At 41.2% G+C, this 115,343-nt stretch carries 89 protein-coding genes and 3 tRNA genes (2 of these 92 running past the window's edge); 39 read left to right on the top strand and 53 right to left on the bottom strand.

All coding sequences use genetic code 11. The features are described 5' to 3' along the window. A protein-coding gene (locus M2408_RS17820; RefSeq protein ID WP_259184113.1) for a type I polyketide synthase crosses the window boundary here: on the bottom strand, positions 1–918 show its 5' end (the start). Its footprint begins 6,069 nt before the window's first position; 918 of the gene's 6,987 nt are visible here — the first part of the coding sequence; the start codon lies at positions 916–918; its stop codon lies off the left edge, out of view. Between the two features lie 584 nt (positions 919–1,502). On the opposite strand from M2408_RS17820, the gene M2408_RS17815 reads away from it, so the two are divergent. Together M2408_RS17815 and M2408_RS17810 are read left to right on the top strand one after the other, a co-directional pair. Then, a tRNA-Pro gene (locus tag M2408_RS17815) sits at positions 1,503–1,576 on the top strand. Between the two features lie 525 nt (positions 1,577–2,101). After that, on the top strand, positions 2,102–2,689 hold the full coding sequence (locus tag M2408_RS17810; protein WP_259184096.1) for a hypothetical protein: 588 nt from the start codon (positions 2,102–2,104) through the stop codon (positions 2,687–2,689). Positions 2,690–2,784: 95 nt separating this feature from the next. On the opposite strand, the gene M2408_RS17805 is transcribed toward M2408_RS17810, so the two are convergent. From M2408_RS17805 to M2408_RS17785, 5 genes are all read right to left on the bottom strand, one after another. Beyond that, positions 2,785–3,204, bottom strand: coding sequence for a hypothetical protein (locus tag M2408_RS17805; RefSeq protein ID WP_259184093.1), 420 nt, complete (start codon positions 3,202–3,204; stop codon positions 2,785–2,787). Positions 3,205–3,211: 7 nt separating this feature from the next. Beyond that, the gene (locus M2408_RS17800; protein WP_259184090.1) at positions 3,212–4,306 is read right to left on the bottom strand and encodes an efflux RND transporter periplasmic adaptor subunit; all 1,095 of its coding nucleotides are present in this window, start codon (positions 4,304–4,306) and stop codon (positions 3,212–3,214) included. A gap of 6 nt (positions 4,307–4,312) precedes the next feature. Next, on the bottom strand, positions 4,313–7,471 hold the full coding sequence (locus M2408_RS17795) for an efflux RND transporter permease subunit (RefSeq protein ID WP_259184089.1): 3,159 nt from the start codon (positions 7,469–7,471) through the stop codon (positions 4,313–4,315). Positions 7,472–7,482: 11 nt separating this feature from the next. Beyond that, positions 7,483–8,871 (bottom strand): TolC family protein, encoded by a 1,389-nt coding sequence (locus tag M2408_RS17790; RefSeq protein ID WP_259184087.1) that lies wholly within the window; start codon positions 8,869–8,871, stop codon positions 7,483–7,485. An 82-nt stretch (positions 8,872–8,953) separates the two neighbouring features. After that, positions 8,954–9,382 (bottom strand): HYC_CC_PP family protein, encoded by a 429-nt coding sequence (locus tag M2408_RS17785; RefSeq protein ID WP_259184081.1) that lies wholly within the window; start codon positions 9,380–9,382, stop codon positions 8,954–8,956. A gap of 260 nt (positions 9,383–9,642) precedes the next feature. Between M2408_RS17785 and M2408_RS17780 the strand changes: the two genes are divergently transcribed. Both M2408_RS17780 and M2408_RS17775 read left to right on the top strand, forming a co-directional pair. Further along, complete coding sequence (locus M2408_RS17780) at positions 9,643–10,062, top strand: hypothetical protein (protein WP_259184061.1); 420 nt, start codon at positions 9,643–9,645, stop codon at positions 10,060–10,062. Positions 10,063–10,271: 209 nt separating this feature from the next. After that, positions 10,272–10,345: transfer RNA gene (locus M2408_RS17775), tRNA-Pro, on the top strand. Positions 10,346–10,561: 216 nt separating this feature from the next. On the opposite strand, the gene M2408_RS17770 is transcribed toward M2408_RS17775, so the two are convergent. Further along, the gene (locus tag M2408_RS17770; protein ID WP_259184048.1) at positions 10,562–11,572 is read right to left on the bottom strand and encodes a GntR family transcriptional regulator; all 1,011 of its coding nucleotides are present in this window, start codon (positions 11,570–11,572) and stop codon (positions 10,562–10,564) included. A 248-nt stretch (positions 11,573–11,820) separates the two neighbouring features. On the opposite strand from M2408_RS17770, the gene M2408_RS17765 reads away from it, so the two are divergent. The 10 genes from M2408_RS17765 to M2408_RS17720 all read left to right on the top strand — a co-directional run bounded on the left by M2408_RS17765 (position 11,821) and on the right by M2408_RS17720 (position 29,141). Then, positions 11,821–14,958 (top strand): TonB-dependent receptor, encoded by a 3,138-nt coding sequence (locus M2408_RS17765; RefSeq protein WP_259184038.1) that lies wholly within the window; start codon positions 11,821–11,823, stop codon positions 14,956–14,958. Positions 14,959–14,975: 17 nt separating this feature from the next. Next, a complete protein-coding gene (locus tag M2408_RS17760) occupies positions 14,976–16,541 on the top strand; it encodes a RagB/SusD family nutrient uptake outer membrane protein (RefSeq protein ID WP_259184035.1) in 1,566 nt (521 codons plus the stop codon). A gap of 31 nt (positions 16,542–16,572) precedes the next feature. Continuing rightward, positions 16,573–17,457, top strand: a complete 885-nt coding sequence (locus tag M2408_RS17755; protein WP_259184021.1) for a DUF5017 domain-containing protein — start codon at positions 16,573–16,575, stop codon at positions 17,455–17,457. Further along, entirely contained in the window at positions 17,454–20,105 is a 2,652-nt protein-coding gene (locus M2408_RS17750) for a glycerophosphoryl diester phosphodiesterase (protein WP_259184019.1), read from the top strand. Before M2408_RS17755 ends, M2408_RS17750 begins: the two co-directional genes overlap by 4 nt. 22 nt (positions 20,106–20,127) lie before the next feature. Further along, the gene (locus tag M2408_RS17745) at positions 20,128–21,573 is read left to right on the top strand and encodes a hypothetical protein (RefSeq protein WP_259184016.1); all 1,446 of its coding nucleotides are present in this window, start codon (positions 20,128–20,130) and stop codon (positions 21,571–21,573) included. An 86-nt stretch (positions 21,574–21,659) separates the two neighbouring features. Next, positions 21,660–23,147, top strand: a complete 1,488-nt coding sequence (locus tag M2408_RS17740; protein ID WP_259184013.1) for an SGNH/GDSL hydrolase family protein — start codon at positions 21,660–21,662, stop codon at positions 23,145–23,147. A gap of 86 nt (positions 23,148–23,233) precedes the next feature. Next, positions 23,234–23,911 (top strand): GDSL-type esterase/lipase family protein, encoded by a 678-nt coding sequence (locus tag M2408_RS17735; RefSeq protein WP_259184012.1) that lies wholly within the window; start codon positions 23,234–23,236, stop codon positions 23,909–23,911. A gap of 65 nt (positions 23,912–23,976) precedes the next feature. Then, positions 23,977–26,259 (top strand): FAD-dependent oxidoreductase, encoded by a 2,283-nt coding sequence (locus M2408_RS17730; protein ID WP_259184003.1) that lies wholly within the window; start codon positions 23,977–23,979, stop codon positions 26,257–26,259. A 43-nt stretch (positions 26,260–26,302) separates the two neighbouring features. Then, the gene (locus M2408_RS17725; RefSeq protein ID WP_259184002.1) at positions 26,303–27,997 is read left to right on the top strand and encodes a sodium:solute symporter family protein; all 1,695 of its coding nucleotides are present in this window, start codon (positions 26,303–26,305) and stop codon (positions 27,995–27,997) included. A 163-nt stretch (positions 27,998–28,160) separates the two neighbouring features. Next, complete coding sequence (locus M2408_RS17720) at positions 28,161–29,141, top strand: DUF1080 domain-containing protein (RefSeq protein ID WP_259183994.1); 981 nt, start codon at positions 28,161–28,163, stop codon at positions 29,139–29,141. Between the two features lie 44 nt (positions 29,142–29,185). Here the strand turns inward: M2408_RS17720 and M2408_RS17715 are convergent, their stop codons facing one another. Together M2408_RS17715 and M2408_RS17710 are read right to left on the bottom strand one after the other, a co-directional pair. Beyond that, entirely contained in the window at positions 29,186–29,479 is a 294-nt protein-coding gene (locus M2408_RS17715; RefSeq protein ID WP_259183980.1) for a hypothetical protein, read from the bottom strand. 45 nt (positions 29,480–29,524) lie between these two features. Then, positions 29,525–29,944 (bottom strand): hypothetical protein, encoded by a 420-nt coding sequence (locus tag M2408_RS17710; protein ID WP_259183978.1) that lies wholly within the window; start codon positions 29,942–29,944, stop codon positions 29,525–29,527. Between the two features lie 295 nt (positions 29,945–30,239). Between M2408_RS17710 and M2408_RS17705 the strand changes: the two genes are divergently transcribed. Then, positions 30,240–30,986, top strand: coding sequence for a copper homeostasis protein CutC (locus tag M2408_RS17705; protein WP_259183976.1), 747 nt, complete (start codon positions 30,240–30,242; stop codon positions 30,984–30,986). Between the two features lie 34 nt (positions 30,987–31,020). Here M2408_RS17705 and M2408_RS17700 read toward each other — a convergent pair whose 3' ends face one another. After that, positions 31,021–31,191, bottom strand: a complete 171-nt coding sequence (locus M2408_RS17700) for a spore protein (protein ID WP_259183974.1) — start codon at positions 31,189–31,191, stop codon at positions 31,021–31,023. A gap of 32 nt (positions 31,192–31,223) precedes the next feature. Continuing rightward, positions 31,224–31,294: transfer RNA gene (locus tag M2408_RS17695), tRNA-Cys, on the bottom strand. 381 nt (positions 31,295–31,675) lie between these two features. On the opposite strand from M2408_RS17695, the gene M2408_RS17690 reads away from it, so the two are divergent. The 4 genes from M2408_RS17690 to M2408_RS17675 all read left to right on the top strand — a co-directional run bounded on the left by M2408_RS17690 (position 31,676) and on the right by M2408_RS17675 (position 35,640). Further along, positions 31,676–32,293, top strand: coding sequence for a porin family protein (locus M2408_RS17690; RefSeq protein WP_259183971.1), 618 nt, complete (start codon positions 31,676–31,678; stop codon positions 32,291–32,293). A 116-nt stretch (positions 32,294–32,409) separates the two neighbouring features. Then, positions 32,410–33,543 carry an AI-2E family transporter gene (locus M2408_RS17685; protein WP_120262147.1) on the top strand — a complete coding sequence of 378 codons (1,134 nt, stop codon included), beginning with the start codon at positions 32,410–32,412 and terminating at the stop codon, positions 33,541–33,543. Positions 33,544–33,801: 258 nt separating this feature from the next. Next, complete coding sequence (locus tag M2408_RS17680) at positions 33,802–34,749, top strand: hypothetical protein (protein WP_259183966.1); 948 nt, start codon at positions 33,802–33,804, stop codon at positions 34,747–34,749. A gap of 276 nt (positions 34,750–35,025) precedes the next feature. After that, positions 35,026–35,640, top strand: a complete 615-nt coding sequence (locus tag M2408_RS17675; RefSeq protein WP_259183958.1) for a porin family protein — start codon at positions 35,026–35,028, stop codon at positions 35,638–35,640. Between the two features lie 70 nt (positions 35,641–35,710). Here the strand turns inward: M2408_RS17675 and rpsJ are convergent, their stop codons facing one another. The 4 genes from rpsJ to rpsL all read right to left on the bottom strand — a co-directional run bounded on the left by rpsJ (position 35,711) and on the right by rpsL (position 39,302). After that, on the bottom strand, positions 35,711–36,016 hold the full coding sequence (gene rpsJ / locus M2408_RS17670) for a 30S ribosomal protein S10 (RefSeq protein WP_028070501.1): 306 nt from the start codon (positions 36,014–36,016) through the stop codon (positions 35,711–35,713). A 128-nt stretch (positions 36,017–36,144) separates the two neighbouring features. Beyond that, on the bottom strand, positions 36,145–38,268 hold the full coding sequence (gene fusA / locus M2408_RS17665; RefSeq protein ID WP_259183939.1) for an elongation factor G: 2,124 nt from the start codon (positions 38,266–38,268) through the stop codon (positions 36,145–36,147). Between the two features lie 133 nt (positions 38,269–38,401). Then, complete coding sequence (gene rpsG / locus M2408_RS17660; RefSeq protein WP_046671863.1) at positions 38,402–38,869, bottom strand: 30S ribosomal protein S7; 468 nt, start codon at positions 38,867–38,869, stop codon at positions 38,402–38,404. Positions 38,870–38,888: 19 nt separating this feature from the next. Next, positions 38,889–39,302 carry a 30S ribosomal protein S12 gene (gene rpsL / locus M2408_RS17655; protein ID WP_073405808.1) on the bottom strand — a complete coding sequence of 138 codons (414 nt, stop codon included), beginning with the start codon at positions 39,300–39,302 and terminating at the stop codon, positions 38,889–38,891. 870 nt (positions 39,303–40,172) lie between these two features. Here rpsL and M2408_RS17650 point away from each other — a divergent pair. Further along, positions 40,173–40,586, top strand: a complete 414-nt coding sequence (locus M2408_RS17650; protein ID WP_259183911.1) for a hypothetical protein — start codon at positions 40,173–40,175, stop codon at positions 40,584–40,586. A gap of 69 nt (positions 40,587–40,655) precedes the next feature. Here the strand turns inward: M2408_RS17650 and rnr are convergent, their stop codons facing one another. Further along, a complete protein-coding gene (rnr, locus tag M2408_RS17645; RefSeq protein WP_259183904.1) occupies positions 40,656–42,788 on the bottom strand; it encodes a ribonuclease R in 2,133 nt (710 codons plus the stop codon). Between the two features lie 45 nt (positions 42,789–42,833). Here rnr and M2408_RS17640 point away from each other — a divergent pair, with 45 nt between their 5' ends. After that, positions 42,834–43,004, top strand: coding sequence for a hypothetical protein (locus M2408_RS17640; protein ID WP_259183895.1), 171 nt, complete (start codon positions 42,834–42,836; stop codon positions 43,002–43,004). A 41-nt stretch (positions 43,005–43,045) separates the two neighbouring features. Here M2408_RS17640 and M2408_RS17635 read toward each other — a convergent pair whose 3' ends face one another. Continuing rightward, complete coding sequence (locus tag M2408_RS17635) at positions 43,046–43,474, bottom strand: Fur family transcriptional regulator (RefSeq protein WP_259183878.1); 429 nt, start codon at positions 43,472–43,474, stop codon at positions 43,046–43,048. A gap of 131 nt (positions 43,475–43,605) precedes the next feature. Continuing rightward, positions 43,606–44,265 carry a fructose-6-phosphate aldolase gene (gene fsa, locus M2408_RS17630; protein WP_120262140.1) on the bottom strand — a complete coding sequence of 220 codons (660 nt, stop codon included), beginning with the start codon at positions 44,263–44,265 and terminating at the stop codon, positions 43,606–43,608. Between the two features lie 178 nt (positions 44,266–44,443). Between fsa and M2408_RS17625 the strand changes: the two genes are divergently transcribed. Then, a complete protein-coding gene (locus tag M2408_RS17625; protein ID WP_259183873.1) occupies positions 44,444–45,664 on the top strand; it encodes an MFS transporter in 1,221 nt (406 codons plus the stop codon). A 69-nt stretch (positions 45,665–45,733) separates the two neighbouring features. On the opposite strand, the gene M2408_RS17620 is transcribed toward M2408_RS17625, so the two are convergent. From M2408_RS17620 to M2408_RS17590, 7 genes are all read right to left on the bottom strand, one after another. After that, positions 45,734–46,189, bottom strand: coding sequence for an aspartyl protease family protein (locus M2408_RS17620; protein ID WP_259183872.1), 456 nt, complete (start codon positions 46,187–46,189; stop codon positions 45,734–45,736). 129 nt (positions 46,190–46,318) lie between these two features. After that, positions 46,319–47,257 carry a malate dehydrogenase gene (locus M2408_RS17615; protein WP_120262138.1) on the bottom strand — a complete coding sequence of 313 codons (939 nt, stop codon included), beginning with the start codon at positions 47,255–47,257 and terminating at the stop codon, positions 46,319–46,321. 370 nt (positions 47,258–47,627) lie between these two features. After that, a complete protein-coding gene (locus M2408_RS17610; RefSeq protein ID WP_259183871.1) occupies positions 47,628–49,958 on the bottom strand; it encodes a BamA/TamA family outer membrane protein in 2,331 nt (776 codons plus the stop codon). Continuing rightward, positions 49,924–55,209: a translocation/assembly module TamB domain-containing protein gene (locus M2408_RS17605; protein ID WP_259183869.1), complete on the bottom strand. Its 5,286-nt coding sequence runs from the start codon at positions 55,207–55,209 to the stop codon at positions 49,924–49,926. Before M2408_RS17605 ends, M2408_RS17610 begins: the two co-directional genes overlap by 35 nt. Positions 55,210–55,526: 317 nt before the next feature. After that, the gene (locus M2408_RS17600) at positions 55,527–55,901 is read right to left on the bottom strand and encodes a DoxX family membrane protein (protein WP_120262135.1); all 375 of its coding nucleotides are present in this window, start codon (positions 55,899–55,901) and stop codon (positions 55,527–55,529) included. A gap of 22 nt (positions 55,902–55,923) precedes the next feature. Beyond that, entirely contained in the window at positions 55,924–56,265 is a 342-nt protein-coding gene (locus tag M2408_RS17595) for a DUF4342 domain-containing protein (RefSeq protein WP_259183865.1), read from the bottom strand. Between the two features lie 184 nt (positions 56,266–56,449). Beyond that, positions 56,450–59,086 carry a valine--tRNA ligase gene (locus tag M2408_RS17590; protein ID WP_259183863.1) on the bottom strand — a complete coding sequence of 879 codons (2,637 nt, stop codon included), beginning with the start codon at positions 59,084–59,086 and terminating at the stop codon, positions 56,450–56,452. A gap of 638 nt (positions 59,087–59,724) precedes the next feature. Between M2408_RS17590 and M2408_RS17585 the strand changes: the two genes are divergently transcribed. Further along, positions 59,725–61,326: an LTA synthase family protein gene (locus M2408_RS17585; protein WP_259183861.1), complete on the top strand. Its 1,602-nt coding sequence runs from the start codon at positions 59,725–59,727 to the stop codon at positions 61,324–61,326. A gap of 4 nt (positions 61,327–61,330) precedes the next feature. Further along, a complete protein-coding gene (locus M2408_RS17580) occupies positions 61,331–63,256 on the top strand; it encodes an LTA synthase family protein (protein WP_259183859.1) in 1,926 nt (641 codons plus the stop codon). Positions 63,257–63,262: 6 nt separating this feature from the next. Here M2408_RS17580 and M2408_RS17575 read toward each other — a convergent pair whose 3' ends face one another. The 4 genes from M2408_RS17575 to M2408_RS17560 form a co-directional block, all read right to left on the bottom strand. Next, entirely contained in the window at positions 63,263–64,339 is a 1,077-nt protein-coding gene (locus tag M2408_RS17575; protein WP_259183857.1) for a hypothetical protein, read from the bottom strand. A gap of 330 nt (positions 64,340–64,669) precedes the next feature. Beyond that, entirely contained in the window at positions 64,670–65,899 is a 1,230-nt protein-coding gene (odhB, locus tag M2408_RS17570) for a 2-oxoglutarate dehydrogenase complex dihydrolipoyllysine-residue succinyltransferase (protein ID WP_259183855.1), read from the bottom strand. A 63-nt stretch (positions 65,900–65,962) separates the two neighbouring features. After that, the gene (locus tag M2408_RS17565; protein ID WP_259183854.1) at positions 65,963–68,704 is read right to left on the bottom strand and encodes a 2-oxoglutarate dehydrogenase E1 component; all 2,742 of its coding nucleotides are present in this window, start codon (positions 68,702–68,704) and stop codon (positions 65,963–65,965) included. Positions 68,705–68,885: 181 nt separating this feature from the next. Further along, complete coding sequence (locus M2408_RS17560) at positions 68,886–70,142, bottom strand: deoxyribodipyrimidine photo-lyase (protein WP_259183851.1); 1,257 nt, start codon at positions 70,140–70,142, stop codon at positions 68,886–68,888. Between the two features lie 534 nt (positions 70,143–70,676). Here M2408_RS17560 and M2408_RS17555 point away from each other — a divergent pair. The 3 genes from M2408_RS17555 (at position 70,677) to M2408_RS17545 (ending at position 74,024) form a co-directional block, all read left to right on the top strand. Next, the gene (locus M2408_RS17555; RefSeq protein WP_259183850.1) at positions 70,677–71,546 is read left to right on the top strand and encodes a hypothetical protein; all 870 of its coding nucleotides are present in this window, start codon (positions 70,677–70,679) and stop codon (positions 71,544–71,546) included. A gap of 230 nt (positions 71,547–71,776) precedes the next feature. Further along, the gene (locus tag M2408_RS17550; protein ID WP_259183848.1) at positions 71,777–73,615 is read left to right on the top strand and encodes a UbiD family decarboxylase; all 1,839 of its coding nucleotides are present in this window, start codon (positions 71,777–71,779) and stop codon (positions 73,613–73,615) included. Between the two features lie 73 nt (positions 73,616–73,688). Further along, positions 73,689–74,024 (top strand): HopJ type III effector protein, encoded by a 336-nt coding sequence (locus M2408_RS17545; protein ID WP_259183844.1) that lies wholly within the window; start codon positions 73,689–73,691, stop codon positions 74,022–74,024. 142 nt (positions 74,025–74,166) lie between these two features. On the opposite strand, the gene M2408_RS17540 is transcribed toward M2408_RS17545, so the two are convergent. After that, a complete protein-coding gene (locus M2408_RS17540) occupies positions 74,167–74,628 on the bottom strand; it encodes a VOC family protein (protein WP_259183842.1) in 462 nt (153 codons plus the stop codon). Positions 74,629–74,853: 225 nt separating this feature from the next. Then, positions 74,854–75,429 (bottom strand): Crp/Fnr family transcriptional regulator, encoded by a 576-nt coding sequence (locus M2408_RS17535; protein WP_120262120.1) that lies wholly within the window; start codon positions 75,427–75,429, stop codon positions 74,854–74,856. 237 nt (positions 75,430–75,666) lie between these two features. Between M2408_RS17535 and asnB the strand changes: the two genes are divergently transcribed. Then, the gene (gene asnB / locus M2408_RS17530) at positions 75,667–77,355 is read left to right on the top strand and encodes an asparagine synthase B (protein ID WP_259183840.1); all 1,689 of its coding nucleotides are present in this window, start codon (positions 75,667–75,669) and stop codon (positions 77,353–77,355) included. Between the two features lie 166 nt (positions 77,356–77,521). Then, on the top strand, positions 77,522–79,087 hold the full coding sequence (locus tag M2408_RS17525; protein WP_259183838.1) for a M20/M25/M40 family metallo-hydrolase: 1,566 nt from the start codon (positions 77,522–77,524) through the stop codon (positions 79,085–79,087). A gap of 128 nt (positions 79,088–79,215) precedes the next feature. On the opposite strand, the gene M2408_RS17520 is transcribed toward M2408_RS17525, so the two are convergent. Together M2408_RS17520 and M2408_RS17515 are read right to left on the bottom strand one after the other, a co-directional pair. Then, entirely contained in the window at positions 79,216–81,393 is a 2,178-nt protein-coding gene (locus M2408_RS17520) for a S9 family peptidase (protein WP_259183836.1), read from the bottom strand. Positions 81,394–81,551: 158 nt separating this feature from the next. After that, positions 81,552–82,280 (bottom strand): DUF1080 domain-containing protein, encoded by a 729-nt coding sequence (locus M2408_RS17515; protein WP_259183834.1) that lies wholly within the window; start codon positions 82,278–82,280, stop codon positions 81,552–81,554. Between the two features lie 183 nt (positions 82,281–82,463). Here M2408_RS17515 and M2408_RS17510 point away from each other — a divergent pair, with 183 nt between their 5' ends. The 3 genes from M2408_RS17510 (at position 82,464) to M2408_RS17500 (ending at position 84,364) form a co-directional block, all read left to right on the top strand. After that, on the top strand, positions 82,464–82,832 hold the full coding sequence (locus M2408_RS17510) for a dihydroneopterin aldolase (protein ID WP_120262114.1): 369 nt from the start codon (positions 82,464–82,466) through the stop codon (positions 82,830–82,832). An 80-nt stretch (positions 82,833–82,912) separates the two neighbouring features. Beyond that, positions 82,913–83,638, top strand: a complete 726-nt coding sequence (locus M2408_RS17505) for an AAA family ATPase (RefSeq protein WP_259183830.1) — start codon at positions 82,913–82,915, stop codon at positions 83,636–83,638. Positions 83,639–83,920: 282 nt separating this feature from the next. Beyond that, complete coding sequence (locus tag M2408_RS17500) at positions 83,921–84,364, top strand: Hsp20/alpha crystallin family protein (protein ID WP_120262112.1); 444 nt, start codon at positions 83,921–83,923, stop codon at positions 84,362–84,364. Positions 84,365–84,501: 137 nt separating this feature from the next. Here the strand turns inward: M2408_RS17500 and M2408_RS17495 are convergent, their stop codons facing one another. Continuing rightward, entirely contained in the window at positions 84,502–84,939 is a 438-nt protein-coding gene (locus M2408_RS17495; RefSeq protein ID WP_259183826.1) for a thioesterase family protein, read from the bottom strand. Between the two features lie 121 nt (positions 84,940–85,060). Here M2408_RS17495 and M2408_RS17490 point away from each other — a divergent pair, with 121 nt between their 5' ends. The 4 genes from M2408_RS17490 (at position 85,061) to M2408_RS17475 (ending at position 88,802) form a co-directional block, all read left to right on the top strand. Then, a complete protein-coding gene (locus tag M2408_RS17490; RefSeq protein ID WP_120262110.1) occupies positions 85,061–85,564 on the top strand; it encodes an RNA polymerase sigma factor in 504 nt (167 codons plus the stop codon). Continuing rightward, complete coding sequence (locus tag M2408_RS17485; protein ID WP_259183825.1) at positions 85,554–86,195, top strand: hypothetical protein; 642 nt, start codon at positions 85,554–85,556, stop codon at positions 86,193–86,195. Before M2408_RS17490 ends, M2408_RS17485 begins: the two co-directional genes overlap by 11 nt. Before the next feature lie 81 nt (positions 86,196–86,276). Next, a complete protein-coding gene (locus M2408_RS17480) occupies positions 86,277–87,932 on the top strand; it encodes an AarF/ABC1/UbiB kinase family protein (protein ID WP_259183824.1) in 1,656 nt (551 codons plus the stop codon). Positions 87,933–88,016: 84 nt separating this feature from the next. Next, a complete protein-coding gene (locus M2408_RS17475; protein WP_120262107.1) occupies positions 88,017–88,802 on the top strand; it encodes an SDR family oxidoreductase in 786 nt (261 codons plus the stop codon). 131 nt (positions 88,803–88,933) lie between these two features. Here M2408_RS17475 and M2408_RS17470 read toward each other — a convergent pair whose 3' ends face one another. Then, positions 88,934–89,527 carry a YceI family protein gene (locus M2408_RS17470; RefSeq protein ID WP_120262106.1) on the bottom strand — a complete coding sequence of 198 codons (594 nt, stop codon included), beginning with the start codon at positions 89,525–89,527 and terminating at the stop codon, positions 88,934–88,936. A gap of 107 nt (positions 89,528–89,634) precedes the next feature. Next, positions 89,635–90,222, bottom strand: coding sequence for a Crp/Fnr family transcriptional regulator (locus M2408_RS17465; protein WP_120262105.1), 588 nt, complete (start codon positions 90,220–90,222; stop codon positions 89,635–89,637). A gap of 357 nt (positions 90,223–90,579) precedes the next feature. Here M2408_RS17465 and M2408_RS17460 point away from each other — a divergent pair, with 357 nt between their 5' ends. Beyond that, the gene (locus M2408_RS17460; RefSeq protein WP_259183820.1) at positions 90,580–91,119 is read left to right on the top strand and encodes a GNAT family N-acetyltransferase; all 540 of its coding nucleotides are present in this window, start codon (positions 90,580–90,582) and stop codon (positions 91,117–91,119) included. 21 nt (positions 91,120–91,140) lie between these two features. Here M2408_RS17460 and M2408_RS17455 read toward each other — a convergent pair whose 3' ends face one another. From M2408_RS17455 to M2408_RS17425, 7 genes are all read right to left on the bottom strand, one after another. Next, complete coding sequence (locus M2408_RS17455; RefSeq protein WP_120262103.1) at positions 91,141–91,542, bottom strand: DUF1634 domain-containing protein; 402 nt, start codon at positions 91,540–91,542, stop codon at positions 91,141–91,143. 144 nt (positions 91,543–91,686) lie between these two features. Beyond that, a complete protein-coding gene (locus M2408_RS17450; RefSeq protein ID WP_120262102.1) occupies positions 91,687–92,520 on the bottom strand; it encodes a sulfite exporter TauE/SafE family protein in 834 nt (277 codons plus the stop codon). A 219-nt stretch (positions 92,521–92,739) separates the two neighbouring features. Further along, positions 92,740–95,847, bottom strand: coding sequence for an efflux RND transporter permease subunit (locus M2408_RS17445; protein WP_259183816.1), 3,108 nt, complete (start codon positions 95,845–95,847; stop codon positions 92,740–92,742). 22 nt (positions 95,848–95,869) lie between these two features. After that, positions 95,870–96,961 carry an efflux RND transporter periplasmic adaptor subunit gene (locus M2408_RS17440; RefSeq protein WP_259183815.1) on the bottom strand — a complete coding sequence of 364 codons (1,092 nt, stop codon included), beginning with the start codon at positions 96,959–96,961 and terminating at the stop codon, positions 95,870–95,872. Continuing rightward, positions 96,951–98,309: a TolC family protein gene (locus M2408_RS17435; protein ID WP_259183812.1), complete on the bottom strand. Its 1,359-nt coding sequence runs from the start codon at positions 98,307–98,309 to the stop codon at positions 96,951–96,953. The genes M2408_RS17440 and M2408_RS17435 overlap by 11 nt, the downstream gene beginning before the upstream one ends. A 100-nt stretch (positions 98,310–98,409) precedes the next feature. Then, positions 98,410–99,807 carry a HAMP domain-containing sensor histidine kinase gene (locus tag M2408_RS17430; RefSeq protein WP_259183811.1) on the bottom strand — a complete coding sequence of 466 codons (1,398 nt, stop codon included), beginning with the start codon at positions 99,805–99,807 and terminating at the stop codon, positions 98,410–98,412. Beyond that, positions 99,804–100,502, bottom strand: coding sequence for a response regulator transcription factor (locus M2408_RS17425; RefSeq protein WP_259183808.1), 699 nt, complete (start codon positions 100,500–100,502; stop codon positions 99,804–99,806). Before M2408_RS17425 ends, M2408_RS17430 begins: the two co-directional genes overlap by 4 nt. A gap of 197 nt (positions 100,503–100,699) precedes the next feature. On the opposite strand from M2408_RS17425, the gene M2408_RS17420 reads away from it, so the two are divergent. After that, positions 100,700–103,213: a phosphocholine-specific phospholipase C gene (locus M2408_RS17420; RefSeq protein ID WP_259183805.1), complete on the top strand. Its 2,514-nt coding sequence runs from the start codon at positions 100,700–100,702 to the stop codon at positions 103,211–103,213. A gap of 6 nt (positions 103,214–103,219) precedes the next feature. On the opposite strand, the gene bioD is transcribed toward M2408_RS17420, so the two are convergent. The 6 genes from bioD to bioB all read right to left on the bottom strand — a co-directional run bounded on the left by bioD (position 103,220) and on the right by bioB (position 109,133). Further along, a complete protein-coding gene (gene bioD / locus M2408_RS17415) occupies positions 103,220–103,852 on the bottom strand; it encodes a dethiobiotin synthase (protein ID WP_259183802.1) in 633 nt (210 codons plus the stop codon). Between the two features lie 148 nt (positions 103,853–104,000). Beyond that, entirely contained in the window at positions 104,001–104,765 is a 765-nt protein-coding gene (bioC, locus tag M2408_RS17410; protein WP_259183799.1) for a malonyl-ACP O-methyltransferase BioC, read from the bottom strand. A 13-nt stretch (positions 104,766–104,778) separates the two neighbouring features. After that, positions 104,779–105,486, bottom strand: a complete 708-nt coding sequence (locus tag M2408_RS17405) for a pimeloyl-ACP methyl esterase BioG family protein (RefSeq protein WP_259183798.1) — start codon at positions 105,484–105,486, stop codon at positions 104,779–104,781. Then, positions 105,483–106,640, bottom strand: coding sequence for an 8-amino-7-oxononanoate synthase (locus M2408_RS17400; RefSeq protein WP_259183797.1), 1,158 nt, complete (start codon positions 106,638–106,640; stop codon positions 105,483–105,485). Before M2408_RS17400 ends, M2408_RS17405 begins: the two co-directional genes overlap by 4 nt. Before the next feature lie 84 nt (positions 106,641–106,724). Next, a complete protein-coding gene (gene bioA, locus M2408_RS17395; RefSeq protein WP_259183795.1) occupies positions 106,725–108,011 on the bottom strand; it encodes an adenosylmethionine--8-amino-7-oxononanoate transaminase in 1,287 nt (428 codons plus the stop codon). Between the two features lie 39 nt (positions 108,012–108,050). Then, on the bottom strand, positions 108,051–109,133 hold the full coding sequence (gene bioB / locus M2408_RS17390; protein WP_259183793.1) for a biotin synthase BioB: 1,083 nt from the start codon (positions 109,131–109,133) through the stop codon (positions 108,051–108,053). A gap of 144 nt (positions 109,134–109,277) precedes the next feature. Between bioB and M2408_RS17385 the strand changes: the two genes are divergently transcribed. Then, positions 109,278–110,759, top strand: a complete 1,482-nt coding sequence (locus M2408_RS17385) for a PLP-dependent aminotransferase family protein (RefSeq protein WP_259183791.1) — start codon at positions 109,278–109,280, stop codon at positions 110,757–110,759. Between the two features lie 104 nt (positions 110,760–110,863). On the opposite strand, the gene M2408_RS17380 is transcribed toward M2408_RS17385, so the two are convergent. From M2408_RS17380 to M2408_RS17365, 4 genes are all read right to left on the bottom strand, one after another. After that, positions 110,864–111,352: a MepB family protein gene (locus M2408_RS17380; RefSeq protein WP_259183789.1), complete on the bottom strand. Its 489-nt coding sequence runs from the start codon at positions 111,350–111,352 to the stop codon at positions 110,864–110,866. A 103-nt stretch (positions 111,353–111,455) separates the two neighbouring features. Continuing rightward, positions 111,456–112,004: a dihydrofolate reductase family protein gene (locus tag M2408_RS17375; protein ID WP_259183787.1), complete on the bottom strand. Its 549-nt coding sequence runs from the start codon at positions 112,002–112,004 to the stop codon at positions 111,456–111,458. A gap of 408 nt (positions 112,005–112,412) precedes the next feature. Then, positions 112,413–114,383 carry a DUF3857 domain-containing protein gene (locus tag M2408_RS17370; protein WP_259183785.1) on the bottom strand — a complete coding sequence of 657 codons (1,971 nt, stop codon included), beginning with the start codon at positions 114,381–114,383 and terminating at the stop codon, positions 112,413–112,415. Between the two features lie 250 nt (positions 114,384–114,633). After that, a protein-coding gene (locus tag M2408_RS17365; protein ID WP_259183783.1) for an energy transducer TonB crosses the window boundary here: on the bottom strand, positions 114,634–115,343 show its 3' portion. 559 nt of this gene lie beyond the right edge of the window; 710 of the gene's 1,269 nt are visible here — the last part of the coding sequence; its start codon lies off the right edge, out of view — the gene reads right to left on this strand; it ends in the stop codon at positions 114,634–114,636.

Below are 115,343 nucleotides of genomic sequence, written 5' to 3'. Positions count from 1 at the left end.
ACTGACACGGGTCATGGGACCCTGTGCTATTGGGTAACGTAGGCCTAGTTGTTTCGCTAATACATTGTCCCTGTCAATCGGCTGTAATGCTTTTGCCTGTTTTAAATGGCCGTACATGGCTTCCTTAAATCCGAAAATAAGCTTTTTCAGTGTTCTGAAATCTTCATAAAGATCGATGGCCAAGGAAATGTCTTGCCCCATCGGGATATAACTCGTAGCAGGATTCAGGTCGGTAAAATACGTTCTGAGTTCAGCTGTGTCAACCTGATCCGATAATGTCGGTGAATTTGGCCGCACGAGCACACGATGATTGGCAATGATCTTGGTTTCCGTCCCGTTTAATTTTCCACAGAGCGTTTTGAAGTCCTGGGTAATGGAACATTCCGGAAACAGTGCAAGTTGGCTGTCCAACACAATTCCAGTGGCACCGAGGGATTTTGCGGCAGCAGCGGTATGCAGACCTATGCCGCCCTGTACCCAAATAGGTATGGACTGGATTTCTTTGATAATCCGTTGGAAGAGTACAAACGTGGATTCATATCCAACAAGACCTCCAGCTTCATTTCCTTTTATGATAATTCCTTTTGCGTTAAGCTGTTCCGCTTGTTTGGCTTCTTGCAGACTGCTGACCTGATACACTATAGACAGGTGCGGAGCCGTAGGAGCTAGGGTACCAAAAGGAAGAATGACGACACTTACTTTCTCCGGAATTTCAAGGGATAGAAGTTTATCATTTGGAAAATAAATTCCATAAGTAAATATAGCAGTCTGATCAAGTTGATTCAGTGCTTCCTGAGCGCTGGCTAAGTCGTGTCCCAAACTTAATACGGGAAATGCACCCGCGTGATGGAGTTTGGGCATGAGATTGACGTCAGGCTTTTCAAAAGGCGTTAATCCAATAATGGTTAAATTTTTCATGCATTGATGATCTTGAAAATATAATAGCAGGAGATCCCATAACAAACATCAAAATCGTAGTGGTTTTGATAGGAGGGTTGTTATGGTGGAATAAAAGTAGTTAATTTCTATTATATTTTTAATAATTAAGGTAATTTGATAATGATTTTTTAACAAAAAAGTAGTAAACACCTGAGTATTATTAACCAAGAGGCTACAAATTTATTGAAATTCAGTTGTTGATCGTTTTTTAGGTCTGTGTTTCGAAAAAAATAAATATTTTCTTTATGTTGTAATAACTAAAGGGATAATTTTATCTCATAAAGCTTTTTGAGTTGTGTTTTATAATAATAGGTTGTCGTTTTTGATTTTTACATTATGTTATGCACGATCCTTTTTGGACCTCGCGTAAAGCGAATAAAGCTTTTTGGAATGGGAATATCCTGCTTCACATACCGGTTTTATATTTAACTTTTAAGTTAAATATAAATATTCGTTAATATCTTTCATTAGATCAGCTGATTAGTTTTATTTTTACATTTATGCTTGCAAGGAATGCCTAATAAGCGTATATTTGTGCACACAAAACAAAGGTGATACCTTTTCGGGGTGTAGCGTAGCCCGGTATCGCGCCACATTTGGGATGTGGAGGTCGTAGGTTCGAATCCTGCCACCCCGACTAAAAAGCTCTAACGAAAGTTAGGGCTTTTTTTGTTTCTAGGCAGGACGAGAGCCTACGACATCTTAAGGAGCTGCGAGGTTCGATCCGGAGGAGGCTCAGGGTCGTGCTTGGGCATTGTGTGGCTGAGCCGATACTTCCTCCCGACTGAAAAAGTGTGATGTACATAGCTTTTTTTTTATAGTCAACAATCAATATAATTTTCCACCTTGTTGATCAATCCATTTGCTAAAATCATAAACTAACAGCTCCTTTGATTACAAAGATATTTTGGCATCTATTCCAGGTGCTCTTGAAGATTGTTTAATTTGTCAGTATTTCAGTCTAAACGAACTTTTGGTGATACTCAATCCAATAACTCTGAACCGGTAAATTCCCAACTTGGCAAACTCCGGGATAGCTAAACTCTTGTTTTAATAGTTTGGGTTCTTCATGTGTTGACTCGTAAATGAATGCACGATTTTTGCTTTTAATTTCATTCGGTTTCGGATCGGAAATTAAATATGGATATAAAGAATTCATGCGATGCTGTTTAAAGAGATTCATCTGGCGGGAATAAAATCGGGAAAAATTACCTTGGCTTTTCGTCAATGGAAACAGGCTGCTGTCAAAAGCGGGACGCTGTTAAAGACTTCGGTTGGTTTGGTTGAAATCGGTGCGATTGAAACGGTCGACGAGTCCGCAATAACGGATCAAGAGGCTGTGAGTGCTGGTTTTAAAGATAAAACTCAACTCTTAAAATCTTTCAGACAGTATCATTTGGCAACGATTTTCAGGATACCTGTCCGTTATCACTCCGAAGACCCGCGGATTAAGTTACGGGAGAGGACTGAACTCTCCGAGGAGCAGTTCGTGCAGTTGAAAATAAAAATAGCCCGCTTGGATACTTTTAGTAAACAGGGACCATGGACCAGGTTAATCTTATCTACCATAAAAGAAAATCCCAATCTACATGCGATCGGTATTGCGAGGTTACTGGGTTTTGAAAAGGAATGGCTGAAACTAAATATTCGCAAGCTGAAAAACCTGGGTTTAACAATAAGCCACACCGTAGGTTACGAGATTTCACCTTTGGGTGAGCAGTTTATTCAACTGTTAGAAGCCGAGGAATAGCGATTAAAGCTGACATAAAATAGACCGTTGCGCGATCTTTAATAATGAGGCTGCCCAGACGCAGCCCCATCGTTTTGATCTTCTTTACTGTATGGCTATAATACCTTATTCTGCTTCAGAAACAACTTATAGTTGTCCTGATGTTCGAAATAGGCAACCTGACCTTCATTTCCAATAAGGACAATGTATGCCTTTGCTTTATCTACTTTTGACCCGGTATGTGGATCTATGGCATAGCGTACGTTCGCATCTTTTGGGATTCTCTCTTTGCAATTCTCGCAACAGCCGTAATAGATCTTCCCATCCAAAGGCACTGCCAATTGCTTTTTGCCCATAAATTCGTCATTGACCATACAGACCATATCCTGTGGCACCTGTTGGCCTTTTTTATAACCAAATTGCTTTTGCGTTAAAGCTGGTTCAGCTGCATTGTTGTTTGTGTTTTCAGGACTACCACAGCTTATTGCAAGCGTAATTAATAAAGCTGAGAATAGCATTGATCTTATAATTTTCATATATTTTCTATTTAATAGGTGTTCCTTCTGTGATTTCTTCGTTGGCCATTTTTATCAGCTGGTCGCCCTCCATGAGTTCGCCGAAAACTTCAATTTTATCATTGAGTATTCTTCCCTTTTTTACAGGAATAAACTTTGCGCTACCAGCGGCATTTTTGATGACATAGATTCCCATGTTGCCTTCGACCAATGCCGAACGTGGTATAAAGAAAGTTGCTTTGCTGTTTTTAAGCTGAACTTTTGCTTCGGCGACCATAAAAGGCTTAAGATCCGGATCGTTATTGACAAAGTCCGCTTCAAACTTTTCGGATCGTAACTTCAGATCCAGCGTACCACTTTTTCGGGTTATTGTTGCTTGGAAGTTCTTTTCAGGAAGTGCCCTTACCGTGAAGTTGACTGTGTCACCTATGGCTACATAGGGAACATGTGCTTCCGGAACCGATAGATTTAAACGGAGCTTAGATGAATTTTGGATGACAAGCAGAGGTGTTCCACCCATGGGACCTACATAGGCGCCGATATCTGTATTTCGGGATGTAATGATGCCACTGAAGGGTGCCCGAATAATTAAATACTGATTGATATCCTGTATTTCTGTATAGGCGGCTCGAGCTGCTTTTACACTGGCTTCGTCCGAAAGTTTTTGCGCGGTAATTTGATCCAGGGCATCGCGGGCAATAGCGCCCTTAGTCTGGTTTGCCCGAAACATACGATCGTAATTGGCTTTTGTTGCGGTGTAAATCGCCTCTTGCGAAAGTATTTTGGCCTTTGCATTGGCTATTTGAGCCTGCAATTCGGGTGCTTCCAGTACCATAAGTATCTGCCCTTTGCTGACCTGCGAACCAATATCTACATGGATCGTCTTGACATAACTCTGCACCTTTGCAAACAATGCTGTCTCCTGATCAGGTTTTAGTTCGCCCGCCAGTTGTAACGGAACAGTAGGATTCATTTTGGCAATCGGGATGGTCATTAAAGGCATGGATCCCATTTTCGCGGCTTTTGGGGTTTCCTTTGTGGCGCCGTTGTTCTCTTTTGTATCAGGGTCGCATGCGCTAAATAATAGTGCAATTGCTGGTAATATGATTGACTTAAATTTCATAAAGAATTAGATTTTTGTTTTAACAAAATGAATGCTTTCCTCATCTTCAGGATCCAAAGAAGGTGAGGTCGTTGTTGCTTTGTGCTGTATCCATACAAATACCAGCGGGAGGACGATCAGTACGGAGAAGGTTGAAAAAAGAAGACCTCCGATAACAGCGCGGCCCAATGGTGAGACCTGGTCTCCACCTTCACCAAAACCGATAGCCATTGGTAACATCCCTGCAACCATAGCAATAGTTGTCATGATAATGGGACGGATCCGAAGCTTGGCTGCCTCAATGGCGGAGGTTAATGCATTCTGGTTTTTCAGTCGTAGCGATTCTGCATTATTGATTAATAAAACTGCATTGGCAATCGAAACACCGACAGACATAATGAGTCCCATATAAGACTGTAAGTTGAGTGTCGAACCGGTTAATTTTAATAGTACCAAAGCCCCTAAGATCACAAAAGGAACCGTAGAGAGAATAACGAGTGATATCCGAAAGGACTGAAAAGTTGCTGTAAGCATCAAAAAGATAACCACAACGGCAATCAATAGACCTGTAGCGAGATTACTCATCGTCTCATTCAATACAGGTGCCATCCCCGCGACTTCAATATTGATACCTTTTGGTAGCTCGCCCAAAGATGCAATAGCTGCTTGAATGTCCTGCGAAGCCTGTCCCAGATCTTTTTTATGCAGATTTGCGGCAACCGTGGTGTAACCCATTGTCCCCAAATTATAGCTTTCACCAAGTTCTTTGGTTGCTGTGATTGTTGCGACATCGCCCAGAACAGGACGGTCTGCATTCTTAGAAAGCGTTAAATTCTCCAGTTCTTCTTTACTGTTTAATATATTTTGTGGCGTTTGAACCTGCACATCGTAGGCAATTCCCATCATTCCACCAACCCAAAAATTCTTATTGGTATAGCGTGTGGATGCGGTAGCGGTGATCAGTGACTTTGCGATATCCTGTGCATCGAGTCCCAGTTGTGCCGCTCTTGTCCGGTCGATATTAATCTGTAGGGCCGGATAATCCATGGACTGGGGGATCTGTTGGTCGCGCAGGTAGTCGATCTCCTTTAACTTTCCGAGAAGTTTCTGCGCATACATGCGATTCATCTTTTTCATCATCCCTGAGATCCGGATCTCGATAGGCGTATTGGTGCCCTGACTTAGTATTTTCTCGGTAAGTTCAATGGGTTCGAAAGAGAGCTGTATCTCCGGCATCTTTTCATGAAAGTACTTTCTGAGTTCATCCTTTAGTTCATCCGAATTACCTTTGAGTTTCTTCAATGCCACCTGCATCAGGGCCTCGTGGGGCCCGGCATTGTATAAATAAATTGGGCTAACGGCGAAAGTGGAGGGGTGCTGACCGATAAAAACCGATGATATGGCGATATTATCAGGGCCGACTTTATCTTTTAAAAGGGTTAGAAACTGTTTTACTTTCCCTTCGGTTACTTCGATACGCGTACCTTCAGGGGCTTTTATCCGTACCTGAAACTGACGGGAATTGACCGCAGGCAATACATCTTTACCAATTCCTTGATATAAGAAAAAGCATGCTACCAATGCAAAAATCAGACTTAAGCTTACGATTATCTTGTGTCGGGCGACCAAATTTGACAATAGATGCAGGAAGCGCTCGCGAAAACGATCAAACCAGTTTTTCTTATGTGCAGGATTATGGCATGTTTCGGGATCATGTTTCATCATCCAATTGGCCATCACGGGTACAAAAGTCTGCGACAATAAAAACGAAACAATCATTGAAAACCCGATCGCGAGAGCAAGAGGCATAAACAATGCACCGGGAATACCGGTCATCATAAAGGCAGGAGCAAATACGGCCAGGATGCAGAGCATGATCAAAAGTTTCGGAAAAGCGATTTCCTTACAGGCATCCCAGATCGCTTGGGCACGCGTTTTTCCCAGGGCAAAATGCTGATGGATATTCTCAATGGTCACCGTACTTTCATCGACCAATATTCCGATGGCCAATGCCAGTCCCGATAAGGACATGATATTGAGGGTCTGTCCAAATAGCTTCAAAAATAAAACACCAGAAATAATCGAAATGGGAATGGTCATAATTACAATCAGTGCTGCCCTACGGTCGTTCAGAAATAGAAGCACCATCAGGCCGGTCAGGACAGCGCCCAGAATTCCTTCGATGACCAAGCTTTTCAGGGCATTGCTGATATAGACCGACTGGTCAAATTCGTACGAAATGCTGACATCGTCAGGCATATTTCGCTGGATTTCGGGCAAGCGTTCTTTAAGTTTATTGACAACATCCAAGGTCGAAGCATTTCCTGCTTTAGCGATATTAATATAAACCGATCTTTTTCCATCAATCAGTGCATAGCCCGTGGCGATATCAGCACCATCTTTTATGGTTGCCACATCACGGATGTATACATTGTCTACTGTGTTTTTAAAGATTGGAATTTCCCCCAGTTCTTCTATTTTCTTTACCGTATTGTTTGTCGGTGTCAGATAGTTTTTGTCACCGATATAGACATTTCCGGAAGGAGAGGTGATGTTATTTCTACTGATGGCTTCAACAACCTGTTCCGGAGACAGGTTGTGCGCCCGCAGCTTGTAAGGATCGATGTTTACCTCTATTGTCCGAGGGCTTCCACCAAAAGGTGGAGCTGTTGTCAGTCCCGGTATCTTTATTAAGAATGGTCGCGCACTGAAGTTCGCGATATCCTGTAGTTGATTGTTGGTTTTCATATTGCTACGAAAGACCAGCTGACCGACAGGCTGGGAGGAAGCGTCAAAACGGATGATGAACGGTGGTGGCGCGCCCGGAGGTAAAAATACCTGGGAACGATTGGATAATGCATTGATGGTTGCGATTGCTTCTCCCATATCAATACCCTCATAGAAAACAATTTTCATGAGTGTCAATCCCTGGGTATTCTTTGATTCTATACTCTTAATACCATTGGTAAACAGGAGCATGTTGACGTACATTTTGGTGAAATAACCTTCCATCTGCTGTGGGGTATAGCCGTTAAAAGAGTGGGCAACATACACGACAGGCAGGTTCATTTCGGGTAAGATATCTACTTTGACATCTTTGGTTGCTTTGATACCAAAGAATAATAGGCCAATGACAATAACCATAATGGAAATTGGTTTTTGCAGGGCAAATTTGATGATATTCATAAAGGATAGATTTAAGAATGATGAAGGAAAATATTGAAATCACCCTGCGCAGCGGCCAGCAATAGTAAGGCCTGCCAAACATTATTCTGTGCAATTTCATAGTCGATCTCAGCTCTATTTAAACTATACAATGCCTGGGTATAATCAACCAGGGTTGTCAGACCATTTTCATACAATGCATTATGCTGTTTGTAAGCAAGACTAGCAGCAGACAATTGAATCTCGGTCTCCTTGAAATTGTCAATGGCATTTTTAAGCTGAGAATCGGCGAGGAGAGACTGCGCCATAAAATCTTTTTTATGCTTTTCATGTTCTCTTTGGATTGCCTGGGTATACAATTTTTGCTCCCTGTTCCTGGTATCAAAACGGAAGATATTAGTCAGGTTCCAGCTTAATGAAACGCCAAGCAAATAGTTTACTCGGTTTATACCCACTCCTTTAAAATAATTTGAAGAGTATGCCGAGTTATCCTGCATATAGTTCCAATCGAAACCGGTGCCGCGTCCTTGTAGTACGCCAAAAGCGGAAACAGAGGGCATGCGATTAGATTTTAGGATCTCCTCGGTTTGTATGCTCTCATTGATTTTGCTGTTTTGGAATAGCAGGAATGGATGTTTTTCTACGGAACTTGCAAGTGGCGCTACCGTGCTGTTCGGGATGCTGGTATTATAAGTCGTATCCAGTTGATATGTTTTAAAATCATCATTTAACAAGATGGCGAGTTGTTTTGAGTACTCCAGTTCCTTGTCATACGATTTGATCTGTAGGGATTTTGCATTGGAAACTTCCGCTTTGGCCAATTGGGCATCCACTTCGGCGATTAAGCCACTTTCCGCCCTAGCGGCAGTCATTTCATAAAATACCTGCGCGCGATCCAGATTTTTTTCCAGGACATATTTTATCCGTTGGCTCGCCAATAGATTCAGATAGGCAGCACTTGTTTTTATTTTGTGCTGAAAGATTTCCTGTACAAGATCGGCCTCGGTTGTCTGTTCCTTTATTGAGCCGAGGAACACCTGATTTTTGATCCTTCCAAAGGTGTATACATTCCAGTTGATATTGGCAAAATAGAGCGATCCAAATGCGGCATTCCAATTTTGCTCCGCTAGGGGCATGGATGTTGAGCCCGATGCAAGACCGCCATAGGCATACATAGGGCCATGTTGAGCATTTATTGTTCCAAAGCTCTGCTGTGCTGCTAAGGTGAGATCCGGAAGATATTGTTGTTTTTGAAAGACAGTATGCTGTTTTGCTGCCGATGCAACAAATTGCTTTGATTTTATCTGGTCGTATTGTTCAACGGCACGTGTGAGGGCATCTTCGAGTTTTAAGGTCTGTGAAAAGCCATGTAGGTTCATTCCACAGATTACACCCAATGACGCAATGAGTTTTAATTTCATCGAAAATAAAATTTGTTAGTAGACATCAAGAATTAAGGTGGTACCTGTTTAGGCACCACAAGCTTTTACAAGATGTATGCTATCAAATTCGATAAGTACAATGAAGGATATAGAGCGGATTGCTCCAGATGGGGCTTTTTAAGGATAGATAAGTGAGGTGTTTGTCGTTATTGCTATTGACAAAGGATATATCAAATAGGGCACCCAGCAGTTGGTTGGGTATCGCCGAACCCCAAAATTTTACCGAAAAGTCAAAGTGAGATTGCTTTTTTATACTGTCGTTGAGTTTGACCAGTTTGGACTGATGTTTACAGCAGTCTTTCTTTTTTTTGTTTAATTTCTTGTCCTTTGAAGAGCAGATCGGGCAAGGTTTATTGTTGTCAGGGTTTTCAGTATTCGTCCAGCTGTACAGTTTTACAGCTGTTCCTTTGCAAATATGCTGGTACTGTGTAAGGCCTAAGGCCAATACCGAATATATTATGGAAAGAAAGATGACGACTAATTTTTTCACCTGTTTTAATTTATCTATTGAATTGCCTGCAAATTCGTCTGCGTCATAGGTTGCTTGACAAATCGCAATGGCTTCATGTATCAGTGATGCAAATATATTTTTTCTTTTAAAGGCTTATTTGTACAATTTCATCAAAGTTTTATAACATTTCTCCAAGACTAATGCGAGGTGATTTATCGGAGGTAACTATGGGGGGTGTTAGAGTTTGGTATAATACTTGTAAATGTACCCCCAAAAAATAAATTATTAGCACATTAAAAATGACTTTTAAAAATTGGATGCTGCTATTGCTTGGAGTAATTGCGGTGGGAATGACGTCTTGCAGTAAGGAAACCGTTGATAATATTGGAAGGGATGCTGCACTGAATATAATCCGTACCGGAAATTGGGAACGCTGGACTAAAACTGTTGCAGGAAATAGTGTTGGTGAGTTAAATGTGACCCGTGAAATGATGGAGCAGGGCGAGACACTTAATTTTGATAAAGATGGTGCCTGGCATAAGAAAAAAGATAAATCTGCGGTAGCTTATGACTACAGTATGCCTGATTCAAAAACAATGATTTTTGATGGTGTTGAATATAAAATTCAGGAAAATATTGTCTCTACAGTATCGAAGCTCACACTGGTTAATCAGCAGGGGGCGATTAAAACCACTATGGTAATCAAAAGAAATTGGTAATCTAGACGAGATCAGATGGTCAGTAGCTAAATCTAAAATCTGCTGACCATTTATTTAAGGACTTTTCTTTTATAAATATGTTGTTTATTGGTGTTTTTGAAATTATTTGTCAATATATCAGTTGGTTAAGCGTGTCGTTGAAAATAATTTTGAAAACAAAATATTTTTAGTGTACTTTTGTGCCACACAAAACAAAGGTGATACCTTTTCGGGGTGTAGCGTAGCCCGGTATCGCGCCACATTTGGGATGTGGAGGTCGTAGGTTCGAATCCTGCCACCCCGACTGAAAAGCTCTAACGAAAGTTAGGGCTTTTTCTGTTTCTAAGCCGGACGAGAACCTACGACCTCTTAGGGACTATAAGGTTCGATCCGAAGGAGGCTCAGGGTCGTGTTTGGGCATTGTGTGGCTGAGCCAATCCTGCCACCCCGACTGAAAAGCTCTAACGAAAGTTAGGGCTTTTTCTGTTTCTAAGCCGGACGAACTTGTGACCTCACAATGTTAAAGAGATTTCCGAATGATAACTTGAGTAGGATTGCGTTCGTTTAAAGTTTTCTTTTGAAGTATAGCCTTAGCTGCCGCTTTTCCCATTGCCCGGAAATCAGTAGATATTACCGTAATTCCCCCCTCAAGGATCTCTTTGACGTCAGTATCATTATAGGAAATAAGGCCTATATCCTCGCCCAATGTAAATCCATGTTTCTTTGCCAATTTAATTAAGGATACATCATCCGAATCGTAACGACTAAAGGTGATAAAGGCTGTATGCTTCTTAAACTTTGTCTCATCTACGTCTGGAATAATGTCATAATTAATGCTTGACTCTTCGCAGTATCGGACGAAACCATTGATGACATGTTCGGCATGTAAAGCTTCCGGATGTGCGATCAATATAATTCTTTGGTACTTTTGAATATTATTCTGCAATAAGGAAAGGCTATTGTAAATATCGTATTCATAATCCTGATAGATAGCCGTATAATTTCCGGAGAGTCCCAATTGATTGTAGTCGATAATAATCCGTTTGTTCGGAGGGATGAGATTGATGATCGGAGATGGGTCATCTTTCAGGAATGTAACAATAACAAAATGCGTATAGTTGTTGATGTTTTCGGTGATAATATTGCGAAAGACATTAAAGTTGTGATGATGAAAATAGACGTCGATCGCTGCGGTCCCTTTGGTCTCAACTAACAAAGATTGATAAATCTGTTCACGCATGGTATTCATTTTATCCAGAAGTAACAGGATGCGATAAGAATGCTCCACCTGTTTTTTCTTTACATAATATCCTTTGCGATAGACAGACTCAATTATTCCTTTTTCGAGTAGATAATTAAGACCTTTCAAGACCGTCTCTTTGCTCATGCCGAGTTGATCCTGCAATTGATTTAAAGAGGGAATACGGTCTCCAATATGTAGGTCGTTCTTTTCGATCAATGCATGAATGTGATCTACTAGTTGAAGATACTTCATGCGAGACCCCTTGCCTGTTTCGTTTGTAGTGGACATGTGATGAATAGTCATTTACGATAATAGAGTCAAACTTAGATAAACTTGTTTTTATATGCAAGTCTCGATATTATTCAGATAACGGAATATGTTTGATGATTTTCTCCCCCCTTGAAGATATTCTCAAGAAGAAACTACATCTTTTTTTAATTTTTTTTTGCAGGGGCAAATATAATTTATACTTTTATAAAAGCAAACCAGTCTAGACCAGACTAGATTGCAACGAATAACTAATTATAAATACTATTATGACTCTATTTCATCTAAAGGCGGCTCTGCTTTTATTGGGGATTTTTTTTCTAACGTTGTCCTCCTTTGGACAACAGCCCACTTCTGTCAAAGGAAGAGTGATGGATGTCGAAGGGCTTCCTTTGGTCGGAGTTACAGTATCTAATCAGTATAAAACTGTAACAACTTCTACAGACTCATTGGGTAATTTTTCTATATCGCCCATCTCTCAAGGTGAATTATTACTTTTTTCAATGGTTGGCTATGTTACTGTAAAACATGCGGCCAGATTGGATCGTTCCCAGAATATCCAGCTTTCACGAAGCGAACAGATACTCGATGATGTTGTTGTCATCGGCTATGGGACAACAACCAAGCGCGATCTGACGGGAGCTGTAGGTCAAGCTAATTTGACAGATATGCGTAAAGCCCCTGTTGCCAATTTCGAGGAAGCCTTAGCCGGTCGGGTGGCTGGTGTTAAGGTAAGTTCAAATGATGGACAGCCGGGAGCGGAACTCAGTATCGTTATTCGGGGTAATAACTCGGTCACACAAGATAACTCTCCACTCTATGTCGTTGATGGATTTCCGGTTGAAACATCTGTTGGGAATACCATTAATCCCGAAGAGATTGAATCCTTGGAGGTGTTGAAGGATGCTTCTGCGACAGCGATTTACGGCGCTAGAGGAGCCAACGGGGTGATTCTTATTACAACCAAAAAAGGTAAAGTTGGAACCCCGGTCATTAACTACAACGGTTGGGTAGGACTCAATCAGATTCTAAAAACGCAAGAACTGCTAAATCCATACGAATTTGTGAAATATCAATTGGAACAGAATCCCACCCTGTATACAAATATATACCTAAAGGATGGTAAAACCCTTGAAGATTATCGCAATATGGAGGGAATCAATTGGCAGGACAAAGTTTTTAGAAAAGCTGTTACCCACAATCATTCTATAGCGATACGTGGGGGGACTGATCGTACACGATATGCGATCTCTGGATCATTATTGGATCAGGATGGGATAATCCTAAACAGTGGATTTAATAAATATCAAGGAAGAGTAGTGTTGGATCAGACTATAAATAACAAATTGAAAATAGGCTTGAATCTAAACTATACGGCCTTTAAACGATATGGTACCGTGGTGTCAGAATCTCAACCTAGCCCGACTGCGAGCCTGATGTATGGGCTCTGGGGGTTTCGGCCGATCACTGGAAATGCGCTGACGGATGCTTCTTTGATAGACGATCTGTTTGATCCGGATATGGACCCAAGCTTAGGTACCGATTTACGGATCAATCCTTATCTAGCTGTGCAGAATGAGTATAATCCCCTGTTCAGTACAAATCTTGTTGCTAATGGTTATCTGGAATATAAATTGGGATCGGAGTTGACGTTTAGGGCTACTGGTGGCTATACGCGTATAAACCAACGACGGGAAGTATTCTTTAACTCAAAATCCAGAGCAGGACATCCCTTTTCAAACAATAAAGTAAATGGTTCTATTTGGAATAACGAAGTCACTAATCTATTAAATGAGAATACCCTGTCTTATGACAAGAAATTTAATGGGGGGCATCGGCTAAAGGCGGTCGTCGGGTTCACTGTGCAAGATGTCCGAAATTATACCAACGGATTTACGTCCATTTTGGTACCCAATGAATCATTAGGTATTAAAGGCCTGGACGAAGGACAGATTACGATGGCGCCAGTGACTGACGCATCCAATGGGCTGATATCTTATTTGGGGCGGGTTGATTATAATTATCGATCAAAGTATTTGCTGACACTGTCTTTCAGAAGTGACGGCTCCTCTAAATTTCCGAAATCCAACAGATGGGCTTATTTCCCTTCGGGATCTTTTGCGTGGCGATTGAAAGAGGAAAACTTTTTGAAACCGATCAAGATTATCAGTGATGCAAAATTGCGCGTAGGAATAGGTTCTACCGGAAATAATCGTGTATCAGAGTATGCATCACTAACAGCCTTACAGATGAATCCCGCTTCAGGCTACAGTGTAGGTAACAGTGCCGGTCAGGGAATGGTGCCGACGAATCTTGGAAATCCAAACTTAAAATGGGAGACCACCGTTCAAACCAATGTTGGTCTCGACCTCTCCATACTCAAGAATAGAGTGTCCCTTACAACAGATTATTATCACAAGGAGACACGTGACCTATTATTGAATGCAACGTTGGCTCCCAGTATGGGATTCCTGACAGGCTTCAAAAATATTGGACGGGTATCTAACAGCGGTATCGAATTTACATTGGAGACCAAAAACATACAGACTCCAAATTTCTCATGGAGTTCAAGTTTTAATATTGCATTTAATAAAAACAAAGTTCTTGAACTCAATGAAGGAGAGCCGAGTTTGGCAACGCGTGTCACTTGGGGAAATTTCAATAATGCATATCCTTATATCGCAATACCAGGACAGCCAATAGCCTTGTTTTATGGGTATCTTTTTGATGGTGTCTATCAATACGCAGATTTTGACCTCGTCAACGGGAACTATCTGCTGAAGGCGGGGCAACCCAATAATGGAGTCCCCAGAGCAAACATTAAACCAGGTGATATTCGCTTTAAGGATATCAATGGCGATGGACAGGTTGACAATTATGATCTGACAATAATAGGCAATCCAAATCCAAAACATATCGGCGGATTTAACAATAACTTCAATTATAAAAACTTCGATCTGAATATTTTTTTACAATGGAGCTATGGTGGGGATATCTTAAATGCCAATCGCATTGAGTTTGAAGGCGGAGATCCTGTCGCTCGCGGTTTTCTGAATATGTTTGCTTCTTTTGCTGATCGTTGGACACCGGAAAACCAGACCAACGCGTTATATCGTGTCGGCGGTCAGGGGCCAGCAGTGTATTCTTCCAGAACGATTGAGGATGGATCCTATTTACGACTTAAGACCCTGTCTTTAGGATATACTTTCAATGCTGATCAGCTCCGAAGATTACGAATGAAATCCATTCGACTTTATGTCGCTGCACAAAATCTAGTTACATGGACAAAATATTCAGGGCTCGATCCCGAAGTGAGCACCCGTCCTGGAGCATTGACACCTTCGTTTGATTGGTCCGCTTATCCGCGCCCTCGTACGATGACAGTCGGAATTGACCTTAATTTTTAAACTAACCTTTGATCAAGATGAAACGCATTTTTATTTTTTCTATATGTATTGCTTGTCTAACCAGTTCATGCTCCAAATTGCTGGATAAAGAACCTGACTTTGTGACCACTGAAAAATATTTTCGAAATGAAAGCGAATTGATGAATAGTCTCAATGGAGTCTATAACAGGCTGATCGACACCTATGGGCGGATGTATAGCCGTGGGCTTTTTAGCTATCTTGTCGTTAGTGATGAGGCCTATTTCAAGAATATATCAATCAACAATATTCGAGTGATGGTCATGGACGCTGCTGATTTGGACATTACTAGATTATGGGAAACCTTATACGAAGGGATAAATAGAGCAAATCTATTATTGGAAAATGTTGATCGTGTAGAGATGGATATCACCAAAAGAAACGCCATCAAGGGCGAAGCACTCTTTATGCGCGGATATTACTATTATATCCTAACCGATTTCTTTGGAAAAGTTCCTTTAAAACTATCCTCTACACGGTCTCCCAACGACCCTTACCCAGCTCAGGCTACCCTGGCGGCTTTATATACGCAAATTGTGAAAGATATGCAGGAAGCGGAAAACCTGGTTTACGAAAATGGAGTAGTGGCTAATGAAAGAGTGTGCAAAACGGCTGTTCAGGCCGTACTGGCCCGTGTGTTTCTAAAAATGGCGGGACAGCCCCTCAATGATCACGCTCGCTATCAAAATGTTATCGAATATACGGATAAAGTGATTGCTTCAGGAAAGCATCAGCTCAATCCCAATTATAAGCAAATATTTATCAACCATTCACAAGATATCAATGAGTCGAAAGAATGCCTTTGGGAAGTTGGCATGTTTGGAAATAAGATCGGCAACATCGATCAGGCTGGCATGGTAGGTATTGAGAACGGTATAGAATGTCCCGATGAACGTATTGGATATTCAGGCGGAGCAATGCGGATTACAGCCAAATTATACGGTTTGTTTGGTCAGAAAGATACGATGCGGCGCGATTGGAGTATCAGTCCTTACCGATTTGTGACTACGGCGGGAGTTACGCAAAAACAATATTATAGTGCAGCTCAACTTTATGATCGAAACCCTGGAAAATGGAGACGGGAGTATGAGACCGGTACCAAAGTAAGAAGTGCCAATTCAACCAATTTTCCAATTATAAGGTATAGCGATGTATTACTGATGAAAGCTGAGGCAGAAAATGAGGTCAACGAATCCCCAACTACAGCCGCCTATGAAGCAATCAATCAAGTACGTAGGAGAGCTTTTGGTAAGGCGTTAAATGAGGTTAATGGAGATAGTGATGCGCCTAGCGGAATGGATAAAATAGCTTTTCTAGACTATATAAAAGACGAGCGCCTGCGTGAATTTTGTTTCGAGGGTATCCGGAGACATGATCTAATTCGTTGGGGAATTTATATGCCCACTATGAATGCCTTGGGACGCGATATTTCAGTCAATGCACCTGCGGCACATCGATATGGTGGTAATGCTGGCCTGAACACGACGGAGAGAAATGTGCTGTTTCCCATACCAAATACAGAGATAACCATTAATAAACAGATTGTCCAAAATCCAGGTTGGTAAATCTGGTGGATCACAAAATAAATAGACACAGATGAAAATATCGATGATGTATCTCATGCTGGCCGTATTGTGTGCCAGTTGTATGAAAGAGGATATCGCCAGTGCCGATATGGAGGTCAGGACGAATGCCTCAAGTTACAAGGTAGGTGATACCGTTGTATTCCGATTTGAGGGAACCCCTGACAATATTGTATTCTATTCTGGAGAGAACGGACACAACTATGACTTGAAAGATCGCCTTTATGCAGATAACGATTTACAGGTAGATTTCAAAACACTCGTACAATGGGGTGTTATCTATGACAATCTAAAATTATTGGTTTCCAATAATTTCAGCGGAATATACACTAAAGAAGAGGTTGATAAAGCGGCCTGGACAGATATTTCAGACAAAGCCGTTTTCTCCACGGGGCAAGATAATACGCCCTCCGGAACTGTAAGTTTAAAATCGTATCTCAGTCCAGTTGATACAGGATCAATATATCTGGCGTTCCGATATACCGACTTTCAAAAGCCGCAACAGAACAGATGGGTCATTCGCAGTTTTAATGCAGTAAAAGTATCGCCAGAAGGCGTGCAGACGAATGTTGCTACGATATCCAATGCAGGCTGGAATGCTGTAAGTTTTCTAAATGACAGTAAGGGATGGACAATTTCGACAACACAGCTATTGATGTATGGCGGTGTTGCATCCGATACCGATAATGATGATTGGGTGATTAGCAAAGGTTTTAAAGTAAAGGAATCCATCGCGGACAAAGGAATAGCACTTAAAAATATTAGTTCAAATCTGCGGGAATACAGCTATGTGTACAAGACCCCAGGTGTCTATAAAGCTGTGTTTGAAACCTCCTCCGACTGGTACAGTGGTCGCAAAGCTGGGTACGCCGAAGTGACAATAACCATTACACCATGATCGATATGCAACGGTTAAATAGAGGATACAGTCATTGCGCAGGGGTATGGAAGACGATGATGATACTGCCATTTTTATGCTTCGCAAATGTTTTCGCACAAAGCGGGGCTGATGTCCACCTAGAAAATAGTGTGCTCCAACTGATCTGGCGTGAGGGTAAAAATGGCTATCAGCTTCAATCCCTCGCCTTGAAAGATGGAGCGGGAGGAAAAAAACAGCTAACGATGGCGACACAGCAGCGAACGATCCTTTATGCTAAAAATAAACCACTAGATAAATCTACGACTGTTTATGATCATAATGGGAAGCTCATTCATTTTCCAGACTCTCAATATCGTTATGTAATTCCAATCTGGTCGCAAAGTTTATCACCTGTAAGCCTAAATACAGCTGGTGAAGTATTACACTATCAGCCGACTATAGTGGCTTCAGATTCACCCTCGGGGTTGAGATTTCAATACGAAAATGAAAAAATTGCCCTGTCAGAAGAATGGAACCTTGATCCAGATCATACGCATGATATCCGTGTACAGATGACTTTAAAAGCGAAACAAAGCGGTTATTATTCCCTGTCGTCGCCATCACTGGCGATTGGTGATCGCAAGCAGTTTCAGTGGGCGGTGATTCCGGGATTATTCCAAGGAGCAGCGCTCAATCCTGACTTTGTGGATGCCTACGCTTATGGACATGGCATCCCTGATCGTCCGGTCATTGTCCGTGAACGTACAGCCTCTACATTAGCGGCGCTGTTAACGACACAATCTGGAGTGACCTTAGCGACCGTAGCTGAACCCGGAACTGCAAGGGATCCCTGGTTGAAAGACACAAAGACTCATGCGGACTGGAAACTTGGATTGTCATTGATGAATCGAAATAACGAACTTACACCGACACTCTATCATCCAGTACTGGGGGAGGCTGGGTCTTACTTGAACGAAGGACAAGAGATCACATTTTCATTTCGATATACAATTCAGCAAACTTCGTGGTACAATGTTCTAGGGCATGTGATAAAAGATGTTTATAAGTTTAGTAATTTTTTAAAATTGAAAGAGACAAATCGTTCCTTAACGGATCGCCTTTACGCGATGTATGATTATGTCTTAGCAGATAGCACTTCCAAGTGGCGGACCGTAAATGATAAGAATACGGTGATTGGTGCTCAGGATTATCTGGGTGGCGTGTATGGATCTGCAAAAGATGCCATGAAAAACTCTGATTATGGTGCGATGTGGATGCTGGCTAGACTGACTGGAGATACCACACTCAAACAGCAACGACTCCCTGCAGCCTTAAACTTCAAGTTGCAGCAACAACAACAGAAACCTGGGGTCTTTTATGGATCAGCTGCCGGGCAGTATTACCTATATCGCAGTCAGCAGTTTACCGAAGAATGGGGTCCGTATAGCGAGCCCATTGGCACCAGCTATTACATGTTGATGGATATCGGCAATATATTACTTTTTGAACCAGATCGATCTGATCTTAAACAAGCCTTGCGTAAAGCCGCAGATTGGCTGTTGTCAACAATGAATCCCGATGGACACTGGGAGGTTGCATATGATAATAAGTCAGGTCGTCCCATGTTTGAGGACCTATCCGATCTCCGACCAACATTTTATGGACTCTTGGTTGCGCATCAGTTGCTAAAGGACGAAAAATATCGAGCTGGAGCAATTAAGGCCGCAAACTGGTTTGTCGAACATGCCGCAAAAAAAGGATGGTTCCTCGGTGTCTGTGGTGATACGCGATTTGCACCTGATTTTGCAACAGCACAGTCTATACAGGCCCTCCTCGATATGTATACATTGACCAAGGATCCACGCTATCAAGCGGCAGCTTATCAGGTCACCAGATACTATACAACATCGATCTATACGCATCCGATCCCCTCTCGCGAGATCAAACGTGTGAATGGGACCGCTCGTCAAGATTGGGAAATCAGTCAAGCGGGGCTAGGATTTGAACATGGAGGTATTATGGGCTCTGCAAATCATCATGGCCCTATTCTGTTATCGAGCCATGCAGGGCTGTTTGTAAGACTGTATGCACAGACGAAAGACAGTCTATTGCTGGATATGGCAAGAGCTGCAGCTTGGGGACGGGATGCTTTTGTGGATGCCAATACCGGAGTCGCTTCCTATTACTGGGATGCGATGAATAAAGGGGCTGGGCCATTTCCACATCATGCCTGGTGGCAATTGGGATGGATTACCGATTATCTGCTCTCCGAAGCAGCAGTTCGTTCCAATGGTAAAATCTCCTTTCCGAGTGGATTTATAACACCTAAAGTTGGGCCACACCGCAGTTATGGCTTTGATAAAGGGAGAATATTTGGCAGGTCTGTCGATTTGAAAATGAAAAAGGGACTTATCAGCCTCGATAATGCACAGATAGATTATATCCTGGCAACGAACAGTGATACTAAGGAGCTCTATATTGTTTTGTTGAACAATAGTGTGGATCAGCAGGATATTCAGCTCAGGGTGGATAAAGGCCAATCCCAGCGTCTATTCGGATCAGAGCAGCGGGAGGCTTTTCTTCTCAATGCCAATGGGGAGAATGAAATCGGAATGTCAGCATCTCCAGGGTGGAAAATCACCCTGCCAGCAACGGGACTAAAAGTAATAAAAATCAACTATCAATAACCATTTAAAATCAACTAATAGTATGAATAGCAACATTAAACATTTAAAAAACTGTTGGATTTTACCAGGATTCTTTGGACTAATGTTTACGGTTTTAAGTTGTACAGGGATCGAAAAGAGCTTACAGCAAAATGAACAGCAGAATCAACAACAAGTAGAACATAAACTTGCACGAATGGCGTCTGCTGCCGGGCAATTGGATTCACCGATGGTGAAAAGTCTGGCTTATCAGGTTATCGTCAACAATGATACCTTGGACGTATGGCAAGAAACCTGTTATGATCTGGCCCAAAATGGCGGACAAACGGATTTACATACCGCATTGTTTAATTATGTGCCCGGTACTCAGGTCAAGATTATTTGTAGCAGTGCATTCTCAAATTTTACGCTTTCACCTAAAAGATTGAATATACCGGTTGTGAAGAATGGAAATGAATTGTCCTTTACCCTCCCGGAATATTACAATTATGCGTTAGCTATCCCTGGTCGAGCACCCTTACTATTATTTGGATCTCCCGATTACAGTGCGTATAAACCTGGGGCCGTTGTTTTTGCCAAGGGGATACATCATGGCGTAAACGGAGTTTTTAAACTTGAGTCCAATAAAACCTATTATTTAGAAGAGGGCGCGATTTTAAGAGGAAAGGTATTGATAGAAAACGTGTCTAATGTCAAATTGATCGGTCGAGGTTATATTGATGATCGTACCGCTCCTGTCGCTGGAAACTTTGTCAAAGTCTACCGTAGTCAAAATGTGGAACTTAGGGGATTTGGTGTCCGGCATGCCGCTTTAGGTTGGCAAGTGGATATGGTCAATTCGTCGAATGTCGACGTATCCCATCTTAATCTATTGAGCTTTGGGCAGAACAATGATGGTTTGGATTTAGGTTCAGGATGTCAAGATGTGCATTTCTCACACTGTTTTATTGGATCGGGGGATGATGGTTTTGGTTGGCACGCAACAAATGCCGCTGCAGATGGTGAAACACCACTTTTAAATTGTAGCGCCCACGACTGTATGATCTGGAAAAACCAGGTGGGCGTAGGTATTCGTATAGGTTCTTCATTGGAAACCAGTAGTGTCGAACAACTCACATTCAAAGATATTGATATAGCCAAAATGACTTGGGGAGGTCATTCTGTGGCGATACCACATTCGGATTGGGCCGATGTGAGGAATATCACCTTCGAAGGGATCCGTGATGAGACCATTGGAAATACACGATTCGTGTTGATGTATATTAAGCAGAACTCGAATTCAAATCCAGTCTATAGACCCGGAACCATTTCTAATATTCGATTTATTGATTGTGTCAGCAGTGCCACAGCGGCTACTTTCGAGGGCTATGATGCGGAGCATATGATTAAAGACGTGACCTTCAAAAATGTAAAAGTGGGGGGCAGGAATATGTTGCAATCAGATATCGTTGCGAATTCCTTTACTTCGAATATCACGGTTGTAGATTGATGTTAAAAATATTTTACGAGGACTTGTATTCAAATGGTATGCGTAGCTATCAATTAATCATAACGATCCTATTGCTTTTTTTTACAATGACTGATTTGAGTGCGCAGAATACCCGGGAGCTCGATAAGATTGCCGCTTCACAAGGTACTGCCTCGCAGCTATTATTTTCTGTGGATCTCCATAAAGAGGAACTTATTCATCCAAGCGATTTTGAGCGAGATGACGAGTGTATAGTGCGCGGTGGTATTCCTAATTTTCTTGCTAAAATTACTGATGGTCAAGATGTGACCGTCGCATTTATTGGTGGAAGTCTGACACAGGCAAATTATTGTTACAGAATGCAGATTTCCACCTATTTGCAGGCACGTTATCCATCTACCAGGTTTATGTGGGTCAATGCCGGCGTATCTGGTACAGGTACAGATCTGGGAGCCTTTAGAATTCAGGAGCAGGTATTGACACAGCATCCCGATCTGGTTATCATAGACTTTGCAGTCAATGGCGCCTATGCCGCGGGCATGGAGGGAATGATCAGACAGATTATCCAGCATGACAATCATACCGATATCTGTTTAATTTATGCCATTTTGGGAGGGCAAACCAAGCTATATCGCAATGGAAAAATACCGTTACATATTAAAGCCCTGGAAGCATTAGCCGATCATTACCGTATTCCTACAGTACATTTGGGAATGGAGATTGCTCACCTGGAATTTCAGGATAAGCTGTTATGGAAGGGAGATGTGCAAGCTGCAGGAGAACGCATTTTATTTTCAACCGATGGTATCCATCCACTTAAAGCCGGTGGAAATCTATATGCAGCGGCCATTGCCCGTGGAATTGACAAAATGAAAAGATTGTCAAGGACGGAGTCTCATCCATTGCCCAAACCGCTAGTTTCTTCCGAATGGGATGTCGCGGGGATGTACATACCCGATGATATTGCTGATTTTGATATAAAATGGGGGGCGATTTCAACAAAAGAATCCAAGTTAAAGGCGTTCAATGGATGGTTTGACACGGTGATGGTAGCTGGGGAAGAGGGAGCGCAGTGTTCATTCGCTTTTGAAGGCGATATATTTGGCCTATTTGATATCGGTGGACCCGAGGTGGGACAGCTTGAAGTCTGGGTAGATGGCCATCGAATAAATCTACAGAAATTACAGTCAGATAGTTTTCAGCCCTATGAAATAACAACAGGGGATAACGGTAATACCCTGTTGAATCGTTTTAATGCCTACTGTTATAATCGATATAGAGGTCAATATGATTTGATCAGATTGCCACAAGGGAAGCATGAAATCAGTTTTCGTATATCATCATTGAAAGCAGATAAGCGGCTGATTTTGGGGCCATCTCAACAAGAGGATATTGTTCAACATCCTACAAAATATGACTCCTCTGCAATTTATTTAGGACGGATACTCTTACGTGGGAAACCAATTTTAAAGACGGCTAGAAAACAAGAAATAAGAGAGATGAGACCAGATACTTATACCGCCAAGGGTAGCATGAACCGAGTGAACCAAACGATTGAGCTCACGAATACCTTAGAATACCAATTTAATGAGTAAACGAGCTCATGAATACCATTGAAAATAAATACTGATGAATAATGTCTTAAAGAGGGAAATCGATTAATGAATAAAAAAATAATTAGATGAAAGCAACTCAATTAATAAAGCTATTTAGCTGTCTGTTCCTCTGCTTGGGCATATCGTTTACCTATGCCCAAACTGTATTGACACAGCAGCAGAAATGGGAGGAGAAGATACAGCGCTATGAACGTCTGGATAAGCAAAATCCACCACCCGACAATGTAATCTTATTTGTAGGTAGTTCGACCATTGAAAATTGGAAAACACTAAAGGACGATTTCGTCGGTAGGGCTGTGCTGAATAGAGGGGTCTCTGGAACCAAGACAATCGATCTGTATACCTATAGAGACCGATTGATTACACCATACAATGCAAAGCAAATTTTTATTTATGAAGGCGACAACGACATTGGGCTGCATTGGTCTACAGATCGTATTGTAGCGCAGTTTGCTGCCTTGTTTAGTGAAATACGAAAAACCAAACCGCATGCTGAAATAATTTATATCTCCATCAAACCTTCACCGCGCCGATTGAAAGATAAAATACAGATCGAAGAGGTTAATGCACGCATTAAACAGTTTTTAGAACAACAGTCTGGAACGGCCTACGCAGATGTATATTCCAAAATGCTGGATGTCAATGGTGATTTAGTAACGGCATACTATCGGGAGGATGGTCTGCATCTGACCGCTGAAGGATACACTATCTGGAAAGATGTGATTTCCAAATTTATAAAATAGACGAATTTGCCCCAGTATAAGGGGTGTTGAATAAGGTGATAAACTAGATAAAAAAGAAAGTATATATGATTTATAGCAAGGGGGGAACCTCCAGAACATTAAAGAAGGAAGTTGTTACCGCTGATTTAACGGTTGTGGGTGGTGGTATGTCTGGCGTGTGCGCTGCGATTACAGCAGCTAGGCAAGGTTTGCGTGTCGTGTTGGTACAGGATCGGTCTGTACTTGGAGGGAATGCCTCCAGTGAGGTTAGATTGTGGATACTGGGTGCCACTTCCCATATGGGTAACAACAATCGTTGGAGTCGAGAAGGTGGAGTTATTGACGAAATATTGGTTGAAAATGTGTATCGTAATCCGGAGGGTAATGCCGTGATATTGGATATGATTTTACTTGACAAGGTAAAACAAGAACCCAACATCCGATTGTTGCTTAATACCAGTGTCTATGAAGTCCACAAAGAAGCTGGTGAACGGATCAAATCATTAAATGCTTTTTGCAGCCAGAACTCCACACAATATACCCTTGAATCATCTTTATTTTGCGACGCTTCTGGAGATGGTATAATCGGTTTTCTCTCCGGAGCTGCTTTTCGCATGGGGGCTGAAACACGAGAAGAATTTGATGAGGCTATGGCACCAGATACTTCCTATGGTGAGCTTTTGGGCCATACCCTTTATTTCTATACCAAAGATGTCGGAAAATCTGTGTCTTATACTGCCCCAGCTTTTGCCATGGATGTTACCAAAGAAATACCACGGTTCAAAAATTTCAATGCCAAAGAACATGGCTGCAAGTTGTGGTGGGTGGAATATGGGGGGCGTCTAGATACTGTACATGATACTGAAGAGATCAAATGGGAACTTTGGAAAATCATCTATGGTGTGTGGGATTATATCAAAAATTCAGGACAATTTCCTGAAGCTGATACCCTCACATTGGAATGGGTTGGAATGGTTCCCGGAAAGCGAGAAAGCCGTCGGTTTGAAGGTGATTATATCCTGACACAAAAGGATGTGGTCGAGCAGCGTCAACATCCAGATGCCGTAGCCTATGGAGGCTGGTCCATCGATCTGCATCCTGCGGATGGTGTCTTTAGCGACCGTCAGCCCTGCAACCAATGGCATAGTAAAGGTATTTTCCATATCCCTTATCGTTGTTTATATAGTCGTAATATTCAAAACCTCTTTTTGGCGGGGCGTCTGATCAGTGTATCCCATGTCGCATTTGGTGCGACTCGGGTAATGGCGACATGTGCTTATGTTGCGCAGGCTGTGGCGGTAGCGGCAAAACTATGTGTTCAGCACCAACTTGCACCACGAGAAGTTGGACAATCCTATTATATGACGGAATTGCAAAAAGAGCTGCAACGAGTCGGTCAGTATATCCCTGGTTTTCATTTGTCCGATAACAGCGATCTTGTACAGCAGGCAGAACTCACTTCTTCGAGCAATTTGGACTTTAAAGGATTCTTCAAAGAAAATATTTTGTGGAAAAATCTAGACATTTCCGCAGCACAACTTCTTCCTGTAGTTGCAGGCGCCTTGCCTATCTTTCTTTTGGAGATAGAAGCGATGCAGCCAACAATATTGGAAGTCGAGTTGAGAAGCAGTGAAAGGAAAGGTGGTTTTACGCCAGATCAGGAGCTAGGGAAAATAAAAATTAGTGTAAAACCTGGTGTTCAGACAGTAACATTGGATTTTGGATTGAAGATACATGAGGATCAATATGTTTTCCTTACGTTTCTCCAAAACGAACATGTGCGATTGGCCTATACCCCGCGGCGAATATCTGGATTGCTTTCTGTTTTTAATGGAGTGAATAAAGCCGTTTCAAATAATGGTAAACAAGTAGCCTTGTCGGGATCTGGAGTGGATTCATTTGAATTTTGGACGCCACAACGTCGGCCCGAAGGACATAATCTCGCCATTCAACTATCATCGGGACCGTCCATCTTTGGGATCGAAAATGTGCGTAATGGTATTGATCGGCCGACAATCCGTCCGAATGCCTGGGTCGCTGCAACGGACGATCAGCAGCCAATAATTTCGATTAAATGGAAGCAGAAGCAGTGCATAAGAAGGATTGAAATTAATTTTGATACCGATTGGGATCACGCGATGGAGTCGGTATTAATGACCCATCCTGAGACCGTGATGCCATTTTGTGTTCGGAATTATAGCATTGAAGATGGAAACGGAAAGATTATTTATACACAGCGGGCAAATTTTCAGACTAGAAATGTGATAGAACTTCCTGAACCTTGTGTTACGGACGAGCTGGTGATATCTCTCGAACACCCTTCTGCAGATGTGCCGGCAGCCGTTTTCGCTATCAGGTGTTATGCATAGTTTATAAAATGATAATATTCAGTAATTTAATGTTTGATATAAGATGATAGATACAGTAGTCATAATCGTTTTTTCAGTATTCATCATGCTGGTTGGGATAAGCTTTTCACGAACCGGAAGAAATTTGAAGTCCTTTTTTGCTGGAGGTGAATCTGTGCCCTGGTTTATAGGAGGAATGTCCCTATTTATGAGTTTTTTTTCAGCAGGTACCTTTGTCGCTTGGGGTTCAATAGCCTATAGTCATGGCTGGGTAGCGATTACCATTCAGTGGACCATGTGTATAGGTGGGCTAATTACAGGTCTTTATCTGGCTCCCAAATGGAAGGCTACAGGAAATCTTACTGCGGCCGAGTTTATTAAGGAACGCCTAGGAAGCGCTGTACAGAAGTGTTACATCTATGTCTTCATGATCGTTTCGGTATTTCTCAAGGGCTCCGTGTTGTATTCTGTGGCCAAACTTGTTTCCGAATCGTTGGACTACCCCCTGATCCCAGTTACCATTGTGCTGGGCATCCTAATGATTGCCTATACTGCCATCGGCGGTTTGTGGGCCGTAATGGTGACAGATATTCTACAGTTTGTCGTCCTGACAGCAGCGATCGTGATTGTCATCCCATTGGTTTTTCAGGAAGTGGGCGGTGTACAGTCCTTCTTGGACAAAGTGCCAGATGATTTCTTCAATGTTGTAAATGGTGAATATACCTGGGGTTTTATTTTAGCTTTTGCGTTGTATCATATTTTTTATATTGGGGGCAACTGGACATTTGTACAGCGGTATACCAGTGTTGATACGCCACGATCAGCATCCAAGGTCGCTTATTTATTTGCTGCATTGTATATTGCTAGCCCGATTTTGTGGATGATTCCGCCAATGGTTTACAAAGCGATCAATCCGGACTTGACAGGCTTGGCGACAGAAACGGCTTACATCATGGTGTGTAAGCAGGTACTCCCAGCAGGATTACTTGGATTGATGCTCACAGGAATGTACTTCTCCACTTCGGCATCCGCAAATACGGCCTTAAATGTTGTATCAGCTGTTTTTACAAACGATATCTATAAGGGAACTTTAAATCCACAAGCGTCAGAAAAAAAACTGATGTTTATCGCTCGCGCATCATCTTGGTTTTTTGGGTTTTTTATGATTATTGTTGCACTGATCGTGCCATTGATTGGTGGGATAGTCGAGTTCACCCTAAGTATAGGCGCCATTACCGGTGGACCATTATTGGCACCACCAATATGGGCGTTGTTTTCAAAGCGATTGACAGGAAAGGCTACTGTGTATATAACTGCTGTCAGCTTAAGCGTCAATCTGCTGTTTAAGATTATTTTTCCTTTGTTGATAAACTATAAACTTAGCCGGGCCAACGAGATGCTGCTTGGAGTTGTACTGCCCTTTGTGTTGTTGATCTGTGTTGAACTATATGCGAAATCACGCGGGAAGATAAGTGCAGAATACCTTGCACTCAAACAAACTAGAGCCGCACGTAAGGAAGCTGTACAGCAGATTGATATAGAAGAAGAGATGGCACTGAAAAATCAGAATAAATTTGGATTGAAGATGATTGCATTTTCACTTACCTTTATTGCGCTGTTGCTTTATGTACTGTGCTTTTTCTTTGCCGACCGTTCTCCATTAGTTGGTGGAATTGCCACGGTAATACTTATCAGTTCATTGATTCCATGGCGAGCAGCCCATCGTGTTTTTTATGAATCGGATTTAAAATCAGATTAATACAAGGCATTTTTTTATATGATCAATACTGGGAAATCAGTTCATACTACTTGCAAGGCATCGTATTCTTAGCATTTTTTAACACGATACTCCTTGGATACCAGAGTCGAAACAGTTAAATTGCTGGAAATTTATTGTCAATTAGAATATAAACATAAACAATATGAAAAGAAAAGCGGCATTTCTTTTAGGGCTTTTGGCTTCTGCTGCGCTACCGCAAGCAACTTTCGCTAAAGATTCTATAAAGGAGTCAATTGTTCAAAACCAAGAAATTGAAGGAAAAGAGCTAATCGGGCGATGGGATATCGAGGTAGACGTCAATGGTACCCCTGCACCTTCCTGGCTTGAAGTGAAATTGTCAGGTTATAAAACTTTAGTAGGCCACTATGTGAGTACTTCGGGGAGCGCGAGACCCGTTTCACAAGTTTTTTATGAAAACGGAAAATTTAAATTTGCGATACCACCACAATGGGAAGGCGGAAAGATGAACTTAAGTGTGGAAGGGGAGATCCAAAATGGAATATTACAGGGAACGATAACAGAACCTGATGGGAAAACACATCGCTTTAAAGGTGTACGCGCGCCAGAATTAAAAAGAACAACTGCCGTTAAATGGGGGAAACCGATCCAGCTTTTTAATGGAAAAGATCTTTCGGGTTGGAAAGCTACAGGTAAAACAAATCAATGGGTTGTGAAAAATGGGATCTTGACCAGTCCACAGTCGGGTTCTAATCTTGTTTCGGAACAAAAATTTGAAGATTTTAAGTTACATGTTGAATTTAAAATTCCTGCGGGAAGTAATAGTGGGGTCTATCTAAGAGCGCGCTATGAGGTGCAGATTGAGGATAGCCCGAAAGATGCACATCCGAATGCCGTACTTTTTGCAGGAGTCTATGGGTTCCTGGCAGCAAATGAAATGGTGAATAAAGGAGCTGGAGAATGGCAGACATTTGATATCACGCTGGTCGGACGACTGGTGACGGTTGTAGCGAATGGCAAAACAGTGATCAGCAATCAGGAGATTCCGGGAATTACTGGTGGTGCGTTGGATAGTAAGGAGGCCGAACCGGGACCATTGTATTTCCAAGGAGATCACGGGCCGGTAGAATTTCGTAAGGTCGTCGTTACCCCAGCAATCAAATAATAACAAGATTTATTGAAGAGACTACCGCATGAGGTGGTCTCTTTTTAAACTCCAATGACGACAACTACAATGTCTTCATTCTGGTAAGAAGTATAATATCGGTCAATTGAACCACTCTCTTTATAGTCCTGTAATTCCTTAAATATCATTTTTTTTAAAGTGCCTTTTCCCTTTCCATGAATAAACTTGATTTCGTTCATTTCCCAATAAATGGCTGCATCTAAGTTGGATCTTAAAAAATCAATGGATTCTAATATCAGTTCGTCAGCTGAGTAGTCTTCCCAGTCTTCAAGGAAAGCATCGGCATGTAGATCAACTATAGCGGGTGGTTTGCGCATGATTCAATATTTTACAGTGCCGCAAATGTAAAACAAAACAATGACTTAATAGCTGAGGTCCGCGAGGAAATAAACCGCATCGGCAAATTTTTCATGCCATTTTTTTATAATGGCTGCCATTTCATATTCTTCCTCTTCTGCATGAGTGAGCATCAATAATTCGATCGCATCCAGTAATTGTTTGTGGTCCAGAAAGAAGCCATCATAGTCGCGGTAGGCTGAGACCGTTTCCTGAATAAGTTGTAGGCTGTCGTGTCGAATCAGAATCATTGCATGACGGGAGGAAATACGGTCCAATAACCATTCCTTTTTAAAATCAGATGCAATATGCCTATTACATGCTTGGTTAAACAATAGTTCGAATTCAACAATCTGACTTTTTAGACCATGTATAGTGGACTGGAGTTCCTCAAAAGTACTGATGATCCGTTCCTGTGTCTCCATATTTCTTGATATAATAGCCATGATATTTTACTTAAAGTTTATATGGTACTGGTTCTTAATGTTTTAAATAAAAGCATGTAAGGTATATACAAATAGTTTGGAGAAATGTTTTCCCAATTATGAATAATAATAGACTGGTGATCTGTCGAATACTGCACAACAAGAGTTAGAAGCCGACTGCTTTTGTGAAAATTTGATTCCATTTAAAGCTTGTTCAAGAAAGAATAGCTTTACTTTCTCAATAGTGGAAAATAGGTAATTTGCGTTTTTTTTGCGTTATTCGCATAGGATAAAAACAGGTTAAAAATTGAATTGAATGAAGGAGAAAGCAATCGGAAATTATCAATTAGAAATATGTTCCAATTCAGTCGCTTCGGCGATCGAAGCTGAAAAAGGAGGAGCAACACGTATTGAATTTTGTCAAAACTTGGAGAATGGAGGAACTACACCTTCTTTTGGTCAATTGAAGTTGGTACGTGAGCTTGTGCATATCGGTATACACGTACTGATTCGGCCACGTGGGGGAGACTTTCTATATACAGAGGAAGAAGTATTGGAAATGATCGCCGATATCGAGCTGTGTAAGGAAATGGGTATGGATGGCGTTGTCATAGGTGTATTGAATGCAGATGGTACTGTTGATAAGATCAATACGATGCGTTTGGTTGATGCTGCGCGTCCGATGCATGTGACATTTCATCGTGCCTTTGATCGTGTGGAGGATCCTTTTGCTGCATTGGAAGATGTTATTGCTTTGGGGATCGATCGTATACTGACTTCGGGTTTGAGAAATTCAGCTTTATCGGGGGCACCTTTACTGCAACAATTGATCGAGCAGGCTAATGGGCGTATTGTAATTATGCCGGGCGCTGGGGTGGATGCTTCCAATATCCGGACGATATTAGCTGAAACCGGGGCTATTGCTATACATAGTTCGGCGAAGGAAAGCCAGCCTTCAAAGATGCAATTTGCACAGGATCAGGTCAAGGGAATGGATGAGGCACAGTGGATGAGCTCAAAAGAAAAAGTCCACCAAATGGTAGACTTATTAAAAAGCCTTTAAAGTATAACTTTAAAGGCTGCTAATTTCTTTTTGCTTACTTAGCTAATTGATTTAAGATAGCATCGTTTTTAACGATTTGGTTGTCAGCTTTCATTTTTGATCTAGTACCTAACTCAACGTTAGTTCCTAATTTCAAGAACTGAACTTCAACACGTGAAACAGTTTTATTTCTTCTATCTTTTCTTTTTAAACGTGTAACTCCCATTTTGATAATATTTTTATTGTTTAAATAAAACGAGGTCGGAAGCGGATTCGAACCGCTGTAGGAGGTTTTGCAGACCTCAGCCTAGCCACTCGGCCATCCGACCCTATTTTTTTTTCCTTTGAAGGTCTGCAAAAATAAAACTTATAATTGGAATTAGGAAATCTTTGTGATAAAACTTTTGTGTTTTTGGACATTATTCTGAAAACCAAGCTGGTAGTTTTTAATACAGGTGTCACTTTAGATTTATGATCACCTTGTCGATTGTAGGTGGAGATGTTGAAAAAGTTGAGGTTTATTCAACCTACTGTATCTTTTAGAGGACATTCAAAAAAAATCTGGTATGAGTTTTTTCTTTTGTTTTGAATTGGATATGAATAGTTTATGGATTTTGGAATAGATATTGCAAATGAGACTGTCAGAAATCTCATACAAGAAATATATGAGAGGAAATGATAAAAGAACAAAGTAAATTAAATTAGGAAACATGAAAAAACTATTATTATCTGCGGCAATTTTATTTGGTTCATTGGGAGCTTTTGCACAAGGTGGATTGGGATACGGCCTACGTGCGGGTGTAAATATTCCTAAATATTCAATTGAAAATGGAAGTTCAGAGTCTAACACAGGCTTTTTTGTAACAGGTTATTTGGACGCGCCTGTATCTCCATATTTCTCTATTCAGCCAGGATTGTCCTTACAAAATAAAGGAGCAAAATGGTCGATTGGTGATGGCAATAACTCTGCAGAGGTAAAACAAAGTGTTATGTCTTTGGATATCCCAGTCAATTTAGTTGCTAAACTCCCTACTGGTGGGTCAGGTAATTTCTTTATTGGTGCTGGTCCCTATGTAGGTTTTGGTTTAAGTGGTAAAAATAAGGCGAGCGGAAATGGTGGAAAAGTTGAAACTGATGTAAAATTCGGAAGCGGAGATGGTGATGAATTAAAACGCACCGATTTTGGTGTAAACTTCCTAGCTGGTTATCAATTGACTAATGGTTTTCAGATTAATGCTGGTTATGGCTTGGGTTTAACAAACTTGGCGCCTAATAGTGGTTCAATCAAAAACCGTGTTTGGTCTGTGGGTATCGGTTTTGGACTATAAGAAATATAAGTATTTAAGCTTATTATGAGGAAGAAGTCCCTGCATTTGTAGGGACTTTTTTATTGGGTTAAAATTATGTGCACCAAATTTGTTATTTTTATTCAAAAGTATACTGCATGAAAAGATTTCTCTCTTTACCATTCTATGTTAAATTAGCCTGCGTATTAATTAGTATCCTTCTTTTAGGCTATTTGGCGAAGATCGGTGACACGATACTTATCCCTATGATCTTAGGGCTCCTATTTGCTTTGCTGTTGATTCCGTTGAGTAATTTTATGGAGAAGAAGTTGCGTTTTCCCCGAACATTGGCCGGAATACTGAGCGTGATTCTGTTTTTTGGTGTTCTGGGTTATGGCCTCTTTTTGCTGGCCTCACAGCTGACGCTGCTCAAAGAGGACTTTCCTGCTTTTAAACATCAGATTATGGATGGCGTGGATAAACTGCAGACTTGGGTTAGCCAGCAGTTTGGTATACAGCACAAAGATCAGATCGACTTTATCAATAAAACAGCTTCAAAATCTGTTGATTCAGGAACACTGTTTCTCGGTACATTTATCATGTCCTTGTCTTCTATTTTTATTCTGTTTGTCTTCACATTCCTGTATACATTCTTTTTGCTGATCTACAGAGGGCATATTGTTAAATTCCTGCTGTTTGCTAATCGTGTCGACGATCGTCCGATTGTGTTGGATGTGGTTAATCAGATTCAATATGTAGTCAAAAAATACTTAATTGGCCTGTTAATTCAGATGAGTTTGGTTTCTCTTCTGGTCTTTGTTACATTATCACTGATCGGTGTAAAGTATAGCCTCTTGCTGGCTTTAATTACGGGGGTGTTCAACGTATTACCTTATGTGGGTATTTTCTCGTCAATGCTTATTATTGCTATTCTTACCTTCGCTACATCATCATTTACACATGTTGTACTGGTGATCTTAGCTTTGATTATTGTACATATGATTGATAGCAACTTTATCGTCCCCAAAATTGTGGGATCAAAGGTCAAGGTCAATTCGCTATTTGCGATGTTATCCATTATTATCGGTGAGATGGTGTGGGGTATTTCGGGAATGTTTTTAGCTATTCCTATTTTGGCAATTGTTAAGATCGTCATGGATCGTATCAAAGAACTTAAACCTTGGGGATTTTTATTAGGGGAGGAGAACAGTAAAGATGAGGTCTACAAAGATCTATTCGATTCTTTAAATCCTATCGAGAAGAAGTTTATTGAAAATGAGGCGAAGGAATGATCTTCCAAGATGGTATTTCTATTTGGAAGAGAGCGCTATGATTATGTTCAGGTGTGAGGTGTTTTGTATTTAAGTTTCCCCTTAAATTTTTGCCAAAGGGATCATATGCGAGTCCCATCGTGATGATGAATTCATTAAAGGCCCATTATCTATTCGGATGTTAAATTTTTGTTTATAATGAATTGATTTTTTGTTATTTTACAATAATTAATGTATTTTGCGTGAATAATTAATTCTTTTTATGAAAATTATGATAATATGATGAATAGATCTCTACTTGTATTTTCTGTTTTTTTCTTGTTTCTTGTAGCTGGTTGTGAAAAGTCGGAAGAAAGTGGTGCTGATTCCAAAGCGAGTATTTTGTTTTCGGACAACAATCATGCTGTTAGAGGAAAAGTGACTTACGATTACAATTTGGATAATTGTGGACAGATTAATCTAATTACCGCAGTAAAGGAAGACAACGGTGATTACGCTGAGTTGAAGTTGACTTTACTTCAGAATGGTGCACTGGCCAAGGTGCAGTATTTGAAACAAAACTCGCCGGATGATAGTAATTATTTTGCGCCGCATCTCCAAACGGAGAAATCTTTTAAGATCACAGATTTTAAATATGATAAAAAGGGAGGCCGTTTGTCCTTTTCCTTTGATGGGAAAGTTTTCAAAAATAATAAACCCGAAGGTGAACGTATATTGGCTGGTAAAGTAGAACTTAACTCAATTCAATATGCTCCATGTAAGATATTTATATTTGATGTGATGACGGTTAATCCCGCTTTTAACTTTTTCGCTATTCCCGGATCGTCCAATAGCTCAGCGAATGGTAGTGGAGGACCTGATAAATATAAAGAATTTGCATATAATATTTATTCCAACGCTGGCCAGTTCCTGAGTTTGAGGCTGGGTCGTGACATATCGAAATTGGTTGGTCAAGAGATAGCATTTGATGAAGAAAATAAAATGTTTAGTGTACAGTATTGGGAATATATTGGACCTTATATGCTCTCAGAATCCTATGGGCCGATTGACAGAAATTGGAAGCGTTTTCAGACAAGAGGAAAGTTAGTTAATATCCAAAAAATGTCTGATAATCGGTATGGTAAGCCTTATTATAGTGGGTTGATCATCATGGATATATTCGATGAGGACCGGATGATAAAACAGGCTGTTGAATTGCCTTTCCATTTATCATCTTGGCTTGATTAATAATAAGGAAGGTAATGTAAGGATAACGGATTTTATTGACGATTTATTGCAAGTAGATCCATATCAAAAAATATTAGTTATAAAAGCCACGAGATAAGATGTGGCTTTTACTGTTTTAGTGATCAGTTATACGAATTGGACAACTTCCTTATGTTGAATTATAGATACATCAATTTTTGTAATTCTAAAAAAAAGTTATAGAAATATAAAGAGCTTTTTTAGTTGTATTTCAGTGAATTATATGCTATTTTCGGTCTATATTTAATTTGTTTTTTAATGAAAAGAAAATTACTATCAATCGCTGCGGCATTATGTTTTATTGCCGGAGCCAAAGCGCAGACATCGTATGGTTTCAAGGCAGGTGTTACTTTTCCTAAAGTGACCGCTTCTTCCGAGAACATATCTGTTTCCACAAAAACATCTACATCATTTTATTTGACAGGTTATTTAGATGCACCTTTAGCACAAAACCTTTCCATTCAGCCAGGCTTATCCCTTCAAGGAAAAGGAGGTAAGGGAGTATCAGTGAATGGCTTTGAAGAATTGGGCAATGATGGAAAATTAGATCTGATGTATCTGGAGATACCTGTAAACTTTGTATACAGTATCCCTACCGGAAATTCTGGGAATTTTTTCTTGGGAGCGGGACCATATGCAGGATTGGGCTTATCTGCTAAGGCTAAAACAGGAAACGTTAAAGTGGATATTGGATTTGGAGACGATGGTTTAAAACGATTTGATGCGGGACTTAACTTTTTAGCGGGCTATCGTCTATCAAACGGTTTTTTGATTAATGGTGGTTATGGTTTAGGATTAGTTGATATGGTTGGAGCAGATGGAGGTTCCTTAAAGAATCGCGTATTTTCGATTGGAGTAGGTTATCAATTATAATTTAAATCGAGGTATTAAAAAAGGGCTTTTCTTACGAAAGGCCCTTTTTGTTTTCAGTGACTGAAATCTATCACACTTTGATTTCTACTTCAACACCTGAAGGTAATTCAAGTTTCATCAATGCGTCAACAGTTTTAGCGTTTGATGAATAGATATCCAACAATCTTTTGTAAGCACACAATTGGAATTGCTCACGTGCTTTTTTGTTAACGTGTGGTGAACGTAATACCGTGTAGATTTTTTTCTCAGTAGGCAATGGAATAGGACCACTAACAACTGCACCTGTAGGTTTTACTGTTTTTACGATTTTTTCAGCTGACTTGTCAACCAAATTGTAATCGTAAGATTTCAATTTAATTCTGATTCTTTGGCTCATTTTTATTTATTTAAAATGATTGCTAATTAGAGCTATTCACAACTAGCAATCGGTGTGTATTTTTTGATTAAAGAACAAAGATAAACGATTATAGTCCTTCATCTTTGTTCCTTTATTTTTGAGTTCTATTATTCTACAGAACCTTTGATTTTACCTTTTGATTTTGCAATCACGTCATCAGCAACGTTACGAGGAGCTTCAGCAAAGTGATCAAATTCCATTGTAGATGTTGCACGACCTGAAGTGATTGTACGTAATTGAGTTACGTAACCGAACATTTCAGAAAGTGGAACCAATGCTTTGATAACCTGTGCACCGTTACGTGAATCCAAACCTTGCATTTGACCACGACGACGGTTTAAGTCACCCATTACATCACCCATGTTTTCTTCTGGTGTTAAAACCTCTATTTTCATAATTGGTTCCATTAACACTGGAGAACATTTAGGCAATCCTTCACGGTATGCTTGACGAGCAGCTAATTCGAAAGACAATGAATCTGAATCGACAGCGTGGAATGAACCATCAATCAAACGAACTTTCATTCCTGATAATGGGAATCCTGCTAATACACCATTTTTCATTGAAGTTTCAAATCCTTTTTGAACAGAAGGGATAAATTCTTTAGGGATTTTACCACCAACGATTTCATTAACGAATTGAAGAGGTGATTTAGTTAAATCGAAATCTTCGTCCGCTGGAGAGATAACAACTTTGATATCCGCGAATTTACCACGACCACCTGATTGTTTTTTGAATACCTCACGGTGCTCAGTTGTACCGTTGATAGACTCTTTGTATGATACTTGAGGAGCACCTTGGTTAACCTCAACTTTGAATTCACGTTTCAAACGGTCGATCAAGATCTCTAAGTGAAGCTCACCCATACCAGAGATAACTGTTTGACCAGTTTCTTCGTCAGTTTTAACAACGAATGTAGGATCTTCTTCAGCTAATTTACCAAGACCAATACCTAATCTATCTACGTCAGCTTGAGTTTTAGGCTCAATCGCTAAACCAATTACTGGCTCAGGGAAAGTCATAGACTCTAATATGATAGGCGCTTTTTCGTCACAAAGTGTATCACCAGTTTTGATGTCTTTGAAACCTACAACCGCACCGATATCACCAGCCTCAATAAAAGGAATAGGGTTTTGTTTGTTCGCGTGCATTTGGAAGATACGAGAGATACGCTCTTTGTTACCTGAACGAGTGTTCAATACATAAGAACCAGCATCTAACTTACCTGAGTAAGCACGGATAAAACATAAACGACCTACGAATGGGTCAGTCGCAATTTTGAAACCTAAAGCTGCGAAAGGTTCGTTAACATCTGGTTTACGTAAGATCTCTTCACCTGTGTCAGGGTTAGTACCTTTTACAGCGTCGATATCAAGAGGTGAAGGCAACAATTCCATTACTAGATCCAACATGGTTTGAACACCTTTGTTTTTGAAAGATGAACCACAAACCATAGGAACGATAGCATTATCTAATACTGCTTTACGTAAAGCATCTAAGATTTCGCGCTCAGTTAATGAATTTGGATCTTCGAAGAATTTCTCCATCAAAGTCTCATCATAACCAGCTACTGCTTCTAATAATTTCTCACGGTATTCAGCAACTTCATCCAACATATCCTCAGGAATAGGAACTTCTGTAAACGTCATACCTTTATCATGCTCATTCCATACGATACCACGGTTGTTAATTAAATCAACAACACCAGTGAACGTATCTTCAGCACCGATAGGTAATTGTAAAGCGACAGCATCAGAACCTAACATTGATTTTACTTGACCAACAACTTTCAAGAAGTCAGCTCCTGAACGGTCCATTTTATTAACGAAACCGATACGTGGAACAGCATAGTTATCTGCCAATCTCCAGTTAGTCTCTGATTGAGGCTCAACACCATCAACCGCAGAGAATAAGAATACTAATCCGTCTAATACACGTAATGAACGGTTTACCTCAACCGTGAAATCCACGTGTCCAGGAGTATCGATTACGTTTACTTGGTATTTATTACCACGGTATTGCCAGAAAACTGTAGTAGCAGCAGAAGTGATTGTAATCCCGCGCTCAGCCTCTTGCTCCATCCAGTCCATTGTTGAAGCACCTTCGTGAACTTCACCAATTTTATGGTTTACACCTGAGTAGTAAAGGATACGCTCAGTTGTTGTAGTTTTACCAGCATCGATGTGAGCAGCGATACCGATATTTCTAGTGAATTTTAAATCTCTTGCCATAATATTTTTAAGCAGCTGGCCTTATGGGCCTTATGTGTTTAAATGTAATGTTAAATAAGTACACCGACCTTGATAAAAGATTGTTCGTTTATCGGAGGTCGGTGTAATCATATTTTTTTGAATGTCTTCAAAATTAGAATCTGAAGTGTGAGAACGCTTTGTTAGCTTCCGCCATTTTGTGCGTATCTTCTTTCTTCTTAACAGCAGCACCTTCACCTTTAGAAGCTGAAATGATTTCTCCTGCTAATTTTTCAAACATTGTTTTTTCACCACGTTTGCGAGCGTATGAAATTAACCATTTCATACCCAAAGCGATTTTACGGTCTGGACGAACTTCCATAGGAACTTGGAAGTTAGCACCACCTACACGACGTGATTTAACTTCAACAGCAGGCATAACGTTGTTCAAAGCTTTTTTCCAAGCTTCTAAACCGCTTTCTTGTGTTTTTTGTTCTACTAATTCTACTGCATCGTAAAAAATAGAATAAGCGATAGATTTTTTACCATCTACCATCATATTGTTTACGAAACGTGTTACCTGAACGTCGTTAAACTTTGGATCAGGTAAAATGATTCTCTTTTTCGGTTTTGATTTTCTCATTTTTCTTTCCTCCGTTTAATTATTTCTTTTTACCTTTTGTTGGAGCTGCAGCTACTTGTCCTGGTTTAGGACGCTTAGTTCCGTATTTAGAACGACGTTGGTTACGACCTGCTACACCTGAAGTATCTAATGCACCACGGATGATGTGGTAACGCACACCTGGTAAATCCTTAACACGACCACCACGGATCAATACGATCGAGTGCTCTTGTAAGTTGTGACCTTCTCCAGGGATGTAAGCGTTGACCTCTTTACCGTTTGTTAAACGTACACGAGCTACTTTACGCATTGCTGAGTTTGGTTTTTTAGGGGTAGTAGTATATACACGTGTACATACACCTCTTCGCTGTGGACATGAGTCCAACGCTGGTGACTTACTCTTATCAACCAGAGCTACTCTACCTTTTCTAACTAATTGTTGAATAGTAGGCATTTACCTGTTTTTGTTTATAAATTTGATACCTAAATTATTTTAAGTTCGCAAAGATACTGATTTCGTTTTGAATATTAAATAGTTAGTATATAAAATTTAGATTATTTTTTCGAAATGGAAGCTCTCTTTTCCCTGAAGCGAAGCCATTTCCCCACGTGGGTTGACAAGTTCGCGCTCCTTCTTCTGTATATTGTCCTTGGTCTAGATGATTTAGTCGGGTGGATTTTTCGTTTGCTCACCTGTCGAGATCATTTCGACACCCGTCCACGTCATTTTCCACAGCAACTAGCTGTCTTTGTCGGGTGTCGGAACGGTTTAGTCTCCAGTCTATTTCGTTTTGTCCATGGCCTGGATGATCTAGTCGGGTGGAATTATTATTTACTTACCTGCCGAAAGCACTTCGCCACGCGTCCAAGTCTCTTAGACAGTTGGGAGAAACGATATTTTACTCGGGTAAATGACACCGACAGGACGCATAATTGCGTTGTTAAGCCCGGTAATATGCCCGTTGATTTTCCTTTGCGCTTGTCATACCGACCTGCTGATCTTTCAATAGGGGGCTTTGTTGCTATTCCGTATGGAGATTAATTGAACAGCAAGCCTGTTTATTTTTTTGCTTCGTCCTTAATCGAATTTGCCCGCGGCTTTTTTTTAATTGGTGCGCAAAAAAAAGAAACATAAGGAGAAATTCAGTTAAGTCGCTCTATTATTGTTCGGTAGCTATGGGTAGGATGCGAATTCTTGAAATGGACTATCTACTGGTTTCTGAGTATATTGTCTATTCTGCATGTTGTTGCGTTCTTTTGGCAAGACATTTGTTGAAAACGAAGAGATAATTTTTTAGTAAAAACAAATTAAAGTATTCAAGTTATGAAAATGAAATTAATGTATGCAGTGGTATTGGCGCTGGTAGCGTTCGCTTTTGTGGGATGTTCAAAGGATAAAGATGAGCCTATCCAAACAGGTGGAAGCATTGATGCGGCTGTAGGAACTTATAAGGGTAGTATAGATCTATCAAATATCAATGGACCAATGTTTGATAAAACTTTGACTGTTACAAAAATATCTGACAATACATTGAAAGTTGAGATTGGGGACAAAGCACTTAAAATACCTACGAAAGAGTTTAAGGTTATCAATAATATGAACGTATCAATTCAAACGTCAGGCGTTTCTCCAGAGGGATCGTTTTTATTTGATGTGAAAAACAAAACACTTCTTTGTCAAGGCGAGAAAACTAAAGAAACAGATGTTTTTTTTACTTTTAAAGGAGCCAAACAATAAGTTTCTTTTACATTATAAAAAAGCCCTATCAGCGTTACTGATAGGGCTTTTTTATATAACTGGATTGTATTACGACAATAACGTAAAATCAATCTGCCGTTTATCCAGATCAACTTTCTTCACGCGGATCTGTACCTCATCACCCAATTGGAATTTCTTTTTCTTCCGTTGGCCAATGATCGCATAGTTCTTCTCATCCAGTACATAGAAATCATCCGTGATATCACGTAAGCGTACCATACCCTCACACTTGTTCTCTTCAATCTCCACATACATACCCCATTCGGTTACACCCGATACGATACCAGTATATTCTGTGCCAATCTGATCTTGCAGGTACTCTGCCTGTTTGTATTTGATGGATGCGCGTTCCGCTTCAGCTGCCTTTTTCTCCATTTGTGAAGAATGCTCCGACATTTTCTCGTAGTGCTCGGCATTGACGTTTGTACCACCATCCAGGTAGAACTGCAAAAGACGGTGTACCATCACATCCGGATATCGACGGATAGGGGAGGTGAAATGGGTATAATAGTCAAATGCCAATCCATAATGGCTTGTTTTCTTAGTTGTATAAATTGCTTTGGCCATGGAGCGCACCGCCAGGGAGGTCAGCATATTCTGTTCCTTGCTACCTTCGATCTTGGTCATTATCGCATTGAGGGATTTCGCTGTTTCCTTGTCTGTTTTAATGGTCAACTTGTGACCAAAACGTGCCGCAAATTGTGAAAATGTAGTCAAAGTCTCCGGGTTCGGAACATCGTGGTAACGGTATACAAACGTTAATTTGTTTTTACCTCGACCTTGCTTACCGATATACTCAGCCACTTTACGGTTGGCCAACAACATAAAATCTTCGATCAACTTGTGGGCATCTTTACGTACTTTGGTATATACGCCTGTAGGTTTGCCGTTTTCATCCAAGGTGAATTTAACCTCCTCACTTTCAAAGGAAATTGCTCCATTTTTAAACTTACGTTCACGAAGGATATAAGCGAGCTCATTTAATTTTAATAGCTCATGGCTGAAATCACCGGATTTCGTCTCGATAACTTCCTGTGCCTCCTCATAACTAAACCGTCTGTCCGAATGGATAATCGTGCGGCCAAACCATTGCTCATGAATAGTAGCTTTTTCGTCCATTTCGAATACTGCCGAAAAACAAAGTTTGTCTTCATGTGGGCGTAATGAACAAACGCCATTGGACAAACGTTCCGGAAGCATTGGAATAACACGGTCAACCAAATAGACCGATGTTGCACGGTTAAAAGCTTCTTTATCCAACTCGGTATCCGGAACCACAAAATGCGATACATCGGCAATATGTACACCGATCTCGTAATTGCCATTCTCCAGCTTTTGGAAAGATATGGCATCGTCAAAATCTTTGGCATCTGCAGGGTCAATCGTAAATGTGGTAACACCTCTAAAATCACGTCTTTTGGCAATCTCTTCCTTGCTGATTTTCTCTGTGATTTTATTGGCCTCATCTTCTACCTTTTTAGGGAATTCCAATGGGAAGCCGTAGTCTGCCAAGATCGCATTCATCTCGGTATTGTTTTCGCCTTTGACACCCAGAACATGTTTGACCGTTCCTACCGGATTCTTACTGCCACTTGGCCAGTCAATGATCGAAACCACAACTTTCTCTTTGTCCTTGGCACCATTCAGGTTGTCCAGTGGAATAAAGATATCGTGCAACATCTTGCGATCATCGGCGATAAAAAATGCGAAATTGTTTGAAATGCTGATTGTTCCGGTAAAGTCGGTTTTGGCCCGCTGTAGGATTTCAATAACTTCACCTTCTTTTTTGCGACCACCTTTTCTCTTCTCAAAAGTGTGTACTTTGACAATATCGCCATGCAGGGCTTGCCTTAATTTACGTGGCGCAATATAAATATCGTTTTCAAATTCATCCTCAGGAATAATATAGGCGGAACCATCTGCTGTCATATCCACTTTTCCGGTGACATATACTTTAATTTGTTTCAGATTAAATTTTCCGCGCTCTACTTCCACAAAAAGTCCGCTTCGTACATTTTCCTGTAAAATATCGGCAATGGCAACTTTGGAATCGTTGTCCGTCAGATTCAATTTGGAAGAAACTTGTTTATAGTTGAGGGGCTTGTTTCCTGATTTTTCGAAAATATCGATGATCAGTTGGGTTAATACCTCTTTATAGGGATTATCTTTTCTTGTCTTCATTCGTTTTATTATTTACTCATTTGTATTAGCCACCAAGTCATTTGTATGATCGCTAGTGTGTTGAATAGCGGTTATTACCCCGTAGGTACAATAAACCAACGCTATGCGCAATCATTCAACAGTATGATTACGCTGTTGATACAAGGTACAAAAAAATCAGCATTCACCCGTACAATAGCCGAGCCAATCGGAGTGAATCCGATTTCCAAATTATAGACAGATCAAGCGGAAAATTGTTTTGAAGCTGTAGGTTTGATTTATTTTTTACAATGATTACATACGCCGAGCGCGTTAACGGCAATCGCCTCCAAGCTAAATCCATCGGGGATAGACACTTTTGGCAATGTAATTTCATCCAGACAATAGACCGAGTTGCATATCCGACAGATGAAATGCACATGTTGGTCATGATGGTGATGTTCGGAGCAGTTGGTGGAACACATAGCATAGGTAGCGGTTCCGTGTAGATCAAAGATCTTATGGATAATACCCTTTTCCTCAAAACTGGCCAATACACGATACAATGTCACGCGGTCGATATCTTTACCCAATAATTTCTCCAGTTCCGGCTGGGAAATAGCCGAATCTTTCGTTGAAATAATTTCAAGCACCTTTAACCGGGGTTGGGTGATTTTTAAACTATTTCGTTTCAGAATTTCTGGATATACAGTATTGGATTGTTCCATGGACTTATTCGTTATAACCTTAGATCAATTACAAAAATACGGAATTTATCCACATAAGAAAACCGATAAGGTTAAGATTATTGTCATCTTCCCCTTATCGGTTCAAAATCTATACCGAAGTATAGTCTATTTTATTTACCCGCAGCTTTAGCGTGGTCAGCCAAGAATGTCGCTAAACCGCTATCTGTCAATGGGTGTTTTAGCAATGCTAACATTGCAGATAATGGGCCTGTCATTACATCTGCACCGATTTTAGCACAACCTAAGATGTGTGCGCTATGGCGTACAGAAGCTGCTAAGATCTGTGTTGGGTATTGGTAGTTATCGTAGATCAAACGGATATCTTCGATCAATGCCAATCCGTCTGTAGAGATATCATCCAAACGACCAATAAAAGGTGATACATAAGTAGCACCCGCTTTTGCAGCCAATAAAGCTTGACCAGCAGTGAATACCAATGTACAGTTTGTTTTAATACCTTTTTTGCTGAAATATTTAATTGCTTTCACGCCATCTTTGATCATAGGAACTTTTACAACGATCTTGCTGTCAAGAGCTGCTAATGCTTCTCCTTCTTTGATCATTTCTTCGTAAGTTGTAGAAATAACCTCAGCACTCACGTCGCCGTCAACAATTGCACAGATTGCTTTATAGTGGTTGATTACGTTCTCATCACCGCTGATACCTTCTTTAGCCATTAAACTTGGATTGGTCGTTACACCGTCTAATACGCCTAAGTCTTGGGCTTCCTTGATTTGCTCTAGGTTCGCTGTGTCAATAAAAAATTTCATTGTGTATGTTATTGAATGATAATTATTTGATTATTTTAATGTTCAAAATAATAGGTGCAAAGTTATTGATTATATTCCAGTATTACACATCTATTTCGATGAATTACATCATTATTTTTGCAAAATAGAATCTCTTCCCGTTCTTTTTTGTTATACTTTTATAGTATTATCTTTATATATGCAGGTTTTTAGGTCTCTCCATTATAGAAACTTCCGTTTACATGTAATAGGACAAGCAATTTCCCTAATGGGAACTTGGATGCAGCGGATAGCAATCAGCTGGCTGGTCTACGAACTGACAGGTTCGGTCTTCTGGTTGGGTTTCGTTCAGTTTATTTCCTTATTACCCTCTTTGGTCTTGTCCCCTTTTATCGGAAGTTTTGTTGATAAACATAAGAAGTACAAGCTGGTGTTATTGACGCAGATTGGCCTGATGGTACAGGCAGGTATGCTGACATTGCTGGTTTACCTCAAATTGGAGACTGTGCTGTGGCTCTCGGTTCTTGGGCTGATACAAGGAGTCATCAATTCCTTCGATGTGCTTGGTCGACAGTCCTTGATGATGTATCTGGTCGGTGACCGTAAGGATCTGCCCAACGCCATTGCACTCAATTCAACCATCTTTAACGGTGCCCGGATGCTGGGACCCGCCATCGGAGGGATCTTACTCAGTACCTATGGTGAATTGGTCTGTTTTGCATTGAATTTTATCAGTTTTGTGCCCGTTATCATTACATTGTTGATGATGAAGGTGGATGAAACCAAGGTGCAACTAAGTAAAGGGAGCAACTGGGAGGGACTGGTCGAGGGATTTCGTTACCTCAAACGTTCACCGCATATCTCTTCCTTGATTATTATCATGACTTTTTCCAGTTTGATCGTCATTCCTTATACCTCACTCTTGCCTGCGATAGCGAAAGAGATGTTTCATGGGGACGAGCGCATATTCTCCTGGTTTGAAAGTGCTGCCGGATTGGGTGCCATGATCGGTGCGTTTAATATGGCCCGACTGAAATCGGGAACGAATCTACGCTATCAGGTGATGGGAGCAGCTGCACTGATGGGGCTAGCATTGCTATTCCTGGCGCATTCAAGTATGTTACAGATGGCTTTAGTGTATGTAATGCTGGTTTCCTTTGCCATGATGATGCAGAATTCCAGTATCAATACCTATATTCAGACGCATGCCATACCGATCTACCGGGCGCGGGCTATTTCGTATTATGTCATGGCCTTTCAGGGTATCTTTCCAATAGGTACACTCATGATCGGTTCCCTGGCAAGTTACTGCGGTCTCCGAACTACCTTATACCTGATGGGAGGACTGGGAATAGTTATTGCGCTGCTCTATTATACCTATCTGCGGATGCATATCCATAAGCGGCTTTTTAAACTGTAGTAGTGCGTATTGAGATCTTGGTATAGCGAGCCAGAGGCTTATCAGTTTAGTGCGGGATATTTTTACAGCTTACTTACTCTTTATTTTTCGGTCCCGCAAGCGTAATGTCTTTTTCGCATAATCAATAACAGCACCATAATCGGCGAAAATATCACCGCCTAATACCCCGATCACGGGTTCCAGATCCATTTGCTGATACGCATAATTGATCGAACTTAGATCCAGTACTGCGGTCTTCAATTTGTTGATGTGCCAGGTACCGATTGCCAAACTGGGAATTTCCATGTTAAAGCTTTCCATCGAGTTCGTGCCAAGACCTGTTGATAGAGTTTCCGATGGCTCCAAAAGCAATTGATCCTCTAAAAGATGTCCCATTTGGGTTTTATCAAATACGGTTTTAGATGCTCCCGTATCGATGACCATTCTAAAACTGCGTTCATAAAGTGTTACATCAACGAGAATATGTGTTCCTTGCCCCTGAAGATCTAAGATTTGAAAAGGTACTGTTGTCATATTCCCAAACATAGCCAAAAATTTAATTAAAAAAAAAGTTTGGAGCAGCCTTATCTTCCTGTGAAAGTAAAATCTTTTTTGCAATATGAAAAAAGGCCGTTATTTACAATAACAGCCTTTCCTTTCACTCGTGTATGTTGATTACAATACCTTAATCTCTTTCAATACATTATTCATCGTGCGTACGGCATCAGCACTTTTGCTGAATTTTTCCTTATCTTCCTCATCCAGTTGTAATGGAATAATACGATCCCAGCCTTTTTTGTTAATAACAACCGGAACACCGAGATTAATATCCTCCTGACCAAATTCACCTTCGAGGTAAACAGAAGCGGTAAATAATTTACCTTGGTCACGTACAATACTTTCGACCACTGCGGCAGTAGCGGCACCAGGAGCATACCAGGCCGATGTACCAATCAGGCTTGTTAAAGTTGCTCCGCCCACCATCGTCTTATGGACAATCTCTGCCTGTTCTTCTGCAGTAAGAAAGTTACTGACCGGAATGCTGTTCCACGTGGAGTGCTTTATCAGTGGAATCATGGTTGTATCACCGTGGCCACCAATGACAATGGCATTGAGATCTGCGGCCGATGCATTTAATTTTTCACTCAATTGATATTTGAAGCGCGCTGAGTCCAATGTACCTCCCATTCCGATAATCCTATTTTTAGGCAAACCGCTTGATTTGAGCGCGAGGTAGGTCATCGTATCCATTGGGTTGGAGACAATGACAATAATGATATCCGGAGAGTGTTTTACCAAATTCTCTACAACTGATTTGACAATATTTGCATTTGTCCCAATCAATTCCTCGCGGGTCATTCCCGGTTTACGGGGAATACCTGAGGTGATGACAGCAACAGTAGAGCCCGCAGTAGACAGATAGTCATTGGTTACTCCTTTGATTTTGGATTCAAAACCCAGTAGGGCTGCCGTTTGAGCCATATCTTGTGCTTTTCCTTCTGCAAATCCTTCCTTGATATCCAATAACACAATCTCCTCGGCGACATTTCGACGGATTAAATTGTCTGCTGTAGTTGCACCTACAGCTCCAGCACCAACAATAGTTACTTTCATATGTAAATTATTTGTTTTTTAATGGCCATATGGAATATCCAGTCCATTTTCACGAATGCTTGTACTGTTTTTTGACATGGATATTTCATGAGCATTATGTGGATTAATAAATAATGCTTGAATTTAACGAATTATTGTCAGTAAATCAATCAATTTCACCGGAATAACTTGTTTTTAAAAAGATAATAGAAGCGCCCATAGGGGTTTTGCTAATCGTGATGCCCTTCTGGCACTATGGTGGTATAAACTTTTATTGCCTACTAATGGATGCAAATGCTTATAGAACCAAAAAGGCAAAAAAAGACGGTCCAAAAAGACAGTCCTTTTTTATGTTTGAGGTAAATTTTCATCCCAGTAGTATGACTCAGTTCTAGAACGGATAACCAATAGCCAGATTGAACATCAGGTTATCTTTGCGCCATTGCGAACTGCCAAAATCTATATCCTTAAATACCCAACGTTCTCCTTTAGGTAAGTAGGGGATACGGAATGGAATAGAAAAATCTGTTCGGATAATTAGGAAGGTAAAGTCGAAACGCAAGCCGGCTCCGCCACCTACAGCAAGTTCATTCAAAAAGTTTTTGCTGAACTTAGCCCCGGGTTTGTTCACATCTTCTCGTTGTAACCAGACGTTACCTGCATCAATAAACGCCGCCCAATGGACAAAACCAGCCAGTTTAGAACGATATTCAGTATTCATTTCCAATTTGATATCACCGGTCTGATCAGCATAAAATAACCCATTGCTCAATTTCTCTGGAGCAACCGTTCCCGGACCTATCGCGCGGGCACCAAAGGCACGGATACTGTTTGGCCCACCGACATAGTATTGTTTCAAATAGGGAAGGGACCGCGAGTTTCCATAGGAATAGCTCAATCCGAGACTCACTCGGGAAGCCAATTGTGAATTCTCAGACAGTTTCATATAATGCCTTCCGTCGCCGCTTAATTTAATATACTGGGAGAAGTAGGCATCGAACAGTTTGAATGTCTTGCCCTTATTGAAGTCTGCCCCTTTAATTAAACCAAGGATATTACCCGAAAGATCCAAATTTCCTTTGAAATAGAACGTATTCTTCAAGTGCTGCTTCATCGTATTCTGGAACGTGAAGTTGTAGTTTGGTCCGATCGTAAACTGTGGGTCAATGGCATGTCGCAAAGCGGGAATGGTATCCATCTGTCTTTGATAATTCTCCGAAATACCTTTAGGCTGTACATAGGTAATTTCCAGCAAGGCCAGGTCATGTTGCTTTTCCTCCGATTCTTGCCAGATATAACCATAATCTAGGGCGATTGAATTGAGTGTATAGGCCTTACGACGATTTAAGAATTCATAACGTCCCTTGACATAGGTTTTGGGGATAAAGCGACGTGAGGGGTTAATACTGCCAAAAGGAGACAGGATCCGAGGAAATGTCAGGGTCGCTTCCATTCCGTAACGGTAATAGCTGGAATTCAGATCCGCATTTCCTCCGGTTTGGGTCTCATATCCTCCAAAGACATTAAAGCTCAACTGCTCGGCACCCTTAAATGCATTGCGCAGGGTCCAGTTGACGTTGACTTCTGTACCATTATAAACCGATGCCATTTTTCCCAGTAGTTCTACCCGCAAGGATTTTTTTGGCAGTGGTGTGAGATAGTAATAGACATCCAGTGCATTGGGGACCTCCTTACTATCCACAAAGTTGTTCTTAACAAATTTCCAACTGTTCAGATTGACCAAATGGCTGATCGTCTGGTTGTGCGCTGTACGGTTGTACGTATCTCCGGGATGGAAAAAGATATGTTTTGCGATAACAGGTTTGCGGAATGTACGATTACGGTCAATAAAATAGTAGCTGCTGTCAAATAATTCTGCATTTCGGGTCGACCGTTGGTAACCTGAACTGGTCTCCGTGTAATTAGGAAAAATATAGATCTTATTGATTTTGGATGGAACCTTCGCTTGCGGCGGTGTCTCCTTCTTCACGGTTACGTACATGTCAACCCTGTTGTTACGATGCGAACTGTCGACTTCAACCAAAATATAATCTGGACTAAAATAGTAATAACCTTTGTTTTTAAGGTCATTGTCAATGCGGTCACGCTCATTCAGCACAACATCAAGACTATAATGTTTACCCACCTGCAAAAGACTCTTGTCCGAAGATGAACGGATATCCCGCCCCAATTGGCTTGTGCTATCGATATTAAATTTGACCGACTGGATTTTGTAGATGATATTTGGTTTGGCGGTATAATTTACGGTTGCTTTTTTTTCCTCCACCAGTGTGTCGGATTTTACCTCAGCATTGAAAAAACCAATGTTCTCCATACGGTTCCGCAGTAAGTTCTCATTGTATTCACGGTTGACATCACTCAACAAAACGGGTTCTTCACCAATTTTCTTGAAGAATCTCTTGATCATGTTTTTATTGGCGGAATCACCGGCCATATTATTAAAATAAAGCTTAAACGGAACACCTGCCAGACGTTTATTGGGTTTGGGCATCAATGCCGACTGAAGATAGGTTGCAAGCTTTTCCTTATTCTCCTTTGAAATGGTATCCGAATCTATAATCACATTGCCTTTGACATACAGGCTTTCCCCTTCTTTCAAATTCTTGGTGGAAGAACAGGAGGCTATTATTGTGCCCAGTGTCAATATTCCGATAGCAAATTTCAGTTTAGCTCGCATGATAACTCCTTTCCTCATCTTCATTTTTAATTGCTGTCGTTCTGATAGTATCTAAATTTGTTTTTGGACTTGGATTTTTTGGTGCATTTTTACTTGAGTCCAATTGTTGTTTACGTTTTTCTTTTTCACGCTCTTCAATACGTTTTCTATACTCCGGGCTATGGAGCATCAAACTGTCTCTAATGACTGTACGTACGCTGTCCCGATAGACGGAATCCGTTTCCATCCGTTCCACATTAAAGCGTTTTCTAAACCCTTTGCTGTCGGTATCATAGTACTCCTTGAGTTTTTTGGAACTCATCCAGATCTCTTTAAACTTATTATAGTCCATATTGATAATAAATCCGATACCTGTTTCTACATACTGGCCCTGAAGGGTCACTTGATATTGATTTTTGCGATAAACGCGGGCGAAATAACGGCCGTCTTGAGATAGTTGATAATCCAGTTGGATATCGCCCGCAATATTATTGGCGGTTTCACCTGGTCTCGTATTGCCTTCGACTTCAAAATTGGAACCTACGGTAATTTTAAGCCGGTCATTCAAGAGCATTTTTGATACACCGATATTTAAGTCGGTTCGAGTTTGTCCAGCTCCGGTTGCATAGTCCTGCTCGGAGGTTAAGTTGAAATCCAGTTCTACACCAGTGATCAACTCTGAAGCCAAACGGTTTAACTGACCGCTCAGGAACGAACTGATACTATTCCGAACAATAGCCTCTGTACCACCACCACCGGATAAACTTTCAAACGGATTGGTCGACATAAATCGTCCCAATACAATGAGTGAGAATACCTGTTTATTGAGCTCCGATGGATTTTCACGGAGGGTAGTCAAGGCATTGTTTACCTTACTGACGACATCCTGGGATACGATGGAGTTATTCTCGTCCAGATCAATATCAAAACCCAATTGTGGCTGGAAGAGTTTGTCCGTAATTTTTAGCAATACATTAAATGGTACCCGTTGTTTATACAGGTTCGCATTTTCTGAACCCAATTGCGTTGCCACCAGTTCTAAGGTAGGCGCTTTGGTCATATAGGCTGCCGTAATATTAAGTCGCGCATCCAATGGATCCCCATTCCAGGTGATGGTACTTCCTTTTTGGAAGGTGAAATCTTTTTTCACCGGGCCAAAACTAAACGAGTAGCTTCCTTTGTCTACGGTAAATGTTCCCGACAAGGTGATTTTGCTGCTGGCGTCTATACCTGCATTTAATTCCGCCTGCCCCTGGATATTGAGGGCATCTTGCGAACCTGCATCCAAAAGAATCTTAAATTTAGCCTCTTTATCGGTTTGTAGATTCAGATCCACATCCATTCCGGTCAATTTGGTAACAGTCATCGAATCCAACTTCGCAAATATATTCGCACGTGTTGTATCACTCTTATCAACGAATTCGACTACCCCTTTACGGTCTGCCATACCCGGGTTCTCATTCGGCATAACAAAGGTGAAATCGGTATCACCAAGGACCTTAATTGTTCCATCGACAACAGGTTTGTCCAGATTTCCTCTGATCCGTAGGTTGGATGTCAGGTACATCTTTCCATAGAACATGTCGTTGTCTGTCTGGGTTGAGTTTAGCACCTCAAAATTGTCCGTATTCACATTCAGATTAAAATCAAAATCAGTATAGGTTTTTGTATCGATCGAACCAGTAACTTTGGCAATATTTCCTTTCTTATCCTCCAACGCAAATTTCGTAAAATTGATTCCGGTATTATCAAAATGCACCGTCTCATCCTTTGCTTTGAAAAGGGCATTCAACATCGCGATATTGAACTGGGCATCTTTAAACTTGACATCACCATCTATCAACGGTTTTGAAGGCGATCCCGTAATTTTCAGCTTACCTTCAAGGTTTCCTTTTGAATCTTTCAAATAGCCCAGGCTAAATGCCTGTACAGTCTGCATCGTCAATGGCTGAATATCCAATGTGAAATCCAGACTCGACTCGCCCTTAGGTGGGCTGATAAAGTCCCCACTTAAAACGACGTTATTGCCGTTTTCGCTGATGCTGACATGTGCATTGTAGGTGTTCTCTTTCTCGTTGTTGACTTTGATGTTCACATTTCCGACAGTATCTTTTCCAACATAGAATTTATCGATGATCAGATCCGAAACAAATACAGGACTGCTTTCCAAGCGTGATATTGTCGCCTGCCCATTGATACCACCGCCTAGATCCACGATATCGCTCTCTAGCATTTTACTTAGGGTCTCAATACGGAAGTTCTTAAAAGAAATATTTACTGGCGAATTTAATACACTGTCCTGCGAGGATATACTCAATTCTTGCCCCTTACTGCTCAGGATAAAATCTTTTGCCTGAATACCTGTATTTCCAAATTTAAGCACATTGGCAGGATTTACATTCCACTTGTCGTAGTTCAGCATTAAACCGTCTTGATGAAGACTGAATACAAAAGCACCATTGTCAACGGCCATATCCCCACCCAGATGGTACTGCTCCTTCTCTTTTCTATCTTTTATCCACAAGCCAAAATCCAGGTTATTTTGAATGACGGAACCACTAAATACAGTATTGACAAGTTCAATGTTGCTGACCTTGATCTTATTGATCAGCGCCGAATAGTATAGGGTGCTATCCAAGGTATTGATATCCAAGGTAACGTTGTTTATCTCTGTTCCGCTATAGACTATTTTTGGTGCATCCAATTTGGCCAATATTGTTTTTGTTTCACTGTTAAACATCCCATCGAGTGTGACATCTTTCATTTCTGTCAGTTCCGGGACAAAGTCTTTGACAAATTTGGTACGGGTCAACTGTGCCGAAAATTCGATATTCTGCGGTTCATAGGGTGGAACCTTAACAGGCTTTCCGGGTTGGTAATATACCTGCAAAATATCCCGAACGGCATTCTGTAGTTCTAGTATCTTATATTTTCCGACTAGGTGGGCATTGAAAAAAGCAGATTTTAGAAGCAGCAAATTTCTCGATGTATCTGATTTAGCAATCAACGAGATGCTATCCAGCGAATAATATGCATCATTGTAGGCGATGGACGAGCCGGTGATATGTGCCTCCCCATTCAGAAAGTTTGGATCAGCTGAAGTAAAATGCCCGACCATCTTACCGTGGTATTTAAAATCGTCTTCCATCAGTTTCAGATTTTTGAGGTTGATGGTGTCCACCATCAATTCAAAATCCACTTGTGGATATTTAGATTTCATATTGGCTGTAGCATCCAGCTTTAACTTAATATTGGGGTCAGGACTCACTACGGAAGCTTTAATATCTCCTTTGTCTGCAGTGAGGTTCATATCAATATTCTGATAACGATAACCCATGGCATCCATACGGTTTACTTTGCCGTCGAAATTGGCGACAAGTTTCTTGGGATCTGTTCCATGTCCTTTTATTTTTCCTTCAAAGGAAAGAATACCCAGGGTGCTATCCATTTTCATGATCTGGCCAATATCAAAATCACGGATGCTAACAAAAGCATCGTAGGTCGTATCTCTGCTCGCCATGCTCACTTTCCCATCAACTTTGGCTGTACCTTTTTCGGTCACCAGTGAGAGGTTGGTGTCAAAGGCAGTCATTCCCCCCTTGAATGTTCCCGTTAGTCCGATTGTATTGGGCAGTTGAAGACCTGTTGGCAACATGGTTTTGGCGACAAGTTTTTCAATATCTGAGCGACCTGTTGTTAATTTTTTCAGATTAAGGTCCATCGACATCTTATCTACATCAGGTAGTCCCTTTAAGCGCATACTGGCAATAACACGTGTATTGGAGAGAGTCTGGAAATCAATATTGGGAATATTTAGGTCGTTGAGTTTACCTACGACACGGCCGTCAATATTAAACTTTTTATCCATCAATGGTTTCATAACCTGCATGGTATCCAAAAAGGGAGCAAAGTAGTAAATGTCGCGCATATCGACATGGCTCTTTTTGATCGTAGCATTCACGTAGATCAATTCAGGTTTTTTGGTAATGATATCCAGTGAAGGGTAGCTCACTTTTAGGTAGTCCCGAATGAGTGTACGTGGTGTTTCCGCATAGAGATTTTTAATTTCGGCCCCTGTATTGGTATATTTAAAGTCCCCTTTAAGCTGTTTGATAACAAGACCTGAGTGATCGGATGCGGTCAGTTCATTCAATGATCCACTGATCGAATCCGCGCTATAATATAAATCCGTCAGATTTGTTTTTATTCCTGGAATCTTGATGTTGAAATAATCAAAGCCTTTCATACGGGCTTGATTGTCATCCCGGTAAGCTAGACTTGTATTGTTGATATTGATGTCTTTAGCTGAGACGACCCACTTGATTTTTGTAGTATCAGCGGTTGTATTACCTTTTTCTGGAGTTTTCTTGGCTATTTTACCAAAGAGCACATCATTGTCGGAACCATCTAAGTGGATGGTCTGGATATCGACCAGTTCTTTGTTTAAATCAATCTTGTTGATATCTACACGGAGATTTTTAATATTAAACTTGGTTTTCAGCGCACTGGACTGATCCTCATAGCGGACAAGGATATTGGCCAGGTCGGCAATTTGTATCCCCACATCCGGAAGCAGGGTTGTCGTCTGTGCCGTCTTGTCTGTGATACCAAAGTCTTTGACTGTTGGAGCCGTGCCATCTACGACCGGTTTCCATTGTTTTACGGTCGCATTTAAACCATCTATTTTTACCTTCGGTAGATTGAAGGCCATGTTTTTGGTCAGGTCAAACTTCTTGATATTGGTGTTTAGCGTACCTAAATAGACGTCAGCACTTGTTCCGATAACGTCATCAGCGTAAACGATATGAAATTTATCAAGCTTTATTTTATCGAGATTGAACAGAAGCGCAGAGGTGGTATCAGCTGTAGGTTTGCTTTCCTTTTCGGATGCAAATGCTTTGACGATATAATCAAAATTAAAGGAACTGTCCGGTAGTGTTCTGCGAATTTTTGCGGTAATCCCTTTCGCCTCGATACTTTGGATCTCGACCGTGTTTTTCAATAGCTTGAGCATATTGATGTCTACAGCTATACGCTCTCCAGCGACCAGGGTATCCTTGCTCTGATCTTCCAGATAGATGTCCTGTAACACTAATTTTTTTGGGAAATCAATGTTTATATAACCGATTTTTACCGGTGTACCTATTTTTCCTTCAACATAATGAGTTACTTTTCCTGCAATATAGTTCTGAACGGAGGGGATTCGGATTAAAAATACAACTAGAATAACCAGCGCAATTATTACTCCAATAATCCACAATATTGTTTTGAAAGCAATTCGGGTAAATCTGTTCAACGTATAATTTGATTTAAGTATCTATTAATAAAAATTAAAACGGAAAAAAGTTTGCAAAGTTTTTTAGATATTAACTTATATCACCGCCATTTCAGCAAACTAAGATAAATTTGCTTGTATATGCAAGTTTAATTTGTGCAACATATGTATGCAAATTTTAGACAATTCCCCATTTACCCCTAAAAGCTTTGTGTTTGAAGGGATAGTATTTAAAACACATCAAATAATTGACCAAACCATTTTTGGAGTATAAAGTTTTTTGTTTTTTAATTTTCTGCTAACAAAAGCATGCAATATCGATCAATTTGTCAAGGAAATTACTCCATTAGCTTTTTGTATTTACCCCAATTTTCAAAAATCACCCATAACCAGATAATGAAAAGTACAGCCCAAATAATTAATCCCATTTGGCTGTAAAAAATCATGTTATGCGTAAAAATGCCGATGAGTATTGGAAAGATAACCAAGGCGCCTAACGTTCTCGTCTTTGGGAGGAGAAATAATAAGCCGCCCAAGATTTCGATGATTGCAACGAGCGGCATCAGCCATTTTATTGTGATGAATGCCTGAAATACCTTTTGCATATCCATGTCCATAGGTGGAACAGGCATATAATGAAAGATTTTATCTAAGCCCGCATTGACAAAAAGAAGGCCAAACAAAACACAAAGGATATTCTTTATGATGTTCATGATCGTAAAATTTAAGGGCCAATTATTTAACAGTGATTGTTGTTGGAGGCTCCGCAGAATCATCCGGCTTTTCCGCTTCTTTCTTTTCGCTGTTTCGTTCCACAGTAATTGTACATTCGGTGAGCAAGGCCGCAACTGCACCAATAGCAGCAAATACAGGTGCTAAGATCAGCCCTATTGCGCCAACGGTGATCGGAAAGCTCATAATTTCTTTGCCATGTTTGTCCGAAATACTGATTTTATTTACATTACCCTCTGCAATGATTTCTTTGATCTTTTGTAAAAGGTTTTCACCGTTGATTTGAAATGTTTCCTTGAATCCCATAATGCTATAATTTAAGTTCGCTCTTATAAAGTTATTCATTTTTTTACAGGAATTCTTATAAAGTTAAAAATCAACTGAAAGGCGATAACACAAAATTTTAATCATTCCATGGAATCGGATGTGGGTATGAAAGTGAATAAAAGGAAAGCAGCCCAAAAAGTAAAGGCAAACCAAAAAAGTCCCGCGAAACTCGCGGGACTTTGAAAAAATATTGTCGATCGTTTTAACCTAAAGTGGCCAAGCTATCTTGAAGAATCTTAATTTTAGCTTCTGCATCAGCTTTCTTGCTTTTTTCGTTTTCAACGATTTCTGGTTTTGCATTTTGTACAAAACGTTCATTTGAAAGCTTTTTGTCTACAGACACCAAGAATCCTTTCAGGTAGTCCAGTTCTTTTTCAATACGTTCGCGCTCTGCATCTACATCAATATTGTTTTCCAAGAGTACATAACATTCATCCTTACCCGCCAAGAAACTTGTTGCACCAGCTACTTTTTCCGTAACAAATGTGACAGCTTCTAGGTTAGCAATTTTCGTGATGATTGCAATATACTGTGCGAGATCAGTGTCAGACTGTTGGTTGATCGCCAGAGGTAATGCTACCTTTGGTGAGATACCTTTCGAATTCCGGATATTACGAACTTCGGAAATGATCTGTTGTGCTACAGCAAAATCTTTAATAACCTGCTCATCAAAAGTACTTACTTTTGGAAATTCAGCGACAATGATACAGTCTTTTTCCTCTTTTATCCCGAACAGTTCATCATGCCACAGTTCTTCCGTTAGGAAAGGCATAAAAGGATGTACCAAAGTCAATATACGTTGGAAGAAGGATTTTACCATTTCCAACGTTTCTGAAGCAATTGGAGAGCCATAAGCTGGTTTCACCAGTTCAAGGTACCAGGCGCAGAAGTCATCCCATACCAATTTATAAGTTGTCATCAAGGCATCTGATAAACGGTAATGTTTGAAGTTTTCTTCAATTTCAGTCAATGCTTGGTTGAATCGTGCATCGAACCATGCAGCTGATATTTTGTCCGAGGCTGAAGCAGGAGCATCGATAACTTCTAAGCCTTTCACCAAACGGAAGGCATTCCATATTTTATTGGCAAAATTACGGCCCTGTACACACAGCTCAACATCAAAAGGTAAGTCATTTCCTGCAGGAGCCGTCAATAACATGCCCATGCGCGTTGCATCAGCGCCATATTCGTTCATCAAATCAATTGGATCAGGTGAATTACCCAGAGATTTTGACATCTTGCGTCCTAATTTATCACGTACGATGCCTGTAAAATAAACATTTTCAAAAGGTAGCTGTCCCCGGAATTCGTAACCCGATACAATCATGCGTGCTACCCAGAAGAAAATAATATCTGGTGCAGTGACTAGATCCTGTGTTGGGTAGTAGTAGTTGATCTCTGCATTTTCAGGTTCGTTGATACCGTTGAATACAGAAATTGGCCATAACCAAGCTGAAAACCAAGTATCAAGTACATCTTCGTCCTGACGTAAATCTGCAAGCGTTAGACCTGCATTGCCCGATTTTTGCTGTGCCAATGAAAGCGCTTCTTCGGCAGTCTGTGCAACGACAAAATCATCGTTACCATCACCATAGAAGTAAGCAGGTATTTGATGTCCCCACCACAATTGTCTTGAAATGTTCCAATCTGTTACATTTTCCATCCAGTTGCGGTAGATATTTTTGAATTTGGGTGGATGGAATTTAATGGTATCATCCATGACATTATCTAGGGCAGGTTTTCCCAGGTCTTCCATTTTCAGGAACCATTGGTTAGAGATCTTAGGCTCAATAACAGCACCGGTTCTTTCAGATGTTCCGACATTATTGGTGTAGTTTTCTACTTTTTCCAATAATCCTTTTTCTTCCAGTTCTTTTTCGATCTCTTTACGTACTTTGAAGCGATCCATGCCAGCATAATGTAAGCCGTTGTCGTTTAATTTCGCTTCATCGGTAAAGATGTCCACAAACTCCAGATCATGCTTTTTACCTAGTTCGTAGTCATTGATATCGTGTGCCGGAGTTACTTTAAGACAGCCGGTACCAAATTCAAGATCCACATATTCATCTTCAATGATATTCACTTTACGTCCGACGATTGGTACGATCACTTGTTTTCCCTTTAACCAGGTGTAGCGTTCGTCGTTTGGATTGATACATACTGCTGTATCACCAAAGATTGTTTCAGGACGGGTTGTGGCAACGACAATATATTTGTCCGTTCCTTCAACCTGATATTTCAGATGGTATAATTTGCCGTTCTTTTCCTTGTAAACAACTTCTTCGTCAGAGATATTGGTTTTTGCTTCTGGATCCCAGTTAACCATGCGGTAACCACGATAGATTAACCCTTTGTTGTAAAGGTCAACAAATACGCGGATCACCGATTGATACAATTCAGGATCCATGGTAAAACGGGTACGATCCCAATCACAGGAAGCGCCTAGTTTTTCCAGTTGCTTTAAGATAATGCCACCGTACTTTTCTTTCCATTCCCAAGCATGCTTTAAAAAATCCTCACGGGATAAGGATCTTTTGTCAATACCTTGCTCCTTTAACATAGCGACGACCTTAGCTTCAGTGGCGATGGAGGCGTGATCTGTCCCCGGTACCCAACAAGCGTTTTTACCCTGCATACGTGCGCGGCGAATCAAAACATCTTGAATCGTATTGTTCAGCATATGACCCATGTGCAATACGCCAGTGACATTCGGTGGCGGCATTACAATCGTATAAGGTTCACGTTCGTCAGGAGTAGACCGGAAAAATCCGTTCGCTTTCCAATAGCTGTACCATTTTTCTTCAGCTTCTTTTGGATTGTAAGTTTTCGCTATGCTCATTTTAAATTCTATATTCAATTTTTTAAGGAATACAAAAGTAAGGAATTCTATGTTATTTTCCTTGTTATCATTGATCTTGTTATTGATTGTAGATCAAGGACCAAGGATTAAAGATCAAGGACGAGGAACTAAAGATGAAAGGGGCAAGCATTAAAGATGAATGTTCAACGAGGCAATACTTGAAAAACAGTAACCATTCAAATAAGCCGAAGGCTTGTACAAGTAGAATCTCAATACTCACTACTCGATATTCAAATCTTAATACTTTTTTAATCTTTTCTTCATATTACTAGTCGATTAGCCTAGTTTTAATGTAAATTAATGTAAATTTGCCTGTTTTATTTTTACACGAAGGGATGCAACGATTTGCGAACGAACTTAGGGCGTTAACACAATATTTTTTGTTTTGGCTAATTATCTGTTTTATAGATAGATTTATTTTTATTTCTGCTTTTTTTGAGAAAATAGGAACAGCCCATTTCACCGAGATTTTTAGAATTTATTTTCATGGATTAAGCCTAGATTTTTCAGCCGTATCCTATATATGCGCTATTCCATTTATTTTTTATTGCATACTAAGCTTTTTCCCAAAGGTTCAGCCAAAACGTATCATCCTTGATATTTACACGATTGTTGTATTGGTTTTATTTTTCGTCACGAGTTTTATCAATGTCAATATCTATCGAGAATGGGGTGATAAAATATCAAAACGAGCTATAGATGCTTTCCTGGCATCACCATCCGGGGCGGTTGCTTCTGCAGAGTCTACACCGGTTTTTCTTCCGATCCTCGGGATGTTGGTTGGGATATTTTGCGGATATTTTCTCTACCGTTGGATGTTCAAAAAAGTACATTTTTATAATGTTAAATCACCGATTGGCAATTTTTTAAAACTGGCGGTCGGTATTTTTGTTCTCTTTACCTTTATCCGTGGGGGCTATGGCCGTGCGACCCTAAACCCTAGTAAAGCTTATTATTCTGAGGTTACCTTTTATAATCATGCGGCTGTGAATACACAATGGTCACTTTTGCGTGACTTTTTCACTAAAAGTACAAAGCTGAAAAGTCCGTATGATTTCTATGGTTCGGATCAAAAAAGTATTCAAGAGCACTTGAAACCTGCTTTCCAGAGCCAGCCTGATTCTGCAGTCGAAGTTTTATCTACGACACGCCCCAATGTTGTTATCATCATGTTGGAAAGTTTTGTCGGTGACCTCATCCAGTCTTTGGGTGGAGAGAAGGGCATAACGCCACATATGGAAGAATTGATCAAAGGTGGAATTTTATTCGATCACATCTATTCCGCCGCCGATCGTTCGGATAAGGGGATGGTTGCTATACTCAGTGGATTTCCGGCACAGGGACCCGAAAGTATTATTAAATATATCGACAAACACGAAAATATGCCTGCTATTGGGCAGGAATTTGATCACGCGGGCTATGAAACTTCATTTTATCATGGTGGACAAAGTGAGTTTTATAATTTCAAGTCCTACATGTTGACACATGGTATTTCCAGAGTGGTTGATAACGCTAATTTTGGTCTGGATGCCGAACGGGCTTCCTGGGGAGTCTACGATCATGTGGTGTTCAACCAGATGATCCATGATTTTAACAAGGAAAAACAGCCTTTTTTCTCGACGATATTTACATTGATCAATCACGAACCATTTGAATTAAAGCACGGTTATAAATTTGGCAGTACCAACAATGCCGATAAGTTCAGAAGCACGGCGAATTATACGGATTCGGCTGTTTTCGATTTTATTGGTAAAGCCAAGAAAGAAGCCTGGTACAAAAATACCCTTTTTGTGATAGTTGCGGATCATGGCCATCGCTTGCCATCGGAAAAATGGGAGCTTTTCCATCCAAATAGATTCCATATCCCATTGATCTTTTTCGGTGATGTTATCAAACCGGAATACCGGGGTAAGATCTTCAATCGGATCGGAAACCAAACGGATTTAGCCACGACGCTGTTGACACAGTTGAAACTTCCGACCAATAGATATCACTGGAGTCGGGATTTATTTAATCCGACGACACCACAGATCGCTTTCTATAATTCCAAAGATGCCTTTGGTGCAGTTACACCTGAACAGTCGGTATCTTTTGATAATGTTGGCCGTATCATCAATTATAGATCCAATAAAGAATATCCTGCTGCCAAAACCGATAGTATATTGAATATTGCCAAAGCGTATTATCAGCAGGTCTATCGTGAATTTCTAAAATATTAACCTGATGAAGTTAAGAGGAATATTAGCACCCTATTTTGCAGTCGCCATTCGCTTTGCCTTTCTTTTAGTCGTTTATGCCCTGCTCAGATGGGGGTTTTATCTGCTGAATGCCTCATTATTTCCTAACGTAAATGCAGGAAAACTGTTTGTGATGTTTGGTGGAGGTATGCGTTTTGATACAGTTGCTTTGCTCTATCTGAATATTCTTTACATTGTAATGCAGACGGTCCCCGGACCATTCATAGCTAATCCTACCTATCAACGGGTTTCCAAATGGATCTTTGTTATTGTCAATTCACTAGGGATAGCCTTGAATCTGATTGACTATGCCTATTACCCTTTTACACTAAAGCGGACCACTGGTACGGTATTGAGCCAGTTTTCAAATGAGTCAAACTTATTTAAATTGGCATTTGACTTTTGTCTTGATTACTGGTATCTCTTGCTGATATTTGCATTGCTCGTTTATGGCTTATCGAAATCGTATCAGTTGATCCAACTGGAAAAGCCAAAACGTTATTCTTGGAAATCTTTCCTTGTTCAAGTTCCTTTCTTTTTATTGACTGCTTTTCTTTTTATAGGTGGTGTTCGTGGCGGCTGGGCGCACAGTACCCGTCCGATTACATTGAGCAATGCCGGTGACTATGTGGACACCCCCGAAGAAATGAATATTGTCCTGAATACGCCATTTAGTATATTGAAAACCTTAAAAGCTGTTAGTCTCAAGCCGGTGAACTATTATCCAGAGCAAGAGCTGAGCAAGTTGTATGACCCAATCCATCTTCCACAAACGGACAAACCCTTCAATAAAAAGAATGTTGTTGTCTTGATTTTGGAAAGCTTCGCGAAGGAACACTTTGGTGAACTGAATAAAGATATTCAAGGTGGGAAATATAAAGGTTATACTCCTTTTTTAGATTCTTTGATTCGCAACGGCTATACCTTTACAGATACCTATGCGAATGGTCGCAAATCCATCGACGCTTTGCCTTCGGTGATCACAGGCATCCCTTCTATTGGTGAACCCTTTGTACTTTCAGTGTATTCGGGTAATGAAACCACTAGTTTGGCTAAACTCCTGGGGAAAAAAGGGTATGAAACGGCATTTTTCCACGGAGCTCCGAATGGAAGTATGGGTTTTTCCGCCTATATGAAGTTAGCCGGAATTCAACATTATTTTGGCAAAAACGAATATAACAATGATCAGGATTTTGATGGTATCTGGGGAATCTGGGATGAACCTTTTCTACAGTTTACTGCGAATAAAATCAATACGTTAAAACAACCGTTTTTTGCGAGCTTCTTTTCGCTGTCCTCGCACCATCCCTTTAAGGTGCCAGAGAAGTATCAAGGAAAATTTCCGAAAGGACCGCTACCCGTGCAGGAACCTATTGGCTATACCGATAATGCACTTCGCGAATTCTTTGCGACGGCATCTAAAATGCCTTGGTTCAACAATACCTTATTTGTGATCTGTGCTGATCATGCAACGGTAAGTTACCTGCCCGAGTACCAGACCACAGCCGGGGGCTTTCAGATCCCGATTATATTTTATGCGCCAGGTGAAGGATTGGTCGGTAAGGCGGATAAACTGGTGCAACAAATCGATATTATGCCTACCGTTTTAAATTACCTCCATTACGATGAACCCTATTTTGCGTTTGGTTCGGATGCATTTAAACCGGGAAAGGACAATTTTGTCCTGAACAATAATGCAGGAAGTTACAATTTTTACTATAAAGACTATATGATGTCTTATGATGGTCTTAAACCTGTATCTCTTTATAATATGAAGCAAGATCGCTTGATGAAACAAGACCTGATAAAACAACATCCTGCAATTCTGGATACGATGGAAACCAAGATGAAAGCTTTTATTCAACAATATAACAATCGGATGATTGAAAATAAGTTGACCTATAAAAAGTAGGTCAGCTTAATTCGTTTGCTGTTTTTGAAACTTGATCCGGATGCTTCTATCGATGACAAAAAGAATCAAATCATAGAAGATATAGTATAATGGCATGCTGACAATGAATAATAAAATAAAGCCCCGGGCGTTATGCTCAAAAATACCATTGATCATGTAATTTGCCAAACCGGTCCAAAACCAGCAAAAAATATTGAATGAACCAGGTACAATCAGATTTCCAATGAGCAATGCGTAACGGTAGCGGCCGGTTTTGTACTTTTTGTAGATGTATCTGATGTGAAAATAAAATAGTACAAGAGAGCTGATCAAAGCAAGGAGCTCAGGGCTGATCCAGAGGATTGCGCCTGCTAAAAATGAGGTCTTCCCCCCAACTTCGATTTTAAAACTGTCCTGTTTTCCGACGGATTCAATGGTCCAATGAACGAGTGTGTCAGTTTGCTGTTTTGGAACGCCCAAATTCTGTGTGTAAACCTTCATTTTATTCCCCGTATGTAGGTACAGATCAATCGGCCCAAAGGAAGACCAGTACTTCGAAGGAAATAGGAGGTATTCAATTTCATATTTTGTAAGGATATCCCGTCGGTCATAACCCATAAATGCACGGTATTGAATTTTGATGCTGTTTTCACCCTTATGAAGTTTGGCTGTAAAATAAAAGGCGTCATTCAGGTTAATTTGTTCCCATTCCGCATTCCCATAGCTGATCTCATAATAACCATCTTTGAACCGTAAGAACGGTAATTTGGGATTTTTTTGATCCAATGAAATGGATTTAATCTCTTTTTGGTTAACAGTCACGTTTTCTAATCCATCTAAATTGAGGGCAAGGAATACCAAAGGGAAATCCATGTTTTCCTCCGCATGGATAATATACTCGATATTGAATTGGCTCTTATCCTCATAATCCAAGGTATCGCGTACAAGGTGTATATCAATTCGTTCGCGAAGTACTTTTGCTTTACCCGAAGGAACCAGTTGCGCTGTGATGCTATGGGGACCAAAAGGATTGGCCATGTTGGCAGAGAGTGCCAATGTAGCGAGCAAAAGAATAATCGTCAGACCTATTACCTTACTGTTCATAATTGTTTATTTAATACATCTTCCATTCCGCTGGTCAAAAAATGAACCTCGTTAGCTTATTTAATTCGCTGATAATTTATTAGCAAACAAATATTCACAGATGAAAGTATAAATTAAAAAGAAGAAATTAAAACCTTGATTTAGATTCGTAGGTAGAAATCTCACAAAAGCCGAAGTAGGTGGGCTAGGGAGAAGATAGCGGTTATGCCCAATTCATATTCGTAGAATCCCGAAGGAAAGGAAGTTTGGAGAAGGGGAGATAACGTACAATAAAAAAAACCTGTACGACAATCGTACAGGTCTTTTTTAATATTATAATTTTGGTAACAATTATACGCCCAACAATAAACGAGCTGGATCTTCTAATAATTGTTTTACACGAACCAAGAAGCTTACTGACTCACGACCGTCAATAATACGATGATCGTAAGAAAGCGCGATATACATCATTGGACGGATCACAACCTGACCATTCTCAGCGATCGGACGTTGGATGATGTTGTGCATACCCAAGATTGCTGATTGTGGTGCATTGATGATAGGAGTTGACATCATTGATCCAAATACACCACCGTTCGTGATTGTAAATGTACCACCTGTCATCTCGTCGATCGTTAACTTGTTGTCACGTGCTTTACCCGCCAATGTAGCAATCGCTTTCTCGATTTGCTCCAATGACATCGCATCTGCGTTACGGATAATAGGAACAACTAGCCCTTTAGGTGCAGAAACTGCAATTGAAATATCTGCAAAATCAGAATACACGATTTCATTTTCTTCGATACGAGCATTCACTGCTGGCCATTCTGCCAATGCTGTAGTTACTGCTTTTGTAAAGAAAGACATAAAACCAAGACCGATACCAAATTTCTCTTTGAACGTATCTTTATATTTAGCACGTAGATCCATGATCGGCTGCATATTGACTTCGTTGAAAGTTGTCAACATGGCTGTTTCGTTTTTAACAGCTACTAAACGTTTTGCAATAGTTTTACGTAAAGAAGATAATTTCTCACGACGCTCATTTCTGGAACCAGCAACTGGTGCAGCTGTAGCGGCAGGTTTTGCAGCTGGAGCTGCAGCTTTTGCAACAGGTTGAGCTTTGTCAGCATCTTCTTTTGTGATGCGGCCATCTTTACCTGTTCCTTTTATAGTTGAAGGATCAATTCCTTTTTCTCTCAAAATTTTTGCGGCAGCAGGAGAAGCTGTACCAGCAGCATAGCTGTCTGGATCTTCGTCTTTTGCAGCAGCAGCAACTGGAGCTGCAGTAGATGATGCCTCAGCAGCAGGTGCGGCAGCCGGAGCTGAACCACCAGCAGGAGCTTGACCTTCTTCAATTGTACAAACGACAGCACCGATTTCTAAAGTATCACCTTCTTGTGCAATGATTCTTAAGATACCTGCTTTTTCAGCTGGTAATTCAAACGTCGCTTTGTCTGACTCCAGTTCGGCGATGTTTTCATCCATCTCCACATAGTCGCCATCTTGTTTCAACCATTGTGATAAGGTTACCTCCGTGATAGATTCACCTACGGTTGGTACTTTAATTTCTAAGCTCATATATAATGTTCTTTATTGACAATTGCGTCCTATACATAAGACGCAATTGATTTTAAATTGTTTTTATTCGAATGATTTATTTAAGATCTCTGCTTGTTGAGCAACGTGTTGTTTCATATAACCTGTTGCTGTACTTCCGCTTTCTTTACGCGCTACGAAACCTGTAAATGCAATTTCAGTACCCATCAGTTTGCGGCAGTAGTAAGACCATGCACCCATGTTCTCATTTTCCTCTTGCACCCATACAAACTCTTTGGCTTTGTTGTATTTTTTACGGATCGCTTTCAAATGCTCAGCCGGGATTGGGAACAATTGCTCGATACGAACGATGGCTACATCCTTACGTTTGTCCGTTTCTTGTTTTTCCAATAAGTCATAATAAACTTTACCAGAACAGAACAATACACGTTTTACATCTTTTGCAGCTACATTTGCATCATCGATGACCTCTTGGAATACACCTTCTGTGAAGTCTTTCAATGGAGAAACAACTTTCGGGTGACGCAACAATGATTTCGGTGTAAAGATCACCAATGGTTTACGGAATTCGCGTACCAATTGACGACGTAACAAGTGGAAATAATTGGCTGGTAATGTACAGTTTGCCAAGATCATGTTCTCATCTGCACATAATTCCAAGAATCTTTCGATACGTGCCGAAGAGTGTTCAGGACCTTGACCTTCCATACCATGTGGAAGCATCATCACTAAACCGTTTGAACGTCTCCATTTTGTTTCCGCACTCGATAGATATTGATCTACGATGATTTGAGCACCATTGTAGAAATCACCGAATTGTGCTTCCCAAATTGTTAACGAGTTTGGATTTGAAGAGGCATAACCATATTCAAAACCTAAAACAGCATATTCTGAAAGTAAGGAGTTGTAGATCGAGAATTTGTCGCCACCTTTGATATTTGCCAATGGAATATATTTCTCTTCAGAATCTTCCAAAGTCAATACTGCATGACGGTGTGAGAATGTACCACGTTGTACATCTTGACCTGAGATACGAACACGGTTGCCTTGATCCAATAAAGTCGCATAGGCCATTAACTCTCCCATTGCCCAATCGTATGCATCATTGCTGATCATTTTTGCACGATCTTCAAACAGACGAGTGATCTTACGGAAGAATTTTTTGTCTGAAGGCAAAGTTGTAATCTCTTTCGCCAATTTCAAGAAAAGATCTTTTGCAACTTTAGTTTTATCCGTAGTTGTCGATACTTCTCCTTTTTTCGCCGGACGTAATCCTTCCCAGGCACCTTTAAACATCGGAAGATCTTCAGTCAATACTTCAATAGTTTTCGCTTCTTCAAGTTTAGTCTGCAATTCCGCCTTAAATTCTTTTTCTATATTTTTTGAATACGCTTCATCAATACTTCCTTCGGAGATTAATTTTTTCGCGTATACTTCTTTTGGGTTCGGATGTTTTTCAATGATTTTGTACAACAAAGGTTGTGTGAACTTCGGTTCATCAGCCTCATTGTGACCAAATCTTCTGTAACATAATAAGTCGATAAATACGTCTGTTTTGTATTTTTGACGGTATTCAACAGCCAAATTAATCGCATAAACTACAGCTTCTGCATCATCTCCATTGACATGGAATACAGGCGAAGAAGTGATTTTTGCAACATCTGTACAATATGTTCCAGAACGTGCATCTTTATAGTTTGTTGTAAATCCGATTTGGTTATTGATAACGATATGTACTGTACCGCCAGTTTTGTAACCATCTAGTTTGGACATTTGAGTTACCTCATAAACTACGCCCTGACCAGCGATTGCAGCATCACCATGGATAATGATCGGTGCAATTTTCGATGAATCACCATCGTATTTGAAGTCGATTTTAGAACGTACCATACCTTCTACAATTGGATCTACTGTTTCCAAATGGGAAGGGTTTGGCGCTAAACTCAAGTGAACCGATTTGCCATCGTTGGTTTTTACCTCTGAAGAGAAACCTAAATGGTATTTTACGTCACCACCGAAGTTTACCTCTGGATCGTCTGCATAGGTTTTACCTTCAAATTCCGAGAAGATGGATTTGTAAGATTTACCCATGATATTGGTCAATACGTTCAAACGACCACGGTGAGCCATACCGATTACAAACTCTTGGATGCCAATTTCTGAACCTTTTTCGATAACTGAATCCAATGCAGGGATTAAGCTTTCTGCACCTTCCAAAGAGAAACGTTTTTGACCTAAAAATTTAGTGCCCAAAAAGTTCTCAAATACAACAGCATGGTTTAGTTTGTTCAGGATTCTCTTTTTAGTATCCAAAGAGAATTTTGGCATATTGCGATCCGCTTCCATGCGGTCCTGCAACCATTTTATCTTTTCTGGATTACGGATATATTTGAATTCTGCACCAATAGAACGGCAATAGGTATCTTCAACCAGTTGACGGATATCTTTTAATGTTGCTGGACCTAAGCCAACTTCAACACCTGCATTGAAAACGGTGTTCATGTCTGCCTCAGCAAGACCAAAAGTTTCCAATTCCTTTCCAGGGTAGTACTTACGTCTTTCGCGAACAGGGTTAGTGTGAGTGAAGAGGTGGCCACGGTCACGGTAACCGTTGATCATGTTCAGCACATTGATTTCTTTCAATACGTGCTCAGGAGTTGCCTCGCCTACTGAACTTGTTGTTCCACCAGCATTTTGACCGAAATCAAAACCTTCAAAGAATTTTTGCCATCCGAAATCTACCGATTGGGGATCTTGCTTGTACGATTGATATAAGCCATCGACATAAGCCGAATCAGCATTACTCAAATATGTCAGATTGTCCATTTACAATTAAAACTATGAAATTTGTCAAAGTTATGAATAAAAAAAGAGTTTCTAATACTGAAATTGAATAATTTAATCAATAAATCTATCCAATTCTTAACATTTTTAGCATGATTTAAAAGCGCCCTACAGGGCCCTACAAATTTCTTTTGTTTTGAAATTATTTATTTCTGCCGAAGATTTATTTAGCAAATAATTCATCCAATTTTGGAAGACCATTTGGGAAGTTGGTTTTGATCAATTTCTGCCAGTCCAAAGCCTTGTTATCCTTTTCACTGGTGCCTACGCCAGCGACGTGGGACCATTGCCCGTATACGGTGGCTGGAGAATAGTCCAAAAGCTGTTCTTCAAACCAGGATGCTCCCTTTAACCAATTGACCTGATATTCATGTACCAGATAACTGGCGGCGATCAGTCCCGCCTGATAAGGGATATAACCCGTCTTTTTCAATTGTATCATGGTACTATTGATAAAATCATGCGCTGTCTGACCGGATTTCCATTTCTCGAATAGATCCTCATTCATCGTTAACGCCGGAATATCTACCGTAGTACTGTTTTTTGTACCCAGCGATTTGAAAAATACATTAGGATATTTTTTGAGCATAAAACGGAAATAATCCCGCCAAAGTAAGATATCTATTATTTTTTCAAATCGTTTGTCTTTTTTTCCTTCCCCTAATTTTTTAATGTTGTTGTAAAGAAGGATCGGGGATAAAGCTCCAGCAGCGATAAACGGCCCCAATATGACAGGATCCTGCTCCGTTTCCGGATAAGTGGACAATACCGAATGCATAATACTCAATGCCGTATCCTCTCCGCCCAATATATAGATGTCATCAACAGATTTAATCTCCTCATCTGAATAGCCCAGGTCCTTTAAGGTTGGGATCTTGGTGTCCTCAAGATGCGGAGGAGTCAGGAAATTTGAGGGAAAAGGAATCGGTTGACGTACCGAACTCTCACGTTCCACCTTTTTCTTGAAAACGGAAAATCCATTTGGAATATCTTTGATCGGAAAAGGAAGATCTTCTTTATGGTAAAGTGTGTGTCCAATAAAATGACGGAGGTTGATTTTGCTGCTCCAAAGTTCACTCTCCACTTTTTCAGAAATAGAAGTCTCGCGTAGTGCAACTTCCCGATGATGATAGACTTCATTGACCTGATATTTTTGGGCAATACGCGGGATAATATCTTCCGGCTTGCCAATATAGGTCAGTAGGTCACTTCCATGGCTTTTTAATTTTTCTTTTAAGGCAGTGACGGCTTCGATCACAAATGCGGCACGCAGTACACCTGTATTTAAATTGCCAAATTGATTGCGGTCAAAATAACGGGGATCAAAACAATAGACAGGAATGATGAAGGAACTCTTCTCAGAGGCTTGATAAAATACCTCATTGTCATGAAGTCTTAAATCATTTCTAAACCAGATCATTGTAGCCCTTTTGTCCATAGAGGTGAAGATAAATACTTTTTAGTGCAGCCTATTTTCAGAAGATTTACAAATATATAAGGATATTGTGTTTGTGAAAATATTTAGGCGTGAATTGACATTAAAAGGACAAAGAAGTGGTTTTAGACAGAATTGTTGTATGTAATAAATTTCTGACAACAGTTTCATTTACTTAAATCATGTATAGAAAATAGCCTAAATGATCAATGATTGCTCCTTTATTCGGAAAAACATTTGTTCAAATAGAAAAATAAAAATAGTGTTAAACTTATTTGAGGTTTCTCTGTTCTAAAATTAGGGAATTATGATCGTAGTTAGTCAACGTATTTGAAGAGAAAAACATCATGGGCTTTGCAATCTATAGGACAGTTAAAATAAGATTCAGCCGATCGTCTGGTTACTCATTAGAAACCGCAGAAGGTGGTTTGATGCTTACCTTAAAAATAATAATAAAAAAATGACTGCAACTAGCACATTTATACCATTGAAAGCGAGTGCTCAGAAATAATAATAAGAATGAAAAAGGTGTTAATTAGTGGGCTAAATACCTATTTGGGACGACGGGCGTCATGTTATTTACAAACGAAGGATTTTGATGTTACAGGTTTGGTGCGCAACTTATCCATTTTTAATAAAATCGTGAAGGAGAAGGTGACTGCAAGACTTTTTGAACTTGATTTGTTGCGGAAAGGCCCCGCTTATGATAATTTTCAGATCAGTGACCTGAACTTCGGAATATATTTTACGCAAGTTCCGACCTTGGACAACGATATCCAACTCCAGCTGGAACTACTGGGGCTCCGTAATTTTGTTGAAATCTGTAGACGGGCGGGCAATAACCGTGTAATCTATGTGGCCCGGCTGATGGATGAACATTTTTTAGAACCTGTTCGGAATCTATTGGAAGCTTTGCGCGTACAGTATACCATTGTTGTGAAGAGCAGCGTCATTGGAAAGGAAAGCGTGCTGAATCGAATTTTTGGTAAGTTGGCTAAACGGCAAACGATATTCTATTGGAACTGGGTGGCCTCCCTGAAATTTCATCCCTTACCTTTGTTGGATGTCTACCGTTGGCTTCGGGAAATGCCCTGGGAAGGTAACTTTATATCCGAGGTGATTTACCTCGGTGGACATGAAGAGGTAACGTTTAGAAACTTATTTTATCAATTTCTCAATTATACTTCTGATACACAAAAGCGTGAGATCGGCGTAAATAAATTTTTTGCGAAGCTATTGCTGAGCAGGTTCAACGATATCAATAAGGAAGATATCGATGAATTTAGACGAGTGCTCTATTATGAAAAAAATGTGGACAATTCAACTTGGCAGAAGGTCCAGTCCTTTGAATTTACGCCACTGAAAGCCTATGTCAGTATGGATACCTGATTTTTTCTGAATTGTCTAATAGCCAACGAAAACCTGCAATATGCTCCCTTTTAATGCTTTTTTGCCTGCTTTTGGTGCTTTTCGCTGTAGGAGTTTTTTGGGTTTGTGAGCTTATGATATTTATGTAAAGCATTTGTAGTCCCAATGGAGATAAACAGGGATGAATAATTATTTACTTCTAAATTATTCTGTTAAATTTGTGGATTAACGCGTTGATACAGATTTAATATATGGGATACAATAGTCTAGCAGCATGTGTTGCGGATCTTGAAAAACATGGTCATTTAATCCGGATTAAAGAGGAAGTCGATCCTTACCTCGAAATGGCTGCAATTCATATGCGGGTGTTTGATGTCGAGGGGCCAGCATTGTATTTTGAAAATATCAAAGGTTCGGAATTTCCGGCTGTATCCAACCTCTTTGGTACATTGGACCGTTCGAAGTTTATGTTTCGTGATTCGTTGGATCATCTTAAAAAGTTGGTGGATGTTAAGATGAATCCAGGTGCTGTGCTAAAAAATCCATTTCAATATATCGGTTCATCCATGACTGCTTTAGGTGCCTTACCTTGGAAAAAGAAGTCGGGAGCTCCAATCCTACATGGTAAAACAAGCATCAGTAAGCTTCCTCAAATTGTTAACTGGCCAATGGATGGTGGTGCTTTTGTCACCATGCCACAGGTCTATACGGAAGATGTAAATAAGCCGGGGATCATGCATGCCAACCTAGGGATGTATCGGATTCAGCTTTCAGGCAACGATTATATTCCGGACCGGGAAATAGGATTGCACTACCAACTGCACCGCGGAATCGGTATTCATCAGACAAAGGCCAATGAACTTGGTGTGCCACTTAAGGTAAGTATTTTTGTGGGTGGCCCACCTGCGCATCCTCTGTCTGCAGTCATGCCGCTGCCAGAAGGCCTTTCTGAAATGATTTTCGCTGGAGCCTTAGGCAATAGACGGTTCCGCTATTTTTATGATGATGAAGGTTTTTGTATTTCGGCGGATGCAGATTTCGTGATCACGGGAACTGTTTATCCCAATGAGAATAAACCGGAGGGACCTTTTGGCGATCATATTGGGTATTATAGTCTGACGCATCCTTTCCCCTTGATGAAGGTGCATAACGTATACCATAAGAAGGATCCGATCTGGTCATTTACAGTGGTAGGACGACCACCGCAGGAAGATACAAGCTTTGGAGCACTTATTCACGAAATCACAGGGGCGGCAATTCCTCAGGAAATCTCAGGCCTGCATGCCGTCAATGCGGTGGACGCGGCAGGAGTACATCCCTTATTGTTTGCGATAGGATCAGAGCGCTACACACCTTATCAACGTGTGGACCGTCCACAGGAGATTTTAACCATTGCCAATCAGATTCTTGGAAAAAACCAACTGAGCTTGGCCAAATATCTTTTTATTTCGGCATATGAAGATAATCCCACATTGGATATCTATGATATTCCAGCATTTTTTGGACATATTCTCGAACGGATTGATCCTGCGCGGGATCTTCATTTTCAGACAAATACGACCATAGATACTTTGGATTATTCGGGCGATGGATTAAATGCGGGTTCGAAGGTAGTATTTGCCGCTGCGGGGACAAAGAAAAGGGAGCTTGCACGGGAGTTGCCTGCAAATTTTGATCTGCCAAGGCCTTTCAACCAAGCGAAGCTGGTGATGCCGGGTGTCTTGGCGATCGATGGAAGGGCTTTTACGACCTATGGAGATGAAGCTGAGATAATCGGGGAATGGTGCCGCGCGGCTAAAGGGTTGGCATGGGAAGGTTTTCCACTGCTGGTGCTGTGCGATGATGCCAGCTTTACAGCGGAGACTGTCAATAACTTCGTTTGGACAACCTTTACGCGGAGTAACCCAGCATTTGATATCTATGGAATCAAGAGCTTTACTACGTTCAAACATTGGGGCTGTGAAGGACCGATTATTATTGATGCACGGACGAAACCCCATCATGCACCAGCATTGATTAAAGATGGAGCTGTTGAAAAACGGGTTGATCAATTGGGCGCAAAAGGTGGATCGCTCCATGGAATTATTTAGAAATTCAGTAGGAAAGGCTAAATACAAAGAACTTTAATAAACAATTAGCTTAAAGTATATACAATTTAATCGGATGAAAACAGAAGAATTATTAACGAAGTCAAAGGGAAGCCAGCTTCAATTTCAGGAAGTTTTGGATCATATCGCAGAACAGTATACCTATAGCCCGACGTCATTTCAAAATGGAAACCTGAAAAACTCGGCAACTGAAAATCAGGGAAGCGCAAAAGTATTGTATTTTGCCAAACTAAATGATCTTTCAGTCGCAGATACCCTGGTTTTGTTTGCAGAGCATTATCAGAATGTATTGGATAACCCCGCAGGTGAGGGGCATCAAAATATCCGCCAGTTTATGGCAAATGGCTGGGATGGGGTTGTTTTTGAGGCTGATGTACTGACTGATAAATAAGTCGGGAATGTGATCATTCATTTGAGTCAAATATAAGCCGACAGCCATTGGAGGATTTGTACACGATCCGATCAAATATATAGGGGCCTCGAAAGAAGCCCCTATTTTTGTAAACTAATTTATAGTACAGCGCACCTGTCTATTAACTTTTGCTTTCGCAATCTTCGTCTTTGCTGCCACCAAAATAGACCATCCAGCAGATGCCAAACTGATCCTGGAATGAGCTGTAGAGTTCGGCAAAAAATGTTTCTCCCAAGGGCATTTCCACTACTTTTGCATTGACGCTTAATGCCGTATGTAAGGTTTTTGCTTCCTCAGCATTGTCACACATCAACATCACATAGGTATTATTGCCCTGTACGTACTGCTGACCGAAAGCTGGAACGACGTCCGCCCCCATAAGCATGCTCTCGCCATTGATGGAAATAGCTGTATGACAGATTTTGTTTTTGGCCTCATCTGGAATTGCTGGCATTTGTGGATCTGCAGGGATATCACCATAACGCATGTATCCCGGATTTTTGGTTTGAAAGACCTTCTCATAAAATGTGAAAGCCTCTTCACAGTTACCATCGAAATTTAAATAAGCGTGTAATTTTGCCATGATTTCTAATTTTTGAATATATTGATTATTTCTTGATGCGTATCTTTTCACATTAATGCTGCTAAAAGACCCGCGTTGTACTTTATCTTCTCAAATTTCTCCCCAATGAACAGTAACCAGGAGGACTGTCTTTGGACGTGAAGATAAAATTAAGCTGAAGTTTTGATAAAAATCTTGTCCTAAGGCAAGATTTGAAAAATGGACCTTCGCTGACAAGAAAAATCTTTAATTGCCGTGAACAATTTCCTTTCGGATACGGCTCAATGAGGTATCTGTGATGCCGAGATAAGAGGCGATATGTTTTAAAGGAGCCTGCTGGATCAGGATTGGTTTTTCTTTGATCAGACGCAGGTATCGGCTGGTCGCGGGTTCGGTGATCATGGCAATAGCTCTGTTTTTGCTGTGTACCAGTTCTGCCGCCATCCATGAACGCCCCCATTCCCGAAATTCAGGGATACGATGAAATAGTTCCTGATGATCTTCAAATCGTATTTTCCAAAGCTTGGTGTCCGTAAGCGCCTGAATATTTTCCACTGTGGGCGTACGCTGGAAAAAAGAGGCAACTTCGATAACCACATCGTTGTCACTGCAAAAGCCGATCGTGACCTCGTTGCCTTCGTAGTCGTGCAAAAAAGATCGTGTAAGACCGTATTCTATTAAATAGTAGGCATTTGAAACCTGTCCTTTGTGTAGTATAAAATCACCTTTTTTTATCGTAATGGCTTGGTGTTTCTCTTTTATGGAATTCAGTTCATCAGGCGTAATTGCGAGATCACTGTAAAAAGTTCCTATTAGATCCATGTCCTTGGTTTATTTGATTACTAAGTGAATTTAATGATAAATCTTGAAAGCCGTTGTTAATCTATTGTGTGATTATTGTAAATAAATAGTTGTTTTGTTGCTAATTTTATTTGTTTAAATGATGTTTTTTAATAAAAACACAATAAAAATTAAAAATTATTATGAATTTAGTTTTTAATTGTTTTACTTTGTGTCAAGAACATAATGTAAAAACGAAATATTTAAAATTTTCATAATATGTGTGGAATTATTGGCGCTTTTGAATTGAAGCAACCTGCAGACTCATTGAGATCCCAAGTATTGGAAATGTCAAAACGTATTCGTCACCGTGGTCCAGATTGGTCCGGCATATTTACGGGCGAAAAGGCTTTATTGGCCCATGAGCGACTAGCTATTGTTGACCCGAAATCAGGTAGTCAACCTCTGTACAGTCCGGATGGCAAAGTTGTATTGGCTGTAAATGGCGAGATCTATAACCACCATGAATTAAGGAATAGCCTTCCGGATTATGCGTTTGCGACACAGAGCGATTCGGAGGTAATATTGGCATTGTATTTAGCCAAGGGGCCATCGTTTGTCGATGAGTTGAACGGTATCTTTGGTTTCGCATTATATGATTCGCGTGATGACTCATTTTTTGTTGCCCGTGACCATATGGGGATTATCCCATTGTATTACGGAAAGGACGAGCAAGGACAACTGTTTGTCGCTTCTGAATTAAAGTCTTTGGAAGGTTTCTGCGAGACGATCGAGCAATTTCCTCCGGGACATTATTTATATAGTAAAGAAGGTACAGCACCGCAACGTTGGTACCAACGCGATTGGGAAAGCTATGATACAGTGAAAGATAATGAGACTGATATCGCCGTATTGCGTAAAGCATTGGAAGATGCAGTACACCGCCAATTGATGTCTGATGTTCCCTATGGTGTATTGCTTTCGGGAGGTCTTGACTCTTCCGTGATTGCAGCGGTGACCAAAAAATTTGCATCCAAACGTATTGAAACGGATGATAAAGAAGATGCCTGGTATCCACAATTACATTCTTTTGCCGTTGGCTTGAAAGGTGCACCTGATTTAATTGCAGCACAAAAAGCTGCTGATCATATTGGAACAATCCACCATGAAATCAACTTTACCATTCAGGAAGGCTTGGACGCCATCCGCGATGTAATCTATCACCTGGAGACCTACGATGTGACGACTATCCGCGCTTCGACTCCGATGTACTTACTGGCACGTGTGATCAAATCCATGGGCATCAAAATGGTGTTGTCTGGTGAGGGATCCGATGAGCTTTTTGGCGGCTACTTATATTTTCACAAGGCACCTAATGCCCAGGAGTTTCACGAAGAAACAGTTCGTAAACTGAAAAAACTCTACCTCTATGACTGTCTACGTGCAAATAAATCGCTGGCAGCCTGGGGTGTCGAAGGACGTGTGCCTTTCCTGGATAAAGAATTTATGGATATTGCCATGCGTATCAATCCATCCGATAAAATGATCCGTGATGGTAAAATGGAGAAATGGGTCGTGCGTAAAGCTTTTGAGGATTATCTTCCGGAAAGCATCGCTTGGCGTCAAAAAGAACAGTTCTCGGATGGTGTCGGTTATAGCTGGATAGATACCTTAAAAGAACAGGCAGAAAGTAAGGTTTCTGATCAGGAGTTTGTTGCAGCAGCCGAACGTTTCCCAATCAATACACCAAAAAACAAGGAAGAATTTTTGTATAGAACAATCTTCGAATCGCATTTTCCTTCTGCAGTTGCAGCACAGACTGTTCCTTCAGTAAAATCTGTTGCTTGTAGCACACCGGAAGCCCTTGCTTGGGATGCTTCTTTCCAAAATCTGAATGATCCATCTGGAAGAGCGGTAGCTTCTGTGCATCAGGAGAGCTACGAAAAATCCAAAGTGGAAGCTGTGTAGATAATCAACCAACCATATACTAATGTTGTAATAGGGGTGTCCAATGGCATCCCTATTTTTTATATAAACAGGCCCCCATGAATATGTTTTTTGAATTATCTTTAGTAATTTTCTAAAAAAACCAAACCAGCCGAACCTATGGAATGGTGAACTAATTAAATTACAAATGAAACGATATACTAAACAAAGAAATTTGAAGTCTTTTGGGTTGGCATTTATGCTATTGAGTTGCTCAGCGATTTTTGCACAAAATAAAGATGCCGTTGTTGCGGCTATTGTCCAGGAAGCTCAGGCAAACTCACAGCTCGAAAACTATGCTTTTGAACTTGTTGATATGATCGGTCCTCGTTTGGTGGGGAGTCCACAGATGCAGCAGGCACACGACTGGGTAGTCAAACAATACACAGCACTTGGTGCGGATGCACGAAATGAACCTTATGGAGAATGGCGTTCCTGGGAAAGGGGAACCTCAGCGGTAACGATGACCTATCCACGGATCAAATCTCTCGAAGGGACACAATTAGCTTTTAGCCCGATGACGAAGGAAAAAGGTGTAGAAGCAGATGTGGTGGCGATGCCCCTGTTTAGTTCTCAGGCTGATTTCCAATCTTGGTTAAAGTCGGTAAAAGGTAAAATTGTCCTGATTGGAATGAACCCGATCTCGGGTCGTTCGGATGCCAACTGGAAAGAATCTGCCTCTGCCCGAAGCTATGAGAAATATCAGGCTTTAAAGAACGGGCAGCTCAAGCAATGGGAACTCAGTATGACCTATACTGAGAGTACACGACGTACACTGCCATTGGTATTGGAAACCGCTGGTGCTGTAGGTGTGATCGATTCTTACTGGACCGAACTTCCGGGGCTTACACGGATTTTTGATGCGAAATCGAAGCAGATTCCTGTTTTTAATATTGCTTTGGAGGATTATAGTCTCCTGTACCGCATGGCCGCGCGTGGTGTCAAACCGCGTATACTCTTGCAGGGTAAATCCAGGGAACTTGGTACAGCGAAGACTTATAATAGCATTGCCGAAATCAAAGGAAAAGAGAAGCCCAATGAGTATGTAGTTTTGTCTGCACATTTAGATTCCTGGGATGGGGCTTCTGGTGCGACAGACAATGCAACGGGGGTGATTACGATGATGGAAGCAGTTCGTATCCTGCGGAAAGTATATCCCGAAAATAAAAGAACGATCCTGGTCGGCAACTGGGGGAGTGAGGAACAGGGCTTGAACGGCTCGTCGGCTTTTGTGGAGGATCATCCTGATATCGCAAAAAATATTCAGGTGGTATGGAATCAGGACAATGGAACGGGACGTATTGTGCGTATCGGTGGTAGCGGTTTTGAAAAGGCGTATGAATATATCGGCCGTTGGTTACAATATCTACCCGAAGAATTTCGCAACGAGATCCAGACCAGCTTTCCGGGAATGCCGGGAACGGGTGGAAGTGACCACTCTTCTTTTGTACAAAAAGGAATTCCGGCCTTTGGCCTTTCTTCCACTTCTTGGGATTACGGAAAAGTAACCTGGCATACGAATCGGGATACCTACGATAAAATTGTCTTCGACGAAGTCAAGCAGAATGCGATTATTGTTGCGGTATTAACTTACCTGGCTTGTGAAGAGCCGGAATTGGTGTCAAGAGAGAAAATAGTATTGCCTGTGGATAAAACCGGTAAACAAATGGAATGGCCAACGAATTTACTGTCCAAAAGGACAAGCGGTAATTAATAATGAAACAGTTTTTTGTGTATTAAATAGTTTGTTTTTACGAGTGGTCTTTCCTTTGTGTAACCCGAAAAAATACAAAGGCGCCAATCCGAAAAGAAAGGCGCCTTTCTATGATGAGCTGTTACTACTTATTTTTTTAGATGCTGATTAAAATAATCCGCAATTTTCTCGTACATATGGATACGATCTTTGCCCATCACATTATGTTCGTGGGTAGGGTATAAGAAATAATCGACTTGTTTCCCGGCCTTAATGCAGGCTTCCAAAAACTCCATGCTGTTTTGTTGTACAACCACAGGATCTTGTGCGCCATGAATGATCAATAAGCGCCCTTTTAGCTGATCCGCTTTGTTCAACAAGGAAGTCAGTTTATATCCTTCAGGGTTTTCCTGAGGTGTGTCCATATAACGCTCGCCATACATTACTTCATAAAACTTCCAGTCAATAACTGGACCCCCAGCGACTGCGGCTTTAAAAATATCATTATGATGTAACATAAATGAAGTCGTCATAAATCCACCGAAACTCCAGCCGAAGATCCCCATACGTTGTTGATCGACAAAGGACTTTGATTTTAGGAATTCAATTCCTTTGAGCTGATCGGCCATTTCATTTTGACCAAGGTTACGGTGAGTAGCCGTATAAAAATCACGACCTCGGTAATTGGTGCCGCGATTGTCCATTGTAAAGACAATATATCCCTGTTGGGCCATATAGAGATCAAAGTAACCTGCTCCACCCAACCATTTGTTGGAAACCAATTGCGAATGAGAACCGCCATATAGATAATACATGACCGGATACTTCTTCGCAGGGTCAAAGTCATTTGGATAGATGATACGGCCAGTCAATGGATATTTGGCATCAGCCGAAGTCAGTTGGACGAATTCTATTTTTGGATTATTAATTTTTCCGTTGAATGGATTGTCAGCTTTGACCAGGACAGTTCCCTTACCCGATTTGACCTCCTTGATCTGGATCATGTTTGGTGTCTTCAGGTCACTATATTGGTCATAGATATATTTGCCATCACCACTCAACGAAGCCTGGTGTATACCCGATTCATTTGTTAGCTGTACTGTTTTTCCGGATTTAAGGTCTACCTCAAATAATTGACGGTCCATACCATTATTGGTGACACCGATATAGCTTATTTTGTTTCCATCAGCTGAGAAGTCCAATAGGTTTTCTAATACAATATCCTTGAAGCCTAATTTTCTGGTCAGTTTTCCCTCCGTATTGTAGAGGTAAAGCTGGTTGTAGCCATCTTTGTCGGATTGGTAAAGAAATTGATCCGCTGTATTTGGCAAGAAGGTCAGTGGATTTTCAGGCTCTACCCAAGTTGTTGCGGTTTCCTCAAACAATGTTTTAACTAGCGCTCCAGTTTCAGCATTGTATTTATTGAACTTGAGGTCATTTTGACCGCGGTTGAGAACGCCTACATAAATGAATTTGCCTGAAGGATCCCAGCTTACACTGGTCAGGTATTGTTCGCTATGATCTCCGGTCTGTAAGGTTACTTTTTGTCCTGTAACACTGTTGTAGACAACCAGTGTTACCTCCTCAGATTTTTGCCCTGTCATGGGGTATTTTATCCATTTGATTTCGGCTACTTTCGGACTCCATTGGGGGAGTGGATAGTTGGCGACCATGGTTTCATTCTTGCGGTAGTAGAGCAACTTGTCATTTTGAGTATTCCACCACATGCCTTTTTTTATGCCGAACTCCTGACGGTGGGTATAATCACTGCCATTCACAACACCTTTGTCGCTGTCGTTGGTTACTGCAGTTACTTTTCCGTTTTTGTCAACGATGGCGATATTATTGTCCACCAAATAAGCAATTTTAGAAAGGTCTGCGCTTAGTTCGCGGTTAGCACCTTGGCTATCGTTTCCGATAAAACTTTCGATATTCTTGGATTTGACATTATAGAGGACAGTATATACTTTGTCTTTGCCATCTACCTGAAGTAGGAGTGAATTGCCATCACGCCATTTGTAGTCGTAAGGAAACATGCGTAAGCTGAATGTTTCGTTTGGAATTGCAGCTTTTAAAGCTGTTTCGAGCTCAGTTTTAGACAATAAGCCTGTCTCTGTCCAATTGTTTGCTGCGCTTTTGGAGAGCAGATTTTGATACGATTTATCGAGGTAAGAGAGGCTGTTTGATTTTGGTATCCAGGAAGCTGCTGTAATCGATGTTGGCGCATAGGTGCGCGGTCCGAATACCGTTTCTTCCAAATTAAGGTTTCGTTGGGCATGGCTGGTTAAGGCACTTGCCAACAAGAAGAATAGCGCAATTCTTTTCATTAGAATAATTTATTTTTAATGATGCTGAGCCGACCATAAGTGTTTTTTGTTCTTATGATGGAGTTTGCTTTTAAATTTTATAGGGCTAAATTAGGGAAATAGCCCTATAAAACCTAGTACAGAATTGTTGCTTGTCTAACTGAAATTGTTGTGTCGATCTAAAGTTTGCGGAGCCAGATATTTCTAAACTGGACCAGATCACCATGATCTTGCAGGATAATGGGGCCGGGACCATGGCTCACCTGTTTTGGAAGTCCAATGTACTCTGTTGTGCCATCAATCTGGGTGTTATTCTGGATAAGGACGCCATTGTGGAGAACAGTGACCGTACCTTTGCTGATTAATAGACTGTCTTTGTTAAACTGGGGAGCCTTGTAGATGATATCGTATACATGCCATTTGTCCGTTACGATGACCTGAGCCAACGGTGGACGTTGTTTGTAAAGACTTCCCGCACCACCATTGACATAGGTCGGATTGTTATTATTGTCCAATACCTGGATTTCATAGAGCCCCTGCAGGAAAATGCCGCTATTCCCTCTGCCTTGCCCTTCGCCCTTGATGAGCTCGGGACTCTTCCATTCAATATGGAGCTGAAAGTCGCCGAAATGCTCGGTTGTCTCGATATTTCCAGTTCCGGGTTTTACTTCAAGCGTATTATTGGCTACTGTCCAATTTGCATTTCCTTTTTCGCTCTTCCATTTACTCAGATCCTTACCGTCAAAAAGAACAATGGCATCACTTGGGATTCCCTTGTTAAGTGTTACTGTTGGCGGAACAGGTTTGTAATATTCTGTATCGCTGGGTTTCATATTTGTTTGGGCATGGATTGCGCTGGAACCGCATAAGATCGCCAGGCATAGTGCCGTAGATAAAGAAAAGTTCATCTGTTGGGTTTTTGGTGTATTTAAACTTAGGAAAATTTGCTTTTATATACAATTATAATTTTAGAATAGGATCTATTTAAGCGCCTGAATGTATATGGATGAGATTTTCCTCTGGTCTGATGCTATTGAATTCGTCGAAACTGTAGGTTTTTTGATTTCGGAACAATTTGCTTAGGTTTGTGCATGGCAACCATTTTACAGACAGTCTCATTGAAAGAAGCGCGGTTTTATGCGCCAATTGGTTATTACGAGGAGGAGCAGATTCTCGGGAATGAATTTTTTGTGTCTATTGATGTCTCTTTCCCTTTTCATAATACAGAAACCGAAGATTTGCGTAATACGCTAAATTATGAAGAACTGTACCAGATCACTGCTCGTGTGATGCAGCCCAAACGGAAACTGCTGGAATCTGCAGCTGCAGAAATATTGGAACAGATTCGGCTAGGGGTACCGCATGCCGTAATGATTGAGGTTGTCATTCGCAAATCGAATCCTCCCTTTGGCGGCGATTTATCCTATTCGCAGGTTGGTTTGAAATACCTGAATGATTAATTTTCAAACTGGACCAGTAAAAGTTTGAAATACCTGCCTAAATTTGCGGATCCATTGTATAAAAGTGTCAAATTGATAAGATGAATATTTACGATCTTGTTATCGCCGATAAGGAAAAGATTGCGCTAGAAGATGTTTTTTTAGCGGAAGATAGCCGGCAGAAACTGCAACAGCTGATTAAGGAACATCGCTATATCCGAGAGCTCTCGCAATATGGTCTGCCTGTAAGCAACAAGATTCTCTTACACGGTTATTCGGGCTGCGGAAAAACAACAACGGCAAAAGCGTTGGCGACGGCACTCGACAAACCGATCTATATCTTGAATCTGAGTAACTTGATCTCATCCCGCATCGGTGAGACTTCGCAGCATATCAAGCAGGTTTTTGACAAGGCAGGACGTGAAAAGGCTGTACTGTTCCTCGATGAATTTGACCAGATTGGAAAAGCGCGGATCAGTGAAGAGAAAGATGTCGGGGAGATGCGTCGCCTGGTGAATACGATTATCCAACTGATCGATTATTTTCCCAACGAAGCTGTATTGATTGCGGCAACCAACCATCCCGAGATATTGGATACAGCAATTATTCGACGATTTCAGCTTCGCCTGGCTTTTGAATTACCCACTCATGCGCAGCTGGATGCCTATTACGCTAAACTATTTTCCCCCTTTCCGCAATATGATGCATTGGTATCACGGATTTATGATGTTTCCTATGCCGAGGCAAAAGATTATATCTACGATGCTGTTAAGTTTTTGCTGATTAGGGCACTGGAACAAAGAGAAAGACCAGAACCAGAAGGGTAAAGCGCCAAGGTTAATGTTTTGTAAAATTAAATCCGCCTGAAAACAGTTTGCCTACTGCTACGTTAATGCTATACCGGGTAGTGGGATCATGTCTTCCAAGCAATGACAATATCGCGCCCTTTTATGGACGGTTTTAAATGTATTGTGTCAAAATGTCGCTTTGAATTATTTTAAAATGACATTTTGTCTTTGTTTTGCAACTGGTACGTGAATTGAATATCCCCTAGAAAAGAGTTAGAAAATAAAGCTTAACAAAAAATAAAAAAATTAGGAGGACAAAAAATGGCATTAATTAAATTCCCTACAAAAAGTTTAAATACCGACGCAGTAAATCCATTTGTAAATACTGTATTTGACAATCTATTCAATGATAATTTTATTTCAGATCGTTTAGTTTCACGTGTTCCAGCAGTGAATATTTCGGAGTCTGAAAAATCATTTAAGATCGAAATGGCAGCTCCGGGATTGGATAAGTCAGATTTTAAAATCAATGTGGATAAAAATCTGATCACTATTTCAGCAGAGAAAAAAGAAGAGCAAGTAAGTGAAGAAAAACTATATAGCAAGAAGGAATTCAATTATAGTTCATTTTCAAGATCATTTACTTTGCCTGAAACAGTTGACTATAGCAATATTGAAGCAGCCTATGAAGGTGGAATATTGATTTTAACTGTTGGCAAGAAAGAAGACGCTATTATCGCAAAGCGTTTGATCGAAGTAAAATAGTTCATGCTGCTTATATGATAAACATCATATGACAAGCGCATCCTGGCCGATGGTCAGTTGATACTCAAATAAGATAGTTTTTTAGGTTAGTTTATGTTTTGATCCCTCGGAATACAAAAATATTCCGAGGGATTTTTTTATCCAATCTCTTCATATCCTACCGCACGTGGTACTTTGGCTAAATAGGGCTCCATTTCTTCCGGTAACTTGGTCAGTTTTCGCAGCTTTAAGTCAAGCCAAGCGCCATCAACGTTTACTGTACAACATAATGTGCCATCCTGGCGATAGACCTGATGGATAAAAGAAAAACGACTATTGATTTTATTGTATTTAGTCAATTCCACTTTTACCTGAACGTATTCATCCAGGTGTACCTCCTTTGCGTAGATCAATTCTTCCCGAAATAGAATCGGTCCGATCTGAAATTGGGCGAATTTGTCCAAGGAAAAACCCATTTTGTTTAACATATTGCTCCGTGCCTGTGCACAGATATCGGCATAGGCCGAATGGCGCATGTGCCGATTGGCATCTATTTGTGCCCAGATGACCTGTCCCTCATAAAATATATTTTCCATAATTATTATCGTGATTTGCCTCCTTTTTATGAACAATTTACATATTTTTAAATTAAGCTGTAACACTTTGTTTGTTTGCTATACTTATTACCTGAAAAGATCTTAAAAAGAAAATTTACCATTGGCTCATTCGGAAACAGAATTTCTTCAGTTGATTGACGAAAATAAAGGAATTATCGTCAAGGTGAGTCGTATGTATATGGATGACCAGGATGGACGGCAAGATCTTTATCAGGAAATTGTGTATCAGCTCTGGAAGTCTTACGCAACGTTTAAGCAGCAAAGTAAATTTTCAACATGGATGTATCGTGTTGCATTGAATACCGCGATGGTATTTTTAAAGAAAGAGAAGAAACATCAGATTTACGATAGCCTAGAAGAACGACATGATTTTCCGGACGAATCTTATAATCCGGATAAAGACGAACAGCTAAAAATATTCTATCAGGCGGTGCATGAACTGAATGCCGTAGAAAAAGCGTTGATCTTTTTGTTTTTGGAAGGCCAGAGCCATCGCGAAATCGCGGCGCATCTTGGTATATCTGAAGTCAATGCACGGGTCAAATTAAATCGTACAAAAGAACGGATTCAACAAATCATTAAAAAATACAATTATGAATTTTGATGAATTAAAAAAATCTTGGCAGGAACAGCCAACAGATGAGGATTTACAAAATCCAAATCTCAAACATTATAAGGAGGTCGGCAATATCATGGCCAAACTGAGACGCAATATCAAACGTGAATTTGTTTCCTGGTTGGTGTGCATGTTTTTCCTGATTGCTGTACCCATGCTGCCAATCTATAAAATCTCTGGGTATGCAGCTTTTGCGTATTACTTTTTTATTGTGCAGATCTCGCTGTCGAGCCTGCTGTATTACCGTAGGTTCTATTACCTGATCAAAAGTGCCAAGCAGATTGATCTCCTGGCGTCCCGAGAGCATCTACTAAAGCTCTATTATGACCTTAAATATGCGGTCGAAACTTATCGTATCGTTGCCTATGTGATGATTCCGCAAGCCTTATTTCTTTACCTCATTATGATTGGACAAAATAGGACAGTCGCTTGGTTTGAGAAATTATATCATTTCAAAGATACTTTGCAGCAGGATCCTAATTTTATACTATGGATGATCCTTTCTGCACTTATTTCGATCGTTATTATCGTGTTGATTACCGAATTTATGATTCGTGCCTATTATGGGGATTATGTCAAACGGATCAAAGAAAACCTGGATCAGATGGAGGCGGAATAAGGGTGTTGATGCGAAAAAGGTAAGGTCTTTGTGTTTTTGGCACTTGGATATTTCGTATCTTGTTATCGAAAATCCTTGTCCATGATGTACAATCCGACCAAGAAGTTACAACGTAGTTCCCAAATCTTAAGCATATTAGCAAAATATGGTTTCAAAGATGCCATTGCCCGATTGCCATGGAAAGGGCCAAGAGCGAGTTTAGAGCGTAATATAGATGTTGACAAAATCAGTGTATATACGCGTATCCGCATGGCTTTGGAAGAGCTCGGACCAGCCTTTATCAAGTTGGGACAATCGGCTTCCACCCGCGAAGGTTTGCTCCCAAAAGATCTTGTCGAGGAACTCAAAAAGCTCGAAGATAATGTCCCGCCCTTTGAAGTAGACATTCACGAATATCTCACTGAAGAACTCGGATTAGACATCACCGAACAATTTGAGACCATCGCGTCGGAGCCCTTTGCCGCAGCGTCTATTGCTCAAGTCTATCGGGCGACATTAAAAGATGGCACAAATGTCGTCTTAAAAGTGCGTCGACCGGGAATAGATGAGGTCATGCGTGTAGATCTTGCGCTCATGCGTGATATCGCCAAGATTCTGACCATGTACAATGACGCACTGGAAAATCTCAACCTTTCCCTCATCGTAGAATCTTTTGCCATGACGCTGCAAGAGGAAATGTCTCTGGTCATCGAACGCCATAACATTGAGCGCTTTGCTAAAAATTTTAAAGGGAACAAACTGATCAAGGTGCCCAAAGTGTACCCCGATCTGTCCTCTGACCGCGTGCTCTGTATGGAGTATCTCGATGGTTTCAAAGTGACAGATGTCGTGGAAATTAAACGACGGGGAATGGATGTGGAAACCTTGGTGAAAAATGGGATCAATCTGTATCTGGAACAGGTGATTATCCACGGTTTTTTTCACGGTGATCCGCACCCCGGTAATATGATGGTAATGCCCGATGGGCGTATTGCCTTTCTGGACTTTGGCAACATGGGCAAATTGCTCGGAATTGACCGACGACAGCTCGAGGAGTTTATCCAATCAGCGATTTCCGAGGATGCAGTCCGATTGGCGGATGTCATTGAAGACGTGGCTGTAGTGAGCCATATCCCTGACCGAAATCAGTTCGAACGCTCCCTATATGAAATATTTGACATGATTGATAATGTTTCCTTGGGTGATCTCAGCCTTGATCTGCTGTTTAATAAACTCTGGAAGATCATTGGTGATAATCGCTTGTATTTTCCGGAATATATCTATCAGCTCATGCGGGGTATTTCTTTGATGGAGGGTATCGGCCGGCAGCTTTATCCTGATCTCAATATCATGGAGAGCATTAAGCCTTTTGCGCGACGGATCATGATGGAACGCCTATCGCCAGAAGCTATTCTCAAAAAGGGAAAACATAAGATAGAGTCTTTCGCACGCGATGTCGAAAAACTTCCGGAGGATATGCGGGCTTTGGTACGCTTATTCCGTACGGGGAATTTCACCTTGAATCATCGTCTGATCAGTGCCCGGTCCTTCAATGCCATACTCCGTAAAGGGGTCAACCGTATTGTGATCGGTATCATGTTTATGTCACTCAACTTACTGGGCGGAATGGTGATTGTAGCGCGTATTGAACCGCAATGGTGGGGCATTCCCGTTTTTGCTTGGATATGCCTGGGCTCGGCATGGGTCTTTGCGGTCTATTTGTTTATTGCCATGATCCGGGCAAAAGATAATGATTAAATGACCGCCCCTAGTTCATCTATATTTTTTGAATAATACACACAACGAATTAGCTGGTATAAGCTAATAGCATACGAAATAGTTATGGAAATCAATCTAATTGGAAAAAAAGCCCTGATTGGCGCAAGTTCTGCCGGCATCGGTGCCGGGATTGCCAAAGTTTTGGCATCCTGTGGTGCCTCGGTTACCCTAGCATCACGTAGTGAGGAGAAATTGAAGCATACTTTGGAAAGCCTGGACAGCTCGAAAGGGCAGGTGCACCAATATATTCTGGTCGATTACAATGATCATGAAGACTATAAAGTACAAATAGATCGTTATTTTGAATCAAACAAGGTGGATATCCTGGTCAATAACTCCAACGGACCACAAGCGGGAACGATTGATCAGAAAAATCTGGCGGACTACCAGCATGCCTTTGAACTTTTATTTCAGAATCACTGTTATACGACATCTTGTGCCTTACCTTATATGTTGGCAAACGGTTATGGACGCATTATTAATGTATCGTCTTCGACTGTAAAAGAGCCCGTATCTAATCTGGTTTTATCAAATACCATCCGTACCGCCCTGATAAGCTGGAGCAAATCGCTTTCAGATGATGTTGCAAAGGACGGCGTGACTGTCAATAGTATATTAACAGGGCTGTTTGATACCGAAAGAATTCAGTCTTTGACCAATATGGATGCACAGCGCTTGGGTATATCCTATGAAGAAGCTTTGCAGTTGCGCTTAAAACAGGTGCCAGCGGCACGTTTGGGAGAGCCGGAGGAATATGGCTACCTGGTCGCCTTTATCTGCTCGACCTACGCCAACTATCTCACTGGAGCCAATATTCCGCTGGATGGTGGTATGTTGAAGGGCTTGTAACGTAAAAAAAGAAATTCGCCCGAGAATGAGAACGGCGAGCTTATGGCTGAGTAGTCGTAAGCCTTTAAAAAAAAGTGGCTATCTAAAATCTTGGGTAGCCACTTTTTTTTGTGTGATTTAAAAAACTTTGCTTAGTTCAAAACCAATTCAGTATTGACAATAATGTCCACATCAGAGGCAACTGCTTCTACGCCCGAAGGTAATTTATCATTGTATTTGATCCCAAAATCCTGACGGTTGATTTTTGTTTTTGCTGTAAAGCCTGCACGTGTTTTTCCCCAAGGATCGGTAATAACACCACCATTTTGAGTGACATCAAAAGTTACTTTTTTAGTTACGTCGCGGATGGTCAGATCTGCCACCATAATATATTTACCTTTCACTTTCGCATTTTTGAAGGTGACGGATTTTAAAGTCATCTTAGGAAATTTGTCCGCAGCGAAGAAATCATCTGTTTTTAAGTGATTGTCACGTGCTTCAATACGCGTATCAACACTATTGACATCAATGGAAAAGTTTACTTTTGCATTGTTGAAACTTGTAGCGGTTGCAGTTTCCACTGTTCCCTCCACTTTGGTAAACTGACCATCGACAAAACTGATACCAAGGTGTTTCACATCAAATCTTGCATTGGTATGTCCCGGATCAGCAGACCATTTTACCTGCGCTACAGCAACATTAACCATTAACGCTGCCACTGCCAAAAATTGGAAAAATCTATTCATGTTGTTTTCTATTTGTTTATTTATCAAACGTTTAATTGTTCAAAATGTTTGTTTGAACAAGCTTCTGCAAAGGTGGGATAAACTTGAATAGAAAAAATTGATGTAGGTCAAGAATTTCGATTAGGCTTTAAAATTTGTCTTTTTAAGCGGCTCAAAAACTCTTGTGTCACCCCAAGATAGGAGGCCAGTTGCATATTGGAGATCCTGGGATATATTTTAGGATAGCGTTTGATAAAATCCAGATAGCGTTCCTGAGCTGTAAAACCTATGCTGGAGATAATACGGTGCTGGGATGCAATCTGTGCACGTTGGGCCATAATTCTGGAAAGTTTTTCATAAATCGGATGGTCTTCGTAGAGTTTGTCTTTATCCGTTTTTGATAACGTGAGTACAACTGAATCTTCGAGTGCCTGAATATTTTGTAAAGCCGGTTCCTGATAGTTGAAACTGGCAATATCACCCACCCACCAGTCTTCTATGGCAAATTGAAGGATATGTTCTATCCCATCAGCCGTGACATAGAATGACTTAAACAGTCCACTGACGACATAAGCTTCATAATGACAGACTTCACCCGCCCTTAAAAAGTATTCCTTCTTCTTGATTTTTCTGACATGATAACGCGATACAATATCATTTAATTCTTCTTCGCTGACATTGATGCGTTGTTTTACAAATTCCTTGAACTGTTCCATTAGGGTGTAAAATACGAAAATTTGCGCTTTATAAAGTACAATCAGCAGCTAGAATGATAGATTTTTAAGAAACTTATGCCTCAGGCGAATTTTTGTTTTCAGTGGTGACACAATTACAAAACGATGAAAATAAAAAAAACAGACATCTTTTATGCATTGTATCGTTCGTTGTTCATTGCCAGAGTAAAGCTGTTATCGATGGTAATAGTAAAGATATGTTGTCCTAATCTGTCAATTGGACATTTTGGTGTAATATTTGAATAACAGGAAACGTAATTCAACTTAGTTTCATCAATAATTGGTATCTTTTAATGAAATTTAAAATTTTGGTAGAAGTCCAACGTTAAACATGTTCTAATGAAGTTTGTAGCACCGAATAAACTTGAAAATGATAAGGTCATATTAAAGTTGATTGACCCAAGTGATTTTGATACGCTTTATCAAGTAGCTAAAGATCCGTTGATATGGGAGCAGCATCCCAACAAAGACCGCTGGAAGGAGGAGGTTTTTCGGTCTTTTTTTGATGCTGCATTGGAAAGCAAAACAGCTTATCTTATTTTGGATAAAGTGACGGGGGAATGCATTGGAAGCACCCGATATTATGGTCTCAATGAGGCCGAAAAATCTATTTTTGTTGGCTTTACCTTCTATGCAAGGGCTTATTGGGGGGCGGGTATCAATCCTTTGGTCAAAGAAATGATGTTTGACTTTGCCTTTAATTTTGTGGATAAGATCTATTTACACGTAGGTGCTGAAAATTTCCGCTCACAAAAAGCTGTCGAACGTTTGGGGGCAAGCAAAGTCGCCGAAAAAATGGTGTCTTATGTCAACGAACCCGAACGGAAGAATTTTGAATATGCACTGGAGAAATCGACCTGGCTTAGAGCCAAGAGATAAGGGACTGATCTCTTTACAGGATTATCCCTTGACTCCGCTCAATATACTGCCTATAATCACAGTCAGCACAATCAATGTGATGACGATATAGAGCTTATCTTTTTCGATAACGAAACCGAAAAGGGAGCCGATCACCCGTACGATCGGTGTACAGATCAAAAGCAAAACCCCAAGTTGTATGATTTGGGGAATATTTTTGCTGAATGCTCCTACGATAATACCGCTGATGGTCGTATTGGATTTACCCTCACCGACGAAATCTTTATAGTTGGGTACCGCATCCTGTCCGTGGACGATCAAATACCAGATCCCACCGATCACTAACACGGAGGAGGCCAGGATAACACCTGTCCGTAAAATCTGTCCCACCAAAAGTGAGATATCCTTATCACTCCAATAGTTTTTTGAAAATACCTGTTTCATCTGCAAATAATTATTTATTAAATGTCTATGGCCAAGGCCATAAACGAGCGCATTAATTTTTTTACGCAATTGAACTTACACTGTTCAGAGCTGATATTCGACTGTGTGATACTGGCGAATATCAGCTGTGTAAAGCTTATTCGCCTAAAATTTATGTTGAAATCCATTGAAAATCATTTCCAGTGCGACCAATGTGATGGCAACGGCAAAAATAATACGCAAGGTCTTAGGATTCATTCTTTTCAAAAGCTTTGAACCGGTAATGGCACCACAAAGTACACCCAGAATGACTGGAAAGGCAATCCCTGGATCCATATAACCCCGTTGTAGATAGACCACAGCTGAAGCTGCGGCTGTCACCCCGATCATAAAATTACTCGTCGTGGTACTGACTTTAAAGGGAATTTTCATCATACTATCCATGGCGAGTACTTTAAGAGAACCTGAACCGATACCCAGCAAACCAGATAGAATACCTGCGACACCCATCAATGAAAAACCACCGACCACATTGGTCAGTTTGTAGGGGACAAGTTTGCCATCCAATGGATAAGTGCTGTTCAATTTTAGCTTTTCGGCTAAAGCTGAGCCGCCGGAAAAGGCATGCTCATTTTTCTTGCGCACCGTCATTGCGGCTGAAAAGATCAGCACCACACCAAAGATAATGGCGATCGTATTGGTCGGCATATAAATTGCAATAACAGCACCGATGACAGCACCGATTGTGGTCGCAATTTCCAAAAACATGCCGAGCCGGATATTGGTAATCCCTTCTTTGACATAGGCTGTAGCAGCCCCGGAAGAGGTGGCAATTGACGCCAGCAGTGCGGCCCCAATAGCATAACGGATATCAACATGAAATAGAAGGGTCAGCAATGGAATGACGACGACCCCTCCCCCCAAGCCTGTCAGCGATCCTAAGAGTCCCGCAACAAAAGCACCCAAAAGGAGGATGAGTGTAAAGGTGAGAATAGTCATATATTTTGTTTATTGATCCAGCATGGAATAATACCAACTGAACGATAATTTGTTGTAAACTTAAGGGCTTTTTGTTGTTTTTGAAACTTTATACCCTGAATAGATACAAATGTTACACCAACATGTATCTCGAAAAGAAATACTGCCTTACACCTCACGGCATAGGCAGTATCGATGACCGTTAATGGTCTAAGTATATAGTATATAAAATGGACGTTATTAATCTGCGATTCTTCGTTGTACTTTTTCGGTCCGATTGAAGATATCATAGATGATCGGGAACACGAGCAAAGTCAAGATGGTGGCGGATATCAGTCCACCGATAATGACGATCGCTAGCGGTTTTTGTGATTCCGAACCTATACCAGTAGAGAGTGCGGCTGGCAACAATCCAATTGAAGCCATTAATGCCGTCATGACCACAGGCCGGGTACGTGATTTGACCCCTTTGTAAATAGACTGATCGTTGGGAAGGCCATCTTTTTTGTTCTGATGGAATTCGGAAATCAGGATAACACCATTTTGGATACATATCCCAAATAAGGCAATCATGCCCACACCCGCGGAGATCCCGAAATTCATGCCAGTCACATGCAGTGCAATAATTCCGCCGATCAATGCAAAGGGGACGTTGGCTAAAACGAGCAAAGAGTCTTTGATATTGCCGAATAAGATAAACAATAAGAAGAAGATCAAAACCAAGCTGATCGGCACGACCTGCGCCAGGCGATGTGTCGCCCGTTGCTGATTCTCAAACTGACCTGTCCAGCCAATGGAATAGCCATCGGGCAATTTGATCTTACTAACTTTCTGCTGTGCTTCGGCAATGGTACTCCCCAGGTCACGATCACGGATGGAAAATTTGATACCAATATAGCGTTTGATATTATCCCGATAAATAAAGGCTGCACCATTGTCTTTTTCTATTGTTGCGATACTTTTTAGGGGAATCAAGGTGCCATCACCACAGGGAACCATCAGCTGGGCAATATCTTTTTCCGTCTTCCGGTATTCTGGCGCATAACGCAGGCGAATGTTAAACTTGCGCTCCCCATCGTATAATACGGAGGCTGTCTTTCCGCCAAAAGCCATTTCCAATACTGCCTGGGCATCGGCCGGTAACACATTAAATGCAGCCATGCGTGTTCTGTCCAGGATAACACTGACCTCAGGCTGACCGATATTCAGGATAATACCGGGCTCCTTGATCCCTTGTATATCCTTGATCTGTGCAAAGACCTCTTTCGATAGGCGGTCCAGCGTAGCGAGGTTGTCACCAAAGATCTTAATCCCATTCTCGGCCTTAAATCCAGCGACAGCTTCCGCGACATTGTCCGAAATGGGCTGAGAATAGTTGTAGGTGATTCCCTGATACTGCTTGAGCTTATGATCCATTTCTTCGATCAGCTGATCCATGTTAATTTTTCGTGTCCATTCCTCCTTAGGTTTCAGTGCTACAGCAAATTGCACAAAGCCGAAACCGTTTGGATCTGTTCCATCGTTGCTCCGTCCGGTTTGCGATAATACACCTGTTACCTCCGGAAAGGATTCCAATGTCGTTTTTAATACTTTGGTTGTTTTGATGGATTCCTTTAAGGAAGTACTCATCGGCATTTCGGCGGTTACCCAAAGTGAACCCTCATTCAATGTGGGCAGGAACTCAGTTCCTAGAAATTTAGCGGAAAATAATACCATACCCAGTATGACCAGTGATACAATTAAACTCAGACGTTTATTTCTAAAGGTAAATCCAAAACTTTTAGCGACGATTCTGTTCCAAAATTCCACAAAAGGATTATGCCGTTCTTTGACATTTTTGTTCAACAGAATATGAGATAGTGCCGGTACCAGGGTCAGTGTAAATAACAGCGCACCTAATAGGGCAAAACCGAGGGTAAAGGCCAGCGGCGAGAACATCTTTCCTTCCACTTTCTGGAAGGAAAATATAGGGATCAACGAGGTGATGATAATCAGTTTGGAGAAGAAAATGGCTTTTCCCAATCCGGTACCGGTCTGTTTTATCCATCCTGCCTTGGCCATTTTGTTGAATTTTTCCATCCCCAGTTTATGGGCCTTATGATCCAGCATGACAAATATACCCTCGACCATGACTACGGCACCATCGATAATAATTCCGAAATCCACCGCACCCAAAGAGAGTAGATTGGCGCTCATACCCGCCAGTTTAAGACATAGAAATGCGAATAACAGGGCCAGGGGAATGACGATGGAAACGATTACTGTCGTCCGCCAGTCGGCCATAAAAAGCAATACCATCAGGGTGACCAGTACAATACCCTCGATCAAATTGTGCATGACCGTGTGGGTCGTGAAATCCATCAGGTTGTCACGGTCATAGAAGGTTTGCATTTTGACATCTTTGGGCAAGATCTTGTCGTTGAGTTCCGCAATTTTTGCTTTTACGGCGGTCAGTACCTCCCTGGGGTTTTCACCCTTACGCATGACCACTGTACCTGCAACAACATCATCGCTTTTACCAAAACCGGCTTGCCCTACCCGGGGCATGGAACTTTCTTTGACCTCCGCTACATTTTTGACGAATACAGGGTTTCCACGTTCGTTGATCACCGTAATGTTTTCGATATCATTGATGGAGTTGACCAAACCGATACCACGTACGACATAGGACTGTCCACTTTTTTCGATCACATCGCCACCGACATTGAGGTTACTTTTGCTGACAGCATCGTAAACCTGTAAGGGGGTAAGATTGTATTTGTCCAATTTGATGGGATCGGTACTAATCTCATAAACGAGATCCTGGCCACCGAATACATTGATGTCCGCAACCCCCGGAACACCTCTCAATGCCCGGTCGATAACCCAGGTTTGTAAGGTCAATAGATCCCTGGAATTTCGTTGGTCGCTATGTAGGGTATACCTGAATATTTCTCCTGTCGGACCGTATGGCGGTTGCACCTCAGGGTCTATATCTTCAGGGAGGCTGACCGAACGCAGCAAGTTGTTGACCTGATTGCGCGCAAAAGTATCATCTACCCCGTCATCAAAGATGATTTTGACAATGGAAAGCCCAAACATGGTCGTACTGCGGATACTGGTTCTCTTCTGAACAGGACTCATGCCCAGTTCAATAGGGGTGGTCACAAAGCGTTCTACCTCTTCGGCACTACGGCCGTTCCATTGGGTGATGATGGTAATCTGTGTGTTGGTTACATCTGGAAATGCCTCAATAGGCATACTTTTGAAACTTATAAAGCCAGCAATAGCCAAAATACCAACCCAAATAAAGGTGAATGCTTTATTTTTTATGGAAAAGGCAATGATATTTTTAATGAATTTGTTCATTCTCGTAAAAAGCTAACACGGGTTAATTATTCAATGCTCTATAGATCAAAAGCTTGTTGTTGACAATTACTTGCTCGCCCTCCTGCAACCCGGTACTGATGTAGGTGGTTTCTACATTTTGTTTCATGGGTTGGATCTCGTGGATCTTAATGTCATTCTGTGATTTGTAGATTAACACAAAATACTTGTTCTGATCAAAAATGACCGCATCTGAAGGGATGGCCAGTGCCTGTGTATTGGAGTGATGCAGCAGCTTGATCGTGGCTTTACTATCGGGAATAAGTAGGCCGTCTTTGTTATCCAGGACGACGCGTGCCTGCATGGCATTGGTTTGTGGATCAATGATTTTAAAGATTTTGTCGATACTTCCCTCGAATTTTTTGTCGGGATAGCTCAATGTGGAGACAACGGCGGGCATGCCCATGCTGATCTTGTCGATATCCGTTTCATTCACGTTGAGTATTGCCCAGACGTCTTTGGTGTTGGCGACATCAAAGATATTGTCGCTGCGGTCACTACGCAATTGCATATCTTTATTGATGTTTTTTTGAACGATATATCCATCAATAGGGGATACAACGGAGTAAATATTGCCTTTACGAACGTTGTAAATCTGACTGACGGCCTCTGAACGGCGCAGTTGCTCCTTTGCTTTGGTCAATTGCCCTTTAGCCTCAAGCATATCTTTGTCAGTACTCAATTTACCGTTATACATATCCTCTGCGACACGGTAATTCTTTTCGGCAAGCAGCACATCCGTTTTCGCATCGGATAGATCTTTTTGTATACCCGCAACCTCTGTACTTCTGATTGTTGCGAGTACCTGGCCTTTATGTACATAATCACCCAAGGATACATTGACGGATACAACATTCCCACCAACGAGTGGAAAGATGTCAATGTAATTGTTCTGATCGGCCGATATCTTACCGAAGAAATTTAGTTCCTCCGTTACATTTTCTTTTTTTACAGTGGCAAAACTCGTCGATTTGAGCATCGTTTCGCTGATTTCAAAACCTTTGACAATCGCTGAATTGTCGGTTTCTTTATGATTCTGGCAGGCGTATAAGAATACGATGGCCACAGTGCTTAGGAGAAGTTGTTTAGTTGACATGGCTTGAATTGAATATAGAGGTTTGCGCCAAGTAGTTAAGCTGCTCGGCATTGAGGATAATTTCTTTTTTCATATCATATAGCTTGAGGATAGATATCCGGTAACTATCCATAAAATCGGTGAACTCAACAAGGGAGATATTGCCTTTTCTGAAATTGCTGAACACACCATCGTAGACTACAGCAATATTGTGCAGGTCGTCAGCCGTAATAGTGAAATATTGATTGTATTGATTTTCCCAAGACTGATAGTTGGAACGGATCTGCGATTCCAATAGCTGCCGTTGTACTTCGATATTCTTTTTGGCTTCTTCTTCGGCATATTTGGCCTTGATGATATTTCCCTTATTTTGTTTCCATAGTGGAAGTGGAATCGCTGCTTTGAGATTCAGTTCATTGTGAAATGTTCCTCCGTTTTGGCTGTATTCTAATCCGAGATTGATATCGGGTGTATTCAATGATTTTTGCCATTTGGTAAAAAGCTGTGAGCTTTCGGCAGTTTTTAACGCAAATTGATAGTCGGCATTATTTTCAAGTGCGAGGTCGAACATCTTGTCCATGCTCATTGTAGGTCTGATTGCTAATTCCCGATCTGCCTCCGTATCCGATAGATTGGGGAGTACATCTTCCTGATTGGAGAGCAGTACCCTTAATTGTTGTTGCATACCGATAATGGTATTGGTGGCACTCGTTTTTTCGTTGGTGAGATCGATGGCCATGGTTTGCAGACGAACTTGGTCCCGAAGTGAAACGTTTACCTTTTTACCTTCTTCTTTGTAGGCTGTCAACAGGCTGTTGAGGTAATCCAGTTGTACATTGATGTCGGCCAGTTTATGCTGTTCGAAATAAAGAGAATAGAATGTTGTCCTTAGTTGTGCCCGTAGACTGGCCAACAACTGGCTGAATTGCAGTTTTGAAAGCTCAACATTTGATTTGGCAAACTCAACCTCATTTTTCTTTTTTCCACCCAGATAAAGCAATTGGGATACGCTGGCATCTTTTGATCCTCCCACATGGAATGCCTTTTTATTTTGTGGGTCATAAGCATTGACAGCGACTTCCAATTGTGGAAGTTCCCAGATTTTGGCCTGAATGACATCCGCTTCGGCCTGACTGATATCATATTGTTGCGCCAACAAGGAGAGGTTGTTTTTTCGGAAGGCTTCTTCGCATTCAAGAAGCGTCATTTTTCTGCCAGAAGACTGTTGTATTGTTTTGAAAGTTGTATTTTCAGAATGAGTAGTTGTATTTTCCGAATGCATAGCATCGAAGGCTATTGGCGGTTTCTGTTGTGCAAATGCAACGGAATTTAAAAACAGCAAAAATAGCAAGGATTTCTTTGTCATCATGATCGAATCTTATGCAACAAAGAACGCGGGCACAGATTAAAAGCCCCTTAATAAATACTTAAAAAAAGCTTAAAATTTGATCATTCTTTACCTCAGCTGCCTATTGGATGGGTAGCGAGTCGCTGTTTTCGGTAGTCGACTTGGGGAATCTGAGTGTAAATGTATGGGCCGAATGCTGTGTATTGGCTTTGTATTCGACGGTTGCCTGATGAGAATCCATAATGCGTTTGACGATCCGCAGCCCTAAGCCCGATCCGGTGGTTTCTGCGGCATTCTCGCCGCGGCTGAACGCATCGAAAATACGCTTTTGATCCGTGCTGCTCAGCGCAGCTCCATGGTTGGTTACCCGTACTTTCAGTTGCGTCGGAGATTCATGGATAACAACAGTTACTTCAGGGTGATAGGAGTACAGCGCTGCATTTTTGAATAGATTGACAAAGGCGATTTCAATCAACTGTGCCGAACAAACGAGGGTCAATTTAGGATCTGCGACGCCTTTAATAGAAAAGTCAAGCTGCAGATCGGGGAAGGCTTTTGCAACCTTTTCGTATGCCGTAAAAATGATCTCGTCAATCCGTTCTTCCTGATAAGTGGTTTGGAGTGTTGCCGAATCAAATTTTGAAAGGAGCATCAGCGAGTTTGTGACTTCGGAAAGATGCTGTGTTTCTTTTGCGATATTGTCAAGTACATGGCTGACATTTTCATCAAGCTGTTGTTGATTCCGGAGGTTCTCCAATTGGAATGACATTCTGGCCAGTGGTGTGCGCAGCTCATGAGATGCACTTGAGTTAAATTCTTTTTGGGATTCAAAAGCACTGGACAGCCGTTTCAGCATGGTATTGAATGCTTGGGTTAATACCGCGATCTCATCCGTATTTCCGGCATATTTAACCGGGTTGGTCAACTTACTGGCATTGATTTGTGTAATGTCTTTTTTGAGTCTATCCAAAGGATGTAATAAACGAAGAATGAGATTGTAGCTAAAGATCCAGATCAGCAAGGTGCTCAGTAAAAATAGGATCGTTAATACGATCGCCAGGTGATCTAATTTCTCATTGCCAGAATAATCCTGGGCTTTGACCAAAAGGTAGTAGGTCTGTTTGTTGATCAGATAATATTTGCCCAATATTTCATATTGGTCCTGTTTGTAGAAGATTCGTTTTTCATTGTCCAGACGGTTGATAATCGCCTGATTCCAGGTAATCGTTTTATCTTTTACCGTGCTGAAAATAAGTTTTTTATGCTTGTCCAGAATAATGACATCCTCATAAAATAGTCCATCTTCAATATCTTGAAAATAAGTTTTATAAGATTCGCGGTCAAAAGAAGGCGTATTGGCAATATAATGTGAAATATAATCCAGTTTATCTACCAGTCGCTGACGGAATTGATCATTTCTGAAATCAACACTGGCATAATAGATAATGAGCATCGCGACTCCGAATAGGATGGAGAACGCAATACTAAAACTGATCGCTATTTTCTTTTTTAAAGTCATTTATCCGCAGCGAGGTAATAGCCAAATCCAGGTCTGGTGTGGATAAGCTTATTTTCAAAATTCTTGTCAATTTTTTTACGTAAAAAATTGATGTAAACTTCGATGGTATTTTGTGTTGTCTGAAATTGATTTTGCCATACTTCTTCGGAAATATGTTGTTTGGATAAGGTGCGTCCATTGGCCTGAGCCAATAGCAACAGCAACTGAAATTCCTTCTGTGTCAGGTTGATTTCTTCATTTGACCGCAGCACCCTGGCCTCTTCGGGATAAATGATCAGATCATCGATGACCAATGTTTTGAGGCTATTGCTTTCGTTGTGTTGCTGCCGGCGAAGAAGTGAATTGATGCGCATCAGTAACTCATCCAGTACAAAGGGCTTGACTAAATAATCATCTGCGGCACGGAGAAATGCTTCCTTTTTGTCGTCGATATCATCATAGGCGGAGAGAATGATAATCGGGGTCAGCGCATCATGACTACGTATTTTCTTACAGATTTCTAGACCGTTTATCTTGGGAACATTGATGTCCAGCAAGTAAAAGCCGTATTTTTTTTGATGCGTCTGCGCCAAAAATTCAATGCCATCAAAGGCCTGGTCACAAGAGAAACCCTGACTTAGTAAAAAGGATTTAATTTCAGTAGAAAGAACCCTGTCATCTTCGAGTAGCAAAATGTCCACCATAAATGTATGCATTGTCGTTTTGTAAAAGTAAGCAAATTTTGCAAACCCTATCCATCGCATCCATTTACGATATTCATCTCTTGACAAATTCTCCACTCTTTTGACATATTCTTCTCCTGTAAATAATTTAGTAACACAAGATTTACACGAAGAAATATGAAACAAAAAGAAATCTAAGTAGATTCAAATCGAAATTATAGATAAACATTATGGAAAGCAGAAGAGAATTTCTTCGAAAGACCTTGTTATTTTCCGGAGCTGCTGGTATCGCTAGTTTTATGCCGGCCTCCATTCAAAAAGCCTTTGCGATAGATCCAGTGCCAGGAAGTAGTTTTCTGGACGCAGAACATATCGTGATCCTGATGCAGGAAAATCGTTCCTTTGATCATACGTTGGGGAGCCTCTCCGGTGTACGGGGGTTCAATGATCCACGTGCGGTGCGGTTACCCAATGACCTTCCGGTATGGTATCAGACAGATAAGGTGGGGAAGGTATTTGCTCCTTTTCGGCTAAATCTCAAAGAGAGCAAGGTGACTTGGATGGGCTCACTTCCCCATAGTAGGGCGAGTCAGGTGGACGCCTATAACCAGGGGAAATACGACCAATGGTTGACCGCGAAGCAATCGAGTAACAAGCAATATGCAGCAATGCCACTGACGCTGGGTTATTTCACACGTGAAGATTTACCTTTTCACTATGCGCTGGCGGATGCTTTTACCGTATGTGATCAGAATTTCTGTTCAGGCATGACCAGTACAACCCCCAATCGTTCGTTCTTTTGGACAGGTAAGATTACCGAAATAAAAGATGGATTGCAGAAGGTCAATATTCGTAACGATGATTTCGGTTATGGCAAAATGACCTGGGAGACCTTTCCGGAGTTGTTGGAAAAGAACAATATAGACTGGCGTTTTTATCAAAATGAAACAAGCTGTGGTGGTGGACTATCGGGTGAAGAGCGCGCTTGGTTGTCCAATTTTGGTTGTAATCTATTGGAATTTTTTCAGGCCTATCAGGTCAAATTCAAAGATACTTACGTCAGCAACCTTGCAACACAGGTACGTGATCTGCCAGGGCAGATTTCCAAGCTCGAAGAGCGGTCGCCGGAATCCGAAGAGCAGGCGGAGAAAATCCGTGTTGATATCCGTAAGAAAAGTGAAACCCTGGAGCGGGCTGAAGCTGAATTGAAAGAGTTCAATGCCGATAATTATAATAAACTGTCTGATCTTACGAAATCTTTACATCAACGAGCCTTTACGATCAATAAAGGGGATAATAATTACCGTAAGCTGGAGACATTGCAGTTTAAGGAACAGGGTAAAAAGCGGACTTTGGAGGTGCCTAAAGGGGATGTGCTGGATCAGTTCCGAAAAGATGTCGACGGTGGTAAATTACCTGCGGTATCCTGGCTGGCTGGTCCCAAAAATTTCTCGGATCATCCCAGTGCTCCTTGGTATGGTGCCTGGTATGTGTCGGAAGTATTGGATATCCTGACCAAAAATCCGGAGGTCTGGAAAAAGACCATTTTTATTATCACTTACGATGAGAATGATGGCTATTACGACCATGTGAAACCTTTCCTCGTACCGGATCTAAAGAGGAAAGATACAGGAGCCTGTTCGGAAGGAATTGATAGTGAAGTGGAAATGGTGCGTTTGGACAATGAGCTCAAACAGGGGATTCCAAAAAAACAGGCCCGTGAGGGAGCGGTTGGGTTGGGATTCCGAGTGCCGATGTATATCGCATCGCCTTGGTCACGGGGAGGAAAAGTCTGCTCCCAAGTGTTTGACCATACCTCGACTTTACAGTTCCTGGAATACTTCTTTAATCATAAATACCACAAAAATATTCATCTGGAGCATATCAGTGCCTGGCGGCGGACGATCTGCGGTAATCTGACAGCAGCTTTCACACCCTTTGTCCAAGCGCAGGAGCAGCTCCCTTTTCTAGATCGAAACCAATACATAGAAACCATATACAACGCCCAATTCAAGGATAATCCGGGCGGGTTTATTGAAATTACTGATCTGAAGCAGGCTAAACAGCAGGTTTGGACTTCGGAATTCAATCGTGTACAGGAGAAAGGAACCCGTAAATCAGCGGCCTTGCCCTATGGACATGATGTCGTTGGCTATGTGCAGAACGGTCAATTTAACCTGAAGATGCAGGTGGATACAACTATATTTGGTGAAAAAACGAATGGAGTGCCTTTCAATGTCTATAGTCCACTTGCCTATACAGACGAAGAGGGCCAAATCGAAACCTATCGAAACTGGAATTTTGCGGTCAAGGCCGGAGATAACCTCGACTATCAATGGGATCTGCGGAAATTTGAAGGACAGCACTATGCCTTTGAGCTCCATGGACCAAATGGTTTCTACCGAAAGTTTGCTGGACAAAAAGACGCGCCAACGTTGTTGGCCGCGGTGTCTCCAGAACTTAAATCACTGACCAAAGCAGCAACAGGCAAGTTGCAACTAACACTCAAAAACCTGGATACAAAGACTGTTCAGGTGGAGGTGAAAAGTTTGAATTATCAGCATTATACAGCGACAAAGGAAATTGGATCCGGTAAAGAACTTATCCTGACCTTGGATATTGCCCCACAGGGCAATTGGTATGATCTTGCCGTCAAGGGGTTGGGCACTGCTGATTTTGAACTACAGCTTGCGGGACGATTGGAGACAGGAGTGGAAACTACGACTGATCCCTTATTGGCCTAAACCCATTTATAAGGTGATAAATTTGGTTTCGGGAAAATGCTTTTGAATGTAATTGCGGAGATAACGCTGTGTTTCTGTGCTGATGGTGCTGTCTTCAAGTACGGGGAACGTATTGTAGATGACGGTATGCAGATTGATCCCACGTGTGGCAATGGCTTCCAGGCTTAATAGGGTATGATTGATACTGCCCAATTTGCCGGAGGTTACAAAAAGCAAAGGATAACCCATTTCCTTGATATAATCTATGATTAGGTAATCCTCAGTGAGTGGTACCATGAGGCCACCGGCACCTTCTACCAGTACAGCATCATAGCGCTGGCTTAACTGCGCTGTCGCTTGCCTGATTTTTTCGAAGTCTATTTCGCGTTTATCTATTTGTGCCGCTAGGTGCGGTGATGCGGGGTAGCTGAAAATTTCAGGCATGGTTATTTTCTCCTGGTCATCTTCGGTAAAGGCAATGCCCATCAGTTCGCGGTGTAAGATAATATCTTCGGAAATAGCTGTATTTCCGGTCTGTACCAGTTTTTGAGTTATTGTACGCAGACCTTCTGCATTCCATTGCTTAGCAATAAGACCAGTTGCGTAACTTTTGCCTATTCCGGTATCTATGCCAGATACAAAATAAATGTTGTTTTTCATTTCTATGTTTTTTTGCTGCTTATTCGATTGCCAATTCAGTATTATATGCTGTTAAGATTTCAAAAAAATCTGTCATCTGTCAGCGCATTCAGGAGCAGATTTACTACGCATCAGTTCGCTTTCCTATTTGGCGCTCTTGTTTAATTATTCATTTTTTCTTTGCGATGATATAGATGGGGTGATAAGTCAGCGGAACCCGCGTGCCCATAGCATAACGATCTATATATTCGGTACAATAGGCCTGAAGCTTGCTTTTTGTCCAGCGATGATTTTTTATGCCTGTCACTCCGGTTTTTTTTAGGTGGGTGAGTACCTGCAAGGGGCTTTCAAAACTGAGGTTCAGGAGTTCTTCTTCTACGGAGAGAATTTCATAGCCCGATGCCAACAATTCCGCTACCAGTGCTGATTGGGTATGATAGGTTAAGCCGACTCCTGTTGTGCTGCTGATCTCGCGCATATTTTCTTCGCCAAATGTGCTGAATGCTAGGATACCACGCGCATGAAGTGCGGTATGGCAGCGTGCAAAGAAGGCGCTAGGGTCTTCAAACCATTGAATAGTGGAACAGGAGGTGATGAGATCCAGTTCGTCGGGTAAACTGCAGGTTTCGGCATCGGCACAGATAAAGCTGTAATGTTGCGAACCATGCTGCGGCAAGACGATATTCATCACACTTTTGATCATTTCTGGGCAGATATCGTTGAAGATCGTATGCTTCGGAGAGAGCTGCTGGAGCAACAAGCGGGAAAAGAGTCCGGTTCCACAGCCTATTTCGAGCACCCTATCTGGTCTGATGAAAAAAATATTCCGGAGCAGTTTGATCATTTTTTCGGCAATTTGACCTTGCACAACCGCCGCCGAGTGGTAACTCTGTGCGGCTTTCGAAAAGCGGGATCTGATCCGTTGTTTGTCCATGATGTTAAGCATTTTAGATTTCCTGCAAAAGCTGTTTAAATAATTTTTCGGGATAGTGGGCCATGTCGACAAATTTATGAGGAGTGTGCGCCCATGCCCGTTGTTGGTTTTCCGAACTGAAAATGCGGTCATCATTTCCGATATAGGCCTCATCCCATTGGAAAGCTGTTGCTGATTGTACTGTCGCCTGCACTTCAATTGCAGTTAGTTCTTTTCGAAGACTCGCTATGTCCCGCCTGGGGGCTTTAGCAAGAAAAAGGTTTAACATTTCCCTTGAACCGCACATCCGTAGTCTGAATTTATCAAGCGTTTTTTCGCTTAACGTGTTCAAGGTGGAATGGAATACCTGGACTGGAATTCCTCTGCTGTCATCAATCGGAAATGGCGTGCCATTGATTGCTGTACAGGTACTGATCGGATAATGCTTTAACCGAAGTTCCGGTAATACCTGTGAAGCTGCCCATACGCCCATAGACCAAGCGAAAACCTGGATTTCTTCGTAGCCCTTTAGGAGGTTTTCGTCCAGTGTTAAGGAAGAATAGTTGTAGGCGATCATCAGATCCTGTCCGGATCGGGCGTAACCCGAAAACAGATGCTCATCCATTCCCCATCCCACAAAGAATAGGACAAGCTTTTTGTTGGATGGTATTGGATTATTCAGTGATACCAAATTATCTGGGTTAGCCGAATGATGTGCGGGCGTAATTTTTTTGAATATCATAGGCTTGCTGCAAGTTGAAGGATAAGCGATGTTGTTATACCCGATGTTAATGAAATACGTATTCTTGAAGTTCCTTCCGGTACGGTAGGTGGACGGATGGGCAGTACATAAAATCCTTTTCGCTGCAGGTCTTCTGCTTTCAGTAACGCCGCACTGCTATCGCCTATTATAAGGGGTAGAATATGGCTTTGTGAGCAACATTCGTAACCTTTTGCGATGATCTGTTGTTTGAGCAATATACTGTTTTTGCACAATTGCTGACGTCGATCTGAAAAACTGTCCAAGCGTTCCAGAATAAATAAGCTCCAGCGGAGATTGATCGGCGGGAGTGCAGTTGTGAATAGCAATGTCCGCATTTTATTGATCAGATAATCCCGAATCGGCTGTCGACAGACGAGGTAGCCGCCTAGCGAGGCTAGCGCTTTTCCAAAGGTGCCAGTCAGGAAATCAATAGCAGCAATGCATCCCTGCTCTTCTGCGCAACCAAGTCCTCTTTCACCACGTACGCCTACCGCATGAGCCTCATCCACATACAACATGACATTCGAATAACGGCATTTGATACGAACCAGATAACTGAGGTCTGTACAATCACCGTCCATACTGAAAATGCTTTCAGTGACGATAATGACGCGTTCGAAGCGGGAAGCATGTTTTGCTAGTAATTCTTCCAGGTGGGCATAGTCGGCATGGCGATACCGGAAATGCTGTGCTGCTGAAAGCCGGATGCCATCAATCAAACTGGCGTGCACCCATTTGTCAGCCAGGATTACGGTACGCCCATGACAGATGGCTGGAAGTATACCTGTGTTCATGTGATAACCACTATTAAAGACCAGGGCACTTTCGGTACCGAACATAGCGCTCAACCGCTTCTCCAGTTGGGTATACAGCACATGATTTCCAGTTAAGAGGCGTGAAGATGAAGCGCTGAAAAGCGCATTATCGCTGTTGATCGATTGTAAAAATTCTTCACGCAATGTCAGGTCTGTAGCCAGATCCAGATAATCATTTGAGGAGAGGTTATAGCCGTTTTTCTCTTCGTATTGGATGCGGTTTCCCTGCTGGGTAATCAGAGGGAGTGTTCGCTTATTTCCTTGTTTTTCGAGTTTGTGAAGCTCATCCACAAAACTGTTGAGTAAATTGTTTTCCATTAGTAGATCTCTTTAACGACCTTGAATTGAGCCTGTTCTTTCTTCTTAGTTTATACACAAAGCTACGGTGTAGACTGCTCTCCATTAATTGATTTCTTTGATGACCTTGAGCAAAACCTGTGTCAGTTTGTTTAGCTCTTCAGTACCAATGATAAAAGGCGGCATGATATAAACCAATTTGCCAAAAGGTCTGATCCAGACACCTTCTTCAACAAATCGTTTTTGTATACTGGCCATGGATACAGGATTCTTCATTTCGATAACAGCAATGGCTCCCAAAATCCGGATATCTTCTACCTGTGGGTAGTCTTTTGCTGGGGCAAGTGTTTGTGTCAGTTGTTCTTCAATAGATTTTACCTTTGTTTTCCAGTCTGTTGACAATAATAATTTGATCGAGGCAAGCGCTACGGCACAGGCCAGCGGATTCGCCATAAAAGTCGGGCCGTGCATAAACATACCCGGACTACCATTGGAAATGGTTTCTGCAACAGCCGTGGAAGTGATTACTGCAGATAAGGTCATGTATCCGCCTGTTAAGGCCTTACCCAGGCATAGAATATCTGGCGCTATAGCTGCATGTTCACAAGCAAAGAGCTTACCGGTGCGACCGAATCCGGTAGCGATTTCGTCCAAAATCAGTAAGATGTTATTTTCCTTACAGAGTTGTGCTGCCTGACGAAGGTATTCGGGATGATAAAAGCGCATTCCACCGGCCCCCTGAACAATGGGTTCAAGGATCAGACCCGCCAACTCGTCCTGATGTGTTCTGATAAGTGCGGCCAGTGGAGCAATGTCGCTGGCATCCCATTCTTCATCAAACCCAATTTGAGGGGCCGTTGCGAAGTAACGAAGGGGGAGGGTATTGCCGAAAATGCGGTGCATACCGGTTACAGGATCGCATACAGACATGGCATTCCAGGTGTCACCGTGGTATCCCGAACGAACGGTAACAAAGTTGGTCTTATTGACCTTCTTTTGTGCCACCCAGTATTGTACAGCCATTTTGAGTGCCGCTTCCACTGCAACGGAACCGGAATCAGCATAAAATATTTTGTTGAGTGAAGGCGGTGTGATTTCAAGGAGCATTTTGCCAAGAGCAATTGCCGGTTCGTGTGTCAAACCACCAAACATGACATGCGACATCTTATTGAGTTGGGCTGTTACCGCGGCATTTAATACCGGATGGTTATACCCATGGATGGTACACCACCAGGATGACATGCCGTCGATCAGCTGCTGCCCATTTTCCAGTTCAATCATACAACCATCCGCCCGCTTCACCTTGTAGGCTGGCAGTGGGTCTGTGATACTGGTATAGGGATGCCATAGGTGCTGTCTGTCGAAATCGTCGGTCGTATGCTGCGCTGTCATGATATTATTTTTTTCAATTCCTGATTTTCTGTCCCTGAACTATTTTTCCTGATGCTGTTTCACCAGATTGCGTTGAATTTTGTGGTCAGGTCGAGACCATTGTGGTTTTTCACCTAGTGCCTGGTATTGACTATCCTCCATCGCGATGGTTTCAGGCTGGCTTTTTTTCTCAAAAGGCTGTTGGGGAATCAGCCCCAAAGTTTTGAAAAGCTCCATATCCTCGTTTATAGCAGGGTTGGGGGTTGTTAGCAGCTTATCCCCTGCAAAAATGGAATTTGCGCCAGCAAAAAAGCATAAGGCTTGTCCCTCGCGACTCATATTGGTGCGACCCGCTGATAAGCGAACCTGTGTTTGCGGTAATAAAATTCGCGCGGTGGCAACCATGCGCACCATTTCCCATATAGATACCGTTTCCATCTCTTCCATCGGTGTACCAGCGACCGGAACCAGCGCATTGATCGGTACCGACTCGGGTTGTGGAATGAGCGAAGCGAGTGTAATCAGCATATCCGCCCGGTTGGCTATGCTTTCCCCCATACCAATAATACCGCCACTGCATACCGTGATATTTGTCTTACGTACATTTTCGATGGTCTGCAAGCGGTCATTGTAACTTCTGGTCGAGATAATTTCTTCATAATACTCAGCTGAGGAGTCCAGGTTGTGATTATAGGCGTAGAGTCCTGCCTCTGATAACCGGAGTGCTTGATTTTCGGTCAGCATACCCAAGGTACAGCAGACTTCCATATCGAGTCTGTTCAGTGTACGGACCATATCCAATACTTGGTCAAACTCGGGACCGTCTTTGACATTGCGCCAGGCAGCTCCCATGCATATCCGTGAACTGCCGCCAGCCTTGGCTGCCAAAGCCTGCGCTTTTACCTGTTCTACACTCATCAGCCGTTCGGCTTTAACGTCAGTATGATAGCGTGCTGCTTGCGGACAGTAAGCGCAATCTTCAGGACATCCACCAGTTTTTATGGAAATCAAGGTAGATACCTGTACCTTATTTGGATCATGATAGGTACGGTGAACTGTAGCAGCGTCGTACAACAGTTCCATGATCGGTTTGTTATATAAGGCAACAACTTCTGCCTGTGTCCAATTCTTTTCTGTGCTCATATTCTTTGTGTTTGATCGTTTGGTAATCAGGTTGCTATCACAGAAAAATGTGGTAGATATCAAATTTCCATGCGCCTGTTTTTTTCAGTTGAATTGCAAAGATTACAGTTTAAACCTTAACTTTGGTAGTCCGAAATAAACATAATGAGTAGTCCGGTTAGTATAGGTTTTCATTCGATTATCAAGATAGATCGCCGCAAGGAGGATGCTGTTTATATACAGATCGTCTATCAATTTATCAATGCTGTCAAGCGCAACCTGCTGGAGGATGGGGATCTTCTCCCGGGAAGCCGAAAGATAGCGACGGAATTGAATGTGCATCGAAAAACCGTGGTCGCCGCGCTAGCGGAACTACAGGAGCAAGGCTGGGTGGAGATTCTGCCAAACAGGGGTACCTTTGTGAAAAATCCCGAACGTGTGATAACTGCTGCTTCGGCAATCGAAGCTTTTCGGCAACCACCGGATCGGGCTCCGTATCATTTTAGAAGGGAATTGATCCTGGATACGCCGGTATTTGAAGTTCCTGAAAAATATTATTTTACGGATGGTACCCCAGACTACCGTATTATCGAGACTGAGGAGCTGGTACGTTTTTACGCTTCGATGGTAAAGCGTAAAAAGAAGAGTGATGAGTTTCCTGCTACGACTGATGGAAATCTGTTTTTTAGGGATCAATTGAGTTATTATCTCAATTTGACACGTGGTTTCCATCTCTCGCGAAACTTTCTATTGCCCATTGCCAGCCGTGAGCAGATCTTTTCTATTTTATCGCGCTTATTGATTCAACAAGGAGATATTGTACTGGTCGAAAATCTAAGCTATTTTTTGCCGAATATGATCTTTAGCCAAGCCGGAGCCAAACTGAAAACGGTTCCTGTAGATGCGATGGGAATGGACATTGATTATATCGCAGATCATTTTGCGCCCGGTGAGATCAGGTGTGTTTACATCAATACAAAATGCCAATACCCTACTACAGTAAGCCTTTCTGAAAAAAGGAAAATGCAGCTGTTGCAGCTGGCCGAACAGTATAATTTTATTGTGATCGAAGATGATGTTGATTTTGAATCTTCGCTGGTCAAAGACAAATGGGAGTCTCTTTTTCGTAAAAATGCGGGGAATAGGGTGATCTATACGGGGACTTTTGGCCGTTTTTTGGATCCCGGTTTTCAGATGAATTTTTTGATTGCTCCGCAAGATCTCCTGGAGGAGGGTAAAAAATACCTAAATCTCTTTGGTAAACCCAATTTTATGATCGAAAAAACATTGGGCGAAATTATCCATCAGGGCGATATCTTTCGGTATCAGCGGAAGTTTCAAAAAATAGTTGCTGAACGGAAAGACTTATTTGCACAATTGCTGCATACCAATTTTGAAAACAAGGTCACATTTGAAGTTCCGGTTTCGGGCTTAGCTTTTTGGGTCCGATTCAATGTCAGCTTTTCACTGACCACCTTACAGGAAAAAGCAAAGGAAAAAGGCGTATTGCTGCCGAGTAACTGCCTGTACCAGAACAGAACTGTGACAGCCTTGCGCTTAGGTTTTGCTCATCTCGATGAGAAAGATATGGGCGATGCGGTCCGTTTGTTGCATGAAGCCTATCAAGAGACTGTCGGAGCTAGGTAGGGTTGTGCCAACCTTGCGCTTGGGTTTTGCCCATCTCGATAATAAAGATAGCTGTGATCCGTCTGCAACCTGAGATCTATATGAAGATAGGATCGGAATTTTGGTCAACTAATCTGCAGGATAGCTATCAATTTTTTCTTTATTTCCTGAGTGGGAATCCTAAGATCAATAAAGTATTGTCCCTGCCATTTTTTACTTTGTGTTGCCTGCTTGTTTTGGGTGATACTCCAGTCTGGATATACACGAAATCCACGTTTACCCTCCTTTCGCACTGTTGTTAAGATTTGTCTGTCGATCAGAACCTGTTTTGGAAAAACAAAGAAACCAGTATGTGGTTCCTGTTCAGTAGCAATAATGTAATAATCAATAGCGTCATCGGCTGTAAATGCTGTCGTTTGCCCTTGGCCATCACGTTTCCAAAGGGTGACGAATTGTCCCACCTTTGTGGGCGTTATTTTGGCTTTTCGAAACTTGATATTTCGCTCATCAAGTTGAAAATTAAAACCGAAATAACCAGCACATTCCTTGTCCTCCGTCAGGTTCGTAATATTTTTGGATAGGATCTCTCCCAGTTGTTTTAATTCTTTAATCATGTATGCTGATACTACCTTCTCTTTTTTGAATTTATGGCTGTCAAGAAACACCTAACAAAACCATATCCTAGCTCCTCCTATTTTTGACGCTAGCTCGTAGTTTTTATTTTCTGTCAGCGTTGTAAATTAACTGTACGACACCCGATTTGAATGCTCTATTTTCTACAAGTTTTAAATGCAATCGTTCAGATAGATCTTCGAATAATGGTTTTCCGTTACCCAAAACAATTGGATGGACGGAGATGCGGTATATATCGACAAGATTTGCCTGTATAAAGGTTTTGATTAGACTTGCTCCACCATAAAGCCAAATATCCTTTCCCTCCTGCTGCTTTATCGCTGAAACTTTTTGATGGATGTCATCATTGATAAAGATGGCACCAGGATCTTGTCTTGGCTGATGGGAAAAAACATATTTTTTCTTTGCGTGAACGTTTCTCCAAAGACTAGCTTCGGCTTCGCTGGCATTGCTGTCTGGCTGAAAATTTCCCCAGGCATCATAACTGACACGTCCATAAAAGATGCTATCGATGCCCGCTAAAAAACCATCGAAGTCCATATCATCGTCCATGATGCACCAGTCGATTTCGCCGTTTGGACCTTCAATAAATCCATCTAGCGTCATGGCCAGATCCAATATGATTTTTCTCATATTCCTATTGCTTTAATCTATTTTTTAATGGATAAACCCTATCATAATTTGTCGTGCGGATGTTGGGCAGAAGTGTTGAATTATGGGGATCCCTGCGTTTTTAAGGATGCCTAAATATAGTTAAATTAAAAAATGTAGACAAATGAAAAGAAAAAGCCCGGAGAGGAATCAACCGGGCTTAGAGATTATATAAGGGGAATAATACTTGCTTAAAAAAGTGAAGACCTAGTCTTCATCGGTGATAATGTCATCACCATCTAACTCGAAACCTTCACCAAGAAAGGTATACTCTAGTTCGAATAATTCTGAATCTTTAATCATTTTATTTCTTATTTTTTGATATTCAAATTTATCACTCTTATTTAAGTTTATCATCAATATAACATGAAGTTTTTGTTAAGGTGACGATTATATCTTTTTGAGTGCAATATCTAGTTTTTGCGCCTGGATAATCCGACTAAAAAACTCCTTTAGATCAAAATACTCTTCGGGCAGATATAGCGGTTTATTAAATTGTGTTGCGCTCTCAATAAGTAGGGTATTCGGATCCGAATTGCTGACTTTAAAAATATAGCGGGCTGCCCGTTCGGGGAGTGCCATACTGATGTTTTTTAATTTTGTCTCGGGGGCGTATGTATACCCTTTTGGTAATTTGATCTCCATATAGCTTTCTTCCTGGATCAAGGATCCAAAATCAATTGGGTAATTTCGTTCGGTCAGATTAAAAGGATTTTTGGTGGTTTTGCTTTCAATGTAAGGATTGAAAGCAAGCTGTTCATTTTGCAGGCTGGCAAAATTTTCAATCTCGATTTCAAACTCTTCGGCGAGTGGTTTGTCTAAGGAGTCCCTGTTGGAAACCTTAAAGCTATTCATTTTGATACGGTTGTTTTCCTCATCCCATTTTTCGTAAAATTCCTCTTCTGAATTACTGCCCTGTAGGCGTTCGCGCATTCTTGAAGCCAGGTAGCCATTGCGGGAGGTCACCCATTTTCCTTTTAATGTACCGTTCTCCATGAGTTCACCAAAGAAGAAATTACTCTGTGAAGAGGGGAGTTTTGACTCGAGTTTCACCCAGTCAGACTCACCAGTCAAGGGAATAGAACGACCTTGATAGTTGACGCATTTTAAAGGAATATTGCCGAAGGGTTCATAGGGAGAGGTTGCATCCAATAAATAGTATTCCTCACCGAGTTTTACTTGGGCGACAACATGGTTGAATTCCGATATTGCAGGTGAATACAATCCGGCATAGCCATTGTCGCGTGTAGATAAAATAACTGGAATAGCCTCTAACTGGGCATAACGCAGCGCATTGACCAATCCGAGATTGATGTCGGCACTATTGCCTGTTCTTTTTTCAAGCGCTTCTTTGATATTTTTCGCGTAGATTGAGTGCTTATTGTTCCATTTGATCCGTTTCTGAAAATAAGCATAGAGGCGGGAGGCTTTAGTGATATCATTATTTGCCCCTTGTAGTACAGGTTCGATAAATTCTTTTAAGGCTCCTTTTCGCTTGACCTGACCACCGAAACTTTCATCTACGACCAATTTTTCCCGTACGTTTTCCCAGGTTAGGGAGAAGTCATTTGTGGGACCGATAGGGACGCTATAACGACCGAGTTCAAAAAATAGAATAGATCGGAAGTTTTTAGAAGAAGTCATATAGTCTTCACTATGGAAGGCTGGGATATTCTCCATGATATAGGTCGTTTTTGTGCCCAGAATATCACCGATTTTACTATGCAGGTTGGTATTGTAATTTTCTGTTTTACGGTCTTTGATTGGAAATCCTCCTTTTAAATTTGATTTGTAATGACAGATTTCCGGTATACGTGTGACATACTCACTATAGATTTTGGGAAGTTCTTCCTGAAATTCCCAGGCATTGAGGTTAAAAATAAAAGGCGATTCCGTTTTGTATCGATATTCAATAATTGTTCCCTCCTGAACCTGCGGAATGGCAGCCTTGGTTAAGGAGATGTTTTCTGAAGAATTTTCGTTAAAGATATTTGCCTTTGTCATTTCAGTTTCGACGACTTTATCACCCTGGAGGTGATAGGAAGCTCCTTTGATGTCGGTGACAACCTCACGTTCATTTCCGCTTTTGTAAAGCGGGATGGTGAAGTTCGCATGTTCATAGCCTTCCTTGTTCAATATTTTGATCCGAACATGTTTGACGAACTCGACAACCAGGCCCGTATGCGAAGTGTAGTTGACCTGTGCGGAACCATACTCCCGAATGACAAATGCGTTGGCTGCAGTGTCCAATTTGCCAATATCGATCGCGAAATCTTCTTTTTTTACCTTACCGAATGAAAAATCTTGGGCATGAGCCCAAAAACTGCCGAGAATAAGCAGGCTGGTGAAAAAACCTTTCATAAAAAGTCACTATATGGTTAAGAATTATAGTGCTAATGTATGAAATAATATTAAATTTTATAAAGTAAAATTTTCCGTTTAAGTTGTTGTTGAACAACCTTTATGTGGATTGTTCAACAAGCTTTAATTTCTCACATATTTGCTGAATGGGTTCAGGCTGATCGGAGCGTGGAACCTAACAGTGTGTTTCGAGACCATGACCTCAAAAAGAGTGTTTTTTTAGCGCGTTAAAGTCCTTTTTTGATGGGTTTTAATACGTAAAATCAAAGGTTAGCGTTACATATCGGTTGTCCTCACCCTTCCATTTTGGTCCGGAAAGTAAAATCTCCTTGGCTTTGTTGTCCAGATAATCATTGGCACTTTGTAAGATATTGATATTGGACGGGAAACCATCTTTATCGATATAGAAATTCAAGCGCACGGTACCTTCGTATCGACTGTTAGCTGTTTTCTTTTTAACGTAATTATTAAATGACTTCCATCCCCAAACGGGTTCTGCACTTTTTGTTTTCCGGGAGGACATGGTTGTAACCACCACCTCGTCAAGTGTCGCACTGGAAGGTTGTAATTTTATATTCAGGTTTTTGTTGCGACGCATATTTAATGCAACCGTGTTATAACCTACAGCCATGATGTCGACTAGCGAGTCCACTGTGCTCGGTTGAATGGTGGCCTTGCCCTGAGCATCTGTATTTGTAGCCAGTTTGCTATTGGGCTGCATGATGGTAACACCTGATATCGGTAAGCCAGTTTCTTTGTCACGTACAGTGACCTGTAAAGGACTGCCAGAGGTCTGTGGGGTCACATTGACCCCAGCTATTCTACCAGCGAGCGCATTGCTTTGATTGACCTGTTGGCCTCGGATCACAACTGAACTTCCGGTGATACTCTTTTTCGCTTGGGGGGTATAACCAAATACCTCCACACTGTCTAACATTTTTGAATCAGCTATAGCTCGGT

Source organism: Sphingobacterium sp. BIGb0165, assembly GCF_024810095.1.
Classification (GTDB): Bacteria; Bacteroidota; Bacteroidia; order Sphingobacteriales; family Sphingobacteriaceae; genus Sphingobacterium; species Sphingobacterium detergens.
Note: the sequence above shows the minus strand (reverse complement) of the source record. Positions and strands in the feature narration are given on the sequence as shown.

Excerpts from the sequence above, each read along its gene's own strand:
- bioC (WP_259183799.1), bottom strand. The coding sequence starts at position 104,765 with ATGGACAAACAACGGATCAGATCCCGCTTTTCGAAAGCCGCACAGAGT.
- M2408_RS17635 (WP_259183878.1), bottom strand. The coding sequence starts at position 43,474 with ATGGAACAATCCAATACTGTATATCCAGAAATTCTGAAACGAAATAGT.
- M2408_RS17565 (WP_259183854.1), bottom strand. The coding sequence starts at position 68,704 with ATGGACAATCTGACATATTTGAGTAATGCTGATTCGGCTTATGTCGAT.
- M2408_RS17435 (WP_259183812.1), bottom strand. The coding sequence starts at position 98,309 with ATGATGACAAAGAAATCCTTGCTATTTTTGCTGTTTTTAAATTCCGTT.
- M2408_RS17730 (WP_259184003.1), top strand. The coding sequence starts at position 23,977 with ATGATTTATAGCAAGGGGGGAACCTCCAGAACATTAAAGAAGGAAGTT.
- M2408_RS17535 (WP_120262120.1), bottom strand. The coding sequence starts at position 75,429 with ATGGATCTAATAGGAACTTTTTACAGTGATCTCGCAATTACGCCTGAT.
- M2408_RS17640 (WP_259183895.1), top strand. The coding sequence starts at position 42,834 with ATGATCGCTAGTGTGTTGAATAGCGGTTATTACCCCGTAGGTACAATA.
- M2408_RS17790 (WP_259184087.1), bottom strand. The coding sequence starts at position 8,871 with ATGAAATTAAAACTCATTGCGTCATTGGGTGTAATCTGTGGAATGAAC.
- M2408_RS17625 (WP_259183873.1), top strand. The coding sequence starts at position 44,444 with ATGCAGGTTTTTAGGTCTCTCCATTATAGAAACTTCCGTTTACATGTA.
- bioD (WP_259183802.1), bottom strand. The coding sequence starts at position 103,852 with ATGAAAAACAACATTTATTTTGTATCTGGCATAGATACCGGAATAGGC.
- M2408_RS17370 (WP_259183785.1), bottom strand. The coding sequence starts at position 114,383 with ATGAAAGGTTTTTTCACCAGCCTGCTTATTCTCGGCAGTTTTTGGGCT.
- M2408_RS17460 (WP_259183820.1), top strand. The coding sequence starts at position 90,580 with ATGAAGTTTGTAGCACCGAATAAACTTGAAAATGATAAGGTCATATTA.
- M2408_RS17450 (WP_120262102.1), bottom strand. The coding sequence starts at position 92,520 with ATGACTATTCTCACCTTTACACTCATCCTCCTTTTGGGTGCTTTTGTT.
- M2408_RS17745 (WP_259184016.1), top strand. The coding sequence starts at position 20,128 with ATGAATAGCAACATTAAACATTTAAAAAACTGTTGGATTTTACCAGGA.
- M2408_RS17430 (WP_259183811.1), bottom strand. The coding sequence starts at position 99,807 with ATGACTTTAAAAAAGAAAATAGCGATCAGTTTTAGTATTGCGTTCTCC.
- rnr (WP_259183904.1), bottom strand. The coding sequence starts at position 42,788 with ATGAAGACAAGAAAAGATAATCCCTATAAAGAGGTATTAACCCAACTG.
- M2408_RS17615 (WP_120262138.1), bottom strand. The coding sequence starts at position 47,257 with ATGAAAGTAACTATTGTTGGTGCTGGAGCTGTAGGTGCAACTACAGCA.
- fsa (WP_120262140.1), bottom strand. The coding sequence starts at position 44,265 with ATGAAATTTTTTATTGACACAGCGAACCTAGAGCAAATCAAGGAAGCC.
- bioA (WP_259183795.1), bottom strand. The coding sequence starts at position 108,011 with ATGACAGCGCAGCATACGACCGACGATTTCGACAGACAGCACCTATGG.
- M2408_RS17590 (WP_259183863.1), bottom strand. The coding sequence starts at position 59,086 with ATGAGCATAGCGAAAACTTACAATCCAAAAGAAGCTGAAGAAAAATGG.
- M2408_RS17480 (WP_259183824.1), top strand. The coding sequence starts at position 86,277 with ATGATGTACAATCCGACCAAGAAGTTACAACGTAGTTCCCAAATCTTA.
- rpsJ (WP_028070501.1), bottom strand. The coding sequence starts at position 36,016 with ATGAGCCAAAGAATCAGAATTAAATTGAAATCTTACGATTACAATTTG.
- M2408_RS17520 (WP_259183836.1), bottom strand. The coding sequence starts at position 81,393 with ATGAAAAGAATTGCGCTATTCTTCTTGTTGGCAAGTGCCTTAACCAGC.
- M2408_RS17715 (WP_259183980.1), bottom strand. The coding sequence starts at position 29,479 with ATGCGCAAACCACCCGCTATAGTTGATCTACATGCCGATGCTTTCCTT.
- asnB (WP_259183840.1), top strand. The coding sequence starts at position 75,667 with ATGTGTGGAATTATTGGCGCTTTTGAATTGAAGCAACCTGCAGACTCA.
- M2408_RS17810 (WP_259184096.1), top strand. The coding sequence starts at position 2,102 with ATGCTGTTTAAAGAGATTCATCTGGCGGGAATAAAATCGGGAAAAATT.
- M2408_RS17770 (WP_259184048.1), bottom strand. The coding sequence starts at position 11,572 with ATGTCCACTACAAACGAAACAGGCAAGGGGTCTCGCATGAAGTATCTT.
- M2408_RS17500 (WP_120262112.1), top strand. The coding sequence starts at position 83,921 with ATGGCATTAATTAAATTCCCTACAAAAAGTTTAAATACCGACGCAGTA.
- M2408_RS17420 (WP_259183805.1), top strand. The coding sequence starts at position 100,700 with ATGGAAAGCAGAAGAGAATTTCTTCGAAAGACCTTGTTATTTTCCGGA.
- M2408_RS17380 (WP_259183789.1), bottom strand. The coding sequence starts at position 111,352 with ATGATTAAAGAATTAAAACAACTGGGAGAGATCCTATCCAAAAATATT.
- M2408_RS17595 (WP_259183865.1), bottom strand. The coding sequence starts at position 56,265 with ATGAATAACTTTATAAGAGCGAACTTAAATTATAGCATTATGGGATTC.
- M2408_RS17485 (WP_259183825.1), top strand. The coding sequence starts at position 85,554 with ATGAATTTTGATGAATTAAAAAAATCTTGGCAGGAACAGCCAACAGAT.
- M2408_RS17580 (WP_259183859.1), top strand. The coding sequence starts at position 61,331 with ATGAAGTTAAGAGGAATATTAGCACCCTATTTTGCAGTCGCCATTCGC.
- M2408_RS17680 (WP_259183966.1), top strand. The coding sequence starts at position 33,802 with ATGATGAATAGATCTCTACTTGTATTTTCTGTTTTTTTCTTGTTTCTT.
- M2408_RS17710 (WP_259183978.1), bottom strand. The coding sequence starts at position 29,944 with ATGGCTATTATATCAAGAAATATGGAGACACAGGAACGGATCATCAGT.
- M2408_RS17600 (WP_120262135.1), bottom strand. The coding sequence starts at position 55,901 with ATGAACATCATAAAGAATATCCTTTGTGTTTTGTTTGGCCTTCTTTTT.
- M2408_RS17765 (WP_259184038.1), top strand. The coding sequence starts at position 11,821 with ATGACTCTATTTCATCTAAAGGCGGCTCTGCTTTTATTGGGGATTTTT.
- M2408_RS17515 (WP_259183834.1), bottom strand. The coding sequence starts at position 82,280 with ATGAACTTTTCTTTATCTACGGCACTATGCCTGGCGATCTTATGCGGT.
- rpsL (WP_073405808.1), bottom strand. The coding sequence starts at position 39,302 with ATGCCTACTATTCAACAATTAGTTAGAAAAGGTAGAGTAGCTCTGGTT.
- M2408_RS17620 (WP_259183872.1), bottom strand. The coding sequence starts at position 46,189 with ATGTTTGGGAATATGACAACAGTACCTTTTCAAATCTTAGATCTTCAG.
- M2408_RS17400 (WP_259183797.1), bottom strand. The coding sequence starts at position 106,640 with ATGGAAAACAATTTACTCAACAGTTTTGTGGATGAGCTTCACAAACTC.
- M2408_RS17505 (WP_259183830.1), top strand. The coding sequence starts at position 82,913 with ATGAATATTTACGATCTTGTTATCGCCGATAAGGAAAAGATTGCGCTA.
- odhB (WP_259183855.1), bottom strand. The coding sequence starts at position 65,899 with ATGAGCTTAGAAATTAAAGTACCAACCGTAGGTGAATCTATCACGGAG.
- M2408_RS17385 (WP_259183791.1), top strand. The coding sequence starts at position 109,278 with ATGAGTAGTCCGGTTAGTATAGGTTTTCATTCGATTATCAAGATAGAT.
- M2408_RS17495 (WP_259183826.1), bottom strand. The coding sequence starts at position 84,939 with ATGGAAAATATATTTTATGAGGGACAGGTCATCTGGGCACAAATAGAT.
- M2408_RS17720 (WP_259183994.1), top strand. The coding sequence starts at position 28,161 with ATGAAAAGAAAAGCGGCATTTCTTTTAGGGCTTTTGGCTTCTGCTGCG.
- M2408_RS17705 (WP_259183976.1), top strand. The coding sequence starts at position 30,240 with ATGAAGGAGAAAGCAATCGGAAATTATCAATTAGAAATATGTTCCAAT.
- M2408_RS17465 (WP_120262105.1), bottom strand. The coding sequence starts at position 90,222 with ATGGAACAGTTCAAGGAATTTGTAAAACAACGCATCAATGTCAGCGAA.
- M2408_RS17455 (WP_120262103.1), bottom strand. The coding sequence starts at position 91,542 with ATGAAACAGGTATTTTCAAAAAACTATTGGAGTGATAAGGATATCTCA.
- M2408_RS17510 (WP_120262114.1), top strand. The coding sequence starts at position 82,464 with ATGGCAACCATTTTACAGACAGTCTCATTGAAAGAAGCGCGGTTTTAT.
- M2408_RS17700 (WP_259183974.1), bottom strand. The coding sequence starts at position 31,191 with ATGGGAGTTACACGTTTAAAAAGAAAAGATAGAAGAAATAAAACTGTT.
- M2408_RS17445 (WP_259183816.1), bottom strand. The coding sequence starts at position 95,847 with ATGAACAAATTCATTAAAAATATCATTGCCTTTTCCATAAAAAATAAA.
- M2408_RS17780 (WP_259184061.1), top strand. The coding sequence starts at position 9,643 with ATGACTTTTAAAAATTGGATGCTGCTATTGCTTGGAGTAATTGCGGTG.
- M2408_RS17690 (WP_259183971.1), top strand. The coding sequence starts at position 31,676 with ATGAAAAAACTATTATTATCTGCGGCAATTTTATTTGGTTCATTGGGA.
- M2408_RS17525 (WP_259183838.1), top strand. The coding sequence starts at position 77,522 with ATGAAACGATATACTAAACAAAGAAATTTGAAGTCTTTTGGGTTGGCA.
- M2408_RS17540 (WP_259183842.1), bottom strand. The coding sequence starts at position 74,628 with ATGGCAAAATTACACGCTTATTTAAATTTCGATGGTAACTGTGAAGAG.
- M2408_RS17760 (WP_259184035.1), top strand. The coding sequence starts at position 14,976 with ATGAAACGCATTTTTATTTTTTCTATATGTATTGCTTGTCTAACCAGT.
- M2408_RS17440 (WP_259183815.1), bottom strand. The coding sequence starts at position 96,961 with ATGTCAACTAAACAACTTCTCCTAAGCACTGTGGCCATCGTATTCTTA.
- rpsG (WP_046671863.1), bottom strand. The coding sequence starts at position 38,869 with ATGAGAAAATCAAAACCGAAAAAGAGAATCATTTTACCTGATCCAAAG.
- M2408_RS17735 (WP_259184012.1), top strand. The coding sequence starts at position 23,234 with ATGAAAGCAACTCAATTAATAAAGCTATTTAGCTGTCTGTTCCTCTGC.
- M2408_RS17800 (WP_259184090.1), bottom strand. The coding sequence starts at position 4,306 with ATGAAATTTAAGTCAATCATATTACCAGCAATTGCACTATTATTTAGC.
- M2408_RS17405 (WP_259183798.1), bottom strand. The coding sequence starts at position 105,486 with ATGATATTCAAAAAAATTACGCCCGCACATCATTCGGCTAACCCAGAT.
- M2408_RS17475 (WP_120262107.1), top strand. The coding sequence starts at position 88,017 with ATGGAAATCAATCTAATTGGAAAAAAAGCCCTGATTGGCGCAAGTTCT.
- M2408_RS17425 (WP_259183808.1), bottom strand. The coding sequence starts at position 100,502 with ATGCATACATTTATGGTGGACATTTTGCTACTCGAAGATGACAGGGTT.
- M2408_RS17650 (WP_259183911.1), top strand. The coding sequence starts at position 40,173 with ATGAAAATGAAATTAATGTATGCAGTGGTATTGGCGCTGGTAGCGTTC.
- M2408_RS17795 (WP_259184089.1), bottom strand. The coding sequence starts at position 7,471 with ATGAATATCATCAAATTTGCCCTGCAAAAACCAATTTCCATTATGGTT.
- M2408_RS17550 (WP_259183848.1), top strand. The coding sequence starts at position 71,777 with ATGGGATACAATAGTCTAGCAGCATGTGTTGCGGATCTTGAAAAACAT.
- M2408_RS17740 (WP_259184013.1), top strand. The coding sequence starts at position 21,660 with ATGACTGATTTGAGTGCGCAGAATACCCGGGAGCTCGATAAGATTGCC.
- M2408_RS17755 (WP_259184021.1), top strand. The coding sequence starts at position 16,573 with ATGAAAATATCGATGATGTATCTCATGCTGGCCGTATTGTGTGCCAGT.
- M2408_RS17470 (WP_120262106.1), bottom strand. The coding sequence starts at position 89,527 with ATGAATAGATTTTTCCAATTTTTGGCAGTGGCAGCGTTAATGGTTAAT.
- M2408_RS17675 (WP_259183958.1), top strand. The coding sequence starts at position 35,026 with ATGAAAAGAAAATTACTATCAATCGCTGCGGCATTATGTTTTATTGCC.
- fusA (WP_259183939.1), bottom strand. The coding sequence starts at position 38,268 with ATGGCAAGAGATTTAAAATTCACTAGAAATATCGGTATCGCTGCTCAC.
- M2408_RS17725 (WP_259184002.1), top strand. The coding sequence starts at position 26,303 with ATGATAGATACAGTAGTCATAATCGTTTTTTCAGTATTCATCATGCTG.
- M2408_RS17560 (WP_259183851.1), bottom strand. The coding sequence starts at position 70,142 with ATGATCTGGTTTAGAAATGATTTAAGACTTCATGACAATGAGGTATTT.
- M2408_RS17610 (WP_259183871.1), bottom strand. The coding sequence starts at position 49,958 with ATGAAGATGAGGAAAGGAGTTATCATGCGAGCTAAACTGAAATTTGCT.
- M2408_RS17545 (WP_259183844.1), top strand. The coding sequence starts at position 73,689 with ATGAAAACAGAAGAATTATTAACGAAGTCAAAGGGAAGCCAGCTTCAA.
- M2408_RS17685 (WP_120262147.1), top strand. The coding sequence starts at position 32,410 with ATGAAAAGATTTCTCTCTTTACCATTCTATGTTAAATTAGCCTGCGTA.
- M2408_RS17750 (WP_259184019.1), top strand. The coding sequence starts at position 17,454 with ATGATCGATATGCAACGGTTAAATAGAGGATACAGTCATTGCGCAGGG.
- M2408_RS17375 (WP_259183787.1), bottom strand. The coding sequence starts at position 112,004 with ATGAGAAAAATCATATTGGATCTGGCCATGACGCTAGATGGATTTATT.
- M2408_RS17805 (WP_259184093.1), bottom strand. The coding sequence starts at position 3,204 with ATGAAAATTATAAGATCAATGCTATTCTCAGCTTTATTAATTACGCTT.
- bioB (WP_259183793.1), bottom strand. The coding sequence starts at position 109,133 with ATGAGCACAGAAAAGAATTGGACACAGGCAGAAGTTGTTGCCTTATAT.
- M2408_RS17575 (WP_259183857.1), bottom strand. The coding sequence starts at position 64,339 with ATGAACAGTAAGGTAATAGGTCTGACGATTATTCTTTTGCTCGCTACA.
- M2408_RS17555 (WP_259183850.1), top strand. The coding sequence starts at position 70,677 with ATGAAAAAGGTGTTAATTAGTGGGCTAAATACCTATTTGGGACGACGG.